The sequence below is a fragment of the Ideonella sp. FW305-24 genome (assembly GCF_058788035.1).
On sequence record NZ_JBYTAI010000008.1, the window covers coordinates 57,672 to 166,680 of the forward strand.

Here is a 109,009-nt window from a genome sequence, read left to right on the forward strand (position 1 = left end):
GGCCGCTCAGGCAATCGTATCGACCACCCCACCTTCCACGCGCAACGCCGCGCCGGTGGTTGCCGAAGCCTGCGGCGAGCACACATACACCACCATGTTCGCCACTTCCTCCGGCGTGGCCACGCGCTGCAGGATGGACGAGCTGCGGTGGGCTTTGACGTGCGGGCTCGTGGTCAGGTCTTGACGCTCGCAGCTTTCCGCTGGAAACGGGTGCATATTGGGTGTGAGAATTCGCCCCGTTTCGCGTCGTATCCTGTGTCATCCAACCTGGAGATCCCGCCCGTGAAGATCATGTTCTCTGCTCTGTCCCTGGCCTGCGCCGGCCTTCTGGTGTCCGCCGCCGCCCACGCTGCTGACGCCGCGCCATCGGCCGCCGACGTGGCTGCGGCCTGCAAGGCCGACGTCGACAAGTACTGCCCCGGCATCAAGCCGGGCGACGGCACGCTCAAGGCGTGCATGAAGGAGCACCGCAAGGAGCTCTCGCCCGATTGCAAGAAGGAGCTCATGGAAGCCCGCAAGGCCAAGCAGGGCTGACAGGGTTCAGGTCCAGTCAGGCTGGGCGCAGCGGCCCGGAAGGGGCGCTGCGCCTGCCGAAGGCCGCGCGGAGATCGCCTTAGAAGGCGGCGTTCGGTGAGGCCCGCCAAGGCCGCTCAAGCAATCGTATCCACCACCCCACCATCCACCCGCAAAGCCGCACCCGTGGTCGCCGAAGCCTGCGGCGAGCAGACGTAGACCACCATGTTCGCCACTTCCTCGGGCGTGGCAACACGCTGCAGGATGGACGAGCCGCGGTGCGCCTTGACGAACTCGTTGGCGATGCGCTCGGCGGTGGCCAGGTCGCCGCCCGGTGCCACCAGTTGCTGCACACCTTCGGAGAGCGTGGGGCCTGGGAGCACTGCGTTCACCGTGATGCCGGTGCCGGCCAGGCTCTTGGCCAGGCCGCGCGAGACGGCGAGGTTGCCGGTCTTGCTGAAGCCGTAATGGATCATGTCCGCCGGGATGTTCAGGCCCGATTCGGACGAGATGAAGACGATGCGGCCCCAGTTGTTCTGCTGCATGCCGGGCAGGTAGATGCGGCTGGCGCGCACGCCGGACATCACGTTGACCTCGAACATGCGCGTCCACTCTTCGTCGGGGATTTCCGCGAAGGGCTGCAGGTTGAACACGCCCACGTTGTTGACCAGGATGTCCGCATGCGGCTCGGCAGCCTTCAGCACCTCGAAGCCCGCGGCGCCGCCCAGGTCGGCCGCCACGCCGCGCACCTGGGCGCCCGGCACCGCAGCGCGCAGCTTGGCCAGGGCCTGGTCCACGTCCACCTGCTTGCGGCCGGTGACCACGACGCTGGCGCCGGCACGTGCCAGGCCGAGCGCGATGGCATAGCCAATGCCGCGGGTGGAGCCGGTGACGATGGCGGTCTTGCCGTTCAGGACGATGTTCATGGCGAATCAATTCCTTGGAGGAGGAGTGTGGTGGGCCGCTTGCCTGCTTGCTGGTTTGCTGGCTTGCGCGGCATCTGGTGGAGCGATTGAAGCACCGGCGGCCCGGGCGCAGGGCGCCCGGCGCGATCAACCCTTGAAGGTCTGAGCCTTTGGCGCCGCCAGCGCTTCTCCCACCGCCAGCACCTGCTCGCGGAACCAGCGCTGGCTGGCCAGCGCGTCGCTGCGGCGGTGCCACTGCAGCACGAAAGGCACTGCGTCCACGGCCAGTGGCGGCGGCAGCTGCACCAGCTGCTCGCCCAGGCCTGAGGCCTGCACGGCGCCCACCATCAGCGTGGCCATCAGGTCGCTGCGGGTGATGACGGCCGCTGCGGCAAAAAGCTGGGGCAGCCGCAGGGCCACGCGGCGCTGCAGGCCCTGCTCGGCCAGTTTCAGGTCCACCAGGCCCACGCCGTCGCCCTCGGGCGAGACCAGCAGGTGATCCATGGCCAGGAAGCGTTCCAGCGTGAGCCGGCGTTTGGCCTGCGCATGGCCGCGGCGCAGCACGCAGACAAATGGCTCGCTGAACATCGGCGCGGTGAGGATGCGCGGTGTGGCCGAGCCGGGCACGCCCACCGCGGCGTCGGCCTCGCCAGCGTCCAGCATGGCCACCGCGTCTTCCCGCGCGGTGAAGGCCTTCACGCGCAGTGTCACACCGGGGGCGGCCTTGGCCAGCGGCGGCACGAGGCGCGGCAGTACCACCAGGGCAGGGTGGTCCGACACCGCCAGCGTGAAGGTGGCGGTGCTGCTGGCGGGCTCGAAGGGCTGCGTGAAGGCCAGCGTCTGCTGCAGCTGCGCGAGGGCCGCTGTGATGGGCTCGGCCAGCTCGGTGGCGCGGGGCGTGGGCCGCAGGCCGGCGGCGCTGCGCACGAAGAGTTCGTCCTTCAGCAGGTGGCGCAGCCGGGCCAGCGCGGCGCTCATCGCCGGCTGGGTGCGGCCGATGCGCAGGCCGGCGCGCGTCACGCTGCGCTCGCGCATCAGCGCGTCGAAGGCCACCAGCAGGTTCAGGTCCACCGCATGAAGATCCATGCCGTGGATTTTGCTGCATACCGTTATTCGATTGGACGTCGGTGGTCTCGATTTCTACAGTGGCGCCATGCCTTCCGACATCCCCCTTTCCCCCGCCGCCGCAGTGCAGCCCAACGGCCTCAGTGCCGCCGAGCAGCGCGCCGTCGAAACCCTTTACCGCGCCTTCAACGAGCAGGACCCGGCGCTGGTCCATGAGGCCACCACGCCTGACTGGCAGGACATCCCGCTGGGCCCGGGCCAGGCGCCAGGCCCGGCCGGGCTGGGCCCTGTCATCGCCATGTTCGCCCAGGCCTTCCCGGACGTGCGCATCACGGTGCAGGAGATGTTCGGCCACCAGGGCCGCGCCGCGGTGCGCGCCCGCATCACCGGCACCCACCGCGGCGCGTTCTTCGGCATCGCGCCTACCGGCAAGCCCATCGACGTGGTGATGCACGAGGTGCACCACCTGCGAGATGGCCGGATCTCGCACACCTGGCACCTCGAAGACTGGTTCGGCATGCTGGGCCAGCTGAGTGCCTGGCCGCCCCAAGCCTGAAACCCCCGTTCCTTTCCAACGAGCAACCCCATGCCCACCATCGCACTCGTCTACTTCTCCCAAGGCGGCAGCACCCACCTGCTGGCCGAGCAGATCGCCGCTGGCGCGCGCCAGTCCGGCCAGGCCGAGCTGCGGCTGATCCGCCTGCACGGCCATCAGGTCCACGAAGGCCGCTGGCAGGACGACACCGTGCTGGCCAGGCTGAGCGAAGCCGACCTGATCGTCTTCGGCGTGCCCACCTTCATGGGCGGTCCGGCCGCCCAGTTCAAGGCCTTTGCAGACGCCACCGCCGGCCTGTGGTTCGCCCGCGCCTGGACCGGCAAGCTCGCGGCCGGCTTCACCACCAGCGGCAGCCCCAGCGGCGACAAGCTGGCCACATTGAGCTACCTCTCGGTGCTGGCCGCGCAGCACGGCATGCACTGGCTGAGCTGGGACGCACTGCCGTACCAACCCGACGGCACCAACCATCTCGGCAGCTTCCTCGGGCTGATGGGCCACAACCTGGCCAACCCCGGCGAGGCGCCAATGCTCAGCGAGGCGGATGCGCGCTCTGCCCAGCGCTTCGGTGAGCACCTGGCGCGCACGGCGCAGCGCCTGTCGCCTCAGCCGGCCGCCTTGCCCGCCTGAGCCTTCGCAATCCGTCCCAGCCGCTTCACCATCGGCCCCATCTGCTCCGCCGAGGTGTTGCCGTAGCCGATCACCAAGCCGTTGTCCTCGGGCCGCGGCTGCATTGCATAGCTGGACAGCGCACCCACGCCCAGGCCCTGGCGGCGAGCTTCGTCGACGATGGCCTGGTCGCGCAAGGCCGCAGCCAAGCGCACCGTGAGGTGCAGCCCGCCCTGGCCGCCGAGCACTTCGTGGGCCACGCCGAGCTGCATGGCCAGCGCTTCGCGCAGCGCCTGCTGGCGCTCGCGGTAGAGGCGGCGCATGCGGCCGAGGTGGCGGGCGAACTGGCCGGTTTCGATGAAGCGGGCCATGGCCAGTTGCTCCAGCCGGTGGCCGCCGCGCAGCAACTCGGCCATGGGGCCGGCGGCCGCGTCCTGCAGCGCTGCCGGCAGCACCAGGAAGCCCAGGCGCAGCGCGGGGAACATGGTCTTGCTGAAGGTGCCGATGTAGAGCACTGGCGCGTCGGGCCGCAGGCCCTGCATCGCGGCAATCGGCTCGCCCTGGTGGCGGAACTCGCTGTCGTAGTCGTCCTCGACGATCCAGGCGCCGGCCTCGGCTGCGCGCTGCAGCAGGTCCAGCCGGCGCGCGACCGAGAGCACGGCGCCGGTGGGGTACTGGTGGGCCGGCGTGGCCTGGATCAGGCGCGGTGGCGTTTCGCGCCAGGCTTGCGGCGGCACCTGCAGCCCTTGCGCGTCCACCCGCATCGGCACCAGCTTCAGGTCGCCGGCATTGAACGCGGCCCGCGCGCCGCGGTAGCCAGGGTCTTCCAGCCACGCGGTGTCGCCAGGGTTGGTGAGCAGGCGCACGCACAGCGCGAGCGCTTCCTGCGCGCCTTCGGTGACGATGACCTGCGCCGGCTCGCAGCGCACGCCGCGCGAGGCGCGCAGGTGCTGGGCCAGTGCCTCGCGCAGCGCGGGCTCGCCGAGAGGGTCGCCATAGGCGAGTGTGTTGGGCAGCGCTGCCTTCAGCACCTGCTCGTGGGCGCGCCGCCAGGCTGCGAGCGGGAACTGGGCCAGCGCCGGAATGCCGGGCGCCAGCGGCAGCGGGCCAGGCGCCGCACCGCGCGTGGGCTGCAGCCTGGACAGGCGCTGCGCCGTTTGCGTGGCCGCCAGCGCGGCGGGCGCGTGCTTCGCCTTGGCCGCCGGGCGGCCTTGCAGCGCCGCCACCCGCGTGCCTTGCGTGTCGGCCACCACAAAGCCTTCGGCCGCCAGTTGCTCATAGGCGATCAACACCGTGTTGCGCGCCACGCCCAGCGATTCGCTCAGCGCGCGAGAGGACGGCAGCTTGCCGCCGGCCGGCAACTCACCGGCCAGGATGGCCTGCTTCAGGCGCTGGGTCAGCTGGGTCTGGCGCGGTGCTGCGCCTGGGCCTTTTGCCAATGGGCCGGCGAGCAGTGGAGCGTCCAGGGTCATCGGAATCATGGGAAGTCGTGGTTCCATCAGAAGCTGACGGCGTGGTACTTTTCATGATGCCACGATGCGCCTATCGTCCAGGCTTCCACCGACTGCATTCGCAGACCCGCATGACTGCCACCACCCTGCAGGTCCGGCCGCTGGCCGAGACCGATTTCGATGCCTGGCTGCCGCTGTGGCGCGGCTACCAGGCCTTCTACAAGACCGACATCCCGCTGGCGACCACGCAGACCACCTTCGCCCGTTTCCTGCACCCGGCCGAGCCGATGTTTGCGGGCCTGGCCGAGCTGCACGGCCGGGTCGTCGGCCTGGTCCACTGCATCCGCCACCGCAGCTGCTGGACGGTTGGCGACTACTGCTACCTGCAGGATCTGTTCGTCGACCCGGAAGTGCGCGGCGCCGGCGTGGGCCGCGCGCTGATCGAGTGGGCTTATGCCCAGGCCGCGGCCGCAGGCTGCTCGCGCGTGCATTGGCTCACGCACGAGACCAACAGCGAAGCGATGAAGCTTTACGACCGCATCGCCAGCAAGCCTGGCTTCGTGCAATACCGCCACCTGCTCTGACCCACCGAGACGACCATGACCCAGGACCTGCACTTCAACGAACACGGCCAACCGGTCGGCGCCAAGCTCGAAGGCTGGCAGCCGCGCGCGCTGCCACCGCGCACGCCGCTGGCGGGCCACTGGTGCCGCCTGGAGCCGCTCAGCGTGGCCAGGCATGCCGAGGCGCTTTACGCCGCCTACAGCGTGCAGGCAGACGGTCGCGACTGGACCTACATGCCGGCTGGCCCGTTCCCTTCGATGGCTGCGCTCACCGAGTACCTCACCAAGGCCGAAGCCTCGGCCGACCCGTTGCATCACACCATCATCGACAACGCCACCGGCCAGGCCGTCGGCACGCTGGCGCTGATGCGCATCGACCCGGCCAATGGCGTGATCGAGGTCGGCGCCGTGGCCTATTCGCGGCTGGTGCAGCGCACGCCCATGGGCACCGAAGCCCAGTTCCTGCTGATGCAGCGTGTCTTCGACGAACTCGGCTACCGTCGCTACGAGTGGAAATGCAACGCGCTGAACGCGCCTTCGCGCCGTGCGGCAGAACGCTACGGCTTCCAGTTCGAAGGCATCTTCCGCCAGGCTGCCGTCATGAAGGGACGCAGCCGCGACACCGCCTGGTTCGCCATGCTGGACCACGAGTGGCCAGCGATCCGCCTAGCGTTCCAGCAATGGCTGTCCCCGGAGAACTTCGACGCGAAGGGGCAGCAACGCAGCCAGCTGGGTGAACTGGTGAGGGTCGCGTTGGGCCGCTGACACGGCGCATGCTTGGGTAGCAGTGCAACTGCCGGCCGCGTCGCCGAGAATCGGCGGCATGTTTGGTCTGCCCACCACCGCCACTGCGCCGTTTTGTCCGTCCGAGGTTCGCGGCTCGGTGGATGTTTCCTCCTCGCAGCCGCTGTGGAAGCGGCTGGCGAAGGTGGCGGGGCCGGGGTTGCTGGTGTCGGTCGGCTACATGGACCCGGGCAACTGGGCGACCGACATCGAGGCGGGCTCGCGCTTCGGGCCGGCGCTGCTGTGGGTGGTCGTGCTGTCCAGCGTGGCGGCGATGCTGCTGCAGACGCTCGCGCTGCGCCTCGGGCTGGTCACCGGGCTGGACCTGGCGCAGGCCTGCCGGGCGCGCTACCGGCCGGCGGTGAACCGGGCGCTGTGGGTCATGGCCGAGCTGGCCATCGTCGCGTGTGACGTGGCGGAGGTGCTGGGCACGGCGCTGGCACTGCACCTGCTGTTCGGCATGTCCTTGCTGGCCGGCATTGCCGTCACGGCGCTGGACACGCTGTTCGTGCTGGGCCTGAAGGGCCGCGGCTTCCGGCAGGTCGAGGCCATCGTGCTGGGGCTGGTGATGACCATCGGCGTGTGCTTCCTGGTGCAGATCGTCCTGGTCCGCCCGGACTGGCATGCCGTGGCGCAAGGCCTGGTCCCGACCAACCTGGTGCTGCACGACCCGCGGGCGCTGATGCTGGCAGTCGGCATCCTCGGCGCCACGGTGATGCCGCACAACCTCTACCTGCATTCGTCCATCGTGCAGACGCGCCACTTCGCGCCCGACGACAAGGCCAAGCGCGAGGCGATCCGGCTGTCCACCTGGGACACGGTGATCTCGCTGACGCTTGCGCTGCTGGTCAACGGCGCCATCCTGACGCTGGCCGCGTCGGCCTTCCATGCCAAGGGCCAGACCGAGGTCACCGAGATCCAGCAGGCCTATCACCTGCTGGATCCGCTGGTGGGTGCGTCCATTGCCTCGGTACTGTTCGGCGTGGCGCTGCTGGCCGCGGGCCAGAGCTCCACCTTCACTGGCACCATCGCCGGCCAGGTCATCATGGAAGGTTTCCTGCGGCTGAAGATTCCGTGCTGGCAGCGACGCCTGGCCACGCGCATGCTCGCGCTGGTGCCGGCGTTTTTCGGGGTGCTGTGGCTGGGCGAGGCGGGTGTGGGGACCATGCTGGTCGGCAGCCAGGTGGTGCTGAGCCTGCAGCTGCCGTTTGCCATCTGGCCGCTGCTGCGCCTGAATGGGGACGCGAAATTGATGGGCCGCTTCCAGCTGCGCGGGCCGATGAAGGCCGCGGCCTGGGCGCTGCTCGCGCTGATCTGCGTGGCCAATGTGGCGCTGCTGCGCGAACTGGTCGGCTGAAGAGGTGCCTTAGTTCGCTGCGAGCGGAATCGCGTAGTGCATGGTCGATGCGTGCGAGTCGGCCGCATAGTCGGCGCCATAGAACTCCAGGTCGCAGCCGCCGGCGTGCCGCTCGCCGGACCGCAGCAGCCAGCTCGAATAGATGTAGTTGACCGTCTGGTCCAGCCCTGCGGGCAGGCCGCGGTGCGTGAAGCGCGCGTAGCGGGCCGCGGGAATGCGCAGGCTGGCCAGCCCCTTGCCCAGCGGCCCGACGTGTGTGACCGGCGCCGCGGCCCAGTACACCAGCTCGTCGGACTGGGCCGAGGTCTGCTGGACTACGCCGTGGCAGCTGCCGACGATGCGGTTCGGCACGTCGGCCAGCAGTGGCAGGAACGCAGCCCACAAGGCAGGCAGCTTGCTGGCCACGTTGTTCTTCTCGGAGTCCATGCCATGAAACTTCGTGTTCAGGCCGACCAGTTGCATCTCGCCGTGTTCGATGAACTCGGGTTCCAGCGACACATTGGCATGGATGTGCCGCAGGTAGTCCTCGTCGAACCGGACCTTGCGCAGGAAGGCCAGCGCGCCGGCATGCCGGCGGTAGTGCGCTGGCGTGACGCTGAACGCCTTCTTGAACGCCCGCGTGAAGCTCTCCTGCGATTCGAAGCCCGATGCCAGCGCAATGTCCAGCACCCGTTCCTGCGTGTTGGCCAGTGCTTCCAGGGCCTGCGAGAAGCGGCGCGAGCGGATGTAGGTCTTCAGGGTCTCGCTGGTCAGTGCCTTGAAGATGCGCTGGTAATGCCACTGGCTGAGGCCGGCGTGGCGCGCCACATCGGCCGGGTCCACGTCCCCGTCCAGATGGGCTTCGATGTAGTCGATGCCGCGCTGCACCTGAGCGAGGTAGTTCATCGCCGGCCTCTTCGTGTGTCGCTCATTGGGTGGGCACTTCGAAGAACCCGGTCATCGCTACCAGCGCACCCTGGCCGTCGTATTGGCCAAAGCTCACGCCGTCGCCCAGCACCTTGCCATCGCCATCGACCATGTGCCATTTGGCAACGCTGGCATCGTGGTGCGCCAGGAAGCTGGTGGTGACGAAATGGCCACCGGGAACTTGCTTGTGGAAGTCCAGCATGTAGTCGATCAGTTCGCGGTGACCGCGGGCCGTGACCAGTGGGTCCTGGTAGACGCAGGCTGGCGCAACGCTTTGCGCCAGCGCTGCGGCCTTGGCATCGGCCGAGGCTTCGCGCCAGGCATTGGTGTAGGTTTCCCAGGTGGTCTGTCTGGCGTCGCGCATGTCGTTTCCTCGGGTGGGTTGCAGAAGGCCGCAAGCCTACCGAGCGGGTGCGAAACGCTTTTGATATTTTGTGCGAACCCTTTCAAGGGCGATGGCAGCGGGCTACACCCTGCGGTGCTTCGCCAGCTTCTGCAGCAGCTCCAGCAGCATCACCCGCTCACCGGCGCTGAGGTGGCGCAGCAGGTCCTGCTCCATCGTCAAGGACACTTCGTGTGCCTTCGCTGCCAGCACTTCGCCGGCAGCCGTCAGGTGCACGTTCTGCGCGCGCCGGTCGGTCTCGCTGCGCACCCGCGCCAGCAGGCCTTTTTCGCTGAGCTTGTCCAACATCAAGGTGATGTTGGCGGCGGTGACGGCCAGCGTCTGCGCGAGCTGCTTGCCGTTGATGCCCGGATTGAATTTCACCAGCACCAGGGTCGTGAACTCCACCGGCCGCAGGCCGAACGGTTCTGCAATGCGCTTGAAGAAGATCTTCTTCAGCGGAATGTCCGCCTGGGCCAGCTGATAGCCCAGCAGGTGGGCGAGGCAGGTTTGGTCGACGCCGGGGGCGTGTGGTTCGGGGGCGGAGGACATCCGGGCAGTGTAGTGAGCGCCGTGGTCAGTGCGAGAGCGAATAGGCCACCACGTAGTCGCCCCGTTCCGGTGACTGGCGTGCGCCGCCGGCCGAGATCAGCACGTATTGCCTGCCTGTCTTCGGCGAGCGGTAGGTGATGGGCGTGCCCTGGCTGCCGACCGGCAAGCGGGCCTTCCAGAGCTCCTGGCCGTTGCCGCTGTCGAAGGCGCGCAGGTAGAAGTCCTGCGTGGCGGCGAAGAAGACCAGGCCGCCCTGGGTTGTCAGCGAGCCGCCGATGGTCGGCATGCCCACCGGCATCGGCAGGCCCAGCCGCACGCCGTGCAGCACCGAGTCGCGCACGGTGCCCAGCGGCACTTCCCAGGCCACCTGGCGGGTGTCCAGGTTGACGGCGGTCAGCGAGCCGAAAGGCGGCTTCTGGCACGGGATGCCGATGGGCGAGAAGAAGCGGTCCTTGACCACCGAATACGGCGTGCCCTTGAGCGGCACCGCGCCCATGCCGGCGTTCACCGCTTCGGCCCCTGCAGGCGCCGAAGCGCCGCCGCTGGCCGGCTGCTGCGGCACCATGCGCACCCACAGGCCCAGGCGCATGTCGTTGGCGTAGATGGTGTTGGTCGTCGGGTCGATCGACAGGCCGCCCCAGTTCATGCCGCCCAGCGAGCCGGGGAAGCTGAGCGAGGTGTCGGTGTCGGGCGCGGTGTAGAGGCCTTCGTAGCGCATGCCGCGGAAGGCAATGCGGCACATCAGCTGGTCGAACGGCGTGGCGCCCCACATGTCGGCTTCGGTCAGCGTCTGCGCGCCGATCTGCGGCATGCCGACCGACACCGGCTGCGTCAGTGCATAGGGCTCGCCGGGAATGCCGGCCGGCTTCACGGGGGTCTCGATGACATTGGTCAGCGGCTTGCCGGTGGCGCGTTCCAGCACGTAGAGCTGGCCGGCCTTGGTGCCGAAGACCAGTGCCGGCACGGTGCCGCCTTCGGTCTTCTTGAAGTCGAAGAAGGTGGGCTGCATCGGTACGTCGAAATCCCAGAGGTCGTTGTGCACCGTCTGGAACAGCCAGCGCTGCTGGCCGGTGGTCGCGTCCACCGCCAGCATGGAGGCGCCGAATTGATGGTCGCGCTCGGTGCGCTTGGGGCCCCAGAGGTCGATGGCGGCGCTGCCGGTGGGCATGAACACGGTGTTCAGCGCCGGGTCGTAGGACATGGGCGCCCAGACGTTGGGTGTCGAGCGGGTGTAGGTCTTGCCGGGTGCGGGCGCCTGCTTGTCGTCCGGGTTGCCGGGGTCGAAGGCCCAGCGCAGCGCACCGGTGATGACGTCGTAGCCACGCGCCACGCCGCCGGGCATGTCCAGCGCCACGTTGTCCGCCACCCGCCCGCCGACGACCACGGTGGTGCCCGCCATCGTCGGCGCCGAGGTCAGCGCGTACAGCGGGTCCGGCGCGTCGCCCATGCCTTCGCGCAGGTCCACGCGGCCGTTGCGGCCGAAGTCCGGGCAGAAGTTGCCGGTGTCGGCGTCCAGCGCAATCAGCTCGTCGGTGATGGTGTTCATCAGGATGCGCCGCTGGCACGGCGCGCCCTCCGCCACCAGGGCCGGCGGCACCGGGCTGGCGCTGGGGTCGGCCGGCTGCAGCAGCGGCTGGTTGGCGTCGAAATACGCAAGCCCGCGGCAGCGCATCCAGACCTTGGCATGGGCGTCGATCACGCGCTTCCACTTCTCCGCGCCGGTGTCGCCGTCCAGTGCGATCACGTTGTTGTGCGGCGTGCAGAGGTAGACGGTGTTGCCGATCTGCAGCGGCGTGAGCTGGTCCTCCGCGCCATTGCCGTCCGACTGCGGCACGTCGCCGGTGCGGTAGGTCCAGGCCACGGTGAGATCGCCCACGTTCTGGCGGTTGATCTGGTCCAGCGCACCAAAGCGGTCCCCACCCGGGCCGTTGCCGTAGTGCGACCAGTTGGCGACCGCGCTTTCGGCGGGGGCCGGCACCTGGCCGGAGGCAATGGTGGTGTGGTGGATGCCATGCGGCTGGAACATGCCCCAGACCGTACCCAACAGGCCGGCCAGCAGCAGTGCCGACAGGCCCAGGAACATGCCGGTGCGCGGCGCAAGCGCCGCGCGGCGCCGCAGCGCCGGCTGCACCAGCAGCATGAGCAGCAGCAGGCCGGCGAAGGTGAAGAGGCGCGCATGCAGGGCCCAGAAGTCCAGCCCGGCTTCCCACAACGCCCAGCCCACGGTGGCGGCAAATGCCAGCCCGTAGACCACCAGCGCCGAGCGCTTGCCGCGCGTCAGCAGCGCGCCCGAAACCACCAGTGCCAGCCCCATGGCCAGGTAGTAGGCGCTGCCCGCCCTGGCGATCAGCATGGCGCCGCCAGCGGCCAGCGCGAGGCCGATCAGGACCAGCAGCCCGCCCAGTGCGGCCGCCGGCCAGGGTGTGGTGCTTGGCGTGGGGGTGAAGGTTCCGGAGTGGCGCATGGGCTTCCCTGTGAGCAGAAGAGGTGCCGGCATGCGCAAGGGCCACTGCCGCCTGGCAGCAACTGCGCAGCAGGGCCAGTGTAGAAGCGCGGGGAATTCGCCTCGGGCCAAGGGGCTTGGCAGTGCCGTGCCGCGGTGTATCGTGCGCGGCATCGCCAAAATCAGGGTGGCATTCGTGAGCATCTCCCCGTCAAGCACGCCGTATCCCATCGGCACGCCAGGCACCCCCTGGGCTGCCGCTGAAAGAGCCGCCTGGCTCGCCCGCCAGCCGCTGCAGCGGGTCTATGCCGAAGAGGTCGTGGCGCCCCTCAAGGCCCTCGCCGCTGGCCTGCCGGCACAGGCCGAGCTGTTCCAGTACGGCACGCTGGACTACACGCGCCTGGGCCTGGCCAGCTACCCGCTGTGGGCGGTGCGAAGCCGTGCATGGCGCGCCGATCATCCGGTCGTGCTGGTCACCGGGGGCGTGCACGGCTACGAGACCAGCGGTGTGCAGGGCGCGCTGCTGTGGCTGGAACACGAGTTCGGCCGTCATGCCCAAGGCCTGAACCTGCTGGTGCTGCCGTGCATCAGCCCCTGGGGCTACGAGACCATCAACCGCTGGAATCCCGATGCCTTGGACCCGAACCGGCAGTTCAAGCCGGCCAGCCCGGCGGCAGAGTCGGCGCTGGCCATGGCCTGCGTGGCTGCCAACTGCACCCGCGTCGACCTGCACGTGGATCTGCATGAAACCACCGACACCGACAACAGCGAGTTCGGGCCCGCCAAGGCCGCGCGCGACGGCGTCGCGTTCGACTGGCACGCCATCCCCGACGGCTTCTACCTGGTGGGCGACACTGAGCGCCCAGCGCCCGAGTTCCAGCGTGCGCTGATCGAGGCCGTCCGCCCTGTGACCCACATCGCCGAGGCCGACGAACACGGCTGCATCATCGGCGAGCCGCTGCAGCAGGCCGGCGTCATCAACTACCCCAAGCGCGCGCTCGGCCTGTGCGGCGGCATGACCGCTGCCCGCCTGGTCACCACCACCGAGGTCTACCCCGACAGCCCCACGGCCAGCCCCGCCCAGTGCAACCAGGCGCAGGCCGCGACGGTCACTGCGGCGATTGCGTATTTGCAGCGGGTTTGAGGGCGTCTCGGGCGGCTGTCGTGCGCTTCGGCGTTGGTGCCCTCAGTTCGCCCCGGCCATGCGCTCGGCCAGCCAGTCCACGAACACCCGCACGCGGGACGACAGCTGGCGCGCATGCGGGTACAGCACCGAGACCGGCATGGGCGCAGGCCGCAGCTCGGGGAAGACCTCCACCAGTTCGCCGCTGAGCAGTTGGGCCTCGACGTGATAGCGCGGCACCTGGACAAACCCCAGGCCGGCGAGGCAGCAGGCTGAATAGGCGTAGGCGCTGCTGACGGTGACCGGGCCGCGCAGCATCAGGCTGCGCTTCTCGCCGTCCACCAGGAAGTCGAAGGGCAGCACGCGGCCGCTGCTGCCGGCGTAGTTCACCGCATCGTGCTTGCGGAACTCGTCCAGCGTCTGCGGCGTGCCGCGCCGCGCGAGGTAGCTGCTGCTGGCGCAGGTGACCAGGCCGAGCAGCGCAACCCGCCGGCCCACCATGGAAGAGTCCTTGGGTTCGCCGGAGCGCAGCACGCAGTCGATGCCTTCGCGCACCAGGTCCACCATCCGGTCGCCCAGGCCGATCTCCAGCTCGATGTCCGGGTAGCGCGCGTGGAACTCGCCCAGGTGCGGCAGCACGAAATGCAGCGCCTGCGTGCCCTGCAGGTCCACGCGCAGCTTGCCCTTGGGCCGCAGCTGGGCGCTGCGGAACAGGTCCTCGCTGTCTCCCACGTCCTGCAGGATCTGCTGGCAGCGCAGGTAGTAGGCCTCGCCGTCCAGCGTGGCGCTGACGTGCCGGGTGGTGCGGTTCAGCAGGCGCACGCCCAGCCGCAGCTCCAGCTGCTGCAGCGCCAGGCTGACCGAGGCACGCGGCAATTGCAGTTCATCCGCCGCCTTGGTGAAGCTGCCCAGGTCGACGATGCGCACGAACAGGTGCATCGCATCCAGCCGGTCCATGCGAGCGCTCCATTTGTTTAGCTGTACTGGATTGTGAAGGATGGAATGGCTAATTTATCCGAACCGAATCGAACAATACATTGGCGGTACGGGATCAGACCACGGTCCTGCCCAGCCAACCGACCACCAACGGAGTCCACCATGAACACCCCAGCTGCAGCTTCCACCATGCCCCGCGTTGCCATCGTCACCGGCGCCTCGCGCGGCATCGGCGCCGCCATCGCGCAGCGCCTGGCGGCCGACGGCCACGCCGTCATCGTCAACTACGCCGGCCGTGCCGACGAGGCCGCCCGCGTCGTCGAAGCCATCCAGGCCAGCGGCGGCCAGGCGCTGGCGGTGCAGGCCGACGTCGCCGACCCTTCGGCCGTGCGCGCGCTGTTCGACGCTGCGGCGCAAGCCTTCGGTCGCATCGACGTGCTGGTCAACAACGCCGGCGTGATGCCGCCGCAGATGCCAATGCTGGTCGACACCGAAGACGCCGAGTTCGACAAGCTGTTTGCGATCAATGTGAAGGGCAGCTTCAACGCGATGCGCGAAGCCGCCAAGCGCCTCGCGCCGGGCGGCCGCATCGTCAACTTCTCCAGCAGCCTGGTCGGCACCGCGCTGCCCGGCTACTCGGTCTATGCCGCGACCAAGGCCGCCATTGAGACGATGACCTTGGTGCTGGCCCGCGAGTTGCGCGGCAAGCAGATCACCGTCAACGCCGTAGCCCCCGGCCCGACCGCCACCGCGCTGTTCCTGGACGGCAAGTCGCCCGAGCTGATCGAGCGCCTGGCCAAGGTGCCGCCGCTGGAGCGCCTGGGCGAGCCGGTGGACATCGCCAACACCGTGGCCTTCCTGGTCGGCCCCGATGGCGGCTGGATCAATGGTCAGACGCTGCGCGCCAACGGCGGCATGGTCTGAGGCCGGAAATTCGAAATTGAGGAACCTCATCATGAAAACAACCATCCTCGTCACCGGCGCATCCAGCGGCATCGGCCGCCTCAGCGCCCAATCGCTGGCCGCGGCCGGCCACACTGTCTACGCCAGCATGCGCGGCGTCACCACCAAGAACGCGTCACGTACCCGCGAGATGCGCGACTGGAGCTTCGCCCGTGGGCTGGACCTGCGCATCGTCGAGCTGGACGTGCTGTCGCAGGACAGCGCGGACGCCGCCGTCGCCACCATCGTGCGCGAGCAGGGCCGGCTCGACGTGGTGCTGCACAACGCCGGCCACCTGGTCGTCGGTCCGACCGAGGCCTTTTCGCCTCAGGAAATGATGGCCGCCTACGACACCAACGTGCTCGGCGCCCAGCGCGTGAACCGCGCGGCCTTGCCCCAGCTGCGCGCACAGCAGCGCGGCCTTCTGCTGTGGGTCAGCAGCACGACCACGCGCGGCGGCTTCCCGCCCTTCCTCGGCCCCTATGCCGCGGCCAAGGCGGCAATGGACTCGATCGCCGTCACCATGGCCGCAGAACTCGCGCGCTTCGGCATCGAGACCAGCATCGTGGTGCCCGGCGCCTTCACCAGCGGCACCGAGCATTTCCCCAACGCCGGCAAGCCGGCCGACAGTGCAACCGCCGATGCCTACGCACGCTATGCCGGCCTGATGGACCAGGTCGGCGCCCGGCTCGCCGCGCTGATGCCGCCCGAGGCCGACCCGCAGGCGGTGGCCGACGAGATCGTGCGCATCGTCGGCCTGCCCCACGGCCAGCGCCCGTTCCGCTCGCTGGTGGACTTCCTGGACGACGGCGCGGCGGCGGTCACCGAGGTGGCTGAACGCGTGCGGGAGCACTTCGCCGAGCGCATTGGCATTGCGGACTTGCTCAAGCCAAGCGTCGTGGCCGACTGAGGCAATCGCGCCGGCTTGCGCCGGGTCGTGCTCAAGGGCTTTCGATGCGACTCAGGTTGTCCTCCGAGTTGCGGTCGATGCGCTTGTTGTACGGGTCCACGCCCACCCAGGCCGGCGCCTGGTCCACCACTACCGTCACCGTCTGGCTGCCGGTGTGGATGGCCTGCTGCGCGAAGGACAGCACCGATTTGGCGGTGTAGCCCGGCCGCCCCGGCTCGGCGCTGAAGACGCCGATGTCGAAGGGCTCGGCCAGCGGCGCTTCGGTTTCCTTGCCCTTGCCGTCGGCGTAGAACTTCTTCGCTTCGACGACGAAGCTCACGTCGTACTTGCCGTCGGCACGCCGGACGGCCTTGGCCTGGGAGGCCTTCACGTCCAGCAGCGTGATCTTCTCGAACAGGTCGGTGATCAGCTGCTGGTGTTGCGGGCCCGCTTCGGCCCGCAGGATGCGCAGGAAGTCGAGCGAGTTGGCATACGGCGCGGGCTTGAAGGCGTATTGCTGCAGCAGCGTGGCCATGGCGCGGTTGACCACGTCCTCGCCCACCACCTCCTTCAGCCAGTACATGGCCAGCGAGCCCTTCTGGTAGTGGATGTAGGGCTGGTTCTCGACGCGGTTCAGCGGCAGTTCCTCGACCACCTCGCCACCGCGCGAGCGCAGGTAGCGGTCCAGCTCGTACTTCAGGAAGCGGCGCATCTGCTCCTTGCCGTACAGCCGCTCCATGACCAGCAAGGCAGAGTACTGCGCGAAGCTTTCGACCAGCATCGTGCCGCCCTGCTGGCTGCTGGGCACGAGCTGGTGGCCCCACCACTGGTGGGCGATCTCGTGCGCGGTGACGTAGGTGACCACGTCGATCTTGTCTTCGTCGCCCAGCTTGGTGAGGAAGCCCAGGTTTTCGGAGTACGGGATGGTGTTGGCAAAGCTCTGCGCGAAGTCGGCGTAGCTCGGGAATTCGAGAATGCGCGCCTGGCGGAACTGGTAGGGCGAGAACTTTTCGCTGAACAGCGTCAGCGAACCCTTCATGGCCGCCAGCATGCGCGGCACGTTGTAGGCGTGTTCGGGCTGGTGGTAGACGGCCAGGGCGATCTTCTTGCCTGCCACGGTGAGCGCGTCGGTCGTGACGGCGTAGCGGCCGGACTGGATCGAGAAGAAGTGGTTGATGGGCGCATCGGGTTTGAAGTGCGCGCTGCGGCGGCCGTTGGCGATCGTGTCGCTGAGCGTGTAGCCGGGGGCGATGGGCACCTGGTCGGCGTCGGTGGTGACAGTGATGTCGGCGTCGACCCAGTCACTGTCGGCGCGCAGCAGCGAGTGCGCGCGGCCGGCTTCGTCCTCCAGCGTGGGCGGACGCAGGTCGGCGGGCAGCCCGTGCTTGCGGCGCTTGGCGCGGTCCTTCAGGAAGTCGTCGCGGTTGATGCCGATGCTCGGCGAGATGGCGCTGTTCTCGATGAAGCTGCCGTTGTCGACCAGCCGCGTCAGTGGCGCGCCATTGGAAAAGCCCCGCTGCTGCAGCGTGGTCTTGAAGGCCAGAGTCCGCACCTCGCCGGGCTGCATGGCAGGTTGCAGCCGGTAGATGCGGTAGGACCACTGCGCGTATTCCTTCTGCAGGCTGGCGCCTGGCAGCGTCACTTCATCCAGCTGCATGGGCTTGGCCCAGCTCAGGTGCAGCTCGGAGATCGGCTGGCCGTTGCGGTTCTCGATGCGGTAGCTGCCGCTGGTCACCGCCTTGGCTTCCTTGGGGTAGAGCTGCACATCGAGCGCGACGGCCGTGATGCGCGGCATGGGCAGCTTCTCGAAAGGCAGCAGCTGGCGCTCGGCTTCGGCCAGCGATGCCTCGCGCTCCGGCGCGGGCAGGTACTCGTTCAGGATGTTGGTGTTCCAGAAGATGAACGCGCCACTTGCCACGAAGGTGGCCAGCGCCGCGCCGCCAATGGCCAGCGCGCCACCGCGCAGCCTCCGTCGTGCGCCAGGCAGGCGCAGCCGCAGCGGCGACACCACGCCACGGCGCCAGAAGGCAAAGGCACAGACCGCCAGCAGTGTGGCGAAGGCGCTCCAGTAGAGGTGGAACCAGCTCTGGCCGATCCAGAAGCGCGCCATGCCGTTCATGTCCGACAACGGCACCGGCGGCGTGCTGCCATAGTTGTAGAGGTTGTGCTCGAAGCCGGCCGAAGCCAGCGCGACGCTGGCCACCAGGTACAGCAGCATCAGCCCCCAGCCCATGAACTTCTGCGGCACCAGCACCTGGACGAAGACCGACAGCACTGCCAGCTGCAAGGCCCCCACGACGGTGGGCCACACGAACCACAGCAGGTAGGCGCCGAGCTGGAAGTGCGTGTAGCCCTTGAGCACCTGCACCAGCATGCCGGTGAGCACGGCCACCAGCGAAGACGCCACGAGCACCAGCGCGATGGCTGCGATCTTGGGCACCAGGTGGGCCCAGTCGGGCGCGGCGGTGGCGTCCACGATCTCATGCATGCGGCGTTCGCGGTCGCGCCAGACCAGCTCGCCGCCGTAGTAGATGGCGATGATGACCGGCATCAGCGCGAACGCGCCCTGCAAGGCCTGCACCATCAGCCGCGTGACAGGGATGTTGCTGGCGCCGTACCACTCGCCCGTGTACCAGGCCGTGCCGCCGGCGTTGATCACGCCGATGAACAGCAGCACGAAGAAGGTGGGGCTGCGGAACACGAAGGCCATGTCGAAGCGCGCCAGCGCTGCGAACTGCGCGCGGCGGGTTGCCGCGTCGCTGCGTGGCATTGGGAGCGGGCCACTGCGCGCCACCGGGGAAGACTGTGTCTTGCCGGGTTTGGCCGCCACCTTGCTGCCCCGCGCCTCGAAGCGGAAGCGCCACCAGGCGCCCGCGAAGAGCGCCAGGGCAATGCCGGTCCACAGCACGCGGTTGGCCAGCAGCAGGCCGGTGATCTCGGGCAGGCGGGTGTTGCGGTCGGCGGCGGTCCAGTACTTGGTGACGATGCGCAGCGCCGTCAGGCCGAAGGGGTCGCTCAAGGCCGACAGCGTGTCGTGATGCACGTCGCGCAGCAGGCCGCGGGTGACAAAGAACAGCACCAGCAGCGCCACGGCGCCCACGTAGGTCCACATCATCGAGCGCGTGGCCATCAGCCAGCGCGAAGAAGGCGGCGCCGGTGATGAGCAGCGTGGGCAGGCCGAACACGAACAACGCGTACAGGTAGTCGCCCGGCACGAAGGGGCCGATCTTCTCGGCGTCCAGCCAGGGCATGGCCGAGCCCACGGCGATGGCCAGTGGCACCGAGGCCAGGACCAGCAGCGCCGCCGCGACAGCGCCTGTGAAGCGCCCGGTGAGGTAAGCGCCTTTGCCCACGCGCGTGCTGCGCAGGATGGGCGCGAAGCCGGTCTCGTCGTCGCGCAGCACCGTGCCGGCCACCATCGCCACCACGATGAACACCGCGAAGATGTTCATGATGCTGAGCGTCTGCAGGATGGCGTAGGGCGAGTTGATGTTGACGTTGCCACGGCTGCCGATCTGGATCTGGTCCACCGTGGTGGCGCCGAAGGTCAGCAGGAAGAAGATCACGCAGCCGACCCAGAACACCGGGCTCCTGAGCTGGTAGCGCCATTCGAAGGCGGCCACGGGGGCGAACATTCGGGCGGACATCTCAGGCCGCCTTCATGTCGACAGCGGCCGGCTGGGCGGCACGGTGCAGGTAAAGGGTCGAGAAGTACACGTCCTCCAGGCCCGGCTCGGCGGGCGCGAAGCCGATACCGGGTGACGCATCCGCCAGCACCCGGATCACGGTGCGGCCCCCTCGCAGGCGGGTGGCGATCACCGCGTGGCGGGCCTTGGCGGCGTCCAGCTCGTGCTTGTCGATGCTGGCCTGCCAGATGTGGCCCTGCAGCGCGGCAATCAGCGCCGTGGGCGTGCCCGCCTGCACGATGCGCCCGCCGACCAGGATGGCGGTGCGCGGGCAGAGGTCGGTCACGTCATCGACGATGTGGGTGGACAGGATGACCACCACGTTTTCGCCGATCTCGGCCAGCAGGTTGTTGAAGCGGTTGCGCTCCTCCGGATCCAGGCCCGCCGTGGGCTCGTCCACGATGATCAGCCGCGGGTTGCCGATCAGCGCCTGCGCGATGCCGAAGCGCTGGCGCATGCCGCCCGAGAAACCCGCGATGGCCGACTTGCGCACCTCCCACAGGTTGACCTGGCGCAGCAGCGCCTCGACCGTGTCGCGGCGCTCACCTCGGCTGGCAATGCCCTTGAGCACCGCCAGGTGGTCCAGCATGTCGGCGGCGGAGACGCGCGGGTAGACGCCGAAGTCCTGCGGCAGGTAGCCCAGCGTGGCGCGCAGCGCCTCGGGCTGGGCAATCACGTCGATGTCGCCGAAGCGGATCTGCCCGGCGCTGGGCACCTGCAGCGTGGCCAGGCAGCGCATCAGGCTGCTCTTGCCGGCGCCGTTCGGACCCAGCAGGCCGAACATGCCGGCGGGGATCTCCAGCGAAACCTCGTCCAGGGCGCGCACGCCATTGGGGTAGGTGTGGGTGAGTTGCTTGATCGCGAGCATGTGGGCACCGTGCGGGGCGGCCGACGGGCCGCGCATGGCGGTGCACTTTAGAGAGCAGGCGAGCGCACAGCGTCAGGGCTGCGACGAATGGCAGGTGGCGCGGTTCAGGCTGCGTGCAGGCGGGATCGGCGGCATGCCGGGCACCCTGTCCCGCATCAGGCGCGTCCCCTTCAGTCCGGGAAACGCTCCACATGCGTTTCCCCTCTTCGGCCAAAGTAGGTGACGTGGCGCCCCGCGATCCAGACGGTGTAGCCGGTACAGCCCGCGCGCTGCGAAAGCAACTTGAACTCGGGGTACATCACCCGGCCCTGCTGCGCACCCAGGATGGCCGCGCGCACCGCATCGCCATCGAAGGTGTCGGCAATTGCCTCCTGCGGCCGCTCGAAGCCGAGGTCCAGGGAGGCACCGTCGTGCAGGTGGTAGGTGCTGCGGCCCGCGCGGTAGTCGACATGGTAGGACTCGACCTGGACGCTCGAGAGTCGCGCGATCACTTCGCCGAAGTGGATGCGGCCCTGGTTCGATGCCTCGAACGTGGCCTGTATGGCAGCTTGGGTGTGTTCGTTCACGGCGGGTTCCTTCCTTGGCTGGAGTGCCTGATCCGTCAGGCGACAGGGATGTCCTTGAGCTGGTGCTGCTGCACCAGGGCTTGCATGGCCGCCATCAAGTCCAGGCGATCCTTTGGGCTGAGGTGGCCAAAGAAGTGTTCGTCATTGGCGTCGGCCAGCGCGGCCAGCTGGGGCACCAGTGCTTTGCCCGCGCGCGTCAGCACCAGCGATTGCTCCCGAGCGCTTCCGCCGACCAACTGCCGTTCCGCCAGGCCTTTCTCCTCAAGCCGCGAGACCACCTTGGACGCAGCGCCCTTGGTCATGCCCAGGGACCGAATCAGTTCGGCATGGCGGGTCTCGCTGCGCGACCACAGGGTGCGCAGCGCCACCCATTCGGTGACGCTGACGCCCTTTGCTTCCAGCAACTGCTGGAAGCGCGTGGACACGTGGTTGGACACGAAACGCAGCCAGAAACCCAGATGGGCTGCAAGCGGTGATGGCGAGGCTGCGGGTGTGCTGGTTCTGGGCTTCATTTGGTTTCCATGGAAACTTCAGCGCAATATAGTTTCCTTGGAAACACATGTCAACCAATTGGAATGCCTGGCCTTTGCGCCGTTACAGCCCCTTCGGGACCAATTCCGCCAGCGCCTCACGCATCCACTTCACGATCTGCTGCTGCCTGTCTTTCTGCATGCGTGCCACCGTGCTGGCCACGCTGATGCCCGCCAATGGCGCGCCGCGCGTGTCGCGCACCGCCATGCCCACGGCCAGGATGTTGCGCGCGGCGTGGTTGCCGATCAGCGACCAGCCGCGTTCGCGGGTGGCGCGCACCAGCAGTTGCATGCGCTCGGGCGTCATGCCGCCGTAGGTGGGCAGCTGCGGCGCGTTGGCGGCGAGGATGGGGGCCACGTCCGCGTCCGGCAGCGCAGCCAGCAAGGCCAGGCCGGCGGCGCCCACGCCCAGCGGCTGGCGCGAGCCGACCTCGATCACCAGGATCTGCACCGGGTGCGTGCCGACCTGGCGGGCAATGCAGTGCGAGGTCGGGCCTTCGCGCACGATGGCAAACGCCGCGTCGCCGCTCGCAGCGCTGATCTTCGCCAGCACCGGCTGCAGCCTGGCGGCAATGCCGGACGGGCCGGGCGGCTGGCGCTGCACGCCCGCAAGCCGCGGCCCCGCGACCAGGCGGAAGCGGCCCTGGCGGGCCAGGTGGCCGCTGTCCAGCAAGGTGCCCAGCAGCCGGTGAACCGTGGCACGCTCCAGGCCGGCGGCGCGGCAGAGGTCCACCACGCGCAGCCCCTCGGGCGGCGCTTCCAGCACCAGGTCCATCAGCTGCAGGCCGCGGCGCAGCGTGCGCACGCCGCTGTCCTCGGGCGGCACGGCCGGCGATGGGCCGGGCGCCGGGCGGGTGTTGGAAGAAACGTCCGCAGAGTGGACGTTTGAATTCGCAGCGCGGGCAGGCATGTCGAAGAATTGGCGTGTTGGAGCTTGAGCGGTGCAGTGTGCCGCGGCGCCGGCAAGGTGGCACGCCGGGCAGGCAGGCCGCCTCCAAGAACAGGAGACAAGCCATGACTTCCGTGATCTTCAAGCCGCGCCGCCGCTGCTTGTTCGCCGCCGCCGCGCTGGTGTTGGGCGGGCTCGCCGCACCGGCAGCGCAAGCCCAGGCCGCCGCGTGGCCGACCAAGCCGATCCGCCTGGTCGTCGGCTACGCCGCCGGTGGCGCCACCGACGTGGTGGCGCGCCTGGTGGCCGGCAAGCTGGGCGAGCGCCTGGGCCAGTCGGTGATGGTGGACAACCGCACCGGCGCGAACAGCAACATCGGCGCCGAAGCCGTGGCCCACGCGCCGGCCGACGGCTACACGCTCTACGTCTACACCGTGGCCAACACGGTCAACGCATCGCTGTACGAGAAGCTGGGCTACGACCCGCTGAAGGACTTCGAGCCCATCGGCCTGATCGCCCGCGTGCCCAACGTGCTGGTGGTCAACCCGGCGCTGCCGGCGAAGAACGTGGCCGAGTTCGTGAAGCTGGCGCAGGCGCCCGCAGGCCTGAGCTTCGCATCGTCCGGCAGCGGCTCCACCATCCACCTCTCGGGCGAGCTGTTCAAGGTGGTTGCCAAGGCCAACCTGCTGCACGTGCCTTACCGCGGCAGCGCGCCGGCGCTGACCGACCTGATGGGCGGCCAGGTGCAGGCCATGTTCGACAACACGCCCTCGGTGCTGCCGCATGTGAAGGCCGGCAAGCTGCGCGCGCTGGCCATCACCAGCGCCCAGCGCTCGCCGCTGCTGCCGGACGTGCCCACGCTGGCCGAGTCCGGCTTCCCCGGCTTCGACGTGCAGTCCTGGTTCAGCCTGGCCGCCCCCGCTGGCACGCCGCGCGCCGTCATCACCCGGCTCAACAGCGAGCTGAACAAAGTGCTGGCCGAGCCGGACATTGCCCAACGCCTGCGCGACATGGCCGCCACGCCCGAGCCCGGCACGCCCGCGCAGTTGCAGCAGTTGATCACCTCCGAAGCCAAGCGCTGGCGCGAGGTCATCAAGCAGGCCGGCATCAAACCAGACTGAGCAGGACAAGCCCTTCATGCACCCGATCGACTTCTTCTGGCGCGCCGCCGACCGCTGGCCCGAGCGCATTGCCATCGACGCGCCCGAGGGCCTGCTGCGCTACGACACGCTGGCCGCGCACGTCAGCGCCCTGGCGGCCGCCTTCATCGCGCAGGACCCGACGCCGCAGAGCCGCGTGGGCATCTGCGCGGCCAACAGCACGGCCCACCTGGTTGCGCTGCTGGCGGTGCTGGCCAGCGGCAAGGTCTGGGTGCCGCTGAACGTGAAGAGCACCGCGCCCGAGATCCGCCGGCTGGTGGACGCCACCGAACCCACGCTGCTGGTGGCCGACGCCGATGGCATGGCGCTGCTGGGCGACGCGCCCGGCAAGCGTATTCACTGTGAAGCCCGCGAGGGAGAGACCGACATCGCTTCGCTGGCCGCACAGCACGCCGGCGCCCCGCGACCCGTGATCGACCTGCCGCTGGACGCCACGCAAGCCATCAAGTTCACTGGCGGCACCACCGGCGCGCCCAAGGGCGTGATGCAACCCTACCGCGCCTGGCTGGCCAACATTGCCAACCAGGTCCAGGCCTGGGGCTTCGATGAACACGAGCGCTACGTGCTGGCCGCGCCCATCACGCACGGCACCTCCACCTACCTGCTGCCCATCCTGGCGCAGGGCGGCTGCCATGTGGTGCTGGCCGGTGGCGGCGCCGAGGCCGTGCGCCAGGCCTTCAGGACCCGCGGCGGCACCGCCTGCTTCATGCCGCCCACCTTGATCTACATGCTGATGGCGCTGCCCGGCGCCTCGCGGGCCGACTTCCCACGCTTGCGTCGCCTGATCTACGGCGGCGCGGCGATGCCTCCGGAGAAGATCCGCGCGGTGCGTGCCTTCTTCGGCCCGGTGCTGGGCACCACCTACGGCCAGACCGAGGCGCCGCAAATCCTCACCGTCATGCGGCCCGAGGACTTCGAGGAAGAGGCCAACTGGGCCTCGGTCGGCCGCACCACCTGGTTCAGCGATGTGGCCATCATGGCGCCGACCGGCGAGCTGTTGCCGCGCGGCGAGGTCGGCGAAGTCGTGGCCCGCGGTGACCTGCTGATGAGCGGCTACTGGCGCCTGCCCGAGAAGACTGCTGAAACCCTGGTCGACGGCTGGCTGCACACCGGCGACCGCGGCCTGATCGACGCCCGTGGATTCCTGTACCTCAAGGACAGGCTGAAGGACCTGGTCATCACCGGCGGCTTCAACGTCTACCCGGTGGACGTGGAAAACGCGCTGGGCCAGCACCCGGCGGTGCACGAATGCGCGGTGTTCGGCGTGCCGGACGACAAGTGGGGCGAAGCCGTGCAGGCGGCGGTGCAACTGCGGCCTGGTCAGCACGCGACCGAGGCCGAACTGATCGCCTTCGTGCGCGAGCGCCTGGGGCCGGTGCACACGCCCAAGCGCATCCACTTCCACGCCAGCCTGCCGCGCTCTCCCGTTGGCAAGGTGCTGAAGGCAGCCGTGCGAGAACTCGCGCTGGCACCCTCGAACTGAAAGTCCGCCATGACCGCTTCTTCAAAGACCCGGGCCGCGCCCACCACAAGCCTGTGCCGCCACACACTGACCAGTCTGCACTACGGCGGCGCCAACCTGGTCGACGACCTGATGGGCCAGAAGACCTTCACCGAGGTGCTGCTGATGCAGATCCTCGGCCGCACACCGCGCCCGGTCGACATGCGCATTGCAGACGTGGTGCTCATCGTGCTGATGGAACACGGCCTCACGCCAAGCGCCATTGCCACTCGCCTGGTCTACATGAGCGCGCCCGAGAACCTGCAGGGCGCGGTCGCCGCCGGCCTGATGGCCGTGGGCAGCAGCTTTGTCGGCACGATGGAAAACTGCTCGCGCCTGCTGGACCGCCTGCAGGCCGCGGCTGACCCGCAAGGCGAAGCCCTGGCCATCGCCCGCGAACACCAGGCCCGCAAGCAGCCCGTGCCCGGCTTCGGCCACCACCTGCACAAGCCGGTGGACCCGCGCGCCTACAAGCTGCTGGACCTGGCCCGTGCCGAACCCGACCTGCCCGGCACCCACCTGCGCGCCCTCGAAACCCTGTCCCGCGCTGTCGACACGGTGGCCGGCAAATCCATCACCCTCAACGCCACCGGCGCCGTCGCCGCCCTGCTCGGCGAGATCGGCGTGCCCACCGACGTCATGCGCGGTTTCGCCGTCATCTCCCGCGCCGCCGGCCTGGTGGCCCACGTCGTCGAAGAACAGCAAAGCCCCTCTGGGCGCTTCATCTGGGAGACGGTGGAGGAGGCGATTCCGTTTGTGGGGCCGCTTGCGGATTGAGGTGAAAACCGATGCCAGGCCTTGCCTGGCTGGAGCGTCGTCGGCCTAGACCCGCTGTTCTGGAAACTGCGTCAGGCACTGCCTGGCAACCGCTGCGGCGTTTGACATGCTTTCCGCTGTGGCGGAAAAACGGAGCGTCACGCCTTCCATGCTCGCGCCCGGCTTTGTCAGCCATGGTGGCGCGCATTCGTGGCTCAGGCTGACTTCGAGCCAGGGGGCGGGCCCCGCTTCCCCTCGGAACGTCAAGCACGGCTCGGTGAAGTACAGGATTGGAGGTGACGCGTGCCCCTTGGCCAAGCCGTCGAGCCACCCGGCAAGCCAGGCCAGCTCAACCGTGGTCAGGCAGGGGTCCAGGAATTCCCAGCTGCCCTTGGGATGTTCCACGCGACCGGAGACCATGAGCCAGTTGTCGTCCCATCGCTGGCGCCGTGCATTCGGAAACTGGTAGCCCTGGATTGCCAATGACAGCGTCAACCCGTGGTCGTCGGTGAAATGCATGGCGAATGAGCGGCAAGACGGTTGGAAGATGGCAGCATGCCAGGATATGACGCAGCATCCTTCTTCCGAATCCCGCGATCTCCTGACGTGCGGCGGCGTGCCGTACCGACAGGGTTTCATCGAGGTTAGACAAGGCATCCACGCTGACCATGTCAACCTTGAGGTGTGGAATGTGCATCCTGGCACACCTGTCAGCGACAAGCTGTTGAGCGATCTGTCGGACGAGGCCATTGTCGGGAACACAGAGATTGAACTCAGCGTCTCGCAGGCACGAGCGTTGGTCGAGCGCCTGCGAGTGGCCCTGGCATGCCTGGAGCGCGCCAACGGGGACGCGGAGATGCCTTGATCGCTGAAGCTCAGCGATTCAACGTGCGGCTGTAGACGCCCAGCCGCGCATGCGCCGCTGCCAGCAAGGGCGTGGCGACGCCCTTGGCCCGCGCGCGCCGCAGCAGGTCGCCGAGGATGGCTTCGGACTCCACCGCGTGGCCCTTCTGGTAGTCGCGGTACATGCTGGAGACCAGCGGTGAGCCTGGGGTGGTGACAAAGGCTTCGGTGTCGGCGATGTAGTCGGCGCTGGGCGGGTGGCCGCAGGCGCTGGCAGTGGCCACGCATTCGTGCAGGAGCTGGCGGGCGAGGGCGGCACCGCCGGGGGTGGCTTCGATCTCGCCGATGGTGCCGCCCAGCAGGCAGGTGATGCCACCCAGCGTGGCCAGGCGGATCCATTTGTCCCAGAGGTCTTGCTCGATGTGCGAAGACAGCACGGCGTCGAAGCCGGCGCCGCGCATCTGCGCGTGCAGGTCCTGCAGGGACGCCGCGCCGGGCAGGCTGGGCACGAGGGCGCCGTAGGTCAGGCGCTGCGGGCCTTGGAACTGGACGATGCCGCCTTGGTCGTCCAGCGTGGTGGCCACGTGGCCACGCCGCCCAGCACGGCGGCGGCGCCAAAGCGCTCGGTCAACAGGGGCATGTGCTGCAGGCCGTTGAGCACCGGCATGACCAGGGTGTTGGGTCCGACGGCGGGTGCCATGTCCGCCACGGCCTGTTCAATCGCGTAGCTCTTGACGCAGAGCAGCACCATGTCGAAAGGCTGCGCGAGCGTGGCCGCGGTCAGCAGCGGTGGGTGCAGCGTAGCGTCGCCATAGGGGCTGGCGATGCGCAGGCCACGCGCTTGCAACTGGCCGGCGCGGGCCGGGCGGACGAGGAAGCTGACATCGCGACCGGCCTGGAACAGGCGGCCGCCGTAAAAGCCGCCGGTGGCACCGGCGCCCACAACCAGGATGCGCATGAAGGGTTCTGAACGAGAGGGTTGGCAGCGGACGAACGGGTCGACTCGGCATTCGCCGAGGCTGACCACCGCGTAGCGTGCCCTGCAGATTGCGAGCGTGCCGAGCGCCTTGTTTCGGTCTGGCTGCCCTGTTCCCAGGGGGTCAACGCTCTGCAGATATCGATTGGACAAATGCTTCTGAAGCAGTGCTGCGACCCCGGACTTGCGCGGGCGACATTACGTCCCAAGGCGGCGCCCGGCAGTGTGCCGGCGCGATGTGGCGGCAGGCAGGAGGAGGCGCGATGCGCGGAGCGGAACTTGTGGTGCAGGCGCTGGCGCGCCAGGGTGTGAGCACGATCTTCAGCCTCTCTGGCAACCAGATCATGCCGATCTACGATGCCTGCATCGACGCGAAGATCCGCATCGTGCACGTTCGCCACGAAGCCGCCGCGGTGTTCATGGCCGACGCGTGGTCACAAGTCACCGGCGAGATCGGCGTGGCGCTGCTGACGGCCGGGCCTGGCATTGCGAACGGCGTTGCGCCGCTCTTCTCGGCACGCCATGCGGAAAGCCCGGTTTTGCTGCTGCTGTCCGGCGATTCGCCACTGGCCGAAGATGGCACTGGCGCGTTCCAGGAACTCGACCAGACGGCCATGACGCGGCCGCTGACCAAGCTTTCGGCGCGTGTGGGCGCCATCGATGCGCTGGTGCCGGCGGTGGACCACGCCATTGCGTTGGCGTTGGCGCCGCGCCAGGGACCGGTGCACCTCGCGTTGCCGTTCGACTTGTTGACCGCTTCAGCAGCGACCGCGGCATTGCCACCGCTGCCTGCGTCGACAAACCCGCGTGCAGTCGACCCGGCGGTGCGGGCCGCCATCGCGAGCTTGCTCGCAGCCGCGCGGCGGCCCTTGATCCTCTGCGGGCCCGCCGCGTGTCGACATCACCGACTGGCAGGTTTTCGCCAAGCTGCGCACGCGCTGCAGGTGCCACTGGTCGCGATGGAAAGCCCGCGCGGCCTGCGCGATCCTTCGCTCGGGGCCATCGCAGCCAGCATGGCCGAGGCCGACCTGGTCGTGCTCGCGGGCAAGCCACTTGATTTCACGCTGGGATTTGGCCGCAGCGCGTTTGCGGCCGATGCGGCGTTTGTGGTGATCGATCCAGACCCCGAGGTGCTGGACCGCGCCGAGCGCCTGCTCGGCCCACGCCTGCGCGTGCGATGCCAGGCCGACGCGCTGCAGGCCCTCGGCGCGTTGGCCGTTGCGCCGGCATCACCCAGGGCGGACTGGCGAGCCCGCGTCCAGCGCGACCTGGCCGACCGCAGCTTGCCTGCCGCCACCGCCAGCGGCGCCATCGCGTCCCCGGCACTTTGCCAGGCCGTGCAACGGCAGCTCGACATCCGCGAGGTCCAGCGTGAAGTGATCCTGGTGTGCGACGGCGGCGAGTTTGGCCAGTGGGCGCAGGCCTTCTGCAGCGCGCCCATCCGCATCGTCAACGGCACGGCGGGCGCCATCGGAGGCGGCACCTGCTACGCGATCGCGGCCAAGATCGCTCGGCCCGAGGCCCACGTCGTGCTGCTGATGGGCGATGGCACTGCCGGCTTCCACTTCACCGAGTTCGACACCGCCGTGCGCGAGGGCGCGGCCTTCACCGCGGTGATCGGCAACGACCTGCGCTGGAACGCCGAGCATGTCATCCAGCTGCGCAGCTACGGCGAGGCGCGGCTGATCGGCTGCGGCCTCAGCGCATCGGCGCGTTACCACCTGGCCGCCGAAGCCTTCGGTGGCTTCGGCGTGGCGGTCGACCGCATGGAAGACCTCGACGCGGCGCTGCACGCCGCCTTCGACAGCGGCCTGCCGGCCTGCGTGAATGTCCAGATCGACGGCCAGCCCGCGCCGACGTTTTCCGGGCCCGCTGCCGCGGCCTCGCACTGAAGCCGCACCAGGCCCGGACCCATGGCCAAAGGCCATGGGCCATGGCGAGGTGGCTTACCGCAGCCGCGCCTTCAGTTCCTCGCTCGCCTGGTGCAGCGCGGCGCGGGTCGCCGGCACGTCGGCCAGCACGTTCAGCAGGCCGAAGTCGTGGATCATGCCGTTGTAGCGGGTGACGACGGTGGGCACGCCCGCGGCGTCGAGCTTGCGGCCGTAGGCTTCGCCTTCGTCGCGCAGCACGTCCTTCTCGGCCGTGATGACCAGCGCCGGCGGCAGGCCCTTCAGCTGCTCGGCCGTGGCCAGCAGCGGTGAGGTGTGGATCTCCTGGCGCTGCTTGGCGTCGGTGGTGTAGGCGTCCCAGAACCACTTCATCATCGGCCGCGTCAGGAAGTGGCCGGCCTCGAATTCGTTGTAGGAGGCGTTCTCGAAGCTGGCGTTGGTCACCGGCCAGAACAGTACCTGCGCGCGCAGGGCAGGGCCATGCTGTTCCTTGGCCATCAGCGCGGTGACGGCCGCCATGTTGCCGCCCACGCTGTTGCCGGCGATGGCCAGGCGCTGGCCGTCCACACCGATCTCGGCACCGTGTTCGGCGACCCACTTCGTTGCACCATATATCTGCTGGATGGCCACGGGGTAACGGGCTTCAGGCGAAGGCGCGTAGTTGACGAACACCGCGACCGCGCCGGAGTCGGCCACCAGGTCGCGCACGAAGCGCTCATGCGTGGGGAAGTCGCCCAGGATCCAGCCGCCGCCGTGCACGAAGATGAAGGCTGGCAGCACGCCCTTGGCGCCCGCGGGCCGCACGATGTGCAGCTTCAGCGGCTGGCCGTTCACCTGGATGGTCTTCTCGCTCACGTCGGCCGGTGGCAGCTTGGCGCCGGCTTGCGCACCGACCAGCACCTGGCGCGCATCGGCCGGACTGAGCGTTTCCAGCGGCTGGCCGCCGCCCTTGGCCAAGGCCTCCAGGAAGGCCTGGGTCTGGTGCTCCACGCCGGGGCTGCCGGCGGCAGTGGCGGAGCCGACCGTGGTGCCGAGTGCGAGGGCGGCGGCGGCAGAAGCGATCAGGGTGCGAACGGAGGTCATGGCAGTTCCTATGGGCTGACGGTTGAGGCTCGGCGCCGCGCTGTGGTCCAGAGAGGGCTTCAGCGCGGCGTTCGATGACTGAACTTTGCCTGCCGGGTCTGTATGTTTGGTATCTTTGCGTTCTTGAAAAATATCAATTAGTACCGTGAGCCTCACGCCTGACCTCAACGAAGCTGGCTGCACGGCCACACCCATGGACCGGCTCGCCGCGCTGTTCGAGCGCTTTTCAGTCTCGGCGCGCACCTTCCAGAGCGGGGCCTTGTGCGGCATCAACGCCATTGGCGAAGATGAGACGCGCGGGCAATTGCACGTCGTCCGCGCCGGCCGGTTGGCGGTGGACCACTTCGGCGCGGCGCCGCCGCTGGAGGTGAGCGAGCCCAGCCTGCTGCTCTACCCGCGGCCGCTGCCACGCCGCTTCATCACCGATGCCCGGCGCGGGGCCGACATGGTCTGCGCCCACATCGAGTTCACCGGCAGCGTGGCCAACCCGGTGGCCGCGGCGTTGCCAGACGTGGTGCAGCTGCCGCTGGCCCAGGTGCCGGAGATGGATTTCCTTTTAAGGCACCTGTTTTCTGAGGCCGACGCGCGCAACTGCGGCCGCCAGGCCATGCTGGACCGGCTGTTCGAGGCACTCCTGATCCAGCTGCTGCGGGTGGTGATGGACCAGGGCCATGTGCGCTCGGGCATGCTGGCCGGCTTGGCCGACCCGAGGCTGCGCAACATGCTGGTCTCGCTGCACGAGCGCCCGCAGCAGCCCTGGTCACTCGAAAGCCTGGCCGAACTGGCCGGCATGAGCCGCACCGCTTTCGCCAACACCTTCCGCGACGTGGTGGGCGTCACGCCGGGTGCCTATCTGCAGGCCTGGCGCATTGGCCTGGCCCAGCAGCACCTGGCTGCCGGCATGCCATTGAAGCTGGTGGCCCAGGAGGTGGGCTACAGCAACGAGGCCGCGCTGTCCCGCGCCTTCCAGGCGCAGACGGGGCAGCGGCCGGGAGAGTGGCGGCGCGGGGCGTCTGCCGCTGGGGTTGGCTAGGCTCCCGGATCACCGGCGCGAGTTGGCCAAAATTCGCATTGAATTGGTGGGTTCACGGCTGCTCGCCTTCGGGGTCGCAGCGCAGCGCCGCGCTGCGCTGTGCGACCAGCTCAATTGTTGTGACAGCGTCACGACAATGGCTTCGCTGGGAAATGCCTCGGCAAACTGGATCATGCGGGCCAGCTCGGCGTAGCTGAACCCTCGGCCATGGTCGGCCGTCAATTCTCGTGACACCGTCACGAGAATCTGCTTGCCATACGCCGCCCTGCCGCCTTGAAGATGCTCTCTCGCAAGGCGCTTGCCTATGTGCCAGCACAGCAAGGTCTAAGTGGCGTACGCAGCCGCTGCAATTCGCTCGCGGGCCGACCTGACAAGCGCGCGCAGATCGCCCATCAGGGCGGCTTCGTCGATGCCCTCGGGCACCAAGGCTGCGGGTGACGGCGCTGCGGCTTTCGGCTTCATGGCCGGGATTGTCCAGCACCTAGGGGCATTTGCCCCGCCAGCCGCTGAGCTCCGGCCATGGCCAAGTGCAGTGGCGGGCGCGACAGAAGAAGCGCCGGGCTGCCTGAATCTCTTCGGCGCCGACGGGGGCCCAAGTCGGCCCCGTCGCAGGCGCTCAAGCCTCCGGCGTGAATCCTACGCGCTTGACCACCGGGCCCCAGGCGGCGGATTCGGCCTTGATGGCCTTGGCCATGTCGGCGGGCGTGTTGGCCGAGGCTTCGAAGCCGAGCTGGGTGAAGCCTTCGATCACGTCGGGCAGGGCGACTGCGGCGCGCACCGCGGTGGCTGCCTGGTTGACGACTTCCGGCGAGGCCTTGGCGGGCAGGAAGAAGCCATACCACTCCTGGATCTGCAGCGCGGGGAAGCCTTGTTCGGCGTAGGTGGGCACGTCGGGCGTGAAGCGTGAGCGCTTGGGGCCGGAGGTGGCCAGCACACGCAGCTTGCCGCTGGCGAGGTGGGGCAGGTAGTCGCCGATGGGGGAGCTCATCGCCGGGACCTGGCCGCCCATCAGGTCCTGGATGCCGGGCGCCGAGCCGCGATAGGGCACGTGGTTCAGCTCCACGCCGCTTTCCTTGGCCAGCAGCATGCCAAGGAAATGGTTGGGTGAGCCTGCGCCGGGGGTGGCGTAGCTGTTTTGAGCCGGGTTGGCCTTGACCCAGGCCAGGTAATCCTTCAGGTTCTTCACCGCGGCCGGCACTGCGGGGCCGACGCTGAAAGCGAAGCTGATCACGCAGGCGGTGCAGACCGGGCTCACGTCGTCTGCCGTGTAGGGCAGCTTGGTGAAGATGTGGGGATAGAGCGTGATCATCGAGGCTGGCGTGAGCAGCAGCGAGCTGCCGTCCGGCGAACTGCGGCGCAGTTCTTCCACGCCAAGCCGGCCGCCTGCGCCGGGTTTGTTGTCAACCAGCACGACCTTGGCATAGCTGCCGCGCAGCTTGTCGGCGATGCGGCGCGAGACGGCGTCGGTCGTGCCGCCGGGCGGAAAACCGACGATCACTCTGGCGGTCTCCAGGTTTTGCGACCAGGCCAGGCCGGGCAGCGTGCCGGCGGCCAGCGCGCTGCCGGTCGCCACCAAAAACTGTCTGCGATCGAGGTCCATCGGTTTGTCTCCGTTGTGGGTTGGCCGTCAGCGCGGCCTTTGGGGGAACAGCTTCTCAGCGGGGCGCCATGCGCAAGGCGCCATCCAGCCGGATCACCTCGCCATTGAGGTGCCCGTTTCGGACGATGTGCAGCGCCAGTTCGGCAAACTCTTCCGGCTGGCCCAGGCGTTTGGGGAACGGGATGGACGCGGCCAGCGACTGCTGCACCTCGGCAGGCAGTTCGTGCAGCAGCGGCGTGAGGAACAGGCCCGGCGCGATGGTGGCCACGCGCACGCCGAACTGCGCCAGGTCGCGCGCCAGCGGCAGCGTCAGCGAGACCAGGCCGCCCTTGGACGCGGCGTAAGCCTCCTGGCCGATCTGGCCGTCGTAGGCCGCCACCGAGGCGGTGTTGACGATGACGCCACGCGCGCCGTCCTGCAATGGTTCCAGCTTGACCATCGCCGCGGTGGCCAGGCGGATCATGTTGAAGGTGCCGACCAGGTTGACGTTGATGATGCGCTGGAAGTCCTCGATCGGCATCGGCGTGCCGTCCTTGGCGATCAGCCGCTTGGCGCCGCCGATGCCGGCCACGTTCATCAGCACACGCGCCGGGCCGTGGGCTTCTGCCGCGGCGGCCAGCGCGGCCAGCACGCTGGCGGTGTCGGTGATGTCGCAGCGCAAACCCAGGCCGCCAATCTCGGCGGCGACACTGGCTGCGCCGGCCTCGTTGATGTCCAGCACCGCGACCCTGGCGCCTTTCTGCGCCAGCGCACGCGCGGTCGCCGCGCCCAGGCCGGAGCCGCCACCGGTGACCAGTGCGGCCACGCCTTGCAGGTTCATCATCGTCATGCTGTCTTCGGCCGAATCACATCGAGGCCGTCCGTGATTGAATGGAGAGCGTCGGCCGGCAGGCCGTCGTACAAGGCATCGACCAATGCCGCGCGATGGGTCAGCACCGCGCGTTGATTGAGGGAACCCTTGTCGGTCGCCTCGCCCAGGTCCAGCCGCGGCGGCGTGGCCATCACCAGCGCGCGCGCCACGCGGGTCGCGCCGCCGGTGCCGGCCGCCCATTGGCGATTCACCAGCTTCTGGAAGAAATCGCGCACCTTGGCATCGCTGAGCACCTGCGCGGCCGGTGTGTCGGCCGGCAGGCCGGCCAGGCGGCGGCATTCGTCCACGCGGGGGAAGATCAGGAGGCCGATGTCGTCGCGGTTCAGCCCGGCCACCACCACGTCCTGCACACAGGGCGAGCCGTCCAGCTGCACGCGGGCGCGCAGCGGGCCCACGCTGACGAAGGTGCCGCTGGAGAGCTTGAAGTCTTCGGCGATGCGGCCGTCGAAGCGCAGGCCGCGCTGGGGCTGTTCGGGGTCGATGAAGGCGACCGCGTCGCCGGTGCGGTAGAAGCCTTCCTCGTCGAAGGCCTCGGCGGTCTGCTGCGGCTCGCGCCAGTAGCCGGGCATGACGTTCGGGCCGCGGAAGCGGATCTCGGTCTTGCCGTCGGTGGGCACCAGCTTCAGCTCCACGCCGGGGTTGGGCAGGCCGATGTGGCCGGAGCGCACGTCTTCGCCGAGCGCGAAGGTGCAGGACGGCGCGGTCTCGGTCATGCCCAGGCCGGTGAGCATGCGCACGCGGTGGCCGATGGTGCGCTCGGCATGCGCATCCAGCCGGTCCCACACGGCCTGCGAGAGGCCGGCGCCCGAGTACATGAAGGCCTTCACGCGGCGGAACAGCGATTCTCGCAGCGCGTCGTCCTCGTCCATCGCCGAGACGATTTCCTCGAAGCCCTTGGGCACGTTGAAGTAGATGGTCGGCGAGATCTCGCGCAGGTTGCGCAGCGTCTGGCCAATGCCGCTGGCGGTGGGCTTGCCTTCGTCGATGTACAGCGTGCCGCCGTTGTACAGCGCAATGCCCACGTTGTGGTTGCCGCCGAAGGTGTGGTTCCACGGCAGCCAGTCCACCAGCACCGGCGGCTCGTCGCCCAGGAAGGCAAAGGACTGGCGGATCATCTGCAGGTTGGCGCACAGCATGCGGTGCGTGTTCATCACGCCCTTGGGGTGCTTGGTGGAGCCGGAGGTGAACAGCACCTTGACCAGCGTGTCCGGCCCAACGGCGGCATGCGCGGCCATGCCTTCCGGGCCGGGCTTGGCGGCCAGCAGCTCGGCAAAGGGCGTGGTGCTGCGGCCAGCCAGCGCACCGTCGGTCAGCACGACTTCCACGCCTTCGGGCACCGCCGCAGCAATCGCCTTTGCATAGGCCGGGCCGGACGCGAACACCAGCCCCGGCGTCAGCGTGCCCAGGATGTGGCGCAGCTTCGCGTGGTCCTGCGACAGCAGCGAATACGCGGCCGAGACCGGTGTGTACGGCACGCCTGCCCACATCGCGCCCAGGGACAGGGTGAGGTGCTCCAGGTCGTTGTCGGACAAGATGGCCACCGGGCGGTCGTGCGACAGCCCGCGCTGCGCCAGCGCCTGGCCCACGGCCTGCGCGCGCGCCAGCATCTGCGCATAGCTGATGCGCTGCCATTCACCGTCCGCACCACGGCGGGCGATGAACGTTCGCTCCGGCGCTTCGCGCGCCCAGTACTCCAGCCGGTCGCTCAGGCGGGCAGGGAAGGGCGACAGTGGTTCGGTGGAGCGCAGGACCACGGTGCCATCGTTGCGGTACTCGACAGCCGCCTCCAGGCAACCGCCAACCCGCAATGCACGATAGGCAGGCGCACTCATGCGGCGCTCACCTTGCCTGCCCGGCCTTCGAGGAAGGCGCGCATGCGTTGCTTGGCGGCGTCGTCGCCCTGGGCGATGGCGGCCATCAGCGACTCGACGAACAGCCCGTCGGACTGCGACAGGCCGGCGATGCGCGGCAGCGCCTGCATCACCGCGAAGTTGGACAGCGGTGCGTTGACGGCGATCTTCCTGGCCAGCGCCAGGCCCTGCGCCAGGCCTTCGCCGGGCTCGGTGAGGTAGGTGGACAGGCCGGCCTGCAGGCCTTCGTCGGCGCTCAGCACGCGGCCGGTCAGCATCATGTCCGTCATGCGCGCGGCGCCGATCAGGCGCGGAATGCGCGCCGCACCGCCGCCGCCGACAAACAGCCCGCGCTGGCCCTCGGGCAGCGCGTAGAAGGTGCTGCGCTCGGCCACGCGCACATGCGCGCTGCTGGCCAGCTCCAGCCCGCCGCCCACCACCGCGCCGTGCAGCACCGCCACGACCGGCACCCGGCCGAACTGCACCTGCTCGAACGCCGCATGCCAGCCGCGCGAGTGCGCAATGCCTTCGGCCACGCTGCGCTCGCTCAGCTCGGACAGGTCCAGCCCGGCGCAGAAGTGTTCGCCTTCGCCGCTCAGCAGCACCGCGCCCACGTCTTCCGGCAGGTTCAGCAGCGCGGTGTGCAGCTGGGCGATCAGCGGGTCGTTCAGCGCATTGCGCTTGGCCGGGCGGTTCAGCCGCAGGTGGGCCACGGCGCCTTGCTGGCTGATCTGCAGCAACGGCAGCCCGGCCAGCAGGCCGGTGGCGGGGGTGAAATCCGGGAGGGTCATGGGCAGGTGCCGGTGGAGGCAGAAAAATGATTCAGCAACTTAATCATTATTTGCGCTGGCGCGCCCGCAGATCAATCGAATATTTGTCCGTGAAAACCCCGATGACGCACCCGTCAATTGATTGTTTTACTTAAACAAATTTGGAGCTTTCTCGATGAACCTGGACGAGCTGATCGCGATCGACACGCACACCCACCTGGAGGTGTCCTGCCGCAACCCCTTCGACAACTACGGCGAGGAGTTCGACCGCGCGGCCGACAAGTACTTCCGCTCCTCCCGCCGGCCGACGATGGACGAGACGATTGCCTACTACCGCGAGAAGAAGATCGGCTTCGTGAACTTCACGGTGGACGCCGAGACGCAGATGGGCCGGCGGCGCATTCCGAACGAGGAGATCGCCGAGGCCGCGCTGGCCAACCCGGACATCATGATTGCCTTCGGCAGCATCGACCCGCACAAGGGCAAGATGGGCGCCCGCGAGGCGCGCAAGCTGATCGAGGAATACGGCGTCAAGGGCTTCAAGTTCCACCCCACGGTGCAGGGCTTCGAGCCGGCCGACCGCATGGCATGGCCGCTCTATGAAGTGATTGCCGAGTACCGGCTGCCGGCCATCTTCCACAGCGGCCATTCGGGCATTGGCAGCGGCATGCGCTGCGGGGGCGGCCTGCGCTTGCAGAACTCCAACCCGATGATGGTCGAGGACGTGGCGATTGCCTTCCCCGACATGCAGATCGTGCTCGCCCACCCGTCCTGGCCGTGGCAGGACGAGGCGATCTCGCTGGCCATGCACAAGCCCAACGTGTGGATCGACCTGTCAGGCTGGAGCCCGAAGTACTTCCCGGCGCAGCTGGTCCAGTACGCCAACACGCTGCTGAAAGACCGCATCCTGTTCGGCAGCGACTTCCCGCTGATCACGCCCGAACGCTGGATGAGCGACTTCGAGGAAGCCGGCTTCAAGGACCAGGTCAAGCCGCTGATCCTGAAGCAGAACGCCGCCCGGCTGCTGAAGCTGGGGCCGTTCGCCAACCCTGAGCCTCAGGGCAACGCCACTTGCAGTTGAGCCACCAGGGTGCGAAGACGGGTGTCAATGCGCCCGGCCAGCACCGGCAGTTCGGCTTCGCGCGCCGTGCTGTGCAGCGCATTCTCGAACTCGGTCAGGTCTGCGCAGAGCTCGGTGGCGCCAATGGCTGCGCAGGCGCCGCGCAATGAGTGGCTCGCGGCCAGCCAGCGGGGCATCCGGCCGCTGGCGTCCATGTTCAAGAGTTCGGCCGCGCCATCGGCGTAGGTGTCCACGAAGCTGGACAGGACCCGCGCCAGGCTGCTCATCTGGCCGCCGATGTTGTGCAACGCGAGCGCAAGGTCCATGCCGTGAACACCGGCCAGGCGCTGCGTCGTCAGCATGTCCGGCGACGCCCCTGCGCCGATGGGGCCCGGCGCGGCTTGGGCCGCTGCCGGGGTTCGGGCGGGCAGCGGCAGCCAGCGCAGCAATGCTGCGTAGAGCAGCGGCGGCTCGACAGGTTTGCTGATGTGATCGTTCATGCCTGCAGCCAGACAGGCGGCACGGTCCTCGCCAAAGGCATTCGCCGTCATCGCCACGATGGGCAGGCCCTGGCCCAGCCTGGCCCGGATGACCCGCGTCGCCTCCAGGCCGTCCATCTCCGGCATCTGCATGTCCATCAGGATCAGGTCGTAGTTGCGCGACAGCGCCATCCGGACCGCCTGTGCGCCATCGGCTGCCACCTCCACCCTGAGCTCGAGTGCAGCCATCAGCTCCACCGCGACCTCCTGGTTGATCGGGTTGTCTTCGGCCAGCAGCACCCTTTGCCCGCCGTGCAGGCGCCGCAGTTCGAGCTCCTGTGCGCCCGGTGCCGTGGCCTCGGGGCGGGCTTCGGTGCTTGCTGTGCGTGTCACGCGGGCCAGCGTGTCATGCAGCGCCGAAGGCGTGATCGGCTTGACCAGCACCGCATCGAAGCGGGCGCTGCGTGCGGCCTGCCACATGGCGGTCTGGCTGTGCGCCGTCACCAGGATGCACGGCGGCAGGCCCTCGCCGAGTACCTTTCGCAGCGCTTCCAGCGTGGCCATGCCATTCATGTCGTCCATCTGCCAGTCGAGCAGGATCACATCGAAGCTCTTGCCCATCCTGGCTTCGCGCGCGACCTGCTCGACGGCAGCCCGTCCGCTCTGGTACGCCTCGACCTGCAGGCCCAGCGAGCCCAGGCTTTCGGAGATGGCCTCCAGCGCCTCGGGCAGGTCGTCCACCAGCAGCGCGCGCAGCCCGGCCACGGGCACCTGCGCCGTCATGGGCCTGGCCTGCGCGCCGCGCCGGACCCGGCTGGTGAACCAGAAGCTGCTGCCCGAGCCGGGCACGCTGTGCATGCCCACATCGCCGCCCATCAGCTGGGCCAGGTGGCGCGTCAAGGCCAGTCCGAGGCCGGTCCCGCCATGGCGCCGGCTGGTGGAGGCATCGGCCTGCTCAAAGGCATTGAAGAGCCTGCCCTGGCGCTCGGCCGGAATCCCGATGCCGGAGTCGGACACCTCGAAGCGCAACTGCAGGCGTTCACCGTCCTCGGCGAGCAGCTCGGCCCGCAGCCGCACCCAGCCCTGATCGGTGAACTTCACGGCATTGGCCAGCAGGTTGATCAGCGCCTGCGCGAGGTGCTTGGGGTCGCCAAGCAGGCGCTCGGGCATGTGGTCGGTGTCGAGCACGAGTTCCAGTCCCTTGGCACTGGCCGCCCCGCCCACGATGTCGAAGACGCCGGTCAGCAACTCGTCGCGGGAGAACTCGATGTCCTCCAGCTCCAGCTTGCCGGCCTCGATCTTCGACAGGTCCAGGATGTCGTTGATGATGTGCAGCAGGTGCTGTGCAGAGCCGTCGATCTTGCCGAGCCGCTCGCGTTGTCGCACGTCCTGGGTATCGCGCAACATCAGGTGTGTCAGGCCGATGATGGCGCTCATCGGCGTTCGGATCTCGTGGCTCATGTTCGCCAGGAACGAGCCCTTGGCCTGGTTCGCCGCCTCGGCGAATGCCTTGGCCGCCCCCAGTTCCCGGGTCCGCACGGCGACCAGGTCCTCCAGGTGCAGGCGATGGCGCTCCAGCTCCGCCGAGGTGCGCCTGCGCTCGGTGATGTCCTGCACGGTGCCGCGCAGGCCGATGATCTCGCCGCTGCCCGAGCGTGCGGCCTCTGCGCGTGCGTTGACCCAGATCGGCGTGCCGTCGGCATGCAGCGCCGGCAACTCAAGGTCGTACCCCACACCGGTCTGCGCGGCAGCCTGGATGCCCGCTTCCAGCCGTTGCCAAGACGCAAGCGGATAGAGCGTGTCGGCTTGTGCCTTCAGCGGCGGGATGACGGCCCTGCCGAAGATCCTGCACATCTGGTCGCTGCAGACGGTTTCGTCCGTCGCCGCGTTCCAGTACCAGCTCCCGATGTGGGTCAGGCGCTGGGCCTCTGCCAGGGTCGTCTCCCGCTCCTGCAGCGCCGCATAGGCTGCCGTCAGGGCCTGGGTTCGCTGGCGCAGCAGGTCCGAGGTGTGGACCATGGCCCTGCCTGCCTCGTCTGCCTCGCGAAAGCTCGCGCCGCAAGCTTGCACCTGCTCGCCACGCGCCAACACGCTGGCCGAATCGGTGAGTGTTTGAACCGACCTGCCGATGGCGCTGCCCAGCCGCCGGGCGAACCAGGCACTGGCTGCGAACACCAGCAGGCCGCCCAGGCTCACGTAGCGGAGATTGCGCTTGAGGTCCGCCTGCAGGATGGACAAGGGGATTGCAATCGCAACGGCCCAGCGCGACACCGGCGAGCGGCTGACCACGATCAGGGCCGGCACTCCTTCCTTGGTCACCGACTCGAACGCCGCCTCGGAGGTGCTGAGCAGGCGCCTGGAGATCTCGGGATTCACCCGGCTGCCGACGAACTTCTCGGACAGGTGGGACCGCGCCGCGACGCTGCCGGTGCTGTCGGAAATGCTGCTGACCCAATCGGCAGGCAACTGTTGCTGGCGCAGGATGCCGCCCAGCTGGTCCGCGCCGATGCTGACCCCCAACGCATACCGCACCTGGTCGCCTGCGAACACGGGCACCACCACCGAGGCCCTGAGGGTACCGGCTGCGGCACCGACATAGAGGTCGGTCACCAGTGGCTTGCCTGTCAGGAAGATGCTGCGCAGTTGGGCTGCGTCGGCATGCCGGGGCAACGCGCCGCCGTAGGGCACCAGGGTGTTCACCAACTGCTGGCCGCTGGCGTCGCTGACGACCACGTTGAGGCCGATGCCTTCGCTTTGGATCAGCTCGGAGGCGCGCCGATGGAAGCCGGCCCAATCGGACACGGCAACGAAACTGGAGGTGGAAAGCGCGACCGCCACGACCCTGGCCGCGTCCAGCTGCCCGTCCACGGCCTGCACCATGGCCCTGACCGTCTGCACGGTGTTTTTCTCGATCTGCTGCCGCCCGTCCTCGTACATGCGGTAGATCAGCAGGCCCACCCCGCACAGGCCCGGCAACAGGCATGCGAGCACCAGCCAGAGCAGCAGGGCCCGCACGGACCAGAGCGGGGGCGAGCACACAGACGAAGGCGGGTCTGTCTGCGAACCGGTCCGGTCGGACGGTCGCGTCACGGGCAAGGGCGACGTGCGCGGTCGCGCGGCCAAACGGCCTGCCGGAGCGGAGGTCTGTCCCAGGGCATCGCCACACAAACCTCGCAATCGAAACCGCTACCGGATGTCCGGGTGGGCGCGCATGCAGTGAGCCTGCCGCGCGCTGGCGGATCTTACTCGCCGCCTGCCGGCAGGGACATCATCAGGCGGGATGGCGGCGGACGCAAAGCGGAGGCGCTGATGCGAAGGTGGCGCTGCCCGGCCATTGATGATGTTTGATAGTTGCCCTTGTCCCGCGGCGCGGCGGCGCGTTCAATGGGGTCATCGCAGCCCCCACGGACCACGCCATGCCCACCACCACTGCCCGCTCTGTCCTGTTCCAGCTCGCCTGCATGGCAGCCTGTGCCTTCGGTCCGGCGCTGTCTGCACAGGCGGCCACCAAGACCGAGGACTTCAACGCCGCGTTCCCTGCCTGGGAGTCGGGCTGGTTCGGCAAGCACTCGAACGCCAGCAACCACTGCGCCGCCAACTACTGCCTGGTGGATGACGACTGGGCGGACCCGAGCAACACCGTGCGCGGCATGGCTGGCAGCGGCCTGGTGCTGAGCAGCGACGGCGGCTGGTCTTCGTCCCCCATCACCATCAACTTCGACCCGGCCTTCGGTGCCACCCTCAAGGCCATGCAGATCGACGTGGCGGTGTACGTGGAGTCGACCTTCTCCGCCTGGGACAGCAATGGCAATCCGGTCTATTCCAAGGTGCTGCGGGTCGACAGCTACAAGGACGTGCCGACCAGCCGCTACCAGACGCTGCACTTCAAGTCGGCCACCGGCATCGCAGGCTTCTCGTTCAGCGGCCCCGCCGACGGCAACACGGTGATCGACAACATCACCGTCAAGACGACCAGGCAGTAGTCGCCAACGGCGGCCGACCCCGTCCCTCTATTTCGCCATTCAAAGGCTCACGATGCATTCGTCTTCCCTTTCCTGTGCCGCGCTTCTTGCGGCGCTGTCGCTCGTCGCACCGGCCTGCCTGGCCGCGCCGGCCTACCAACTTGTGGACCTGGGCCCCAACACCAGCGCGACCAGCCTGAATGCCAATGCCAACGTGCTCGGTGAGCGCAACGGCAAGGTGGCGCGCTACTTCGGTGGCCAATGGCATTCGGTGCCTTCGGTGATCGCCGGGGCTGCGCTGAACGATGCCGGCCAGGTCGCGGGCACCTTGATGGACAAGCAAAGCTCGCTGGCAACGTCGGCCTGGTGGAGCAAGGCGGCTGGCGCCGTCGAGATCGCTCCCCTTGGCACCGGCGAGAGCCATGCCCATGCGATCTCCGGCAACGGCACGGTCGTGGGCACCGGCATCCTGGATCCGGTGTGGGGCTCGATCTACGCCTTCAAGTACCAGGACGGCAAGCTCACCCGCTTGAGCTGCCTGGTGCCGACCTCCGGCTGCGATGCCCGCGGCGTCAATGACGCGGGCCAGATCACAGGCGCCACGCAGGTGCCGTATTCCGGCTCGCATGCCTTCCTCTACGACCCCACGGTCGGCTTCTGGCGCGAGCTTGGCACGCTGGGTGGCCGGTCCTCCATCGGCATGGCCATCAATGCCGCTGGCCACGTGGTGGGCAACGCCGATGTCGCAGACGGTGTGAACCACCACGCCTTCTTCTTCGACGGCACGACGATGATCGACCTGGGCGCGCCCGATGGCGGCAGCAGCTTCGCCACCGCGCTCAACGACCATGACGCGGTGGTCGGCGGCATGGTGGACGCGGCAGGCACCCCCTCGGCCTTCTTCTACAAGGGCGGCAAGATGCACGACCTCGCCAGCCTGGTCGACAACGCCGCCGGCTGGACCTTCGTGCAGGCCACGGCCATCAATGCCAAGGGCCAGATCGCCGGCAATGGCCTGCTGAACGGCGTGCCTCACGCCTTCCTGCTCGACAAGCGCAACTGATCTCGACCGCATAATCGCTTGGGCCGCTTGGGTCATTTGCACGCGGCAATTGCAGAAGGGAATGAATGCGCAGCTTTCTGCTGGAAGACGATCCCGAGCACGCAGCGCACTTCATGGCGAGCCTGGCGGCCACGGAATTCCAGGTCCGCCATTTCTGGACCGCGGGCAGCTTCTTCGAGGCGCTGGCCGAGTCCACGCCGCAGCTCATCGTGCTCGACTGGATGCTGCCGGACCTCAGCGGCTACCAGGTGCTGCGCCGGGTGCGCGAGCGCTTTGGCCTGGCGGTGCCCATCGTCATGCTGACCTCCGTCGACAACGAGGAGCGGGTGGTCGCGGCCTTCGAGGCCGGTGCGGACGACTTCCTGACCAAGCCGGTCGCCAGGCCGGTGCTGCGCGCCAGGTTGCAGGCCTTGGCGCGCCGGGTCAACCAGGCGCCGGCCGCGTTCAGCGGCAGCGTCAGCTTCGGCCCCTACCGGCTCGACTATGCGCGCCAGAGCGTGCGCGACGTCGACGAGCCCGACGCACGTTTCGCGCTGACGCCGCGCGAGTTCGACCTGATCTGGCTGCTGATGAACAACCCGGACCGCTTCATCCCGCGGGCTGAACTGATTGCCGGCGTCTGGGGCAAGAGCAGCGAAGTGGCGCCCCACACGCTGGCGCAGAACGTGCACGCGCTGCGCAAGAAGCTGGGGCTGGCGCGGCGGGACATCCGGCTCGCGGCGGTCTACGGCTCGGGCTACCGCCTGGAATCGCCGGGGTCCTCACGGTGAACCCGCAGCCCGGCGCGGATCTCATGGAAGCGCTGGAGCCGGTTGCCACCGAAGAATTCGTCGCGGCCTGGCAGCACCGTTTGCCGGCGCTTTTCGGCGAAGCCCGCGCGCTGCAGCTGGTGACGCTTGCCTGGCACCTGAGGCAGCGCGACCCGGCGCTCGCCGCGGTCCTGGCCGATGAAGCGCAACCTTTGCTGGCCACCAGCGCGCCGACGGTTGCCGGCACGGCCCTTGCGCGCCTGTCACTCGTGCGCGCCGAGGCCTGCCTGTTGCGCGCCGACTTCGACGCAGCGGGCGCTCAGGCGCAGGCAGCGCTGGCGGCGTTCATGGGCCGGGGTGAGCACGCGGGCTGCTGCGACGCGCTGATGCTGGCCGCGAACATCGCCAGCGACCTGGGCCAGTACCGGGAGCGTGACGCAGCACTGGCGCGCGCACGCGACTGCGCCATTGCGGGGGGCGACGGCTTGCGCGTTGCGCTGGTCCATGCGGCCCTGGCCTACAACGCGGCGGCTGCCAACGACCCGAACGCCGAGACCTGCTGGGCGGCGGCCATGAACGATCTGGTCGCCACTGGCATTCCGGTCCTGACGGTGGTGGCCAACGACTTCCGGGTGGCCATGGCCTTCAAGCGCGGGGATCACGGCCCCGCGATTGCCTGGCTGCGCGACCAGATGGCGGCCGCCGGGCGTTGCGGCATGGTCAGGAAGCAGATCTCGACCGCCGCCAACCTGGGCCTGGCCTTCTCCATGCTCAACGACCACGGCGCTGCCCTCGACTGGGCCCAGCAGTCGCTGGACATGGCGCGCCGCACCGGCTGGCCGGTGGCCATCGGTGCCGGCTTGGTGCAGATGGCACCGGTCCTGGCCAAGCTGGACCAGCCCGAAGCCGCGCAGGCCATGCTGGACGAATCCATCGGCGTGCTGGCGCCGCTGACGGGTTGCTTTTTCTACCTGCCGGCACTGAGCTTCAGCGGCCTGTTTGCCCTCCAGCGAGGGGACGCGCAAGCCGCGCTGATCGCCTATGCGGAACTCGAACGAAAGTCGCACGGCCACTACCGCGAGCAGTTCCTATTCTCGGTTCACATCGGCCGCGCCCGTGCCCTGTCCCTGCTGGGGCGTGGTCCGGAAGCCGAGCAGGACGCCCTTCAAGCGCTCGCCACCGCCGTGGCCAATGGCGAGCTGACCGCCCAGATCGAGGTGCTGCAGTTTCTGGCCCAACTGCACGACCGCTTCGAGCTCGCGCCGCCGACCATGGCCGCGGCCACCAGTGCGCCGCTGCACTACCTGGGGCTGGCGCTCGATGTCGCGGCCGAGATTCCAGGGTTCACGGTGCCCGACCACTTGCTGACCCTCGTCGCCGAGCAGCATGCCAAGGTCGGCGACCACGCCCGCGCCTATGCCTGCGCGCGCGCTGCGGCGGCCGCCCGCGAGGCCACGCATGGGCGCGAGGTGCGCGACCGGGCCATGGCCACGCAGCTGCGGCATGAGGCCGAGCGGGCGCGCGCCGAAAGCGAACACCTGCGCCGCCTCGCCGACGTCGAAGCCAAGCGTGCCCAGGCGCTGGGGTCTGCGCTGTCGGATCTGCGTGCGGCCCAGACCGAGCTGCTGCGGCGCAACGAGCTGCAGGCGCGCATGAGCGCCGAGCGCGAGGAAACGCTGGCCTTCCTGGCGCATGACCTGCGCGCGCCGCTGACGGCCATTGCCGCCGCGCTGTCCGACACGCCGCGCGAAGACACGCTGCTGCGGACCGGCCGCCTGGCGCAGCGCGCGCTGACCATGACCGATCGCTTCCTGGACATTGCCCGCCTCAGCCAGCTGCCGCCGAGCGGCCGTGTCTCGCTGGACCTGGCCTCGCTGATCGACGAGGCCTGCGAGACCTTCGAGCGCCGCGCCGTCCAGGAAGGCCGCACGCTGGAGCAGGCGCTGGTCTTCGGCGTCGCCGTGCTCGGCCACCGCGAGGCCTTGACCCGGGCCTTCTGCAACCTCGTCGACAACGCCCTCAAGTTCTCGCGCCCCGGCGGCCGGGTCGACGTGCTGATGGCCGTCACCGAACAGGAAGCCGCCTTGATCGTCACCGACGATGGCGCCGGCATGCCCGACGCGGCGCAGCAACTGCTGCTGCGCACCGGCAGCGACCGCACCCCCGCCGCCAGCGGCCGCCTGGGCCTGGCCATCGTTGCCGAGGTGGCCAAGGTGCACGAGGCGCGGGTTGTGGTCGAGGTGTCGGCGAGTGGTACCCGCATCGAGATGTGGCTGCCGCGAGCCGGCGTGAATACGCCGTAAGCCAGCAATGCCCCCCGTTTCCCCGGACAGGCATTTGCATGTCACTCAGGTCGTTGGCTGGCGGGCAACTTCAAGCCTCGCATGCGCATGTCTTCGGCAACGGCATCTGCCTCTGGCAAACCCAGGCGTGACAACTCCATCCACGCCTTCTCAAGCAACTGCCTGGCTTCATCCGCCGTTGCCCCTTCTCCATCCAGCAACTGCAACCCGATCTTTGCGCTGGTGATCGCGTTTCCGCGCACGTCGCCCAGCCGCTCGTAGACCGGCAGTTGTTCCTCCCTGCGGATGCGCAGGGCCTCATCGGGCTGGCCGCGGGTTTGCAGGATGTCGGCAATCTTGCCCATGGTCACGGCCTTCTCGCGCACGTCGCCCAGCCGCTCGAAGACCGGCAGTTGTTCTTCCCTGCGGATGCGCAAGGCCTCGTCAAGTTGACCGCGGGCTCGCAGGATGTCGGCAATCTTGCCCATGATCATGGCTTTCGCGCGCACGTCGCCCAGGTGCTCGAAGACCGGCAGTTGTTCTTCCCGGCGGATGCGCAGGGCCTCGTCGAGCTGGCCGCGGGCTTGCAGGATGTCAGCGATCTGACCCATGGTGACGGCCTTGGAGCGCACGTCGCCCAGGTGCTCGAAGACCGGTAGTTGTTCCTCCTTGCGGATGCGCAGGGCCTCGTCGAGCTGGCCACGGGACTGCAGGATGTCGGCGATCTTGCCCATGGTGACGGCCTTGGAGCGCACGTCGCCCAGGCGCTCATAGACGGGCAGTTGTTCTTCGGTGCGGATGCGCAGGGCCTCGTCGAGCTGGCCGCGGGCTCGCAGGATGTCGGCGATCTGGCCCTTGGTCAGGGCTTCGGCTCGTTCGTCACCCAGTCGCCGATGCAAAGGGAGTTCGACCTCGCGCCAGTGTTGCAGCGCGGCGTCGTAGTCGCCCAGGTCATGCAGCAACCGGCCAAGTTCATCGACAGGCGCCGCCAGCAATTCGTCCGGCGGGGCCGGCTCGGTCGCCAGCCAGGTACGAATCTCGGCCACACGGCGGCTGCGTTCCGCCATCGAACGGTTGTCCCTGCCGGCTGGCCTGGGCGGGATCAGCGGGACATGCCCACCTGTGAGTCCAATCTCTGGGCTGGAACCGATGGCGGTTGCAGATGCCGCAGGCGCTGCGGCGGGCAGGAAGGCATAGACGCCGCCTCGCCAGGCCCACAAGTCAGGCGCCTTGCTTGAGGCGAGTGCAATCGCATCGGCATCGAGCCAGAACACCAGGCGGGCGCGGGCTTGCGAGGCAAGGCGTTCGCGGCGTGCGTTGAAAGCGTCCCACCGCGCCGAATCGAACCATCCCGGCCGGCCGGCCGACGACGTGGACCACCGCGCCTGCGCGGGCGTTCTTGATGAGGCGATCTTCCAGCATGGCCGCGTCGGCAATCCTGTCGCTCAGCGGCAGGCGGCTGGTGCTCAGGCCTGCCATGCGCAAGACCTCGTCGAGCGCCGTCATCACCTGTTTGCGCAGGTTTTCGTCGGGCGCATCGACCAGCAACCATTGGAAGGCCGGGCCGTGCACCAGCGTGCGCGAAAGGCGCAGGAAATCGTCGTGGCAAGACGCTGGGAGACCACGTGCCGCCGCCAACCGCAGTTGTTCAACATCGAAGGCGGAGCCGGCCATTTCGCAGACTGCCGCTTGGGTCAGGCTGGGGGAGCTGCGGCTGGCGCGGTTGCAGGCTCGGCAGCCGGCACCACGGCCAGTCGGTAGCCCTCCAGCGTGCGCACCACCGGGTGGCTGCGGCGCCAGGCGCCATCGTTGTACTGCAGCGGCGCCAGCCGGTGCAGCAGTTCCTGCGCCTGTTCGTCGTTGCCGCCGTGGGCCGGATTGGCGTCAATGGCCTTCAGCAGCAGGTAGTCGGCGGGTTTCAGAAAGTAGCGGTAGTCGGATGCGAGTTGTTCAATGGCGCGTTGCACCACTGCCGCGTCGATCAAGCTGTCTGCCACTTCGCAACACAGCTTCAACAGGCGTAGCAGCTCGCGCGGATGACCGCCGCTGTATTCCACCAGGCGCTTTGCTTCAGTGTCGCTGGAGAAAAGGCTGCTGTCAGCGCGCCGCAGCAGCAGTTCGTGCATGGCCGTCAGACCGGGCTCGAAGGGGCTGCTGTCGCGCTCTTGCAGCTTGATCATCGGCAGCACCATGTCAGCATCGAGCTTGCCGCCCAGCCGACCGTCGTACTTGAGGTGGAGTGGGGCGGTGTAGATGGCGAGGGTCTGGATTGCCAGGAGTTGCTCGGCATCCTGTACGAAGAACTGCTGGGTGTCTTCACCGCGCATCTTGTCGGTGCCGTCGATCAGGAAGAGCACTCTTTCGGCGCGCCCTGCACGCGTCAACTCGGCTTCTGCTGTGCGAATGAGGTTACTGAACGCGATCGCCAGGGTCGTGAAGCCGTTGCGAATCTCCTGCCGCCACTCGCTCTTCTGGCTCGACCCGGTCTTGAACGCAGTGGTAAAGCCTGCGAACAGTTTGACGATTCCCGGGATACCGCCGCCAGCCTCGATGCCGGTCTTGAGTTCCGCGCTCAGTTCCCGGTTCGTGCTGCGCGTCTGGATGGCACTGGCGAACCAGTCGCGCACGGGCTTGAGCGAGTCTTCGCCGAGCGAGAATCCATCGGCATTGAGACGCTCCAGCAGCGTTTCAGCCATCGCCATCAGCGCTTCCGTGTACTGCAGGTTGTTGCGGTCCAGCTTGGCGAGAACGTCGACTTCAACGACATAGAAGCGCTTCGACTCGTTCAGCCTGCCCGCGTATCGGCGCAGCTCGGTGGTCTTGCCGCTGCCGATGTGGCCGAAGAACAGCACATGCTTGTCGTTGGGGGCAAAGAAGGCATTCGTCGCCGTATCCCAGCCGAACTTGCGTGCCAGCCGTGCAAAGGTCTTCTCGCTGCCACGTGCCGTCTGCGTGTCTACATAACGCGGATCTCCGTCGGGCAGCGCTTCTTCGTACTCGATCTTCTGCAGGACTTCAAGAATGTGAGTCGGAGGTTTGTATGCCATGGCGAGGTGAATTTTAGGGCGAGGACCATTGGCACAACGAGTCGAATGTGTGGGCGTTTGCAAAGTGACCCGGAAAACTGGGCCGTCCGCCGGGCGATCATGCGCGATGGCAAGTGCGACTGCCATGCCGCAAGGGATCGTCTTGCAGGCCCCTGCACTTCAGGTCCAACGGCTGAAGCACCGGAGCACCGGAAGTTGCCGCAGGTTCAGCCCGGCTTGCCGTCCAGCCGGGCCCCGCCAGGTCCAGGTCTAGGCCTTCTTCGCGTAGGCGCTGCACCAGCCCTTGGCCGCGACGTTCTTGCCGGCGAACAGCGGGCAGGCACCGCTCGCGTCGCCCGCCTTGCCTTGGTAGAACTGGCAATTCGCGCAGGTCTGTCCAGCGGCGTACTTCGGGAACTTGGCCTTGTCGGCCTTGGTGGCGTCCACCACATAACCCAGCGCCGTGGCCTGGGCATCCTTGGGGTCGACGTCTGCGGCGCGCGCCTGCTGTGCGGCCAACAGCGCGAGGCTGGTGACCGGAATGATCTGGATGAAGGTGCGACGCGTGGTCATGCTGGCGAGTCCTCAGGGTTGGCTGGCAAGAGATTCATTGTGCGACCCGGCTGGCCGTGCGTCGCGCCTTGTCTGCCGCCAGCTTGCGCTGCGTCATGGCCCTGAGGCCATCCTCACCTGATCTTGATCACCACCTTGCCTTTCGCACGGCCGGCCTCGACGTAGGCCATGGCTTCGTTGGTGGATGCGAACGGGAAGACCTTGTCGATCACAGGATGGATGGCGCCGGCCTCGATGAGCCTGGTGATCTCGCGCAGCTGGCTGCCGTTCGCCTTCATGAACAGGAATGAATAGTCGACGCCCAGCTTCCTGGCTCTGCGCCTGACGCCTGCGCTCAGCAGCCGCATGACCAGCCTCACGAAGCCTGGCGAGCCAATGGCCTGGCCGAAGGCCGGGTCCGGCGGGCCGGAGATGGAGATGAGCTTGCCGCCGGGCTTGAGCACGCCGAGCGATTTGGCGAGGGTCTTGCCGTCCTGGCTGTTCAGCACCAGGTCGCAGTCGCGCAGCACCTGCGCGAAATCCTGCGTCTTGTAGTTGACGACCACGTCCGCGCCTAGGCGCTTCACCAGCTCGGTGTTGCTGCTGGTGGTCGCCACAGTGGCGCCCAGGTGCTTGGCCAACTGGATGGCGAAGGTGCCGACGCCGCCGGAACCCGCCTGGATGAAGACCTTCTCTCCCTGCTTCAGCCTGGCCGTCTCGACCAGCGCCTGCCAGGCCGTCAGGCCCACCAGCGGGATGGATGCGGCTTCTTCCATCGAGAGGTTCCTGGGCTTGGGCGCCAGCGAGCTTTCCTTGACCGGGACAAGCTCGGCGAAGGTGCCGATCCGGAAGTCATCCACCCGCGCGTAGACCTCGTCGCCGGGCTTGAACTGCCGCACCCGCGGGCCGACCTTGCGCACCACGCCGGCCACGTCGTGGCCCAGCACCAGCGGCAGCCGGTAGGGCAGGATGAGCTTGAACTCGCCGTCCCGGATCTTGACGTCCAGCAGGTTGACGCCGGCGGCGTGCACCTCGACCAGGACCTCGTCGTCGCGCAAATCAGGGTCTGGCAGCTCGGCTGGCCGCAGAAGGCCTTTCTTGGCGTAGCGGTCGAGAACAAATGCCTTCATGGTGTTTCCTTGGTCGAACTGGTGGCCCGTCGCGGGGCAATGTGGTGGATCAACGAGCGGCTCAGGCTTCGAGGCGCAGGTCCTTGCGGACGCCCGCGTCCAGCACGCTCGCAGGCGCGAAGCGGCGCAGCATGCGCATGCGGCTGGCCAGGCCGGGTGTGTAGTGGAGTTTGGGGTGCTCCGCGGTGGCCGCCCGCAGCACCACTTCGGCGACGACCTCCGGGCCGTCGGCACCAACGAGCACTTCCTTGACCCGCTTCTCGACCCCGGCGCGCACCATGCCGTATACGTCCAGCACCGCATCGGGCTGCATCAGGTTGGCATCGAACGGCGTGTTGATGTAGGCAGGTTCTACCACCGAGACGCGAATGCCCTGCGTGCGCAGCTCATGGTCGAGCGCTTCGGAATAGCCGGCCACCGCATGCTTGGTGGCGGAGTACAGCGCCATGTAGGGCATGGGCAGGAAGCCCAGCACCGAGCCGATGTTGACGATGCGGCCGCCGCCCTGGCGGCGCATGTGCGGCAGCACCGCGCGTGTCATGCGCACCAGGCCGAAGAAGTTGGTGTCGAAAATGGCCTGGGCTTGCTCGATTGAGCTTTCCTCGGCTCCGGCGGGCGCCACGCCAAACCCGGCGTTGTTGACCAGCAGATCGAGGCGGCCTTCGCGCTGCATCAGCTGCTGGACGGCGGCTTCGACCGACGCATCGCGGGTCACGTCCAGGGCCAGCATCTCGAAAGCATGTTGGCCGGGCTGGGCGCTGCGGCGGCTGGTGCCGTAGACCTTGTAGCCCCCCGCCTGGGCGAGCTGCGTGGCGGTGGCCTGGCCGATGCCCGACGAGGCGCCGGTCACAAGGGCAATCCTGCTGTGTTTTGTCATGGTGTGGGTCTGTCCGAGGCTTGGGTGGGGAGGGGTTGTGATATCGGGATGATGATCATCATGTGAGAAGGCGAGCGAAGCGCCGGCGCTCCATGTGGCCGTTTCAATCGTGGGTGGCGGTCAGGTGCTTCAGCGCGGCGCTTCGCAGGCCATCGGCCAGCGCGGGGTCATCGACCGCGCGGGACAGCAGCAGCGCGCCCACCATCGTGGAGATCGCGACCAGCGCCTGCGCGTGGGCCTGGGGCTGCCCCCAGTCCGGCGACTGGCGGGCCAGCAGGTCGACCATTTCCTTGACGTAGCGCGTCGTGACCTGGCGCACCTCCGGCGCCTGCCGCGCGGTCTCGGAGCCCAGCGCGGCCAGCGGGCAGCCGGTTTCTGCGTGGTCGGCATGCGTCTTCGAGAGGTAGGCGTCCAGCATGGCGGCGACCACCTGCCCGGGTGGCACGCCGGCCGCCACGCCTGTTGCCGCCGAGGCCGACTCGGCGCAGGCCTGGCGCGCGGCCTCCACCAGCATGGCCTCGCGCGAAGCGAAGTGCGCGTAGAACGCGCCGTGCGTCAGCCCGGCCTCTTTCATGATGTCGGCCACGCCGACCCCGTCGTAGCCGCTGCGACGGATCGCGCGCGCCGCCACGGCGACGATGCGCGCGTGTGTTGCCTCTTTTGCCGCCGCTCGCTGGCTTGCTTTTGAAATTCGCATGATGACAATCATACATAAATTTGCGGCTTCGTGCTGGTGGGGGGTGGTGGGGGCCTGGATGCGGGCTGCAGCAGTGCGCTGTCCGTTCCGGCGGCCTCGTGGGGCTGTCTTCGGCAGGCCCTGGCACTTGAGGTCCAATCGCTCGATGTCATCTGCTCTTCCCATGTCCGCGCCCCGGCTCGGGGGCTGGCGCCTTGCCGGCCTGGTGTTTGTGTTCCTGTGGTTCTTCATTGGCGGCATTGCGCACTTCGCCGCGCTCGAAACCGAGATGCGCATCGTGCCGCCGTACATCCCGTGGCCGATGGCCGCGGTGCTGGTCAGCGGGGTGTTCGAGCTGCTGGGCGCTGCCGGCCTGCTGTGGCGGCGCACCCGCCGGGCGGCGGGCATCGGCCTGTTCCTGCTGACGCTGGCGGTCACGCCGGTGCACTTCTACATGTTGCAGGTGCCCGAGCAGTTCGACGTGCCCTATGCCTTGCTGGCGGCCCGGCTGCCGCTGCAGGTGGCGCTGCTGGCCCTGATTGCCTGGAGCACGGCGACGCCGCGCCGCCGCCGCGGGCTGTTTCGCTGAAGTCCAGCGGGCGGGTTCAGGACTGCCCGACCCGTTGTTGCAGCCGCGCGTATTCGGCGCTGCTGAGCACCTGGCGCTGCGCCAGTGGCGTGCCGCTGTGCACGTCGAAGAAGGGCGTGTGCAGGTAGCTGCCGCCAATGCGCGCGCCGGCCACCATGCGAGCGATGCGCAGCATGGCCCAGGTGGTGGACAGGGCGCTTGCGCTCGGCACAGGGCCTTGCGTCTGCCTGGCGCTCTGCCGGTTGAGCTGCATGCGCAGCGGGCCGAAGGACGCCGCCAGCGTGTGCGTCGGATCGCTCTGCAGGCAGCTGTGCAGCAGGCCGATGTACGAGAACTTGTGGCTGCGCGGCGTGTTGCCGATGGCGGTGCGGCAGCAGCGGGTGTACCAGCGCAGCATGCCGCCTTCGGTGAGCGACATGCAGGCCAGCGTTTCGCGGCCCTGGGTGAACCGCAGCCAGGCGGGCGAGGTGGCGATCACCTCGCTGCCGTCCAGCGGGTCCAGCACGCGCTGCGGCTCGCCGAGGAAGTGGGCGAAGGCCTGGCAGTCCTTGCAGTAGCAGACGCAGCGGCTGGCCCGCTCGCCGTGGCTGAGCAGGCCGGAGACGGTGCCGCAGCGGCAGCGCAGCAGATGGGGCGGGTTCATTCGGCGGCGGGAGGTGTCTTCTTGTCATCAGCCGCCTGCTGCAGGGCGCTCAGCAAGGTGTCGATCGCATACGGCTTGCGCAGCAGCTGGGCATGGGTGTCGGGCGCCTGGGCCGAGTAGCCGGTGGCGACCACGGTGGGCAGCGCAGGCAGGTGTTCGCGGCACCAGGCCACCAGGTCCAGCCCGCTCATGCGGCCGGGCATCACCACGTCGGTGAACAGCACGTCGAAGGGTTGGCCCTGCAACAGGCGTTGCAAGGCTTCGTCGGCGCTGTTGCACAGCGTCACCTTGTGGCCCTCGCCCTGCAGGGCCGGCAGCACCACCGAGGCCACCAGCGGGTCGTCTTCCACCATCAGCAGCCGCAGCTGGCGGCTGGGCTGGGGCGCACCGGCACTGGCGGCCGGTGCCTCTGCCCGCTGCTCGCTGGCCGGCAGGTAGAGGCTGACGCGGGTGCCTTCGCCGGGCTTGCTCTGCAACCGCGCGTCGCCACCGGACTGGCGCGCCAGGGCCAGCACCTGCGGCAGGCCCAGGCCACTGCCTGTGCCGACCGGCTTGGTCGTGAAATACGGCTCGAAGGCCTTGGCCTGGGTTTCGGCGTCCATGCCGGGGCCGTCGTCGGCCACCTCGATGCAGAGGTAGCGCCGGCCGGTCTGCAGGCCGGCGGTTTCGGCTGGCTCGGCCAGGCGGCCGGTGAGGGTGATGTGGCCGCCGTCCGGCATTGCGTCGCGGGCATTGAAGACCAGGTTCAACAGCGCCAGTTCGAGCTGCGTGGGGTCGACGAACAGTGCCGGCAGGCGTGGCTCGATGTGGGCCGACAGCTGCACCCGTGCGCCGACGGCCTTGCTGGTCAGCTCCTGGGTCTTCAGCACGAAGTCGCCCAGGTCCACCGACTGCGGCTGCAGCGCCTGGCGGCGGCCGAAGGTGAGCATCTGCCGGACCAGGGCGGCCGCCTTCGCGGTAGCCCGCAGCGCGCTTTGCAGCACCCGGCGCTGCGACCCTTCGCCGACCTGGCGATCCATGACCTGCAAGGCCATCTGGATGGTCTGCAGCAGGTTGTTGAAGTCATGTGCCAGTCCGCCGGTGAGACGGCCGATGGCCTCGTGCTTCTGGCCGTCCAGCAGCCGGGCCTGGGCCTCGCCGGCCTGCTGCACGGCCTCGGCCACGCGCTGCTCCAGCGTGCGCGTGGCCTCGTGCGAGCGCAGGCCGGCTTCGTGCAGCGCGGCGCTGACCTGGTCGGCCTCGCTGACGCCGGTGCTCAGGCGCGGCGGCACCGCGTCTTCGCCCAGCTGCGAGGCGGCTTCGCGCAGGGCCAGCACCGGCGCGCTGATGCGGCGCGCGCCATACATCGCCATGCCCAGACCGATCAGCAGCAACAGCCCGGAGGCCGCCATGGCCTGCAGCGTGACTCGCTGTGCCGCCCGGGTCAGCGCGGTGCGCGGCAGCGCAATGATCACCGCCCAGCGGTAGCGGCTGGGCTTGCTGAGGTAGCTCAGCGATGGCACGCCGTCCAGCGTGGTCGATTCGGCAAAGCCGTCTTCGCCGGCCTGGGCACGGCGCTGGATGTCGCCGGTGGCCTGCCGGCCCAGCCACTTTTCCGGATCGCGGCTGCGGGCGATCACGTGCTGGTCCTGGTCGATGATGGAGGCGACGCTGCCTTCGGGGTACCGGTGCTCGTCGAGGATGGCCTGCATCACGCTCGGCTCGAAGGACACGCCGACGTTGTACTGCGGCGGCTGCACGCCGCGCTGCGCCGCGAACACGCCCAGCACCGGCTTCTTCAGCAATGGCGCCTGCTGGGCGAAGAATACTTCCGGCTCGCCGGTGACGAAGTGCGCGCCCGGTGGCCGCGGGCGCGGCGTCAGGTCCAGCTCGGGCAGCAAGGTGTTCAGCAGCACGCGCTCGCGGTCGACCAGGAAGGCCCAGTTGCCGCTGCCCTCGACGGCCACCGCGGCTTCTTCGCGGAAGCGGCGCAGGTCACCGTCGTGCAGCGCGCTGGAGCCCGCCAGCGTGCGGGCCATGACCGCGCGCTTGTCCAGCTCCCGCTCGGCAACGAAGTTCAGGCTTTGCCCGATGTTCTGCACGTTCATGCGCGCGCTGTCTTCCTCGCGCTGGTAGGTGGTGCGCGCCAGCAGGCCAAAGCCGATGACGGCCGGCAGCCAGACGGCGAAGACCAGCAACAGGAGACGGGTGCGGATGCTCATGTCAGCGTGGTGGGGCTTCGGGAGAGGGCTTCAGAACGGTCAGCAAGCCAGGAAGTTAACAGCACTTGCTGACTTCGGTTGGCACGGCGCTTGTCGGCCTGCGCCTACAGCGCCATGCGGCGTTCACTCACGGGCTGTTTGCGGGCCCGACGGTCTACTGCACGGCAATCCAAGAACGCACTTTCCGACGCTGTCATCCCATGTCCAATCTCCTCGCCGAACGCCCCGTCACCCGTGCTGCCGTGCCCGATGCCATGCAGGGCCGGACGCTGAAGCTGCGCTGGCTCGAAGGCCCGATCCGGGGCGAGTCCCAGGAAATTCGTTTCCACGAGGACGGCACCTTCGGCCTGTCGGGCCACCCGGCCTCCCTGCGCATGCCCTACAGCTGCTTCGAGCTGGCCGAAGAAGTCCAGCTGGTTTCGCTGCCTTCGCCCGCCGGCTACACGCTGACGATGGCGCTGAATTTCAACGACCGGTCGACCATGGGCGTGGCCACGCGCGCAGACGGCTGGGAGCCGGTGCGAGGGCACATCGAACTGCTGAACTGACGCCTGTCTCAGCGCTGCCAGGCCCGGTCGCGTGCGCTGCGCTCCTGCGTGGCGTCCAGCGCATTGCCGGCGATGTACCGGTCCACCGCTGCCAGCACCGCAGGCGGCAGCGTTGAAGCCGCTTGGCGCAGGCCAGCGGCTTGGCTGGCGTCCACCTGCTCCGCGGCCTGCACTTGCCAGCCTGCGGGCGAGCGGCAGGCCAGGCCTGCAGTGGCTCCGGCCACGAAGGTGCGGCAGTAGCCGCCGGCCTGCGCCACGAAGCTGAGCTGCAGCGCCACGCGCGCACCGGCCGGCGTGTCGCTTGCGAGTTGCGTGTCCAGCGCCTGCGCCAGCGCGCCGCGGGCCAGCAGCCGGCCGCCTTGCTCGGCCATCAGCGGCACATCGCCACCCCGGTGTGCCCACAAGGCGCCTGACACCAGGCCAATCGCCAGGCTGGCCGCCATGCCGCCCCAGGCCGCCCAGCCCAGCCCCCCGCGGCGCTGGCGAATGGCATCCAGTGCGACGACTGCTGCAAGCCGCGGCGCGGCGGCCGGCGGCGGTGCCAGCAAGGCGCTGAGGCGGTCCGGCACCGGTTCGTCCAGCACCGCCGCAAAGGCCTTGGCCACGCGCTGGCGCTGGGCCTGGAAGGTTTCCACGCGGGCCCGCAGCGCGGCGTCGCCGGCCATTGCCTCGGCCAGCGCCTGGCGGCGCCGGGCGGAGAGTTCGCCGTCGGCAAACGCCATCAGTTCGTCGTCCTGCCAGTCGTTCATGTCATCTCTTTCGGCAGCTCGCCCAGCCAGGCCTGCAGCGCTTCGCGGGCCCGGGCCAGCCGGCTGGTCAGCGTGCCAATGGGAATGCCCAGCAGCTCGGCCGCCTCCTGGTACGAAAAGCCTTCGACCAGCACCATGCCAACGGCGGCGCGCTGCTCGTCGCCCAGCTGCGCCACTGCCCTGCGCACCGCCAGCGCGTCCAGCTGCGAGTCCTGCACGCCCACCTCGGCGCCGGCTTCTTCCGGCAGGAAGGTCTGGTCGCGGCGCTCGCGGGCCCGCACTTCGTCGATCCACGCGTTCTGCATGATCCTGAACATCCAGCTGTCCAGCCGCGTGCCGGGCGCCCACTGGTCGATCCGGTTCAAGGCCTTCTCGATGGCGATCTGCACCAGGTCGTCCGCATCTGCCGGGTGCCGCGCCAGCGTGCGGCCAAAGCGCCGCAGGCGCGGCAGCAGGGCTGCGATCTGGTGTCGCACATCGGTGGAGGCTTGGCTCATCTGCTGGGGACAACGGGTGTCGCAGGGATTTTCTTCCATGCCTGGCTCGTTATGCTGCCAACGACCATGAAAGCTGTGCCCTCGCTTCTCCTCTTGTGCGGCGCGCTGGCGCTGGCCATGCCGGCCAGCGCCCAGCTGCGCCTGCCTTCGCTGCCTTCGCTGCCGCGCGAGCTGCCCCGCCTGCCCACGGTCTCGCCGGAGCTGCTGCCGCAGACGCTGGCCGCGCTGCAGGACCGCCGGCTGGCGACAGTGCGCGAGCTGCTGCGCCGGCATGCGGACCAGGTCGAGGCCGATCCTGCGGGCCAGCCGGTGCGCCGCCAGGAACTGCTGCTGGTGTCGCCCCCGGCCGCGCTGCTGGCCGCGGCGCTGGCGGAAGGCTTTGTGCTGCTGCGCGAGGAAACGCTGGCCGAGCTGGAGATTCGCCAGCTGGTGCTGCGGCCGCCGCCGGGGCTGGGCACGGCGCAGGCCGTGGCGCGGCTGCGTGCCATGGATGCATCGGCCACGGTCGACTTCAATCACCTCTACATGCCGGGCGGCGAAGTGGTGCCTGCCGAGCCGGCAGCAACAGCTTCGGCACCGCCGCGCCTGGCGCCGCGCCGCGTCGGCCTGGTGGATGGCGGCGTGGACAGCGGCCATGCCGCGCTGGCCGGGCTGGCGCTGCAGCGCTGGGGCTGCGGCGGCGCCGAGCGGCCCAGCGCGCATGGCACCGCGGTGGCTTCGCTGCTGGTCGGGCGGGACGCGGTTTTCGCCGGGGTGCTGCCCGGCGCCACGCTGCTGGCGGCCGATGTCTATTGCGAACAGCCGGCAGGCGGCAGCGCCGAAGAGGTGGCTCGGGCGCTCGCCTGGCTGGCCGGCGAGCGGGTGGCGGTGATCAACGTCAGCCTGGTCGGCCCGGCCAACCTGCTGCTGGCGCAGGCGGTGGCGGCGCTGGTGCGCAAGGGCCACCTGGTAGTAGCCGCAGTGGGCAACGACGGGCCGGCCGCGCCGCCGCTGTACCCGGCCGCGTATCCCGGCGTGGTCGGCGTGACCGGCATCGGTGCCGCGCGCCGGGTGCTGCCCGAGGCCGCGCAAGGCCCGCAGGTGCTGTTCGCCGCACCCGGCAGCGAGATGGCCGTGGCCCGGCCGGGCGGCGGCTATGGGGTGGCACGTGGCACCTCGTTCGCAGCGCCTGTCGTGGCCGGCCTGCTGGCCGAGACCCTGGCGCAGCCCGGCCCGCAGGAGGCTGCGGCGGCGCTGCAGCAACTGGCCCGCCAGGCAGTGGACCTCGGCGCACCGGGCCGCGACCCGGTCTACGGCTTCGGCCTGGTGGGCGAAGCCCTGCGCGTGGCGCCGGAAAGCGTGCACGCTCGGTCGCGCTGACAAAGCGTTACCACCACCTGCGGAAGAAGCCCGGCGCGGTGCTCGTTGTGCTCGGTGAAAGGGTTGGAAACCGCCGGCCCTTCACAGTGTCAAGGAGTGCAGATCATGTTCAAGCCACGTCAATTCAAGTTTGCTTCCCGCGTCTCGATCGCGCTGCTGTCGGCTTGCTGCCTGGCACCGGCGGCGCATGCCGGCTTGCTCGGCGGCGGCGGTGGTGGCAGCGGTGGTGGTCTGGGCGGTGTGGGCGGTGGCCTGGGAGGGGGCTTCCATGGCGGCTTTGCGCCGCGCAGCCTCGACCTGGCCGGGCAGGCGAACGCTCAGGCCAGCCGCAACGGCGCGCCGCTGCCCGCTGCCAGCCGCGCACGCGACGCCGTGAGTTCGGCCACCGATGCCGCTGGCACTGCGAAACCAGCCACCGCGGACGGCACTGCCAGCCCTGCGCCCAAGGGCCAGGCTGCGGCTCCGCAGAGCGCGCCAGCGCCGGCCACTGCCGCGGCCAACGGCAGCGCCACCGGCACCAGCCGCGCGCTGGCCGGCAATGCCAACGCCAGCGGCAGCATCCGCCAGGCCAATGCCTCGGCCAACGCTGCCGCGCAGGCCTCGCGCGACACGCATTCGATCAGCGTGGACGGAGGCGCCCAGGCCGAAGTGCAGCGCTAAGGGCTGGCCGGCGCTGAGTGGCCTGATAAGTTGTCTGACAACCTGGGCTGTCTTGCGTCTACGTGAGATCGCGTATGACGCGCTGGCAGCCCCGGGTCTAGAGTGCGATCCGTTCGCCAACCCCTGGGAAATCCCTTGGTTTCCAGGGGTTTCCCTTTGCCGACTCGTCGGCAGGGCGGCCCAGGTCCGCTTGGCTTGGGCGGCGAATAAGTCATACGATGTCATATAACTTGCGACCTCGCCCTGGACCTTGTCGCCCCTGGCCCGCGCCGCGCCTGCCCTTCAGCTTCAGGTTTTCATGAGCACACACAGCATATTTGCCGCGCCCCCTGCGGCCGGCGCAGCTTCGGCCGCCGCGCGTCCCACCCGGGTCCGTTACCTGATCCTGGCGATGCTGTTCATCGTCACCACGGTGAACTACGCCGACCGGGCCACGCTGTCCATCACCGGCCCGGCGATGAAGGCCGAGTTCGGCTTCGATTCGGTGCAGCTGGGTTTCATCTTCTCGGCCTTCAGCTGGGCCTACGTGGCCGCGCAGCTGCCCGGCGGCTGGCTGCTGGACCGCTACGGTGCGCGCAAGATCTACGCAGCCAGCATCGTGCTGTGGTCGCTGTTCACACTGCTGCAGGCCTTCACCGGCGCCGTGGCCGGCGTGTTCGGCGCGGTGACGCTGCTGTTCGCGTTGCGCTTCCTGGTCGGCCTGGCCGAGTCACCGGCCTTCCCGGCGAATGCCAAGCTGAGTGCCAGCTGGTTCCCCACGGCAGAGCGCGGCACCGCCTCGGCCATCTTCAACTCGGCGCAGTATTTCGCCGCGGTGGTCTTCACGCCGCTGATGGCCGGCCTGACCCAGTGGATGGGCTGGCACCACGTCTACCTGTGGATGGGCGTGATCGGCTTCGTGCTGGCCGGTGTGTGGCTCAAGGTGGTGCACAACCCCGCCGACCACCCACGCGCCAACAAGGCCGAGCGCGAATACATCGCCAAGGGCGGTGGCTTGCTGAACCTGGGCCCGCAGGCCATGCCCTCGGGCATCGTGCGCGACGGCCGCACCTGGGCCAACCTGGGCCAGCTGATGCGCAGCCGCATGATGCTGGGCATCTACCTGGGCCAGTTCTCGATCAACGTGCTGACCTACTTCTTCCTGACCTGGTTCCCGGTCTACCTGGTGCAGCAGCGCCACATGTCCATCCTGAAGGCCGGCTTCATGGCCTCGCTGCCGGCGCTGTGCGGCTTCCTCGGCGGTGTGCTCGGAGGCGTGATCTCGGACGGACTGATCAAGCGCGGCGCCAGCCTCACCGTGGCCCGCAAGACGCCCATCGTGCTGGGCATGCTGCTGTCGGTCACGATGATCTTCTGCAACTACGTGGACAACGAGTGGCTGGTCGTCGGCCTGATGGCACTGGCCTTCTTCGGCAAGGGCATCGGCGCGCTGGGCTGGGCGGTCGTTTCCGACACCGCACCGAAGGAAATCATCGGCCTGGCCGGCAGCGTGTTCAACATGTTCGGCAATGCCGCGGGCATCGTCACGCCCATCGTCATCGGCTACATCCTGGCCCACACCGGTTCGTTCAACGGCGCGCTGGTCTTCGTCGGCTTGAACGCCCTGGTCACCGTCGTCGCCTACCTGGTCATCGTGCCGGAGATCAAGCGGCTGGAGTTGAAGCCGCGGTGAGCTTGGCGCTCCATGGTTTAGCGATTAAACAAGCAAGCCATTGATTCGATTGAACTTTTCATCTTGTTGACCTCGGGCAAGGTGCCGGCCTTTAAAGCAGAAAGCCGCGCTTTGTTCAGGCTGCAGCCAAGTTCAACGGTTTTGCGTTCAAGGAGGCAAGCGCTTGATTTGGAGACGATTTCGTCCGATCGTCAGGCGTGCTTGTGGGTTGCCTTGAAACTGACGCAAGGCGACAGGTCATTTTCAGGCCCAGTACGGCAAGTAGCGGGCGTAGCGGGTTGACGTGGTCTCGACGTCATCCGCCTTGATCAGCCCGGCGTCCCGTGTGGCGGCGATCACCTGCGAAACCGTGGCCACCTTGTTCTCACCCAGCCGAAAGCGCTCACGCAGCGACTGGTTGGACATTCGCTGATTGCTCACGTGCATCAGGCAGCAGTGCTGGTAGCAAGCGCGCACGCGATCGGCCTTGCTCATCGTGGCGAACTCCAGGTGCGCAAACAGCACTGCGGTGGTTCGCAGTTCGCCCACCCGAAAGTCGGGTGCTGGCAACTGGAATACCTCCGCCGCGCTCACGACCTTGTCCACGCCGCTGCCCTTTTCTTCACACACGCCCAGTCTTCGCATCAAGTCCGCCAGTTGGCCGTTGCGTGACCTGTACTCGTCGATGAAACGTTTCACATCGATGGGCGGCAGGCCGGGGTTCGTGATCTCCACCCGGTCGGCGTACATCTCCACCATCACCGAGGCGCCACTGACCTCGAAATCCTGATGCACCAGCGCATTGGCGACCAGTTCGCGCAACGCCTGCTTGGGAAACATCTTGAATTCTTCGCGCCGCACTTGCTCGATGAAATGGTTCTGCGGTGCCGAGGCATGGACAAAGTCCACCAGCCCGTCAAAACCCACTGCATATCCCTTCTGGTCCTGGATGTCTTCACGTGTGCGCAGCTTGTTGGCGCCTTCGTAGATCACGAACCGCATCGCCTTGCGTGCCACTTCCAGCGGGAAGGCGTCCAGCCGTTTGGCCAGCAGCAAGGCCGCCAATCGGGTGATGGTCCAGCCCTCCCGTGGTGACGGCTCGATGAGTCCCTCACCACTCAGTTTTTCCAACACGCCATCGCGGGTCGTGGGATACGGTTGCTTGAGCAAGTCGAAGTAGCCCTGTGTGTCCAGCAAGGCCACCACGGTGTCGGCACTGGCGGCTTCGAGCGCGGGCTGTTGCAGCCAGGTTCTCTGCCCTTCGGAAAAAATGCGGCGCAACTGATCTGGGGTCATTGGCACCAGATCCTCTCCGGCGCGCATCAGGTACGCGCCTTCAAAATCCAGCGGTTGGCCTTGTGACCGCGCGGGCACCTCGAACACCAAGACCCGGCCATTGGGATGGTGCAATTCTGTCGCCTCCAGGCGCAGTCGCAGTTTCTCCACCACCCGGGCCTTGAACTGGTTCAGAGCCGCTGCATCGGCGAAGGCCTGTGAGCCTACCACCCGGCGCGGAGGGCGATCACTGACACCCAGCACCACATGGCCGCCACCTTCGTTGGCCAGCGCCACCACGTAGCGCATCAGCTTGCCCGTGTCGTACTGCTGCTTGGCTTCCTTGAATTCCAGCCGCTCGGTTTCGGTCGGGCTGGCCAGCCAGCGGGTCAGGGTGTCGAGGGTGATGAGCATGGCACAGTGCGAGCGGAATTGGCTGAAGACTGTACCCAAGCTGCGCCGCTTGCAATCGGCCTCGCGCTTGACCGTCATCGCCCATACTTCCGGCATGATCAGGAGAACAAGACGATGAAGATCGCCGTGATGGGCGCGGGCGCCGTGGGGTGCTACTACGGCGGCATGCTGGCGCGGGCCGGGCACGAGGTGGTGCTGATCGCGCGGCCTGTGCATGTGGCGGCCATTGAGCGGGGCGGCTTGAGGCTGGAGGCGCAGGGCTTCGACGAGCACGTTCGCCTGGCTGCCAGCAGCGACCCTGCGGCGGTGGCCGGGGCCGAGCTGGTGCTGTTCTGCGTCAAGTCGCCGGACACCGAAAGCGCAGGCGACCTGCTGCGGCCGCACCTGGCGCCTGGCGCCTTGCTGCTCACGCTGCAGAACGGCGTGGACAACGCGGAACGGCTGCGCACGCGCTTGCCGCAGGCGGTGGCCGCGGCGGTGGTCTACGTGGCCACCGAGATGGCCGGGCCCGGGCATGTGAAGCATCACGGCCGCGGCGAGCTGGTGATCGAACCGTCGAACGCTGCGGCCGTCTCCAGCGATGAGGTGGCGCAGATGCTGATCGCCGCGGGTGTGCCGACGGAGGTCTCGCCCGATGTGGTGGGCGCGCTGTGGGCCAAGCTGATCCTGAACTGCGCCTACAACGCGCTCTCGGCCATCAGCCGCCAGCCCTATGGCGTGCTGGTGCAGGCCGCGGGTGTTGCCGACGTGATGGGCGACGTGGTGGCCGAGTGCCTGGCGGTGGCCGAGGCTGAAGGCGTGCGCGTGCCGGGCGATGTGCCGGCCGCCGTGCGCCGCATTGCCGAGACCATGCCCAGGCAGTTCTCTTCCACCGCGCAGGACCTGATGCGCGGCAAGCCCAGCGAGATCGACCACCTCAACGGCCTGGTGGTGCGCCGCGGCGCTGAGCGAGGCGTGCCCACGCCGGTGAACCGGGTGCTGCACACCTTGGTCAAGCTGCTCGAAGCCAAGTCCGCCTAGGTTTTGCGCGTGGCGGCAATGCTGGCCGCCAGGAAGTCCTGGCCCGCGGCCGGCAGCGTGCGGCCGCGGCGCTTGATCAGGCTGACGGTGCGCACAAAGGCCGCATCGGCGATCGGCCGCGCTACCAACCCCGGCTCGGCACGCAGTTCGCGCGCGGCGCCTGGCAGGATGGTCAGCCCCAGGCCGGCGCGCACCATGGCCACGGCCGTCATCATGTAGGTGGTCTCGCAGGCGACGATGGCCTGCCGGCCGAGCTGGCGGAAGGCTGCGTCCACCAATGCGCGCACGCTGGTCGACGGGTCCGTCAACACCAGCGGTTGATCGGCGAAATGCGCCAGTCGCAGTTGGCGCCGGGCGGCCAATGGATGGTCCGCCGGGCAGACCAGGCACAGCCGGTCGGCCCACTGGTGCAGCGTGTCGAACTCGGCGGCGTCCACCGCGCCACCGGTCAGGCCGAGGTCGACCTGTTCGTCGCGCACCAGCTGCATCACCTGGCTGGCCACGGCGTCCCGCACCACAAACGCAATGCCGGGCTGCGCTGCGCGGCAGGCCAGGATCACGTCCGGTAGCAGGCTGGCGGCAAACGAGGGCAGCGCGGCGATTCGCACCGTGCCGCGCCGGCCGGCGCTGGCTTCACGGGTGTCGGCCACCACCGCGTCCATGTCCTGCAGCATGCGCTGCAGCAGCGGCAGCAGTTCGCGGCCGGTGCGGGTCAGGGCGACCGAGCGGCTGTTGCGGTCCAGCAGCCGGCTGTGCAGCGCCTCTTCGAGCTTGCGGATCTGCACCGTCAGCGCGGGCTGCGACAAATGCAGCGCGGTGGCGGCGCGGGTGAAGCTGCCGAGCTGGGCCACGCTGACAAAGGCGCGGATCTGGCGGAAATTCAGGTCCATGTCGATAGCTTATGGCTGCGATCCAATCATTTCAATTGTTGGATCGCTACCGCGGGCCTACGCTTCGCCTCCATGACTGCCACCCCCGCATCGCCTCGGCCCCGCATCGTTCGCCTGGGCGTGGGCGCCGGTTACTCGGGCGACCGCATCGAGCCGGCGGTCGAGCTGGCGCAGCATGGCGAGATCGACTACCTGGTCTTCGAATGCCTGGCCGAGCGCACCATCGCGCTGGCCCAGCAGGCCAGGCTATGCGACCCGGAGGCCGGTTTCGACCCGCTGCTGGCGGCGCGGCTGCGGGCCGTGCTGCCGCACTGCGCGGCGCGCGGCATCCGCATCCTGACCAACATGGGCGCGGCCAACCCGCTGGGCGCTGCGCGTTGCGCGATGGCGATTGCCGCCGAGCTGGGCTTGCAGGGCTTCAAGATTGCCGCGGTCACGGGCGACGACGTGCTGGCTGCCGTGCAGGCCGGCGAGCACCGCCTGCTGGAGACCGGCGACACCGTGGCTTCGCTGGGTGACCGCGTGCTCTCGGCCAACGCCTACCTGGGCGCCGCGCCCATGGTGCAGGCGCTGGCGCAGGGCGCGCAGCTGGTCATCACCGGCCGCGCGGCGGACCCGGCGCTGTTCCTCGCGCCGCTGGTGCACGCATTCGGCTGGGCCTGGGACGACTGGCAGCGCCTGGGCCAGGGCACGGTGGTGGGCCACCTGCTGGAATGCGCCGGCCAGGTGACCGGCGGCTACTTTGCCGACCCTGGCTTCAAGGACGTGCCGGACCTGGTGCGCCTGGGCTTCCCGATGGGCGAAGTCAGCGAAGACGGCGGCCTGGTCGTCACCAAGCTGGCCGCGGCCGGCGGCTGCGTGACCGAGGCCACCTGCAAGGAACAGTTGCTTTACGAGATCCACGACCCGCAGCGCTACCTGCAGCCGGACGTGGTGGCGGACTTCTCCGAGGTGACGGTGCAGCAGCTCGGCCCGGACCGGGTGCAGGTGAGCGGTGGCCGTGGCGCACCGCGCAGCGGGCTGCTGAAGGTTTCGGTCGGCTACCGCGACGGCTTTGTCGGCGAGGGCCAGATCGCCTACGCTGGCCCTGGCGCCTTGGCGCGAGCGCAGTTGGCGCAGGCCATCGTCGAAGAACGGCTGGCGCTGACCGGCGTGGCGGTGCGCGAGCTGCGCTGCGAGCTGATCGGCGTGAACGCCTTGCATGGCGCCGCCACGCCCTCGTCCGCCACCGAGCCTTACGAAGTGCGGCTGCGCGTGGCCGCGCGCACTGCCACACTGGCCGAAGCCGTGCGCGTGGGTAACGAGGTCGAGACGCTGTACACCAACGGCCCGGCCGGCGGCGGCGGGGCCAGCAAGTCGGCCCGCGAGATCGTTGCGGTGCAGTCGGTGCTGCTGCCCGAGTCCGCGGTCTCGCCGAAAGTCCACCTGATGGAGGCCTGATGCCGAATCCCACGATTGCGCTGCGCACGCTGGCCCACTCGCGCACCGGAGACAAGGGCGACACGTCCAACATCTCGCTGATCGCCTACGATCCAGCCCACTTCGCGCACCTGTGCCAGCACGTCAGCGCCGATGCCGTGAAGGCGCACTTCGCCGGCCTGGTGCGCGGCGAGGTGCGGCGTTACGAGCTGCCGCAACTGGGCGCGCTGAACTTCGTGCTCGAAGGCGCGCTGGGCGGCGGCGTGACGCGTTCGCTGGCGCTGGACGCGCACGGCAAGTCGCTCAGCTCGGCCCTGCTGGCGCTGGAGATTCCGGCGCCCTGATCCACCGATTGCCCGATCCGTTTGCATTTTTCCAAGACCAACAGGAGACACCCCATGGCTTCGTTTTCCCAGCCGACCCGGCTGCGCCGCCAACTGCTCGCCGCTCTGCTGACCGCCGCGCTGCCGCTGGTGAGCGCGGCCCAGTCCGGCTTCCCCGAGCGGCCCATCACCTTTGTCGTGCCCTTTGCCGCCGGCAGCGCCACCGACCAGCTGGCCCGCGCGCTGGGCAGCGCCGTGAGCGAGCAGACCAAGCAGCCCGTGGTGGTGGACAACAAGGCCGGTGCCAGCGGCATGCTGGCCGCGCAAAGCGTGGCCCGCGCACAGCCGGACGGCTACACCGTGCTGATTGCGACCAACACCACGCAGGCCGCCAACGAGCACCTGTTCAAGAAGCTGCCCTACGACCCGGTGAAGGACTTCGCGCCCGTCACCGGCCTGGCCAAGGGCGGGCAGGTGCTGGTGGTGCGCAGCGATTCGCCGTACAAGACCGCCGCAGAGCTGGTGGCCGCCGCGCGCAAGCAGCCCGGCAAGCTGAGCTTTGCCAGCGGCAGCGCGTCCAGCCGCGTGGCCGGCGAGATGTTCAGGCAGCTCACCGGCACCGACATCCTGCACGTGCCCTACAAGAGCAACCCGAATGCGCTGACCGACCTGATCGGCGGCCAGGTCGACTTCATGATCCCCGACACGGCCACCGGCGTGCCGCAGATCAAGGGCGGCAAGCTGCGTGCGCTGGGCGTGTCCACCACCCAGCGCATCGCGTTGCTGGCGGACGTGCCCACGCTGGACGAAGCGGGCGTGAAGGGCTACGACATGAGCTACTGGTTCGCCGCCTACCTGCCGGCGCATACCCCGCCGGCCATCGTCGCGCGGGTGCACGAGCTGTTGCTCAACGCCACGCGCAGCGCAGGCGTGAAGAACTTCAACGACAGCACCGGCACAACGGCCTGGACCTCCACGCCCGAAGAGCTTGGCCGCTTCCAGGCCGGCGAATCGCTGAAGTGGGGCAGGGTGATCAAGGCCGCGGGCATCGAGCCGGAGTGACGCTGCTTTGATCAGCCATGCCGGCGGCTCGGGAACCGCGGCTTGCCGAGCAGGCGCGGCGCCATCTGCAGACAATCGTTCGCAAGGCGCCTGCCTGTCCCGGCGCCACTCGGCTTGACGACGACGCATGGCCCCGACGACCGCCTCTCCACCTGACACCTTTTCCCTGCGCGGCATCGCCGTCTCGGCCTTCGGTCCCTCGTTGCTCTTCGGCATTGGCGAAGGTGCCATTCTCCCGGTCATCCCGCTGACTGCCCGAGACCTGGGTGCCTCGGTCGCGCAGGCCGCGTTGATGGTCACGCTGATCGGCATCGGCTCGATGGTCAGCAACATCCCGGCCTCGCTGATCACGCTGCACCGCGGTGAGCGCTGGGCCATCGTCGCCGCGGCCGTGTGGTGCGCGCTGGCGATGGCGCTGTCCGCCTGGACCGATCACCTCGGCCTGTTTGCGCTGGGCTGCTTCATGATCGGCATGTCGCAGGCCGTCTTCAGCCTGGCGCGGCAGAGCTACCTGACCGAGGCGGTGCCGCCCGCGTTCAGGGCACGCGCCATGTCCACGCTGGGCGGCGCGATGCGCGTGGGCCTGTTCATCGGCCCGTTCATCGCGGCCTTGGTCATCCATCACTTCGGGCTGACGGGGGCTTACGGCGTGGGCATCGGCGCATTGATCGTGGCCGCGGGCGTCGCCGCGCGCATCCCGGACCTGGTGCCGGCTGCCGATGAAACGCAGCCTCACGCTGTTGCGGCGTCTATCACCGCCAAGCCCTCGTTCCGGTCCATCCTGCGGGACCACCATCGCCTGTTCGTGACCCTGGGCATCGGCGTGCTGCTGGTCAGCGCGGTGCGGGCCACGCGGCAGGCGGTGATTCCGTTGTGGGCCGATCACATCGGCCTCACGCCTTCGGTCGCTGCGCTGATCTACGGCGTGGCCGGCGGCGTCGAGATGCTGGTGTTCTACCCTGCCGGCAAGGTGATGGACCAGAAGGGCCGGCGCTGGGTGGCCGTGCCTTCGATGATCATCATGGGCATCCCGTTGCTGCTGATGCCCTTCACCCAAGGTGCTGCCACGCTGCTGCTCGCGGCCTCGCTGATCGGCTTTGGCAACGGCATCGGCTCCGGCATGGTCATGACGCTGGGCGCCGACCATTCGCCCCGCACTGGCCGCGCCCACTTCCTCGGCGTCTGGCGCCTGATGTCCGACATCGGCTCGTCCTGCGGGCCGACGCTGCTGTCCTTCCTGGCAGCGACGTTGTCGCTCGGCGCAGGCATTGCCGCGACCGGGCTCATCGCGTTTGCCGCGGCGGCGCAGCTGGCGTACTGGATCCCGCGGGCGCACGCGGCGCGGCAGGCGAGGCAGCGGGTGCGCTGACGCCGCCGTTTTCCCTTGACCCGAAACCAGGAGCTTGCCGTGCCGTACCTGCAACTGGACGTCAACGACCACTATCCGACCGCCGTCAAGCAACGGCTTGCCGAAAGCATGTGCCGCACCTACGCCGAGATGATGTCGGTGGACATCCGGCGCATCAGCGTCGCGGTGCGCGAACTCGGCGAGGGTGGGCTGTGGCGCATGCCCGACCCGGACGCGCCACCCGTGCCGGTCTCGCTGATGATGCTGGACATCCGCCAGGGACGATCACCCGAGTTGCGGATGGCACTTGCCAAGGCGCTGTGTGCCCACTGCATCGAACAGCTCGGCCTGCGCGAGGACCGGCTCAACGTCGAATTCACGCAGCACACTGGCGACGAGATGTACCACCCGACGCTGGGCGGCTACAGCCCGGACTGGACGCCCGACGAGGCTTGAGCGCGCCGTACCGCCATTGTTCATCCATCCTCCGTCCATCCCGAGGGCATCGACATGAGACCCGTCTGTTCCCACACCGCCGGCATCCTGCGGGTGGTTCCCAGCGCGCTGGGCTGCGAAGACTGCCTGAAGACGGGCAGCGAATGGGTGCATCTGCGCCTGTGCCGACATTGCGGCCACGTTGGCTGTTGCGACGATTCGCCGCATCGTCACGCGACTGCCCACTTCCATGCCACGGGTCACCCGATCATCGAGGGCTATGACCCGCCAGAAGGTTGGGGCTGGTGCTATGTGGACCGGCTGGTACTCGATCTCGGCGAAAACACGACGCCACAGAACGGGCCGATTCCGCGCTACGTCTGACCCGCGCGGGTCGGGCAGTGCGGCAGCCGCAGGCGCTGCCGGTCCCTCGAACGGTCGCCGAGGTTCACTCGCCCCGCTGAGCCGCCATCGCCTTGCCCACCTCGTTCATGCCCTGAGCCGCGCCGCTGCCCGGCACCTGTTCGCCGTCCCGCTCGCTGACCTCTGCCCAGGCGGCGGCCAGTTGCTCCGGCACGTCGTCGCCGATGCCCAGGTGCAGGCCTTGGGTGAGGGTGATGTGGGCGGCTTCGAAGGTGCCGGCGCCGGCGCAGGCGATGGCGCGGTTGGGGGCGTCCTGGCTGATCAGCCAGAGCAGCGCGGGGGTCACGGCCTCGGGTTTGAGCGCTTCCAGCACCGCGGCCGGCATCAGGCCTTCGGTCATGCGGGTGGCAGCGGTGGGGGCCAGGCAGTTGACGCGGATGTCGAACTTCGCACCTTCCAGCGACAGGGTCTGCATCAGCCCCACCAGCGCCATCTTGGCGGCGCCGTAGTTGCTCTGGCCGAAGTTGCCGTAGAGACCGCTGGACGAAGTGGTCAGCGCGATGCGGCCGTATTGCTGGGCCTGCATCAGCGGCCACACCGCCTTGCAGCAATGCACAGCGCCCATCAGGTGCACGTCCAGTACCAGGCGGAAGTCTTCCAGCGTCATCTTGGCGAAGCTCTTGTCGCGCAGGATGCCGGCGTTGTTGACCAGGATGTCGACGCGGCCCCAGGTCTGCTGCGCTTCGTCCACCATGGCCTGCACGGCGGCCATGTCGGTGACCGAAGCCGAGTTGGCAATGGCCTGGCCACCCGCCGCAATGATCTCGTCGACCACCGGCTGCGCGTTGCCCAAATCGTTGACAACCACCTTGGCGCCGCGCGCGGCCAGGGCCAGCGCATGGCAGCGGCCCAGGCCGCCACCGGCGCCGGTGACGATGGCGACGCGGTCGTTGAATGTGAGGCTCATGACTGCCCCTCGTCCAACGAATACGTCGGCCGATCCCCCGAGGGGATGCGGGCCGGCTTGGGAGCGGCCCGGCGCTCGGCCCGCGTGACATGGCCAGGGTGTCTCATGCATGTTCCTTCTGGACTGCCGCGGCGCCAAGCGGCCGCGCACGCACTTTACCGGCCCGCCGCACCCGCCGACTCAGCCCGCCTCGCCGAAGGTCTCGGTGTCCACCTCCGCCTGCGAGCCGGCGTTGTAGCGCCCGCCCTGCACGCTGGCCACGTTGACGATCTCGTCCAGGCGTGCCATCTGCTGTTCGCTGAGCTGCACGCCGGTGGCGCCCAGGTCCTCGTCCAGGTGGGCGATCTGCGTGGTGCCGGGGATGGGTATCACATGTTCGCCGCGCTGCAGTAGCCAGGCCAGTGAGAGCTGGGCCAGCGAGCAGTCGGCTTCGTCCGCAATCGCCTGCAGCGCGGGCAGCAGCGTCAGGTTGGCCGCATAGGCCTCGGGCGCGAAGCGCGGCATGCTGCGGCGCAGGTCTGTGGGGACCAAAGCACTCACGTCCTTCAAGGTGCCCGGCAGGAACCCGCGCGCCAGCGGGCTGAAGGCGACGAAGGCCGTGCCCAGCTCGCGGCAAGCGTCCAGCACGGCGATCTCGGGGTCGCGGGTCCACAGCGAATACTCGGTCTGCACCGCGGTGATGGGGTGCACCGCATGCGCGCGCCGCAGCGTGCCGGCCGAGACTTCGCTCAAGCCCAGGCAACGCACCTTGCCCTCTTTCACCAGCTCGGCCATCGCGCCAACCGAGTCCTCGATCGGCACCTTCTTGTCCCAGCGGTGCAGGTAGAACAGGTCGATCACGTCGGTGCGCAGGCGGCGCAGGCTGGCCTCGCAGCTGGCCTTGATCGTGGCCGGGCGGCCGTCCAGCACGCGCTTGAGCTTGCCGTCTTCACCGGGCACGCCATGCAGCCCGCACTTGCTGGCCAGCGTGAAGCGGCTGCGGTGCGGGCTCAGTACCTTGCCCACCAGTTCCTCGTTGGCGCCGAAGCCGTAGAGTGCGGCAGTGTCGAACAGCGTCACGCCGCGGTCCAGCGCATGCAGCAGCAACTGCTCGGCCTGCGCCAAGGCGGGCGGCTGGCCGTAGGCATGGCTGAGGTTCATGCAGCCCAGGCCGATGGCGCTGACTTGGAATGGGCCGAGGGAGCGGGTGGGAAGCATGGTGACGGTCCTTGGCGAGATGGCTCAGCAGCGAGTCTAGCCACCCCGCGCGCATGGCGGAGCGCTGTAGAGTGAAGCCCCTGAAGGAGCGACACCATGAGCGACTGGAACCCCGCGCTTTACACGCGCTTTGAAGAAGAGCGCACCCGGCCCGCGGCCGAACTGCTGGCCCGCGTGGCACTGGCTTCGGCCGGCAGCGTGGTCGACCTGGGCTGCGGCCCGGGCAACTCCACTGAGCTGCTGGTTCGGCGTTTTGCCGGTGCGAAAGTCATCGGCATGGACAGTTCACCCGCCATGCTGGCCAGTGGCCGAGAACGCTTGCCCGGCGTGCTGTTCGAGCAGGGCGACATCGCCACCTGGTCGCCCCCCGCGCCGGTGGACTTGCTCTACGCCAACGCTTCGCTGCAATGGCTGCCCGGCCACGAGCAACTGGTGCCGCGCCTGCTGTCGCTGCTGGCACCTGGTGGCGCGCTGGCGATTCAGATGCCGGACAACCTGGACCAGCCCAGCCACGTCTCGATGCGCGAGACCGCCGCCGAGCCGCGCTTTGCTGCAAGCATAGGCGACGCCGGCCAGGTGCGGGCCCGCATCCTGCCCGCCGAGCAATACCACGACCTGCTGTCCCGCGAAGCCGAGGTCGACGTCTGGCGCACCACCTACTACCACCCGATGGCCGACGCCGCCGCCATCGTGCAATGGCTGCGCGCGACCGGCCTGAAACCTTTTCTCGAACCGCTGAGCCCGGCGCTGCAGGCCGAGTTCCTGGCTGCCTACCAGGCCCGCATCGAGGCAGCCTACCCGCAGCGCGCCGACGGCCAGCGCCTGCTGGCCTTCCCGCGGCTGTTCATCGTGGCACGCAAGAAGGCCTGAGCTTGGACACGTCGCCTTGTGCCAGCGTGATGTTCATGGCGCCATCAGCGCGCGCATCACGTGCTGGTGATGGGCCAGGAAGTCGCGGGTGATCTTGAAGTGTTCGGTGTCTTCGTAGGCGACCTGCGAGATGCCTTTGTCCGAGCAAAGGAAGATGTTGGCGTCGGGGTAGGCCATCAGCATCGGCGAGTGCGTGGCGATGATGAACTGCGAGTCGGCCAGCACCAGCTCGTGGATGCGCGAGAGGGCGGCGAGCTGGCGGGTGGGGGACAGCGCGGCTTCCGGCTCGTCGAGGATGTACAGGCCCTGGCCGCCGAAGCGATTCTTGAGTAGCGCCATGAAGGATTCACCGTGCGACTGTTCGTGCAACGAGCGCCCGCCGTAGGACGGCGTCACGCCAAGGTCTTCGATCTGGGTCGCCACGTTGAAGAAACTCTCCGCACGCAGGAAGAAGCCGTCTCGATGGCGCTTGTAGCCTTTGGCAATGCGAAGGCATTCATGCAGTTCCGAGTGCGAACTGTGGGTGCCGAAGTTGAAGTTCTTGCTGCCACCCTCGGCGTTGAAGCCCATCGCCACCGCAATCGCCTCCAGCAATGTGGACTTGCCCGAGCCGTTTTCACCGACGAAAAACGTGACCTTGGGGTGCAGGTCCAGGCTGTCAAAGGAGCGGATGGCCGGCAGCGAAAACGGGTAGCGAGCGAAGGACTCGACCTTGTCGCGAAGCAAGGTGATGCGCTGGATGTACTGGCTGGAAATCACGGACATGGCGGTTTCCGGGTTCGGGTGAATCCATTCTGACGGATGCACCCGATGGAAGCTTTCCATCGGTCCCGGCTGCAGTTCACGCGGCCGAACCCGTCATTCGTCGCAGCGCGCTGGCAGCCATGGGTGGCGTTTCCTAAAGTACATCCATCGACAACGGATTTGCACCGCTTCAGGAGCCCACCATGACCGCCACTTTCAACACCGCTCGCGCTGTCTCTGCCACGACCCAGTCGGGCGTTGAGCGGGTGGGTTTTGCGGGGCTGGCGCTGGTGATGACGTTCAGCGTGCTGGCGGCCCTGTCGCAGATCGCGGATCGCCAGGTTGATGGCGTCACGCTGGCCAATGCCGCGCGCTTCGATGCGCCGGCGCAAGTCGTGGTGATCGTCGGCAAGCGGGTCACCGCGAACGTCTGACACGGCGAGCGCGTCGCCCGATGGGCGGGCCGCTGGACAGCGGCCATGCGCGAGAAGCGCTGGCGGCCCAGGTCTTCAAAGGCCGGCCAGCCGCCTCAGGCGGACAACCGGTCTTGGCACCGGTTGTCCTGTGCCCTCAGGACTTCACAGCCACTTCGGCCGGGGCATCACCCGCAGGCAGGATCGCACCAGCGGTGGCCAGCGGTGCCGGCTGTGCCACGACAGTGGCCTTCTTCACAGCCAGCTTCTTCGGCAGCTTCGGGCCTGGCACTGGCACCACTGTTTCCACCGCAGGGGCGGCTGCGGCCGCTTCCGGCTTGGCTGGCTTCTTCGGTGCCTTCGCAGGCTTGGCTGCCTTGGCCGACGCCGCTTCGCTGAGCTTGGCGGGTGCGCTGGCTGCGACCACGGGCGCTGGCGCCGAGGCCAACAGCTTCTTTTCAAGCGCCTTGATCTTGCGCTGCGCCGAAGCAAGCTCCTTGCGGGTCTCTTCGTGCGCGGCCGTGGCGGCGGTCAACGCGGCGGCTTGATCGGTGGCGGCCTGCTTGCCGTCGGCCTTCAGCGACTTCAGGCTGGCCTTGAGCTTGGCCAGTGCTGCAAGCGCCGTCGCCGGCAATTCCACGCGCCAACCGTCTTCCGCTTCCGAGATCGAGGTGTAGTCCACCTTGGCTTCCACCAGGAAAGCCAGTTTCTTCGGCAATTCGAAGCGTCCTGCTTCGATGCGGCTGCGGTCGATCTTCTTGGCCATGCGTTCAATCCTTGAAAGAGGTAAGGGCCCAATCGTAACTTGCGCACATTCGCGGGTGTGGCCGCCGTCCGGCACGGTGTGCGAATCTGCCGCTTGCAATGGTGCCGGGCCGCATTCCTCAGGCAGCCGTGAAGTTGCCGTGGAAGCCATACGGCAACCCGTACGGCAGGGTCGCCTGCGCGACGGGTCCGTCCGCGAGGTGGCGCGCGTCCAGCAGGTTGACGCGTGTCACGCCATTGGCCGTGTCGAAGCTCGTGCCCAGCAGCCAGGCGTCGAGTTCGCCCTGCTTGCCAGGCTTGGGCACGACGATGTGCTCTTCGACCACCGTGCCCGGGCCGTAGTCATGGCGCTGCGTGCGGCCGGTCTGGAGGTCGCGCAGCTGCAGGCCGTGGAACCACTGCGGCCGGCCTGCGCCGCGGTCCCAGCTGGCGACGGTCAGCAGGTGGCGGGTGGCCTGGCCGTTGCGCAGCGGATGCACGCGTGGGAACTCGACGGTGTCCTGCATGCCTTCGACGCGGACCTTTCCGGTCCGCATGTCCAGCACCGCGAGTTGCGTGCTGGACCCGCCGAAGCTGGCCGGGTGGCCGGCCACCAGAGACGACGCCCCGTGCATCAGGAACTCGGGCGTGGGTGAGCTGACGAAGCTCAGCACGATGCTGCCGTCGGCGCGCTCATGGGCGTTGCCCACGTGGAAGACCATTTGCGACGGCAGCTCGAACACGCGCCGCTGGGCGATGTCGTCCTTCTTCATCACCAGGATGCGCAGCGGCTCCTTGGGTTCATGGGTGAAGGCCTTGCCGCCTGTCACGTCTTCGCCGAAGTTGAGCTTCACCGGCGGCAGCGGCAGCACGATGTGGCGCTCGGTGATCGCCGCATCGTGTGCCATGCCGCCGGGGTAGGGCGACTCGCCGATCTGCGCCTTGACCAGCTGGCCCATCGGGTCGACATGCCAGACCACCAGGTTCGCGCCGACGCTGCCGAAGTTCCACAGGTTGCCCTTGGCGTCCAGCTTCGGATGGGCCGAGAACGGCATCTGCGCCAGGCCTTGCTGCCAGGTCACCGGGCCCAGCGTGGCGAGGTCGTCGGGGCTGAGCGCAAACGCCGAGCCGCCTTCCCACATCGCCAGCACCCTGCCGGCGTGCTCCATCGCGTTGGTGTTGGCAACGTTGAAGCTGTCCGGGCCTTGCGCGGGTTCGCCGCCCTCGATGCGCGTGCCGTAGGCATTGAAGAGGAACTTGCCGGCCTTCTGCTCGGCGACCAGCTTGGGCGTGCGCACCAGGCGGCCGAGGTGGCGCACCGCGGGCTTGGCACCGCCGCTGAAGCTGAACTGCTGCACCATGCCGTCGCCCGCGAACCAGTGGTGGTAGCGCTGGCCGTCGCGCTCGTTCAGTGCCGGGCCGTTGCGGTAGAAGCGTCCACGGAATTCGGCGGGCCACTTGCCCGACAGGCTCAGCGCATCGCAGCGCAGGTCCTGATCGGTCACGCCCTTGAATGGCTTCAGCCAGGGTTGGCCGGCCACCGCATCGTCAAAGACCTGGCCCTCGGGCGAGCGCGCAAAGGCTGGCCAGCGGGTCGCGGCAGTCGCAGCGGCAAAGGCACGGAGGAAGGCGCGGCGTTGCAGGGTGGTGCGCATGGGGTGCTCCGCTTGGCCCGTCGACTACTTGGAGAGCTTGACGACGAGGGTCTCGGTGCCCAGCGGCACCTGTGCCGAGTCCCAGCTCGGTCCCATCATTGCGACCTTGCCCGAGGCGCCCCAGGGCTCGGTCGGCATGCCAAACGGGTTGGCGTCCATCTTGCCGTTGGCGTTCAGGTCTTGATAGGCCGTCAGCGCGACAGTGTCGCCGGTCAGGCCGCAGACCTGGATCGCCATCGTCTCGCCAGTCACCGCCAGTTGCAGCTGGCTTGCCGCGGTCTTGCGGAAGCTGGCAACGTCCGTGTAGGCCGCAACCATCAACGGCCCCTGGCCGGTGCGCAGGTTCTGCACCTCGACCTTGGCGCAGCCGCCCGGCGCTTCGGCGTGCGCCAGCGTGGCGAAGAAAGCCAGTGCGAGGCCGGCGGCGGCGGCGGTGAACAATGCTTTCATGAGGACTCCCGTGGTTGGCGAATGAGCGGACTCTAGGAGTGCTCGCCCTGCCTCGCACCGCGGATGCGACGGAACGGCGCCAGGCGGCGCGAGATGTCGGGCGGCGGCGCGAATTGCAGCCGGCGGCCGGCGCACCCGGCAGACTCGCGCTTCAGACGGTCCGGGTCTGACGACGGAAAAGCGGCGAAGCACCGCTGGCCGCCTCGATCTCCTGCGCACAGTGCAGCAGCGGCTCGCTGAGCTGGTCCATGCGGTATTCGGTCAGCCGCACCAGCGGGCCGGCAATGGTCACCACGCCAATGGTCTCGCCACCGCGCGCGCGCACCGGTGCGGCCATGGCCGACATCGACGGCGCGAAGACTTCGGTGATGCTGCTGAAGCCGCGCTTTCGGGCGCTGCGCACGAAGCCCATCAAGGCTTTCGCGGTGGTCGGTGCGCGTGGCCCGAAGTCCGCGGGCTTGCCGAAACCCTGCCGCGCCACCAACGCAAGCCCGTCCTCGTCGCTCAGCGTGGAGAGCCAGGCGTGGCCGGCGGCACTGCAGGACAGGCGGACCGACGAGCCCATGTCCGGGTCATAGCGCAGGCCGCGCCGCGCGCCCTGAGCCTTGGCGACGAAGGTCAGGTCCTCCCCGTCGACCACGGCCAGTCGCACCAGCTCGCCGCTGGCTTCGGCCAGCCGGTCGAGCGAAGACTGGGCCACATCCACCACGCCGGTGGCGCTCAGGTAGCCCAGCCCCAACGACACCAGCTTGATCGTCAGCACGTACTCGCCTTGTTCGCGCAGCTGCCGCACATACCCGCAGCGGCCCAGCTCGGTGAGCAGGCGGTGCGTGGCGCTGAGCGGCAGGCCCAGCGACGTGGCAATGGCCGAGATGGCCAGCCCGTCCGGCTGGCTGGACAGCAGTTCGAGGATCTTCAGGCTGCGTTCGAGGGGACCGCTCATGGCGTCACTGTAGCGCCGCGGCCATCGCCGATCCGGTGCGCGTATTCCATGATGGAAAGTCTTTCCACATTTGCCGAAGATGCCGCCCATCTGCTGTACTTCGCCTGGGACGCCCATGACTCTCGACCGCTGTTGTTCCCGCCGTCTGCTGCCGCGCTGGTTCGGCCTTGCAAGCCTGCTGTGTGCAGTGCTGTCTGCCGCCAACGCCCAGGACATCCAGGAGCGCACCATCCGCTTCGGGCACCTGAACAATGCCGACCACCCCGTGAGCTTTGGCGTGAAGCGCTTTGGTGAGCTGGTGGCGGCCAAGAGCGGCGGCAAGCTGAAGGTGCTGGAGTTCCCGGCCTCCACGCTGGGCAACGAGATGCAGCAGCAGTCGGCGCTGCAGGGCGGCATCCAGGAAATGTCGGCACCGGCCACCACCTCGCTGGCCGGCATCGTGCGCGAGTTCGGCCTGCTGGACTTTCCGTTTGCGGTGGCGGACTACGCGCAGGCCGATGCCCTGCTGGACGGCCCGCTGGGCCAGGCGCTGATCGCCAGGCTGCCGGAGAAGGGCTTGATCGCGCTGGGCTACTGGGACCTGGGTTTTCGCAACGTGACCAACAGCAAGCGGCCCATCACCAAGGCCGAGGACCTGGACGGCCTGAAGCTGCGTGTGATTCCCAACCCGGTCTTCCTCGACACCTTCAAGGCCTTCAAGGCCAACCCGGTGCCGATGCCGTTTGCCGAGCTGTACGGCGCACTGGAAGCCCGCGCGGTAGACGGCCAGGAGAACCCGTTTGCGGTCATCCTGTCGAACAAGTTCTTCGAGGTGCAGAAGTACGTCAGCGCCACGCGCCATGTGTATGCGGCCAACATCGTGCTGGTCAGCAAGAAGTTCTGGGACAAGCTCTCGCTGACCGAGCAGAAGATCATGAACGACGCGGCCAACGAGGCCCGTGGCTACCAGCGCCAGGTGAGCCGCGCCGCGGCCCAGCGTTCGGTGGGCGAACTGCAGGCCAAGGGCATGCAGTACAACGAGGTCTCGGCGGCGGAGCAGGCCCGCATGCGGCAGATTGCCAAGCCGGTGACCGAGAAATTCATGGCCAGCTACGACCCGGCCATCACCAGGCTCTACGTTTCAGAGCTTGCGCGCCTGCACCATTGAAGTACCCTTTGATCTCCCGTTCACCATGAAGATCCTCGTCCTCCACGGCCCCAACCTGAACCTGTTCGGCCGCCGCGAGCCGCACATCTACGGCACCACCACGCTGGCCCAGATCAACGGCCACCTGGAATCGCTCGCCAGCGAACTGGCCGTCGAGCTGACCATCTTCCAGTCCAACCACGAAGGCGCGCTGATCGACCAGCTGCATGCCCACATCGACACCGCGCAGGGCGCGCTGCTGAACCCGGCCGGCCTGACGCAGCACGGCGTGCCGCTGCACGACGCGATCAAGGCCATGCCGTTTCCCATCCTCGAAATCCACATGAGCAACATTGCCGCGCGCGAAGCGTGGCGTGCGCATTCCATCATTTCGCCAGCCGTGAAGGCGACGATCCAGGGCCTGGGCTGGCGCTCGTACACAGCAGGGCTGCGCGTGCTGGTCGAGACCCTGCGGGACGCGCTGCCGGTGGCCTGAATCCCCCGGTGCTGCGGGGCAAACAGGTTTCCGATAACCCCTAAAAGAGGGGTGGCGAAGGCGCGTGGCCTGTCGTTAGCATGCGGCCCATGAGCCCGTCGATGATGTCCGCCTCCCCCGCCTTGCCTGGCAGCCAGCAGTCTGCCAATGATGCGCAGGCCGCCGACGCTGGCCCCGATGCCGGCAACAACCAGCGCCTGCGCGACCTGGTCGATGCGCTGGGTGTGAGCCCTGCTGTGGCGCTCACGCTGTTCAACCGCGGCCTGGGCACCAGCGCGCATTCGGACAGCGAATGGAAGGCCTTGATGGCTTCCCCCTCAACGCCCCGTTTCCGCCCGCTGGACAGCCGCCTGCTGGCCCACGCCGAACAGGCCTTCGCCCGGGCGGCCCGTCCGCCGCGCCGCGGCATCCAGGGCTGATCAGCCGACGCTGCAGATCGGCGCGCTGCCGCGTTTGATGCGCGCTTGATGAGCGGCTGGAGGAGCGCGGCGACCGCGCGGCGCTTGTGGTGGCGCGGTTGATGGATGTCAAGGTGCGAGCCAGGCACCGGCCTAGAGTGACTGATGTCACAAAAGTCCGGGATCAAGGCCATGAATTCGCACCCTCCTCTCCGCAGTTCGCGGCCGTTGCCGCGCCTTGCAGAAGTGCCACGCGCATCACCCGTCATGGCAGTCGGGGGCCGGGGCGCGTTGGGGCTGGGCGCGCTCAGCAGCCTGGTCGTCGGCTCGATGATTGGCTCGGGCGTGTTCTCGCTGCCGCAGAACATGGCAGCGGGTGCCGGTGCCGGTGCCATCCTGCTGGGCTGGGCGGTGACGGCGGTGGGCATGCTGTCGCTGGCGCTGATGTTCGTGCAGCTGTCACGACAGGCGCCCGATGCGATTGGCGGCGTCTACGGTTATGCCCGTGCCGGCTTTGGCGACTTTGTCGGCTTCAACTCGGCCTGGGGTTACTGGCTCTCGGCGGTGATCGGCAATGCCGGCTACCTCATCATCATCTTCTCGTCGCTGGCCTACTTCCTGCCGAACCTGGGCTTTGGCGATGGCAACACCGCGGCCGGCATTGCCGGCGCGTCGGTGCTGTTGTGGCTTTATCACGCGCTGGTGCTGCGCGGCGTGAAGTCGGCCGCGGCGGTGAACACCGTCGTCACGCTGGCCAAGCTGGTGCCGCTGGCGCTGTTCGGCGTGCTGGTGGCGCTGGCCTTCCAGGCCCGCAGCTTCTCGCTGGACTTCTGGGGCAGCGAAGCCCTTGGCCCTGTGTTCGGCCAGGTCAAGTCGACCATGCTGGTCACCGTCTGGGCCTTCATCGGCATCGAAGGGGCGGCGGTCTTCTCGGGCCGGGCGCGTGAGCCTGGCGACGTGGGCCGTGCCACCGTCATCGGCTTCCTGCTGACGATCGTGCTCTACATGGCCATCACGCTGCTCTCGCTCGGCGTGGTGCCGCAGGCCGAACTGGCCGCGATGAAGAACCCGTCAACCGCTGCGGTGCTGGAGCGGGCGGTGGGTTCCTGGGGTGCCGTGCTGATGCTGGGCGGCGTGCTGCTCTCGGTGGGTGGCGCGATGCTGTCCTGGACCATGCTGGCCGCCGAGGTGCCGTTTTCTGCCGGCAAGGAGCGGGTCTTCCCCACGGCCTTCGCGCGCGAGAACGCGCAGGGCGCGCCGACGACCGCGCTGTGGTGGAGCAATGGCGTGGTGCAGTTGATGCTGCTGCTGTCCTTCTTCGCCGGGGATGCCTACCTGGCGCTGATCAAGCTGGCCACCTCGACCATCCTGGTGCCCTACCTCTTGTGCGCACTGTTCGCACTCAAGCTTTCGCTGCGCAAGGGCGGCGCAGCGCTCGGCCTGACCGGTGGCGTGGCCACGGTCTACAGCCTTTGGCTGCTGTACGCGGCCGGCCCGATCTACCTGCTGCTCACGGCGCTGATCTACGCGCCTGGCCTGGCGGTGCATGCCTGGTCCCAGCGGGCCCAGGGTCGCAGCGTGCTGCGCGGGGCCGAATGGGCGCTGGCCGCGGTGCTGGTGGCGGCAGCGGCGGCGACGCTGGCCATGCTGGCCAATGGCTCGCTGGACCTGGCCAAGATCTGAAGGACGCATGATGCAACAAGGTGTTTTTTCCGAAGTCGGCCGCCTGCGCAGCGTGCTGGTCTGCCGCCCCGGCCTGGCCCATCGCCGCCTGACCCCGGCCAACTGCCACGAGCTGCTGTTCGATGACGTGCTGTGGGTGGAGCGCGCGCAGCGCGATTTTGCGCAATTCGTTCACGAGATGCGCAGCCGCGACATCGAGGTGCTGGAGCTGCACGAGCTGCTGGCCCAGACCCTGGCGCTGCCAGAGGCCAAGCGCTGGCTGCTGGAACGCAAGATCGCGCCGGACACCGTTGGCCCCGGCATGCTCGAAGAGCTGCGCGCCGCGCTGGCCGAGCTGCCACCGGCCCGGCTTGCCGAACTGCTGATTGGCGGCATGACCAAGGCCGACCTGCCTTTCCAGCCGCGCGGTCTGCTGGGCGCCTACCTTGCGCTCGAAGACTTCGTGCTGCCGCCCCTGCCCAACACCTTGTTCACCCGCGACACCACCTGCTGGGTGGGTCATGGCGTGAGCCTGAACCCGCTGTATTGGCCGGCTCGCCGTGGCGAGACGCTGCTGACGGCCGCCATCTACCGCTTCCACCCGCGCTTCGAGAACGCGGGTTTCAAGACCTGGTTCGGCGATCCGACGCAGGATCATGGCCTGGCCACGCTGGAAGGCGGCGATGTGATGATGCTGGGCGAAGGCGTGGTGCTGGTGGGCATGGGCGAGCGCAGCAGCCCGCAGGCGGTGATGCAGTTCGCGCAGTCCCTGATGCAGGGCGGCGCGGCCCGCGCCGTGATCGCGGCCCAGCTGCCTCGCTCGCGCGCCGCGATGCACCTGGACACGGTGTTCACCCAGTGCGCACCTGACGTCTTCACCTACTTCCCCGAGGTGGTCAGCCAGATCGTCTGCCACGAACTTCGGCCGTCCGAGCACGGAGCCGGCCTGCAACTGCGCTCGCACGGCGACACGCCGCTGCTGCAGGTGCTGGCCGAGGTCATGGAGCTGCCGGCCTTCCAGGCCATTGCCACCGGCGGCGACCACTTCGAGGCCGAGCGCGAACAGTGGGACGACGGCAACAACGTGCTGGCGCTCTCGCCCGGCGTGGTCGTCGGCTATGACCGCAACACCACCACCAACCGCCGCCTGCGCGCGGCCGGCATCGAGGTGGTGGAGATCCCTGGCGGCGAGCTGGGCCGCGGCCGCGGCGGCGCGCACTGCATGAGCTGCCCGATTCAACGCGACCCCGTCGCCTACCGCTGAACCCGAGGTTCCTGATGAGCTACAACCTGCACAACCGAAGCCTGCTCTCGCTCGACGAGTTGAGCGCACGCGACCTCGACTACCTCTTGGGCATGGCCCACGAGCTCAAGCGCGCCAAGGCCGCCGGCACCGAGCAGCCGCAGCTGCGGGGCAAGAACATCGCGCTGCTGTTCGAGAAGGCGTCCACCCGCACGCGCTGCGCCTTCGAGGTGGCGGCCTTCGACCAGGGCGCCAACGTCTCCTTCATCGGCCCCGGGGATTCGCAGCTGGGCGAGAAGGAAAGCGTGAAGGACACGGCGCGCGTGCTGGGCCGGCTGTACGACGCGATCGAGTACCGCGGCTTCGCGCAGGCCATCGTCAAGGAACTGGCCGAGTACGCCGGCGTGCCGGTCTACAACGGCCTGACCAACGAGTTCCATCCCACGCAGATCCTGGCGGACTTCATGACCATGCAGGAGCATTGCAGCCGCCCGCTGTCGGAGATGCGCCTGGCCTACCTGGGCGATGCCCGCTACAACATGGGCGACACCTTGCTGCAGGGCGCGGCGCTGATGGGCATGGACCTGCGCATCGGCGCGCCACCGGCGCTTTGGCCCTCGCATGCGCTGATCCAGTCGGCCCAGAACAAGGCGCGCGACACTGGTGCGCGGCTGAACTTCTGCGAATCGGCCATCGAGGCGGTGCGCGGTGCGGATTTTGTCTACACCGACGTGTGGGTCTCGATGGGCGAGCCCGATGCCGTGTGGGACGAACGCATCGCGTTGTTGCGCCCGTACCAGGTCAATGCCGCGCTGATGAAGGCCACGGGGAACCCTGCGGTCAAGTTCATGCATTGCCTGCCGGCCCTGCACGACCGCAGCACCCGCAAGGGCGGCGAGATCTGCCGCAAGCACGACATGGACGGCCTGGAGGTCACCGACGAGGTCTTCGAGTCGCCGGCCTCCGTGGTGTGGGACCAGGCCGAGAACCGCCTGCACACCATCAAGGCGCTGCTGGTCGCCACACTGGCCTGAGATGCGCATCGTCGCAGCCTTGGGCGGCAATGCCCTGATCCGCCGCGGCCAGCCGCTCAGCGTGCAGACGCAGCGCGACAACCTGGTCGCTGCAGCCCAGGCGCTGGCGCCGCTGGCGCGCACGCATGAACTGCTGATCACGCACGGCAACGGCCCGCAGGTCGGCCTGCTGGCGCTGCAGGCCGCCGCCTACGCCGGTCAGTCCGGTGGCGAAGCCACGCCACTGGATGTGCTGGGCGCAGAGAGCGAAGGCATGGTGGGCTACCTGATCGAGCAGGCGCTGGCCAACCTGTTGCCAGAGCGCCGCTTTGCGACCTTGCTCACGCAGATCGAGGTCGACTCAGCCGATCCGGCGTTCGCCCATCCGAGCAAGCCGATTGGCCCGCTCTACAGCGAGGCCGAGCTGGCTGCCCTGGTGCGGCCGGCCCACTGGCAGTTCGGACGCGATGGCGAGCGCTGGCGCCGCCTGGTGGCGTCACCGCGGCCGCTGCAGGTGCTGGAGCTGCCCGTGATCCGCCTGCTGCTGGAACAGGGCGTGAGCGTGATCTGCGGCGGCGGGGGTGGCATTCCGGTGCTGCGCCGCGACGGGGTCGTGCACGGCGTCGAAGCCGTGATCGACAAGGACCACGCCAGCGGCCTGCTGGCCCGCCAGCTGGGTGCCGACCTGCTGCTGCTGCTCACTGACGTGCCCGGCGTGGCGCCGGACTTCCGCGCGGCCGAGCCGCAATGGCTGCACCGCACCACGCCTGCTGCGCTGCGCGAGCTGGCCCTGCCGGCGGGCTCGATGGGCCCCAAGGTCCAGGCTTGCATCGAGTTTGTCGAGGCCGGCGGCCCGCGCGCCGCCATCGGGCGGCTGGAAGATGCAACAGCGCTGGTCAGCGGCAGCGCCGGCACCCAGCTGAGCAAGCTCAGGCCCGCGCCTCGCTGACGCGCTGCAAAGGAGAAAAGCCCGCGACCATCGCTGGTGGCGGGCTGACTCTTCCGGACACCGCATTGGTGATGCGGGACGGTCTTCGGCGCTGGGTCACGGGTTCCCGCTGTTCCACCCAATCGTGTGGTCGGTTCTGCGCGTCAATGAATCAATTATCGGCAGCGCCTCGGTGAGCATTAGCCGGAGAAGCACCGGGTTCATGGGCTTGTATTGCAGCCTCGGCGGCCCCTTTAGCCTTTCAACTGCAACTCCAGTTCATGCAGCACCTTGTAGCAAGGCAGCACCTGGGCCACGCTGCTGTTGGGCTCGCGGCCTTCGCGGATGGCGGTGAAGAAGTCGCGGTCCTGGAGTTCGATGCCGTTCATCGAGACGTCCACCTTTGACACGTCGATCTTTTCTTCCTTGCCGTTGAAGAGGTCGTCGTAGCGGGCGATGTACGTGCCGCTGTCGCCGATGTAGCGGAAGAAGGTGCCGAGCGGGCCATCGTTGTTGAATGAGAGGCTCAGCGTGCAGATGGCGCCGTTGGCAGCCTTGAGCTGGATGCTCATGTCCATCGCGATGCCCAAGGTCGGGTGGATGGGGCCCTGCACGGCGTTGGCCTTCACGATGGGGCTGCCGGCCTGGTAGGCGAAGAGGTCCACGGTGTGCGCGGCGTGGTGCCACAGCAGGTGGTCGGTCCAGCTGCGGGCCTGGCCCAGCGCGTTCATGTTGGTGCGGCGGAAGAAGTAGGTCTGCACATCCATTTGCTGGATGTTGAATTCGCCGGCCTTGATCTTCTTGTGCACCCACTGGTGGCTGGGGTTGAAGCGGCGGGTGTGGCCGCACATCGCGACCTTGCCGGTCTCTTGCTGGACGCGCAGCACTTCTTCGCCGTCGGCCAACAGGTCGCACAGCGGAATCTCGACCTGCACATGCTTGCCGGCCTTCATGCAGGCGATGGCCTGTGCGGCGTGCATCTGCGTGGGGGTGCAGAGGATGACGGCGTCGACCTCGGGCAGGGCCAGGCTGTCGGCCAGCTCGGTGCTGACGTGGCCGATGCCGTACCTGGCGGCCACTTCGCGGGTCTTCTCCAGCTCGCGGCTGACGAGGGAGACGACCTCGACGCCGGGAATGTTCTGGATGCCGTCCAGGTGCTTGATGCCGAAGGCGCCGGCGCCCGCGAGGGCGACCTTGAGGGTCTGCTTGTCGCTCATGTGAGGGTCCTCAGGAGTTTTCAAGGATGACGTGGCCGACGGCGGTGTTCGACGCGGGCACGTGATAGAAGCGGTGCTTGAGCTTGGGCGCGGGGCCGCCGTTGACATCGGCCATCGCGCCACGGGCGATCAGCCACATCACCAGCTCGATGCCTTCCGATCCGGCTTCGCGCACGTAGTCGATGTGCGGCGTGGCGGCCGCGGCGGCGGGGTCGGCGATCAGCTTGTCCAGCCAGGCGTTGTCCCACTCGCGGTTGATCAGGCCGGCACGTGCGCCCTGCAGCTGGTGGCTCATGCCGCCGGTGCCCCAGATCTGCACCTTCAGCGGCTGGTCGTAGCTTTCGATGGCCTTGCGGATCGCCTTGCCCAGGTTGAAGCAGCGCTGGCCGGAGGGCACCGGGTACTGCACGACATTCACCGCAAACGGGATGACGGAGCAGGGCCAATGGAAGTCGCTTTGCGGCGGCTGGCCGCACATCAGGCTCAGCGGCACGGTCAGGCCGTGGTCCACGTCCATCTTGTTGACGATGGTGAGGTCGAAGTCGTCCTGGATCACGCTTTGCGCGATGTGCGCGGCCAGTTCCGGGTGGCCTTGCACGACGGGCACCGGGCGCGGGCCCCAGCCCTCGTCGGCCGGCTTGAACTCTGCGGCGCAGCCGATCGCGAAGGTCGGGATCATTTCCAGGCTGAAGGCCGTGGCGTGGTCGTTGTAGACCAGGAAGATCACGTCGGGCTTCTCGTCCTTCAGCCATTGCTTGCTGAAGTCGTAGCCCTTGAACAGCGGCTGCCAGTACGGGTCCTGAGTCTTGCCCAGGTCCAGCGCGGCGCCAATGGCGGGCACGTGCGAGGTGAAGACGGAGGCGGTGATGCGGGCCATGGTCAGGCGCCTTTCTGCGTGTGGGCCCGGCCTTGCGGCTGGTGCTGCGGCTGGGCGTCACCGTCTTCGCCGAGGTGGCGGTTGCCTTCGGCCGAGCGGCCACCGGCCAGCATCATCGCGGCGTATTCGTCCTGCGTCATGCCGGTCATGGTCGCGGCCATGTACTGGAAGCTCTTGCCGTCGGTGGCGCCGATCTTGGCCAGGAAGTAGATGTTGCCGCCTGCCGCGATGCAGCGGTTCAGGTCACGGGTCAGCACGCCTTGTTTCTGCTCTTCGGTCATCGCCCACTGGTCCAGGTACGCGCGCTCGTCGGCCTTGAAGGCGGCGCGGTTCTCCGCCTTCATCAGCGACATGCAGAACTGGTTCAGCCAGTAGCCCTTGCGGGACTGCTCGGCGTCGAAGATGGTCGTGCCTGGCACGTCCAGGTAGGGCTTGTCGAGGGCCATCAATTGCCTTTAATCAGTTGGTGACAGAGCTACTCGCTGTGCTCGGGCGGTCTGTCACGCAAGTTCATTGGAGGGCCAGTACAGGCGCATGGGGTTGTCGACCAGCAGCTTCTGCTGCAGTTCGGCGGTCGTCGCGATCTGCGGAATGAAGTCCACCAGCAGGCCATCGTCGGGCATGTGGTCCTTCAGGTTCGGGTGCGGCCAGTCGGTGCCCCACAGCACGCGGTCGGGGAATTCCTCGATCACACGGCGCGCAAACGGCACCACGTCCTGATACGCGTGTTGTTCGCCATTCAACGCCTTTGGGCCGGTGACGCTCAGGCGTTCGGGGCAGCTGACCTTGCTCCACACGTTGGCGTGTTCGCGCATGAACTTCAGGAACAGCTCGAACTCGGGGCCATCCACCGGCTTGCTCACGTCCGGTCGGCCCATGTGGTCGACGACGACCGTGGTTGGCAGTGTGGTGAAGAAGTCCCACAGCTCGGGCAGGTCCACCGCCTCGAAGTAGATGACCACGTGCCAGCCCAGCTTGGCGATGCGGCCGGCAATCTCCATCAGCTCGTCCTTGGGGGTGAAGTCCACCAGGCGCTTGACGAAGTTGAAGCGCACGCCGCGCACGCCAGCGTCGTGCAACTGCTGCAGCTCGGCATCGCTGATGCTGCGCTTGACGGTGGCGATGCCGCGTGCCTTGTCGCCCGCGGCGAGGCAGGCGTCCACCATCGCGCAGTTGTCCGCGCCGTGGCAGGTGGCCTGCACGATCACGTTGCGCGCGAAGCCCAGGTGGTCGCGTAGCGCAAACAGCTGCTGCTTGCTGGCGTCGCAAGGCGTGTACTTGCGCTCTGGTGCAAAGGGAAACTGGGCCCCGGGGCCGAACACATGACAGTGGGCGTCCACGCTGCCGGGCGGCAGCTGGAACTTCGGTTTGCTGGGGTCGGCGTACCAGTCCAGCCAGCCGGGGGTCTTTTGAAATTGCATGGCTCGGGTTGCTCCGTCAATCCAGTGAAACTTTGGCGCGCTTGATGACGTCGGCCCACTTGGTGGACTCGCTCGCGATGAAGGCCTGGAACTGCTCGCGCGTGACCGGGAAGGTCTCGTAGCCGAAGGTGGCATAGCGCTCCTTGATGTCCGGCTCTGCCAATGCGGTGGTGATGTCGGCCTGGATCTTGTCGGCCACGGCCTTGGGCAGGCCAGGCGGCGCTGCAATGGTGGTCCAGCCGGTCACCTCGTAGCTGGCGGGACCGCCGGATTCGGCCACCGTGGGCACATCGGGGAAGGCGGCCAGCCGCCTGGGTGAAGTCACCGCGATGAAGCGCACCTTGCCGCTGCGTTGCATGGGCCCGGCCGAGGCCATGGTGCCCAGCGCCCAGTCCAGCTCGCCGGTGGCCACAGCGGTGTAGAGCATGGAGACTTCCTTGTAGATCACGTGCTGCATCTGCGTACCGGTCATGGACTCCAGCAGCGCCGCGCCCAGGTGCGCCGGGTTGCCCACGGACCAGGAGCCGTAGTTGAGCTTGCCCGGGCGGACCTTGGCGTCGGCCACGATGTCGCCTACCGTCTTGTATTTGCTGCCCGTGGGGACCACGACGAAGAAGGGCGCGATGAACAAAGGCTTGATTGGCTCGAAGTCCTTCACCGGGTCATAGGGCAGCTTCTTGAACAGCGAGGGGTAGGCGACCAGGTGCACGTTGTCGAGCTGGATCAGGTCGGTGCCGTCGGTCGCGCCGCGCTTGAAGGCGTCGATGGCGATGAAGCCATTGCCGCCCGGCTTGTTCTCGACGATGACCGGCTTGCCCCACTTGCGCTGCAGCTTCTCGGCCAGCACGCGCAGGACCGCTTCAGGGCCGGCACCCGCCGGGAAGGGCGTGATGATGCGCACCGGCTTGGTCGGCCACTCGTCCGCCGCCTGCGCGCCGCCGATCAGCGTGAGGGCGGCCAGCGCGGCGGCGGCCAGGGACTTCAGGACGCTCATGGTTTGTCTCCGTGTGTTTTGAATTGAACGTGGGCAGGGAAGGAACTCAATCGATGTAGCGCAGCCCGGCTTTCTCCAGCGGCTCGCGCATCTTGTACATGTCCAGGCCCAGCACGCCGCTGGCCAGCCTGGCGCGCTTCTCGCCCTCGAAGCTCTCGCGCTTGGCAGCAGCCTCGGCCACTTGGGCGGCCCGCGCGGCCGGCACGCAGACGATGCCGTCGTCGTCCGCGACGATCGCGTCGCCCGGCGTGACCCACATGCCGGCGCAGACCACCGGGATGTTGACCGAGCCCAGCGTGGCCTTGATCGTGCCCTTGGACGAGATGGCCTTGCTCCAGACCGGAAAGCCCATTTCCTTCAGCGTCTTGACATCGCGCACGCCCGCATCGATCACCAGCGCGCGCGCGCCGCGGGCCATGAAGCTGGTCGCCAGCAGGTCGCCGAAGTAGCCGTCGGTGCAATCGGCCGTGACGGCGGCGACGACGATGTCGCCCGGCTGGATCTGCTCCGCCGCCACATGCATCATCCAGTTGTCGCCAGGCTGCAGCAGCACGGTGACCGCCGTGCCGCTGACCTGCGTGCCGACCTGGATCGGCCGCATGTAGGGTTTGAGCAGGCCCACGCGGCCCATGGCTTCGTGCACCGTGGCCGAGCCGAGCGCGGCCATTCGGTCGGTGGCCGCGCGGTCGGCGCGGGTGATGTTGCGGTAGACAACGCCGAGTTCGTACATGTCACAGCCCCTTGTTCTTCAGTGCGGTGTCCAGCCGTGAAAAGACACGGCGCGCATTGCCTTCGTAGACCTGGTAACGCTCCTCGTCGCTCAGGTTGGCAGTGGCCGCCACGTAGCGCTTGGTGTCGTCGTAGTAGTGGCCGGTTTCGGGGTCGATGCCGCGCACCGCGCCGATCATCTCGCTGGCGAACAGGATGTTCTTGACCGGGATCACCTTGGTCAGCAGGTCGATGCCGGGCTGGTGGTAGACACAGGTGTCGAAGAAGATGTTGTTCAGCAGGTGCTCGCTCAGCAGCGGCTTCTTCAGCTCCTGCGCCAGCCCGCGGAAGCGGCCCCAGTGGTAGGGCACTGCGCCGCCGCCGTGCGGAATGAGGAACTTCAATGTCGGGAAGTCCTTGAACAGGTCGGACGTGAGGCACTGCATGAAGGCCGTCGTGTCTGCGTTCAGGTAGTGCGAACCGGTGGTGTGGAAACACGCGTTGCAGCTGGTGCTCACATGGATCATCGCCGGGATGTCGTACTCGACCATCTTCTCGTAGATGGGGTACCAGCTCCTGTCGCTCAGCGGCGGGCTGTTCCAGTGGCCGCCGGACGGATCCGGGTTCAGGTTGATGCCGACGTTGCCGAACTGCTCTACGCACTTCACCAGCTCCGGAATGCAGGTCGCCGGGTCCACGCCGGGCGACTGCGGCAGCATCGCGGCCGGGATGAAATGGTCCGGGAACAGCTGGCTCACGCGGTAGCAGAGCTCGTTGCAGATCGCGGCCCAGGTCGAGGACGTGTTGAAGTCGCCGATGTGGTGGGCCATGAAGCTGGCGCGCGGGCTGAAGATGGTCAGGTCCGAGCCGCGCTGCTTCATCAGCTTGAGCTGGTTGCTCTCGATGGACTCGCGGATCTCGTCGTCGCTGATCTTCAGGCTGCTGGCGCTGGGCGCCTTGGACGGGTCTTTCAGGCCGGCGATCTGCAGGTCGCGCCAGGCGCCAAGCGCGGCCGGCGCGGTGGTGTAGTGGCCGTGAACGTCGATGATCATGGAGGTGTCCTCGCAAGGGAAATCAATGGGCGGCAACGGCAGCGCCTGTGCGGCGGCCGGGCGTGTCTTGGGCCACCAGGAAGGAGCCGGCAATGCCGCCAAAGCGGCCGATGCCCAGCATCCAGGCCACGCCGGTGGCGCGCGCGTTGGTGGGGTAGAAACCGGCGGCGAGCGCAGGCAGCGAGGACTGCGCGGTGTTCATCAGCGTGCCGCCGATGAAGACCACCGCCATCAGCGTGGCGACCTCACCGGCCGCATGGCCGATGGCCCAGATCGCCACGGCGGTCAGCGCAAAGCCGATGGCGATCACGCGGTTGGCGTTGAAGCGGTCCATCAGCCAGCCGAAGAAGATCGCGCCCACGCCGCCCAGCGGGAACAGCGCCGAGATCAGCGCCGGTGCCAATTGCGGCTTGCTCAGGCACCACTCCTTCAGCAGCGAAGGGGCGATGTAGCCGATGGCCGCGGTGTCGAAACCATCCAGCAGCACGATGAAAAAGCACAGGCCGAAGATCACCCACTGGAACGGGGAGAACGGGTGCTCGTTGATCAATGTCTGGACATCGATGCGGCGAGGGGCGGCGGGGGTCATGCGGGCAGGTCTCCTGTGCGGAGACGACAGCCATCCGCCGCCGCATTGTTCTGCTGCTGCCCCAGCGGTTCCAGACCCGGGCACCGATAGCAGCTATCTCGGTTTGAGATATGGTGCGGGTTATCCCGCAGGCCTCACAGCGCTTGCGGCACGACGGCGGTGACCTCGATCTCCACCTTGGCGCGGGCCTCCATCAGCCCACGCACCTCCACCGCGCTCATCGCGATCTCGTAGTGCGCGCCCATCACTTCGCGGTAGGCGGCGCCGATCTCGCGGTTGCGGGCCAGGTAGTCGGCGCGGTCGACCAGGTACCAGGTCATGCGCACGATGTGCTGCGGCCCGGCGCCGGCTTCGTCCAGCACCGCACGCACGTTGCGCAGCGCCTGCCGCACCTGGTCGACCAGGTCGTCGCTCTCGAAGGCCTGCGCGGCGTTCCAGCCGATCATGCCGGCGACAAACACCTGGCGGCCCTGGGCAGCGACGCCGTTGGCATAGCCACGCGGGCGTGGCCAGTCGGCGGGTTGGAGCGTGGTTTTCATGGGCAGTCCTGGGGCTTGAGGCGGAAGCGCTGCAGCTTGCCGGTGGCGGTGCGTGGCAGCTCGCTGCGGAACTCGACCGCGCGCGGGTACTTGTAGGGTGCGACGCTGGCTTTGACGAAATCCTGCAGCGCACGCACGGTGGTGTCGTTGGCTTCGTGGCCGGCGCGCAGCACGACGTAGGCCTTGACGATCTCGCCGCGCTCCTCGTCCGGCACGCCGATCACCGCGCACTCGGCCACTGCCGGATGTTCCAGCAGCACGCCTTCGACCTCGGGGGCCGCGATGTTGTAGCCGGCCGAGATGATCATGTCGTCGGTGCGGGCCTGGTAGCGGAAGTAGCCGTCCTCGTCCTGCAGGTAGGCGTCGCCGGTCAGGTTCCAGCCGTGTTGCACGTAGCTGGCCTGGCGTTCGTCGTCCAGGTAGCGGCAGCCGGTGGGGCCGCGCACCGCGAGCCTGCCCACCTGGCCGCGCGGCGCCTCCTGGCCAAGTTCGTCCAGCACGCAGGCAACGTAGCCCGGCACGGCAGTGCCGGTTGCGCCGCCGCGGGCGTGTTCCTCGTCGGCCGAGATGAAGATGTGCAGCATCTCGGTGGAGCCGATGCCGTCGATGATCGCGATGCCGGTGGCGTCCTGCCACAGCTTGCGCGTGGCCGCGGGCAGTGCTTCGCCCGCGGCCACGCACTTGCGCAGCGGGCCGCCCTGCATTGCCGAGAGCCGTCGCTCGCCCGCTTGTGCGGCAATCGCGCGGTAGGTTGTCGGCGCCGTGAACAGCACGCTGGCGCGGTGCTCGGTGATGGCGTCCAGCAGCGCGGGCGGCGTCGGTTTTTCGAGCAGCACGGTGCTGGCCCCCACCGAAAGCGGGAACAGCAGCAGCCCGCCCAGGCCGAAGGTGAAGCCCAGCGGCGGGCTGCCGATGAAGGTGTCCGAGGCGTCCGCGCGCAGCACGTGTTGCGGCCAGCAGGCGCAGATGGCCATCACGTCCTGGTGGAAGTGCATGGTCGCCTTGGGCACGCCGGTCGTGCCGGAAGTGAAGGCCAGCAAACAGGTGTCGTCCGCCGCGGTGTCCACGGCCGCGAAGGGTTTGCCGAGGTGGCGGGCCATCGCGGCTTCCAGGCCGTCGGGCAAAGCGTCGTTGAAGAGTCGAAGCTGCGACAGAGTCGGACAGTCCGGCCGCGCCAGCTGCAGCTCCTCGGCCAGCGCCAGGTCGCACAGCGCATGCGTGGCCTGTGCCTTCGCGACGACCTGCTTCAGCTCCTTGGCCCGCAGCAGCGGCATGGTCGCCACCGCGATCGCGCCGGTCTTCATCACGCCGAACCAGCAGGCCGCGAGCATGGGGTTGTTCGGCGCACGCAGCAGCACGCGCTGGCCGGGTACCACGCCCATGTCTTCGACCAGCACGTGCGCAATCGCGTCGGCCCGTGCCTGCAGCTCGGCGTAAGTCCAGCGCAGGCCGGGCGCGAGGATGCAAGGCCGCTCGCCCCAGCCGCGCGCGATGGCGCCGTCCAGCAGCTCGGCCGCGCAATTGAGCTGCGGCGGGAACTGCAGCTCGGGCAGATCGAACAGATACTCGGGCTGCAGCTCGCGCGGCGGCAGGCGGTCGCGCGCAAAGCTGTCGACGTGGGCGGATCGGCCGTGGGTCATGGTGCGTTCCTCGTGAGAACTACTTCAACAGCTCTCTGGCGATGATGAGCTGCTGCACTTCGCTGGCGCCTTCGTAGATGCGCAGCGCGCGGATGTCGCGGTACAGGCGCTCGACGACCGCGCCCGAGCGCACGCCCGCGCCGCCCCAGAGTTGCACCGCGGCGTCGATCACGCGCTGCGCGTTTTCGGTCGAGGCGAGCTTGGCCATCGCGGCTTCGCGGGTGACGGTGTGGCCCTGGTCGCGGCGCCATGCGGCGCGGTAGGTCAGCAGCGCGGCCGAGTCCACGGCCAGTGCCATGTCGGCCAGCTTGGCCTGCGTGAGTTGCAGGTCCGCCAGGCGCTGGCCGAACATCTGGCGCGAGACCGCGCGGTCCAGCCCTTCGGCCAGCGCGCGCCGCGCAAAGCCCAGCGCTGCGGCGGCGACCGAGGTGCGGAACACATCCAGCGTGCGCATCGCCAGCTTGAAGCCGGCGCCGGCCTCGCCTTCGGCCAGGCAGTTGGCGGCCGGCACGCGGCATTCGCGGAAGGTGAGACGGGCGAGCGGGTGCGGCGCCATCACGTCGATGCGCTCGGCGATCTCGAAGCCCGGCGTGTCCGCGTCCACCACAAATGCGGCAATGCTGCCGGTGCCGCGCGCCTCGGGCGTGGCGCCCGGCGCGACCTGGCGGGCGAAGACGACGTAGAAGTCCGCGATGCCGCCGTTGGAAATCCAGGTCTTTTCGCCGTTGAGCACCCAGGCATCGCCGTCGCGCTGCGCGGTGGTGGCCATCGCGGCCACGTCCGAACCGGCCTCGGGTTCGGACAGCGCAAAGGCCGCGATGGCCTCGCCGCGCGCCACGCACGGCAGGTAGCGTGCCTTCAGCGCGGGCGAGCCGGCGAGCGAGATCGCGCCGCTGCCCAGGCCCTGCATCGCAAACGCGAAGTCGGCCAGGCCGTCGTGCGCGCCCAGCGTCTCGCGCAGCAGGCACAGCGTGCGCGTGTCCAGCGTGTTCGACTCGCCGCCGTGTTGGCGCCCGGCCACCGCATGGCGCAGCCAGCCGGCTTCGCCCAGCGCGCGCACCCAGTCGCGGCAGTGCGCGTCCAGCTCGGCCTGCGTGGCATGGGGTGAGAGGTGGTCCGGCAGCTTGGCTTCCGTCAACCAATTCGAAAGCCGCGCATGCAGCTCGCGGTGGCGGGGTTCGAAGAAGGGCCACGCCAAAGCTTCAGCGACAGCGTCGACCATGTCAGCGCCCTTCGAAGACAGGCTTCGCTTTGGCGGCAAACGCGCGGTAGGCATGGCCGAAGTCCTCGGTCAGCATGCACAGCGCCTGCGCCTGGGCTTCCGCGTCGATGGCCGAATCGATGTCCATGCTCCACTCGTGGTGCAGCATGGACTTGGTCAGCGAATGCGCAAAGGCCGGGCCGTCGGCCAGCGACTGCGCGAAGGCGGTGGCTTCGTCCAGCAGCGCCTCGGGTTCGACCAGCCGGTTGAAGAAGCCCCAGCGCTCTGCCTCTTCGCCGCCCAGCGAGCGGCCCGAGTAGATCCACTCTGCCGCGCGGCCCTGGCCGACGATGCGCGGCAGCATCGCGCAGGCGCCCATGTCGCAGCCGGCCAGGCCCACGCGGGCGAACAGGAAGGCGGTCTTCGAGCGCGCGGTGCCGTAGCGCAGATCGCTGGCCATCGCCAGGATGGCGCCAGCGCCGGCGCACACGCCGTCCACCGCGGCCACGATGGGTTGCGGGCAGTGGCGCATCGCCTTGACCAAGTCACCTGTCATGCGCGTGAACATCAGCAGTTCGGGCGCGGGCAGGTCGATCAGCGGACCGATGATCTCGTGCACGTCGCCACCGGAGCAGAAGTTCCCGCCTTCGCCCGCGAGCACGATGGCGCGCACGTCGTGCGCAAAGCGCAGCTGCTCGAACAGGTCGCGCAGCTCGGCATAGCTCTCGAAGCTCAGCGGGTTCTTGCGCTCGGGCCGCGAGAGCGTGATGTGCGCGACACGGTCGCGGCACTCCCAGCGGAAGTGCTTGGCGGCGAAGTCCGCCAGCGGGCGGCGGTTGCCGGCGGCCAGCGCGGGGGCCAGTGTCTTGGTCATCGTGTTCAAGCCTTGTCGTTGAGGCGGCGCGTGAGGCCCAGGCGCAAGTGGCCGAGCAGCGTGTGCAGCTGCCGGCTTTCGTCGGCGCTCAGGTCGGCCAGCAGTTCCACGACCCAGCGCTCATGCTCGGCCGCGATCTTCTCGAAGGCGCGCCGCCCGCGCGTGGTCAGCGCAATGCGGATCGAGCGGCGGTCGTCAGGATCGATGTTGCGTGTGACGTGACCGCCTTTCTCGAGCTCGTCGGTCAGGCTGGTCACGTTGCCGCCGGTCACCATCAGGTAGCGCGAAAGCTGGCTCATGCGCAGGCCTTCGGGCTGCTCGGCGTGGAAGCGGTGCAGCTGCGCCAGGTAGTCGAAGCGCGGCAGCGTCATGTCGAAGTGCGTGCGCAGCCGGCGGCGAATTTCCGTCTCGATCTGCGTGGTGCAGGCCAGCAGCCGCAGCCAGGTGCGCACCGCCGCGTGGTCGCCTGCGCCGGCACGGCCTTCGTGGCCAATCGCGTCGTCGCCGATCAGCTCGTCCAGGCTGTCCGTGCTGCGCGGGTCTCTTGGTGTTTCGTTTTTCATGGCTTCACATCACCTCGCCGCCGCTGACCGAAATGGATTGCCCGGTGATCGCTGAGGGCGCCTGGCGGCACAGCCAGCGCACGACCTCGGCCACCTCGTCGGGCCGGACCAGGCGCTGCATCGGGTTGGCCTGCGTGAAGCTCTGCAGGGCTTCGGCTTCGCTCTTGCCCTTCTTGTCCATGATCTGTGCCATGCCGCCGCGCACGATGTCGGTGTCGGTGTAGCCCGGGCACACGGCATTGACGGCGATGCCGGCTGGCGCCAGCTCCAGCGCCAGCGAACGCGTGAAGCCGACGACGCCGTGCTTGGCCGCTGCATAGGCGGCGGTGAAGGCATAGCCCTTTTGCGCTGCGGTGCTGGCAATGTTGACGATGCGGCCTTGCGTCTCGCGCAGGTCGGCGATGGCAGCCTGGCAGCAGAGGAAAACGCCGGTGAGGTTGACGTCCAGCATGCGCTCCCAGCTGGCGAGCGCAAAGCGCTGCGTGGGCCCCGTCTCGACCACACCGGCGTTGTTCACCAGCGCGTGCAACGGGCCTTGCGCGGCGCGCGAGTCGGCGAAGGCGCGGGAGATGCTGTCGGCACTCGCCACGTCCATCTGCACGACGGCGTGTCCATCACCGGGAAGCGTGGAACGTGTGGATTCAAGTGCCTCAATGGATCTTCCGGCCAGCGTCACGCGCCAGCCGTCCGCGGCCAGTGCATGTGCAATGGCCGCGCCAATGCCGCGGTTCGCACCGGTCACCAGCACATGCGGCGCGTTCATTGGCTGCCGCCTTGCTGCAGCGCCTTCTCGCGCTGAAAGATCGCTTCCAGTTGCGGCTTGCCGGAGCGGTACGGCGCTGGCCACTGGATGGCCGTGTAACCGATGCGAGCGGCTTCGGTCAGCGTCCAGGCCGGGTTCGCGAGGTGCGGGCGGGCGACCGCGCAGAGGTCCGCACGGCCGGCAGCGATGATCGCGTTGACATGGTCCGCCTCGCTGATCGCCCCCACCGCGATGGTGGCAATGCCGGCTTCGTTGCGGATGCGGTCCGAGAACGGGGTCTGCCACATGCGGCCGTAGGTCGGCCGTTCGGCCTTGCTGACCTGGCCGGAAGAGCAGGCTATCAGGTCCGCGCCGGCCGACTTGAAGGCGCGGGCGATCTCCACCGCGTCGGCCGGCGTGATGCCACCTTCCACCCAGTCGTGCGCTGAGATGCGCACCGACATCGGCAGCTGCTGCGGCCAGGCTTCACGTACCGCAGCGAAGACTTGCAGCGGATAGCGCAATCGGTTCTCCAGCGTGCCGCCGTATTCGTCTTCGCGCTGGTTGGTGAGCGGCGACAGGAAGGACGACAGCAAGTAGCCGTGCGCGCAGTGCAGCTCCAGCCAGTCGAAGCCGGCCTCGGCGGCGCGGCGCGCGGCGGCGGCGAAATCATTGCGCACCTGGTCCATGTCGCTGCGCTTCATCTGGCGCGACCAGTCGCTGACGCCCGGCAGGTACTGCTGCGGCGAGGCGGAGATCAGCGGCCAGCCGCCGGAGGTCAAAGGCTGGTCAATGCCTTCCCAGCCCAGGTTGGTCGCGCCCTTGGCGCCGGCGTGGCCCAGCTGCATGCCGATCTTCGCGTCGCTCTGGTCGTGCACCCAGTCGACGATGCGGGCCCAGGCGTCGCGCTGCGTGTCGGTCCACAGGCCGGGGCAGCCGCGCGTGATGCGCGCATCCGGGCTGGTGCAGGTCATCTCGGCCATCACCAGCGCCGCGCCGCCCATCGCGCGCGCGCCCAGGTGCACCAGGTGGTAGTCACCCACGGTGCCGTCCACGGCCGAGTACTGCGCCATTGGCGAGACGATGACGCGGTTCTTCAGCGTGACCGAGCGCACCGTGAATGGCGTGAACATCGGCGGGGTGGCTGCCTTTTTGGCAAACCATTGCTCGTAGCCACCCAGCCAGCCCGCATCCCGCAGCCGCAGGTTCTCGTGGCTGATGCGCTGGCTGCGCGTGAGCAGCGAATACATGAACTGCTCGGGCTCGAGCTGGTCGCAGTAGCGCCGGCCGCAGACCTCGAACCATTCCATCGCGTTCCACGCGGCGTTCTGCAGCCGCAGCACTTCGACTGCACGGATCTGCTGGTAGCGGTCCAACAGCGCGGGCAGGTCGGCACGCGTGACAGCGCCATCCGCCTCGGCTTTCAGCTTGAACTGGTTCGCCAGTTCGATCGCGTCTTCCAGCGCCAGCTTGGTGCCCGAGCCGATTGCGAAATGCGCGGTGTGCACAGCGTCGCCCATCAGCACCACCGGTTGGCGGCCGTTGTCCAGCCACCATTGTTCGCAGCGGATGCGCTGGAAGTTCAGCCAGGCCGAGCCGCGCAGGTGGCGGGCGTTGCTCATCAGTTTGGCGCCGGCCAGGTGACGCGCGAAGACCTGTTCGCAGAAGGCGACCGAACCGTCCACGTCCAGTCGGTCCAGCCCGTGGGCGCGCCAGGTTTCCTCTGTGCATTCGACGATGAAGGTCGAGGTCTCCTCGTCGAACTTGTAGACGTGGGCCTGGAACCAGCCGTGCTCGGTCTTCTCGAACACGAAGGTGAAGGCGTCGTAACGCTTCCTGGTGCCCAGCCAGATGAAGCGGTTGGGCCGCGTGACGATGTCGGGCTTGAAGGTTTCGGCGTACTTTGTGCGGACGGCGGAGTTGATGCCGTCGCTGGCGATGACCAGGTCCGCATCGGCGAACTCCTCGTCCGAGCGCACCTCGTGGTCGAACACCAGCTGCACACCCAAGGCCTCGCAGCGCGCCTGCAGGATGTTCAGCAGCCGCTTGCGGCCGATGCCCACGAAGCCGTGGCCACCCGAGCGCAGGCTGCGGCCCTTGAACTCCAACACGATGTCGTCCCAGTGCGAGAACGAGGCTTCGATGGCGCCGGCGGTTTCGGCGTCCCAGCGGCGCAGGTTTTGCATCGTCGCGTCCGAGAACACCACGCCCCAGCCGAAGGTGTCGTACGGGTGGTTGCGCTCGACCACGGTGATCTCGCGGCTGGCGTCCAGCTTCTTCATGATGAGCGCGAAGGCAAGACCTGCAGGCCCGCCGCCGATGCAAACAATGCGCATGCCGTCCTCTTGGGTTCAGCGTCGCCCCTCGTTGTTTGAGGAGTGAATAGTTCAAATATAAACTAATCGCGACGGTGGCGGCAAGCCGTGGTCCGGCCGGCCCGGTGCCGTCATGCGCTGTGCCTTGCCTGGCGGCCCGCGGTCAGCCAGGCTGGACAGGGAGCTGGCACGCGAGTTCGAAGTGCGCGTTCCCGTGGGCAAACGGTCGGCCGATCCAGGCCTCGAACGCAGGCTGATGGTCCGGGACATGGCCGCTTCGCGGCAGCCAGGTCTTGTACAGCCAGTCGAAAGCGCGGGCCTCGAGTGCCATGTCGCCGTGCAAGACGAGTTCGGCCACGCGCATTGGCGAGAACTCGAAGCGGCCGATCTCACCGGCAGGCTGGAACTCGTCGACCACGAGCGCAACGTCGTAACGGCATTTTGCGAGCTCGACGATCTCGGGCTCATCCCACATGTAGCCCAGCCACTGGCCGTCCGCCAAACCCCGGGGGATTGACCAGGCGAGCAGCCGCTCGCAAGCGGCCTGCACGGCGCCCTCGCGGTAGGGGTTGTGCACACGGATGTAGGCGACCGTGCGTGCGGGCAGCTCACGAAGCGCGACTTCGAAGCCGTCCGGGTTCTGGCCCGCCGGCAGGGCCGTGAGGAGCGGCGATCCGGCCTGGGTGGTCAAGATGCGCTCGAAAGCGTCCCGCCTGGTGCTCCGGAAGGCTTCGAGGTCGAACAGGCTGGGCGCCACGCCGTGGTGCTGCCTGAAGCTGCGGGAAAAGTCGGAGGACGAGGAAAAGCCGCAGTCCAGGGCCACGTCGGTCAGCGAACGCCCGGGTGCGTGGGACATCAGGTACAGCGCCCGTTCCAGCCGCTGCCGCTTGACGAACTGCTGCAGCGTCTCCCCCAGCAAGGCCTTGAAAATTCGGTGGAAGTGGAAGGGGGAGAATCCGGCCGCCGCGGACACCTCTTCCAGCCGCAAGGGCCGGGCAAGGTTGCGCACGATGTGGTCGACTGCACGGTTGACCCGTTCGGCGTAGTCCACGGAGGCGAGGCCCCTGGCTTCTCGGTCGGTTCGCAAGATTTGGCAAGCGGCTGCTGCGGTTCTCGGGCATGGTAGCGCCCAGCCGGATCCGGTCCGCGCCTTACCGGCAGCCGCAGATCCCGGGCACATTCACACATCGGAGGTTCACATGAAGCGAGTCACTGGCATTGGCGGCATCTTCTTGAAGGCAAAGGATGCCCCTGCGCTGCGGGCCTGGTACCAGCGCCACCTTGGCATCGATGTCCAGCCCTGGGGCGGGGCGGCCTTCACCTGGACCGACTCGGATGGCAAGCCCGCGGGCGGCACGACGGTCTGGTCCATCGGTCCACAGGACAGCGATCAGTTCGCGCCCAGCAAGGCCGCGTTCATGGTCAATTACCGGGTGGAAGACCTGCATGCCCTGGTTGCGACGCTCAAGGCGGAAGGCTGCGACGTGCTCGACAAGATCGATGACTCCGAGTACGGCAAGTTCGGCTGGGTCATCGATCCCGAGGGCAACAAGGTGGAGCTGTGGCAACCACCGGCCGGTCAATGAGGCCTGCCGGCGCGACACGGTCCGCCATGCAAGGCGAGCCGCGTCGGCGTCTTTCAGTCCCGGCGTTCTTCCCCGGGTGTCGCCAGGTCCGGCGCGCTGCCGCCTTCCGCTGAGGGCGGCTTCCGGTCCTACCGCGATTGGAGGCGCCTCAGCGCGAGCTCGAGTTGATCCGACGAGACCGGCTTGCGCAACAGCGTGGCACCGTAGCCAATGGCTTCCCGAATCACTTCGGCGTCCGCGTGGCCGCTGACAAACATGATGGGGAGCTCGGGCTTGGCCTGGCGTGCCACCCTGGCCATGGCGGCGCCGTCTGAACCCGGCATCGCGTAGTCGACGAGCAGCAGCTCGACCTGGTGGGCGTCCAGGAGCTGAAGCCCTTGCTCTGCATTCTCGGCCTGGTGAACGCCAAGTCCCAGATCGGTGAGCATGGCGGCGATGCTGCGCCTGACCTCCTCCTCGTCATCGACCAACAGCACCGACCATGGCGCGAGGGCCACCGGGCCACTGGCCGGGGCGTCTTGAGACGCTACGGAGTTTTCACCGAGCGCCCGTTTCAGGTAGACCTTGATCGTTGTCCCGGTCACGCCATCGCTGTCGATGACAACGGTGCCGCCCGCCCGGGTTGCCAAGCCGTAAACCTGGCTCAAGCCCAGCCCGCTGCCTTTCCCGACTGCCTTGGTCGTGAAAAACGGATCGAAGGCCTTGGCCATCACTTCGGGCGGCATGCCGGTGCCGGTGTCGGTCGCGCTGATCTCCACATACTCGCCCGGTGCAAGGTCCCTGGGCAAGGATGCCGGCTCGCGGCTGGCGAGGGTGAACCGCCCACCGTCAGGCATCGCATCCTTGGCGTTCACTGCCAGGTTGAGCAGCGCCATTTCGAGCTGTGTTGCATCGGCGTGCACCCACACGTCTTCCGCAGCAAGCTGCAACTCGACACTTGCCCCCAGGGTGGTCTTGAGCAGGTCGGCCATGCCGTCCACCAGCGCGCCCAGCCCAACCGGTCGAATGACCAGCTCCTGCTTGCGGGAGAACGCCAGCAGCTGGGCTGTCAGGCGGGCGCCGCGACTGGCTGCCTCGGTGCCTCTTTTGGCGAAGTCTCTGACCTGCGCCGGATTCTCCGCGCGGCGCCGGATCATCTCCAGGTTGGCGCTGACGACCTGCAGCAGGTTGTTGAAGTCGTGCGCGATGGCACCTGTCAGCTGTCCGATCGCCTCCAGTTTCCTGGCCTGGTAAAGCGCTGCTTCGCTTTCCGCGAGTCTTCGCTGGTGCTCGATGCGCTCGGTCACATCGTAGGCAAACTGGTAGGCGCCGATGAGACGTCCGTCGCTGTCATACAGCGGCTGGAAGCGCATCTCGAAGGACCGCTGCTCCGAGGGCGACGGCCCGAACGACCGCACCTCCAGGAACTCCTGGCCCGCCAGGGCCCGGGTCCAGCCCGGCTCGATCTCCTTGAGCACCTCGATGTGCTCATGAAGCAGGTACTGCAGCTGATCGCCCACGCGAGGCCTGATGCCGAAGGCCCATTCGAATCCCGCCGCACTCGCACGGTTGATCGCCAGCCAGCGGTAGTTCAGGTCCATGACCTGGATCAGTGCGTCCGTGCCTTCGACGATGTCGGCCAGCAGCTTTCGCTCGGCGAGGTAGTCCGACAGCTTGCGTTCAAGGGTCTCGTTCAGGTGTCGCAACAGCGCTTCGTTGCGCTTGCGAGCGGTGACATCGATGGCCGTGCCGATCACGCGTGTGCAATGGCCCTGCGAATCGAAGATGCCCCGGCCGCAGGCGGCCACCCAGCGAACCAGCCCGTCCTCTTTGCCAATGGTTCTGAACTCGACGTCGTACAAAGCCCGCTCCAACGGGCTTTGCGCGCGCTGGTAGGCCGCAATGGTCGCGTCCCGGTCTTCGGGGTGGATCCCGTCGTAATAGTCTGCGATCGTGACGGGCATCTGTTCGCGGACCCCAAACATCTTCTTGACCCGTGGCGCCCAGTACAGCGTGTTGGCCAGGTTGTCGACATCCCACAGCCCGACCTCGCCTGCGTCGGTGGCCAACTGCAATTGTTCGATCTTGACAGCCAGTTCCTGTTGCGCCTGCCATTGCGCCGTCACGTCGATGCCAACCACGAAGATCCCGTCCACTTCGCCGCGATTGTCGAAGGTGGGCTGAAAGACGAAGTCGACAATGCGCTCGTCGGGCGGGACATCTGTTGCAGGCTGGCTGCGGAACTTGGCGTAGGCCGCGATGTAGGGCTCGCCAGTGGCGAAGACCTGGTCCAGCAGGTCGACGTAGCCCTGATCCACCGCTTCCGGGATTGCCTGGCTAAAGGGCAAGCCCATCACGTCGCGCCGCCCGATCAGCCGCTCGTAGGCTGGATTCACCAGCTCAAACCGGTGATCCTTGCCGCTCAGCATGGCCATGAAGTTGGGCGCTTGCTCGAACAGGCTGGCCAGCCTGGCATGGTTCAACTTCGCCTGCCGCTCGGCCATGACCTGCCGGGTGGTTTCGGTCACCAGCACCAGCACGCCGCCGACTCCGTTGGCGGCTGATTCGTCGTCGATGGGGCCGAAGGAATAGGTCCAATAGACGTCGTCCAGGCAACCGTGGCGAATGATCGGCACCAGTTGATTCTGATGCCAGGTGGCGCCGCCACCTGCGAGCACCTGCAGGATCTGAGGGCCGATCAAGTGCCAGATCTCGGCCCAGGCCCTGCGGCCTGGGATGCCCAGGATGGCGGGATGCTTTTCCGGCCCGAGCGACTCGCGGTAAGCGTCGTTGTAGAGGCCGGTGTGTTCGGCGCCCCAGAAAATGTAGACGGGGTGCCGTGTGGTCAACAGCATGCGGACCATGGTGCGCAGGCCTGCGCTCCAGGTCGCTGGTGGCCCCAACGGCGTCGAAGCCCAGTCGAACGCGCGAATGCGCGCGGCCATCTCGCCGTCACCAGCGAGAAAGCGCATCGGATCTTTTCGCTCTTCGGCTGGATGGTTCAAGGTGTGGCGGCAAAGGCCCACCGAGTGTAGGGGGCAAACCTGGCCTTCCGTTGCGGAAGATCAAGCCGGCATGCGGCGATGGCCAGTCCGGGCGGCCATTTTTGCCCAGGCCGCCCGGGCAGTGGGCTCTCTCGCTCCATTGGAACTCGAAGAGCGCGTGGCCTACACGATGGGTGCGTTCATTCCCACGTTCATCGTGGCCTTTTGCGAGTCACATGCGGGAAGGGCGCCTTTCTCGCTGGACGCCCGGGATTGAAAGTGCAACTGGATCCGCCATGACGAACCGTTTTGATGTGCTCGACGCCATCGAGCAAGGCATTCTCGCGGTGGAGGCTCACATCCTTCGGCTGGAAGATGCCAAGGCGGCCAATGGGGGGCTGGATCCGCTGAGCATGCACAAGCTGCTTGATTTGCGGGAGTCTCTGCAAATCTTCCAGGCCAGACGGCTGCAGCTGTTGGAAGCCGCGCAACGTGAACATGCCAAATAGAAAACAGCCGCGCCCCTCCCGGGACGCGGCCTGGTGATCTCGGTGCAGCGCCGAGGCTGCGCCTGCTCAGGCCAGTGCGGCGTGGGCGCCGGGCGCCAGCGTGAAGACGTTGACCACGTCGACCAGCTTGCCGGCCTGCTGCTTCAGGCTTTCGGACGCGGCGGCGCTCTGCTCGACCAGCGCGGCGTTCTGCTGCGTGACCTGGTCCAGCTGGACCACCGCCTGGCTGACCTGGCCGATGCCCGTGGTCTGCTCCTGCGTGGCGCTGCTGATGTCGCCGATCAGGTCGGTGACGCGCTGCACCTGGTCGACGATGTCGCTCATCGTCGTGCCGGCGGTGCTGACCAGGGTGGCGCCGTTTTCGACGTTCTCGACGCTGGCGCCGATCAGGGTCTTGATCTCGCGTGCAGCCTGGGCCGAGCGCTGGGCCAGCGCCCGCACCTCGCTGGCCACGACCGCGAAGCCGCGACCCTGCTCGCCGGCCCGGGCCGCCTCGACCGCGGCATTCAGCGCCAGGATGTTGGTCTGGAAGGCGATGCCGTCGATGGTGCCGATGATGTCGGCGATCTTCTGCGAGCTGGCCTTGATGGCATCCATGGTCGTGACGACCTGGGCCACCACGTCGCCCCCCTTGGCGGCCGCGGCGCTGGCCGAGCAGGCCATCTGCGCGGCGCTGCGTGCGGTGTCGGCGTTGTTCTTCACGGTGGCCGTCAGCTGCTCCATCGAGGAGGCCGTCTGCTGCAGGCTGGAGGCCTGCTGCTCCGTGCGCTGGCTGAGGTCGGCATTGCCGGCCGCAATTTCAAGCGACGCCGTCTGCATGGTTTCTGCCGCAAACCGCACTTGCAGCATCGTGCGGCCCAGGTCGGTGTTGACCGTCTGCAGCGCCTTCAGCAGGCGGCCGACTTCATCGTCCGACTGCACGCTGATGACGCGCGACAGGTCGCCGCCCGCCACCGCCTGCGCCACGTCCACCGCGATGTTCAGCGGCCGGGTGATGCTGCGCTGGATCTGCCAGGCAATCAGCACGCCCAGCACCAGTGCGGTGATCGACAGGCCGATGATCAGCATCACCGCGCGCTGGTAGGCCTTGTCGGCCTGCTCGTTGCGCACCCGCGAAGCTTCCTGCACGGCTTCCACCACCTGGTCCAGCGCAGCCACGTGGGCCAGCTGGGCCGGGCGGACTTCTTCGCGCACGGTCTCGGCAGCGCCAGGCATGTCGTCGGCCATGGATTTGTCGATGGCTTTTTCCATCGGCGCCTTGGTCGCCTGCAGGGCGGTTGCGGCCTTGTCGAAGGCGGCCTTGGTCGCGGGTTCGGTCAGCATCGCGCCCAGGGTCTGGGCGGTGTGCTCGTACTCGGTGCGGGACTTCTTCATCAGGTCGAATTCCTTCTTCTTGAAGGCCACGTCGTCCTGCATCACCACGTCTCGCAGCGCGATCGCCTGGTAGCGGGCCAGGTCGCGCAGGTTGCTGGCCAGGCGCTCGGGCGCCTCGCCGGTCACTGCTGCCAGGTCGGCCTTGATGGCCGACAGCCGGCTCAGCGAAATCGCGCTGATCACCGTCATCAGTGCCAGCACCGCGGCAAAGCCGAGCGCCAGCCTGGCGCCAACTTTCAAATTCTTGAACATGCGTTCCTCCAATGCGGCCCGGTGTCCGGGCACGCACGGTTGATTCCTGCGAAATTACTTGGCGGTCACACCGGCCTGCAACACGCCAATCGCCTTGCCGCCATCCATCACCGGTGCGGCAACGTGCACGCTGGGGATCTGGGTGGAGGTGTCGGGCTTGATCTCATTGGCGGACCAGACCTGGCCCTTGATCGGGTTGGCAAACACCGGTCGGCTGGCGTTGTTGTAGATCAGCGGTCGGATGCTGGCGCCGATCAGGTTGCCCTTCTGGTCGCGCAGCACCAGCTTGTTGACCGTGTCGTCCTCGGTTTCCCACTTGGCGATCTGCACGCTGACCTTGCTGGCCAGCATGCTCTTGACCGCCGGGTCGGCGTCCGTCAGGTCAACCCACTTGCCGTTGGTCATGCCGCCGCCGTCATGGCCATTGGCCTCGCGCACGGCGGCCACCACGGTGGGATTGGCGGCCAGTTCGGCCAGCCGCTTCTTGGCCTTCTCGACCTTGGCCTGCACCTCGGCGGGCAGCTCGTTGCCGAAAGCCGGCAGCGCGCTGGCCAAAGTGAGGCTGGAGATTGCCACGAGCGTGGCAAGGCATTGCTTGCGGTTCATCCTGATTTCCTCTGTCGGAGCATTTGGTGAGGGGGGTGGATCCGGCGCGGCCGACGGCCTTGTCACCGGAATCCACGCGGCTCTCGCATGTATCGGCATGTTGGGCTTTTTCATTGAGGGGCCAAAGCTGGAACAAAGCCGCAAATCCGGCGCAGATCTGTGCTGCCTTGTTCAGCGCTCCCTCAGGTGCCGGGGCTGCGAAACGGCGGGCGGGCGCGGCGGGTGTGTCCCGGCAGACAGGGGCGGCGGCCACGTGCTACAACCGTTGACCCTGAAGCGCCCCCCGGACCTGCCGGGTCCGCGGTGGAAAATGGAAAACGTGGAAAACGTGGAAGACGCGGAAGACGCGCGAGCCAGCCGCCCCCCATGCCCGTGCTGATCAAGGCAGACCCGCCGCCGCGCGCCGAGCGTGGGCGCATGCGCTGGACCTGGCTGGTGCTGGGCGCCAGCGGGCTGCTGATCGCTTCGGCCTGGGCGCTGGGTGGGCTGGCGATCTGGCGGGCGCACGAGGACGCGCTGGCCGACTGGCAGCGTTCGCTGTCCGCGCTGTGCCGGTTGACCAGCCAGCATGCCGACCAGACGATTGCCGCGGCCGACGCGGTGCTGCAGCGGGTGGTCGAAGAAGCCGAGCGGGCCCAGCCGGCCGACGAAGCGGCGCTGCGCCGGCTGATGGGCACGCCCGAGGCCTTTGCCAAGCTGCGCCAGCTCCAGGCCGACCTGCCGCAGGTCGACGTCATCAGCGTCGCGCTGGCCGGCGGCGAGCTGATCAATTTCTCGCGCAGCTTCCCGCCGCCCCAGATCCAGCTCGGCGACCGCGACTACTTCGCGGCCCACGTGGCCGACCCCAGGCTCAAGCTCTACCTGTCGGTGCCGGTGCAGAACCGCGGCAACGGCAGCTGGACCTTCTACATCGCGCGCAAGGTGGCCAATCCGCAAGGCCGCATGATCGGCCTGGCGCTGGTGGGCATCGAGAGCGACTATTTCGGCGAGTTCTACCGCTCCATCAACCTGGGCCAGCGTGAGCCCACGTTGACGCTGCTGCGCCCCGACGGCAGGGTGCTGGCCCGCTATCCGACCAGCGACGCGCTGATGGGCCAATCGGTGCCCGGCGTGGCCCAGCGCCTGGCCGCCATGCCGAATGCCGGCGGCAGCACCGTCACCGAGGTGCTGCGTGGCCCGCGGCCCAGCAACCCCAGCGACACCCGGCTGCGCATCGTCAGCGCGACCATGTCGCCGGCCTACCCGCTGCTGGTCACGATCACCGGCTCCGAGACCCTGGTGCTGGCACGCTGGCAAGAAAGCGCCAGCTGGATCGGCGCCTTCATGCTCGCGGCCACCGCGGCGCTGCTCGCGCTGAGCGCGGCGGTGCACCGTCTGCTGACGCGCCAGGCCCTGGCGCTGGGCCAGCTGATGGTCACCCAGCGCGAGGCCAACGAAGCGCGCAACGCGGCGGACGACGCGAACCGTGCCAAGTCGGCCTTCCTGGCCAGCATGAGCCACGAGATTCGCACACCGCTCAACGGCGTGCTGGGCATGGCCGACCTGCTGCTGCACACCGAGCTCACGCCGCGCCAGCGCGAGATGGCCCAGGCCGCCTATGGCTCGGGCGAGCTGCTGCTGAAGCTGGTCAACGACGTGCTGGACATCTCCAAGATCGAGGCCGGCGCGGTTGAGCTCGAAGAGATTGCGATGGACCTGCGGGGGCTGATCAACGAGACGTTGCAGGTGTTTGGCGTGCAGGCCCGGCGCAAGGGCATCGAGCTGTCCGGCGAGCTGTCGCCAGACTTGCCGGCTGCCGTGCTGGGCGACCCGGTGCGGCTGCAGCAAGTCTTGTCCAACCTGCTCAGCAACGCGCTGAAGTTCACCGAAGCCGGCCAGGTGCGGCTGGCGGTACGGCCGCTGCCAGGCGAGCAGCCCGGCAGGATCCTGCTGCAGTTCCGCGTGCAGGACAGCGGCATTGGCATCGACCCCTCGGCGCTGCCGCGGCTGTTCC

The 109,009-nt window shown here is 68.2% G+C and carries 107 protein-coding genes and 2 pseudogenes (1 of these 109 running past the window's edge); 45 read left to right on the forward strand and 64 right to left on the reverse strand.

Annotation, left to right across the window (positions count from 1 at the left end; translation table 11 throughout):
- Nucleotides 1–6: 6 nt before the first annotated feature.
- Nucleotides 7–159: pseudogene (locus AC3WR5_RS20985) on the reverse strand (SDR family oxidoreductase); the annotation flags it as partial.
- 123 nt (nt 160–282) lie between these two features.
- Here AC3WR5_RS20985 and AC3WR5_RS20990 point away from each other — a divergent pair.
- A complete protein-coding gene (locus tag AC3WR5_RS20990) occupies nt 283–534 on the forward strand; it encodes a hypothetical protein (protein WP_492486874.1) in 252 nt (83 codons plus the stop codon).
- Nucleotides 535–650: 116 nt separating this feature from the next.
- Here the strand turns inward: AC3WR5_RS20990 and AC3WR5_RS20995 are convergent, their stop codons facing one another.
- Nucleotides 651–1,439, reverse strand: coding sequence for an SDR family NAD(P)-dependent oxidoreductase (locus AC3WR5_RS20995; RefSeq protein ID WP_492486875.1), 789 nt, complete (start codon nt 1,437–1,439; stop codon nt 651–653).
- A gap of 126 nt (nt 1,440–1,565) precedes the next feature.
- Nucleotides 1,566–2,504, reverse strand: a complete 939-nt coding sequence (locus tag AC3WR5_RS21000) for a LysR family transcriptional regulator (protein WP_492486876.1) — start codon at nt 2,502–2,504, stop codon at nt 1,566–1,568.
- Nucleotides 2,505–2,571: 67 nt separating this feature from the next.
- Here AC3WR5_RS21000 and AC3WR5_RS21005 point away from each other — a divergent pair, with 67 nt between their 5' ends.
- Nucleotides 2,572–3,039 (forward strand): ester cyclase, encoded by a 468-nt coding sequence (locus AC3WR5_RS21005; RefSeq protein WP_492486878.1) that lies wholly within the window; start codon nt 2,572–2,574, stop codon nt 3,037–3,039.
- Between the two features lie 30 nt (nt 3,040–3,069).
- A complete protein-coding gene (locus tag AC3WR5_RS21010) occupies nt 3,070–3,666 on the forward strand; it encodes a flavodoxin family protein (RefSeq protein ID WP_492486879.1) in 597 nt (198 codons plus the stop codon).
- On the opposite strand, the gene pdxR is transcribed toward AC3WR5_RS21010, so the two are convergent.
- A complete protein-coding gene (gene pdxR / locus AC3WR5_RS21015) occupies nt 3,642–5,117 on the reverse strand; it encodes a MocR-like pyridoxine biosynthesis transcription factor PdxR (protein WP_492487203.1) in 1,476 nt (491 codons plus the stop codon). The two genes, AC3WR5_RS21010 and pdxR, sit on opposite strands and share 25 nt — an antisense overlap.
- A 110-nt stretch (nt 5,118–5,227) precedes the next feature.
- On the opposite strand from pdxR, the gene AC3WR5_RS21020 reads away from it, so the two are divergent.
- The 3 genes from AC3WR5_RS21020 to AC3WR5_RS21030 are packed head-to-tail and all read left to right on the forward strand — an operon-like array spanning nt 5,228 to nt 7,799.
- Entirely contained in the window at nt 5,228–5,680 is a 453-nt protein-coding gene (locus AC3WR5_RS21020) for a GNAT family N-acetyltransferase (protein ID WP_492486881.1), read from the forward strand.
- Nucleotides 5,681–5,695: 15 nt separating this feature from the next.
- A complete protein-coding gene (locus AC3WR5_RS21025) occupies nt 5,696–6,424 on the forward strand; it encodes a GNAT family N-acetyltransferase (RefSeq protein WP_492486882.1) in 729 nt (242 codons plus the stop codon).
- A gap of 58 nt (nt 6,425–6,482) precedes the next feature.
- Nucleotides 6,483–7,799, forward strand: a complete 1,317-nt coding sequence (locus tag AC3WR5_RS21030) for an Nramp family divalent metal transporter (RefSeq protein WP_492486884.1) — start codon at nt 6,483–6,485, stop codon at nt 7,797–7,799.
- A 9-nt stretch (nt 7,800–7,808) separates the two neighbouring features.
- On the opposite strand, the gene AC3WR5_RS21035 is transcribed toward AC3WR5_RS21030, so the two are convergent.
- The 4 genes from AC3WR5_RS21035 to AC3WR5_RS21050 form a co-directional block, all read right to left on the reverse strand.
- Nucleotides 7,809–8,684, reverse strand: a complete 876-nt coding sequence (locus AC3WR5_RS21035; protein ID WP_492486886.1) for a helix-turn-helix domain-containing protein — start codon at nt 8,682–8,684, stop codon at nt 7,809–7,811.
- 22 nt (nt 8,685–8,706) lie between these two features.
- Nucleotides 8,707–9,069: a nuclear transport factor 2 family protein gene (locus tag AC3WR5_RS21040; RefSeq protein ID WP_492486888.1), complete on the reverse strand. Its 363-nt coding sequence runs from the start codon at nt 9,067–9,069 to the stop codon at nt 8,707–8,709.
- Nucleotides 9,070–9,171: 102 nt separating this feature from the next.
- Nucleotides 9,172–9,639: a MarR family winged helix-turn-helix transcriptional regulator gene (locus AC3WR5_RS21045; RefSeq protein WP_141287270.1), complete on the reverse strand. Its 468-nt coding sequence runs from the start codon at nt 9,637–9,639 to the stop codon at nt 9,172–9,174.
- Between the two features lie 25 nt (nt 9,640–9,664).
- A complete protein-coding gene (locus AC3WR5_RS21050; protein ID WP_492486890.1) occupies nt 9,665–12,103 on the reverse strand; it encodes a membrane-bound PQQ-dependent dehydrogenase, glucose/quinate/shikimate family in 2,439 nt (812 codons plus the stop codon).
- 175 nt (nt 12,104–12,278) lie between these two features.
- On the opposite strand from AC3WR5_RS21050, the gene AC3WR5_RS21055 reads away from it, so the two are divergent.
- On the forward strand, nt 12,279–13,226 hold the full coding sequence (locus AC3WR5_RS21055; protein WP_492486892.1) for a M14 family metallopeptidase: 948 nt from the start codon (nt 12,279–12,281) through the stop codon (nt 13,224–13,226).
- Nucleotides 13,227–13,268: 42 nt separating this feature from the next.
- Here AC3WR5_RS21055 and AC3WR5_RS21060 read toward each other — a convergent pair whose 3' ends face one another.
- Nucleotides 13,269–14,162 (reverse strand): LysR family transcriptional regulator, encoded by an 894-nt coding sequence (locus tag AC3WR5_RS21060; RefSeq protein WP_492486894.1) that lies wholly within the window; start codon nt 14,160–14,162, stop codon nt 13,269–13,271.
- Nucleotides 14,163–14,303: 141 nt separating this feature from the next.
- On the opposite strand from AC3WR5_RS21060, the gene AC3WR5_RS21065 reads away from it, so the two are divergent.
- Nucleotides 14,304–15,065 (forward strand): SDR family oxidoreductase, encoded by a 762-nt coding sequence (locus AC3WR5_RS21065; protein WP_492486896.1) that lies wholly within the window; start codon nt 14,304–14,306, stop codon nt 15,063–15,065.
- Nucleotides 15,066–15,096: 31 nt separating this feature from the next.
- Complete coding sequence (locus tag AC3WR5_RS21070; protein ID WP_492486897.1) at nt 15,097–15,993, forward strand: SDR family oxidoreductase; 897 nt, start codon at nt 15,097–15,099, stop codon at nt 15,991–15,993.
- A 31-nt stretch (nt 15,994–16,024) separates the two neighbouring features.
- Here the strand turns inward: AC3WR5_RS21070 and AC3WR5_RS21075 are convergent, their stop codons facing one another.
- The gene (locus AC3WR5_RS21075; protein ID WP_492486899.1) at nt 16,025–19,102 is read right to left on the reverse strand and encodes an ABC transporter permease/M1 family aminopeptidase; all 3,078 of its coding nucleotides are present in this window, start codon (nt 19,100–19,102) and stop codon (nt 16,025–16,027) included.
- 215 nt (nt 19,103–19,317) lie between these two features.
- Here AC3WR5_RS21075 and AC3WR5_RS21080 point away from each other — a divergent pair, with 215 nt between their 5' ends.
- Nucleotides 19,318–19,452: a hypothetical protein gene (locus AC3WR5_RS21080; RefSeq protein WP_492486901.1), complete on the forward strand. Its 135-nt coding sequence runs from the start codon at nt 19,318–19,320 to the stop codon at nt 19,450–19,452.
- Between the two features lie 168 nt (nt 19,453–19,620).
- Here the strand turns inward: AC3WR5_RS21080 and AC3WR5_RS21085 are convergent, their stop codons facing one another.
- From AC3WR5_RS21085 to AC3WR5_RS21100, 4 genes are all read right to left on the reverse strand, one after another.
- Nucleotides 19,621–20,526, reverse strand: coding sequence for an ABC transporter ATP-binding protein (locus AC3WR5_RS21085; protein ID WP_141287998.1), 906 nt, complete (start codon nt 20,524–20,526; stop codon nt 19,621–19,623).
- Nucleotides 20,527–20,696: 170 nt separating this feature from the next.
- Nucleotides 20,697–21,092: a DUF1398 domain-containing protein gene (locus AC3WR5_RS21090; protein WP_141287994.1), complete on the reverse strand. Its 396-nt coding sequence runs from the start codon at nt 21,090–21,092 to the stop codon at nt 20,697–20,699.
- Between the two features lie 35 nt (nt 21,093–21,127).
- Nucleotides 21,128–21,604, reverse strand: coding sequence for a MarR family winged helix-turn-helix transcriptional regulator (locus AC3WR5_RS21095; RefSeq protein WP_141287993.1), 477 nt, complete (start codon nt 21,602–21,604; stop codon nt 21,128–21,130).
- An 82-nt stretch (nt 21,605–21,686) separates the two neighbouring features.
- Complete coding sequence (locus AC3WR5_RS21100) at nt 21,687–22,532, reverse strand: IclR family transcriptional regulator (RefSeq protein WP_231011640.1); 846 nt, start codon at nt 22,530–22,532, stop codon at nt 21,687–21,689.
- Nucleotides 22,533–22,636: 104 nt separating this feature from the next.
- Here AC3WR5_RS21100 and AC3WR5_RS21105 point away from each other — a divergent pair, with 104 nt between their 5' ends.
- From AC3WR5_RS21105 to AC3WR5_RS21115, 3 genes are read left to right on the forward strand one after another with little or no spacing between them, the layout of a single operon-like run.
- Nucleotides 22,637–23,632 carry a tripartite tricarboxylate transporter substrate binding protein gene (locus AC3WR5_RS21105; RefSeq protein WP_492486903.1) on the forward strand — a complete coding sequence of 332 codons (996 nt, stop codon included), beginning with the start codon at nt 22,637–22,639 and terminating at the stop codon, nt 23,630–23,632.
- A 16-nt stretch (nt 23,633–23,648) separates the two neighbouring features.
- The gene (locus tag AC3WR5_RS21110) at nt 23,649–25,154 is read left to right on the forward strand and encodes a class I adenylate-forming enzyme family protein (RefSeq protein WP_492486904.1); all 1,506 of its coding nucleotides are present in this window, start codon (nt 23,649–23,651) and stop codon (nt 25,152–25,154) included.
- A gap of 9 nt (nt 25,155–25,163) precedes the next feature.
- Nucleotides 25,164–25,949, forward strand: coding sequence for a citryl-CoA lyase (locus tag AC3WR5_RS21115; RefSeq protein WP_492486906.1), 786 nt, complete (start codon nt 25,164–25,166; stop codon nt 25,947–25,949).
- 45 nt (nt 25,950–25,994) lie between these two features.
- On the opposite strand, the gene AC3WR5_RS21120 is transcribed toward AC3WR5_RS21115, so the two are convergent.
- Nucleotides 25,995–26,447 carry a WapI family immunity protein gene (locus tag AC3WR5_RS21120; protein ID WP_492486908.1) on the reverse strand — a complete coding sequence of 151 codons (453 nt, stop codon included), beginning with the start codon at nt 26,445–26,447 and terminating at the stop codon, nt 25,995–25,997.
- Between the two features lie 46 nt (nt 26,448–26,493).
- On the opposite strand from AC3WR5_RS21120, the gene AC3WR5_RS21125 reads away from it, so the two are divergent.
- A complete protein-coding gene (locus AC3WR5_RS21125; protein WP_492486910.1) occupies nt 26,494–26,793 on the forward strand; it encodes a hypothetical protein in 300 nt (99 codons plus the stop codon).
- 10 nt (nt 26,794–26,803) lie between these two features.
- On the opposite strand, the gene AC3WR5_RS21130 is transcribed toward AC3WR5_RS21125, so the two are convergent.
- Both AC3WR5_RS21130 and AC3WR5_RS21135 read right to left on the reverse strand, forming a co-directional pair.
- Complete coding sequence (locus tag AC3WR5_RS21130; protein WP_492486912.1) at nt 26,804–27,355, reverse strand: ketopantoate reductase C-terminal domain-containing protein; 552 nt, start codon at nt 27,353–27,355, stop codon at nt 26,804–26,806.
- Entirely contained in the window at nt 27,295–27,729 is a 435-nt protein-coding gene (locus AC3WR5_RS21135) for a 2-dehydropantoate 2-reductase N-terminal domain-containing protein (protein WP_492486914.1), read from the reverse strand. The genes AC3WR5_RS21130 and AC3WR5_RS21135 overlap by 61 nt, the downstream gene beginning before the upstream one ends.
- Before the next feature lie 281 nt (nt 27,730–28,010).
- Between AC3WR5_RS21135 and AC3WR5_RS21140 the strand changes: the two genes are divergently transcribed.
- Nucleotides 28,011–29,639, forward strand: a complete 1,629-nt coding sequence (locus tag AC3WR5_RS21140) for a thiamine pyrophosphate-binding protein (RefSeq protein WP_492486916.1) — start codon at nt 28,011–28,013, stop codon at nt 29,637–29,639.
- Between the two features lie 54 nt (nt 29,640–29,693).
- Here the strand turns inward: AC3WR5_RS21140 and AC3WR5_RS21145 are convergent, their stop codons facing one another.
- The gene (locus AC3WR5_RS21145) at nt 29,694–30,719 is read right to left on the reverse strand and encodes an alpha/beta hydrolase (protein WP_492486918.1); all 1,026 of its coding nucleotides are present in this window, start codon (nt 30,717–30,719) and stop codon (nt 29,694–29,696) included.
- 145 nt (nt 30,720–30,864) lie between these two features.
- Here AC3WR5_RS21145 and AC3WR5_RS21150 point away from each other — a divergent pair, with 145 nt between their 5' ends.
- Complete coding sequence (locus AC3WR5_RS21150; protein ID WP_492486920.1) at nt 30,865–31,752, forward strand: AraC family transcriptional regulator; 888 nt, start codon at nt 30,865–30,867, stop codon at nt 31,750–31,752.
- 9 nt (nt 31,753–31,761) lie between these two features.
- Here AC3WR5_RS21150 and AC3WR5_RS21155 read toward each other — a convergent pair whose 3' ends face one another.
- The 6 genes from AC3WR5_RS21155 to AC3WR5_RS21180 all read right to left on the reverse strand — a co-directional run bounded on the left by AC3WR5_RS21155 (nt 31,762) and on the right by AC3WR5_RS21180 (nt 36,864).
- The gene (locus AC3WR5_RS21155; protein WP_492486922.1) at nt 31,762–32,073 is read right to left on the reverse strand and encodes a DUF1016 N-terminal domain-containing protein; all 312 of its coding nucleotides are present in this window, start codon (nt 32,071–32,073) and stop codon (nt 31,762–31,764) included.
- A 3-nt stretch (nt 32,074–32,076) separates the two neighbouring features.
- Nucleotides 32,077–32,214, reverse strand: coding sequence for a hypothetical protein (locus AC3WR5_RS21160; protein WP_492486924.1), 138 nt, complete (start codon nt 32,212–32,214; stop codon nt 32,077–32,079).
- Between the two features lie 154 nt (nt 32,215–32,368).
- Entirely contained in the window at nt 32,369–33,352 is a 984-nt protein-coding gene (locus tag AC3WR5_RS21165) for a Bug family tripartite tricarboxylate transporter substrate binding protein (RefSeq protein WP_492486926.1), read from the reverse strand.
- A gap of 55 nt (nt 33,353–33,407) precedes the next feature.
- A complete protein-coding gene (locus AC3WR5_RS21170; RefSeq protein ID WP_492487205.1) occupies nt 33,408–34,172 on the reverse strand; it encodes an SDR family NAD(P)-dependent oxidoreductase in 765 nt (254 codons plus the stop codon).
- A 5-nt stretch (nt 34,173–34,177) separates the two neighbouring features.
- Complete coding sequence (locus AC3WR5_RS21175) at nt 34,178–36,055, reverse strand: feruloyl-CoA synthase (RefSeq protein ID WP_492486927.1); 1,878 nt, start codon at nt 36,053–36,055, stop codon at nt 34,178–34,180.
- Nucleotides 36,052–36,864, reverse strand: a complete 813-nt coding sequence (locus tag AC3WR5_RS21180) for a crotonase/enoyl-CoA hydratase family protein (RefSeq protein WP_492486929.1) — start codon at nt 36,862–36,864, stop codon at nt 36,052–36,054. The genes AC3WR5_RS21175 and AC3WR5_RS21180 overlap by 4 nt, the downstream gene beginning before the upstream one ends.
- A gap of 154 nt (nt 36,865–37,018) precedes the next feature.
- On the opposite strand from AC3WR5_RS21180, the gene AC3WR5_RS21185 reads away from it, so the two are divergent.
- On the forward strand, nt 37,019–37,924 hold the full coding sequence (locus AC3WR5_RS21185; protein ID WP_492486931.1) for an amidohydrolase family protein: 906 nt from the start codon (nt 37,019–37,021) through the stop codon (nt 37,922–37,924).
- Here the strand turns inward: AC3WR5_RS21185 and AC3WR5_RS21190 are convergent.
- Nucleotides 37,900–41,397, reverse strand: coding sequence for a response regulator (locus AC3WR5_RS21190; RefSeq protein WP_492486932.1), 3,498 nt, complete (start codon nt 41,395–41,397; stop codon nt 37,900–37,902). The two genes, AC3WR5_RS21185 and AC3WR5_RS21190, sit on opposite strands and share 25 nt — an antisense overlap.
- Before the next feature lie 401 nt (nt 41,398–41,798).
- On the opposite strand from AC3WR5_RS21190, the gene AC3WR5_RS21195 reads away from it, so the two are divergent.
- From AC3WR5_RS21195 to AC3WR5_RS21210, 4 genes are all read left to right on the forward strand, one after another.
- Nucleotides 41,799–42,365 (forward strand): hypothetical protein, encoded by a 567-nt coding sequence (locus tag AC3WR5_RS21195; protein ID WP_492486934.1) that lies wholly within the window; start codon nt 41,799–41,801, stop codon nt 42,363–42,365.
- 52 nt (nt 42,366–42,417) lie between these two features.
- Nucleotides 42,418–43,407 (forward strand): hypothetical protein, encoded by a 990-nt coding sequence (locus tag AC3WR5_RS21200; protein WP_492486935.1) that lies wholly within the window; start codon nt 42,418–42,420, stop codon nt 43,405–43,407.
- Nucleotides 43,408–43,472: 65 nt separating this feature from the next.
- On the forward strand, nt 43,473–44,177 hold the full coding sequence (locus AC3WR5_RS21205) for a response regulator transcription factor (protein ID WP_492486936.1): 705 nt from the start codon (nt 43,473–43,475) through the stop codon (nt 44,175–44,177).
- Nucleotides 44,174–46,459, forward strand: a complete 2,286-nt coding sequence (locus AC3WR5_RS21210; RefSeq protein WP_492486938.1) for a sensor histidine kinase — start codon at nt 44,174–44,176, stop codon at nt 46,457–46,459. The genes AC3WR5_RS21205 and AC3WR5_RS21210 overlap by 4 nt, the downstream gene beginning before the upstream one ends.
- A 41-nt stretch (nt 46,460–46,500) precedes the next feature.
- Here the strand turns inward: AC3WR5_RS21210 and AC3WR5_RS21215 are convergent, their stop codons facing one another.
- The 7 genes from AC3WR5_RS21215 to AC3WR5_RS21245 all read right to left on the reverse strand — a co-directional run bounded on the left by AC3WR5_RS21215 (nt 46,501) and on the right by AC3WR5_RS21245 (nt 52,732).
- Nucleotides 46,501–47,505, reverse strand: coding sequence for a tetratricopeptide repeat protein (locus AC3WR5_RS21215; RefSeq protein WP_492486940.1), 1,005 nt, complete (start codon nt 47,503–47,505; stop codon nt 46,501–46,503).
- 154 nt (nt 47,506–47,659) lie between these two features.
- Nucleotides 47,660–48,112 (reverse strand): hypothetical protein, encoded by a 453-nt coding sequence (locus AC3WR5_RS21220; protein WP_492486941.1) that lies wholly within the window; start codon nt 48,110–48,112, stop codon nt 47,660–47,662.
- Between the two features lie 20 nt (nt 48,113–48,132).
- Nucleotides 48,133–49,485 carry an ATP-binding protein gene (locus tag AC3WR5_RS21225; RefSeq protein WP_492486943.1) on the reverse strand — a complete coding sequence of 451 codons (1,353 nt, stop codon included), beginning with the start codon at nt 49,483–49,485 and terminating at the stop codon, nt 48,133–48,135.
- Nucleotides 49,486–49,734: 249 nt separating this feature from the next.
- Entirely contained in the window at nt 49,735–50,037 is a 303-nt protein-coding gene (locus AC3WR5_RS21230) for a high-potential iron-sulfur protein (RefSeq protein ID WP_141288780.1), read from the reverse strand.
- A gap of 113 nt (nt 50,038–50,150) precedes the next feature.
- Nucleotides 50,151–51,146, reverse strand: a complete 996-nt coding sequence (locus AC3WR5_RS21235; RefSeq protein ID WP_492486945.1) for an NADP-dependent oxidoreductase — start codon at nt 51,144–51,146, stop codon at nt 50,151–50,153.
- A gap of 61 nt (nt 51,147–51,207) precedes the next feature.
- A complete protein-coding gene (locus AC3WR5_RS21240) occupies nt 51,208–52,023 on the reverse strand; it encodes an oxidoreductase (RefSeq protein ID WP_492486947.1) in 816 nt (271 codons plus the stop codon).
- 103 nt (nt 52,024–52,126) lie between these two features.
- Entirely contained in the window at nt 52,127–52,732 is a 606-nt protein-coding gene (locus tag AC3WR5_RS21245) for a TetR/AcrR family transcriptional regulator (RefSeq protein ID WP_492486948.1), read from the reverse strand.
- A 151-nt stretch (nt 52,733–52,883) separates the two neighbouring features.
- Here AC3WR5_RS21245 and AC3WR5_RS21250 point away from each other — a divergent pair, with 151 nt between their 5' ends.
- Nucleotides 52,884–53,288 carry a DoxX family protein gene (locus tag AC3WR5_RS21250; RefSeq protein ID WP_141291028.1) on the forward strand — a complete coding sequence of 135 codons (405 nt, stop codon included), beginning with the start codon at nt 52,884–52,886 and terminating at the stop codon, nt 53,286–53,288.
- Nucleotides 53,289–53,304: 16 nt separating this feature from the next.
- Here AC3WR5_RS21250 and AC3WR5_RS21255 read toward each other — a convergent pair whose 3' ends face one another.
- Together AC3WR5_RS21255 and AC3WR5_RS21260 are read right to left on the reverse strand one after the other, a co-directional pair.
- Nucleotides 53,305–53,931 (reverse strand): DUF6151 family protein, encoded by a 627-nt coding sequence (locus AC3WR5_RS21255; RefSeq protein ID WP_492486950.1) that lies wholly within the window; start codon nt 53,929–53,931, stop codon nt 53,305–53,307.
- A complete protein-coding gene (locus tag AC3WR5_RS21260; protein WP_492486952.1) occupies nt 53,928–56,132 on the reverse strand; it encodes an ATP-binding protein in 2,205 nt (734 codons plus the stop codon). Before AC3WR5_RS21260 ends, AC3WR5_RS21255 begins: the two co-directional genes overlap by 4 nt.
- A gap of 200 nt (nt 56,133–56,332) precedes the next feature.
- Here AC3WR5_RS21260 and AC3WR5_RS21265 point away from each other — a divergent pair, with 200 nt between their 5' ends.
- Nucleotides 56,333–56,680 (forward strand): hypothetical protein, encoded by a 348-nt coding sequence (locus AC3WR5_RS21265; protein WP_141291884.1) that lies wholly within the window; start codon nt 56,333–56,335, stop codon nt 56,678–56,680.
- An 8-nt stretch (nt 56,681–56,688) separates the two neighbouring features.
- Here AC3WR5_RS21265 and AC3WR5_RS21270 read toward each other — a convergent pair whose 3' ends face one another.
- Entirely contained in the window at nt 56,689–57,429 is a 741-nt protein-coding gene (locus AC3WR5_RS21270) for an anti-sigma factor family protein (protein WP_492486954.1), read from the reverse strand.
- Nucleotides 57,426–57,926 (reverse strand): sigma-70 family RNA polymerase sigma factor, encoded by a 501-nt coding sequence (locus AC3WR5_RS21275; RefSeq protein ID WP_492486956.1) that lies wholly within the window; start codon nt 57,924–57,926, stop codon nt 57,426–57,428. The genes AC3WR5_RS21270 and AC3WR5_RS21275 overlap by 4 nt, the downstream gene beginning before the upstream one ends.
- Before the next feature lie 66 nt (nt 57,927–57,992).
- Here AC3WR5_RS21275 and AC3WR5_RS21280 point away from each other — a divergent pair, with 66 nt between their 5' ends.
- From AC3WR5_RS21280 to AC3WR5_RS21290, 3 genes are all read left to right on the forward strand, one after another.
- A complete protein-coding gene (locus AC3WR5_RS21280; protein WP_492486957.1) occupies nt 57,993–59,285 on the forward strand; it encodes a S8 family serine peptidase in 1,293 nt (430 codons plus the stop codon).
- Between the two features lie 105 nt (nt 59,286–59,390).
- Nucleotides 59,391–59,945, forward strand: coding sequence for a hypothetical protein (locus AC3WR5_RS21285; protein ID WP_492486958.1), 555 nt, complete (start codon nt 59,391–59,393; stop codon nt 59,943–59,945).
- Nucleotides 59,946–60,243: 298 nt separating this feature from the next.
- The gene (locus AC3WR5_RS21290; RefSeq protein ID WP_492486959.1) at nt 60,244–61,617 is read left to right on the forward strand and encodes an MFS transporter; all 1,374 of its coding nucleotides are present in this window, start codon (nt 60,244–60,246) and stop codon (nt 61,615–61,617) included.
- A 243-nt stretch (nt 61,618–61,860) separates the two neighbouring features.
- Here AC3WR5_RS21290 and AC3WR5_RS21295 read toward each other — a convergent pair whose 3' ends face one another.
- Nucleotides 61,861–63,363, reverse strand: a complete 1,503-nt coding sequence (locus AC3WR5_RS21295) for an ATP-binding protein (protein ID WP_492486961.1) — start codon at nt 63,361–63,363, stop codon at nt 61,861–61,863.
- Nucleotides 63,364–63,399: 36 nt separating this feature from the next.
- On the opposite strand from AC3WR5_RS21295, the gene AC3WR5_RS21300 reads away from it, so the two are divergent.
- Nucleotides 63,400–64,305 (forward strand): ketopantoate reductase family protein, encoded by a 906-nt coding sequence (locus AC3WR5_RS21300; RefSeq protein ID WP_492486963.1) that lies wholly within the window; start codon nt 63,400–63,402, stop codon nt 64,303–64,305.
- Here the strand turns inward: AC3WR5_RS21300 and AC3WR5_RS21305 are convergent.
- Nucleotides 64,302–65,195: a LysR family transcriptional regulator gene (locus AC3WR5_RS21305; RefSeq protein WP_492486965.1), complete on the reverse strand. Its 894-nt coding sequence runs from the start codon at nt 65,193–65,195 to the stop codon at nt 64,302–64,304. The genes AC3WR5_RS21300 and AC3WR5_RS21305 overlap by 4 nt on opposite strands.
- A gap of 72 nt (nt 65,196–65,267) precedes the next feature.
- Here AC3WR5_RS21305 and AC3WR5_RS21310 point away from each other — a divergent pair, with 72 nt between their 5' ends.
- The 6 genes from AC3WR5_RS21310 (at nt 65,268) to AC3WR5_RS21335 (ending at nt 70,166) form a co-directional block, all read left to right on the forward strand.
- Complete coding sequence (locus AC3WR5_RS21310; RefSeq protein ID WP_492486967.1) at nt 65,268–66,635, forward strand: acyclic terpene utilization AtuA family protein; 1,368 nt, start codon at nt 65,268–65,270, stop codon at nt 66,633–66,635.
- A 14-nt stretch (nt 66,636–66,649) separates the two neighbouring features.
- On the forward strand, nt 66,650–66,958 hold the full coding sequence (locus tag AC3WR5_RS21315) for an AtuA-related protein (protein ID WP_492487207.1): 309 nt from the start codon (nt 66,650–66,652) through the stop codon (nt 66,956–66,958).
- A gap of 54 nt (nt 66,959–67,012) precedes the next feature.
- Nucleotides 67,013–67,999: a Bug family tripartite tricarboxylate transporter substrate binding protein gene (locus tag AC3WR5_RS21320; RefSeq protein ID WP_492486969.1), complete on the forward strand. Its 987-nt coding sequence runs from the start codon at nt 67,013–67,015 to the stop codon at nt 67,997–67,999.
- 127 nt (nt 68,000–68,126) lie between these two features.
- Nucleotides 68,127–69,368 (forward strand): MFS transporter, encoded by a 1,242-nt coding sequence (locus AC3WR5_RS21325; RefSeq protein WP_492486971.1) that lies wholly within the window; start codon nt 68,127–68,129, stop codon nt 69,366–69,368.
- Nucleotides 69,369–69,407: 39 nt separating this feature from the next.
- Complete coding sequence (locus AC3WR5_RS21330; RefSeq protein WP_325654347.1) at nt 69,408–69,803, forward strand: tautomerase; 396 nt, start codon at nt 69,408–69,410, stop codon at nt 69,801–69,803.
- A 54-nt stretch (nt 69,804–69,857) separates the two neighbouring features.
- Nucleotides 69,858–70,166 carry a UBP-type zinc finger domain-containing protein gene (locus AC3WR5_RS21335; protein WP_141286022.1) on the forward strand — a complete coding sequence of 103 codons (309 nt, stop codon included), beginning with the start codon at nt 69,858–69,860 and terminating at the stop codon, nt 70,164–70,166.
- Nucleotides 70,167–70,230: 64 nt separating this feature from the next.
- Here the strand turns inward: AC3WR5_RS21335 and AC3WR5_RS21340 are convergent, their stop codons facing one another.
- The gene (locus AC3WR5_RS21340) at nt 70,231–71,112 is read right to left on the reverse strand and encodes an SDR family NAD(P)-dependent oxidoreductase (RefSeq protein WP_492486973.1); all 882 of its coding nucleotides are present in this window, start codon (nt 71,110–71,112) and stop codon (nt 70,231–70,233) included.
- A gap of 180 nt (nt 71,113–71,292) precedes the next feature.
- Complete coding sequence (locus AC3WR5_RS21345; protein WP_492486975.1) at nt 71,293–72,309, reverse strand: aldo/keto reductase; 1,017 nt, start codon at nt 72,307–72,309, stop codon at nt 71,293–71,295.
- A 96-nt stretch (nt 72,310–72,405) separates the two neighbouring features.
- Here AC3WR5_RS21345 and tam point away from each other — a divergent pair, with 96 nt between their 5' ends.
- On the forward strand, nt 72,406–73,179 hold the full coding sequence (gene tam / locus AC3WR5_RS21350; RefSeq protein WP_492486977.1) for a trans-aconitate 2-methyltransferase: 774 nt from the start codon (nt 72,406–72,408) through the stop codon (nt 73,177–73,179).
- Between the two features lie 33 nt (nt 73,180–73,212).
- Here tam and AC3WR5_RS21355 read toward each other — a convergent pair whose 3' ends face one another.
- Nucleotides 73,213–73,938, reverse strand: a complete 726-nt coding sequence (locus AC3WR5_RS21355; protein ID WP_492487208.1) for an AAA family ATPase — start codon at nt 73,936–73,938, stop codon at nt 73,213–73,215.
- 188 nt (nt 73,939–74,126) lie between these two features.
- Between AC3WR5_RS21355 and AC3WR5_RS21360 the strand changes: the two genes are divergently transcribed.
- Nucleotides 74,127–74,357: a hypothetical protein gene (locus AC3WR5_RS21360; RefSeq protein ID WP_141286012.1), complete on the forward strand. Its 231-nt coding sequence runs from the start codon at nt 74,127–74,129 to the stop codon at nt 74,355–74,357.
- Nucleotides 74,358–74,493: 136 nt separating this feature from the next.
- On the opposite strand, the gene AC3WR5_RS21365 is transcribed toward AC3WR5_RS21360, so the two are convergent.
- From AC3WR5_RS21365 to AC3WR5_RS21380, 4 genes are all read right to left on the reverse strand, one after another.
- Complete coding sequence (locus AC3WR5_RS21365) at nt 74,494–75,102, reverse strand: hypothetical protein (protein WP_141286010.1); 609 nt, start codon at nt 75,100–75,102, stop codon at nt 74,494–74,496.
- Nucleotides 75,103–75,220: 118 nt separating this feature from the next.
- Complete coding sequence (locus AC3WR5_RS21370; protein WP_492486979.1) at nt 75,221–76,735, reverse strand: carotenoid oxygenase family protein; 1,515 nt, start codon at nt 76,733–76,735, stop codon at nt 75,221–75,223.
- A 24-nt stretch (nt 76,736–76,759) separates the two neighbouring features.
- Nucleotides 76,760–77,185 (reverse strand): DUF2141 domain-containing protein, encoded by a 426-nt coding sequence (locus tag AC3WR5_RS21375; RefSeq protein ID WP_141286007.1) that lies wholly within the window; start codon nt 77,183–77,185, stop codon nt 76,760–76,762.
- Between the two features lie 151 nt (nt 77,186–77,336).
- Nucleotides 77,337–78,128 (reverse strand): IclR family transcriptional regulator, encoded by a 792-nt coding sequence (locus AC3WR5_RS21380; RefSeq protein ID WP_492486980.1) that lies wholly within the window; start codon nt 78,126–78,128, stop codon nt 77,337–77,339.
- Nucleotides 78,129–78,243: 115 nt separating this feature from the next.
- Between AC3WR5_RS21380 and AC3WR5_RS21385 the strand changes: the two genes are divergently transcribed.
- The 7 genes from AC3WR5_RS21385 to AC3WR5_RS21415 all read left to right on the forward strand — a co-directional run bounded on the left by AC3WR5_RS21385 (nt 78,244) and on the right by AC3WR5_RS21415 (nt 85,015).
- Nucleotides 78,244–79,275: a TRAP transporter substrate-binding protein gene (locus tag AC3WR5_RS21385; RefSeq protein WP_492486981.1), complete on the forward strand. Its 1,032-nt coding sequence runs from the start codon at nt 78,244–78,246 to the stop codon at nt 79,273–79,275.
- A gap of 25 nt (nt 79,276–79,300) precedes the next feature.
- Nucleotides 79,301–79,750 carry a type II 3-dehydroquinate dehydratase gene (locus tag AC3WR5_RS21390; RefSeq protein WP_492486983.1) on the forward strand — a complete coding sequence of 150 codons (450 nt, stop codon included), beginning with the start codon at nt 79,301–79,303 and terminating at the stop codon, nt 79,748–79,750.
- 101 nt (nt 79,751–79,851) lie between these two features.
- Nucleotides 79,852–80,169 (forward strand): hypothetical protein, encoded by a 318-nt coding sequence (locus tag AC3WR5_RS21395; RefSeq protein WP_141286005.1) that lies wholly within the window; start codon nt 79,852–79,854, stop codon nt 80,167–80,169.
- Nucleotides 80,170–80,415: 246 nt separating this feature from the next.
- Complete coding sequence (locus tag AC3WR5_RS21400; RefSeq protein WP_492486985.1) at nt 80,416–81,831, forward strand: basic amino acid/polyamine antiporter; 1,416 nt, start codon at nt 80,416–80,418, stop codon at nt 81,829–81,831.
- A gap of 10 nt (nt 81,832–81,841) precedes the next feature.
- Nucleotides 81,842–83,074, forward strand: coding sequence for an arginine deiminase (arcA, locus tag AC3WR5_RS21405; protein WP_492486987.1), 1,233 nt, complete (start codon nt 81,842–81,844; stop codon nt 83,072–83,074).
- Between the two features lie 14 nt (nt 83,075–83,088).
- Nucleotides 83,089–84,087, forward strand: coding sequence for an ornithine carbamoyltransferase (gene argF, locus AC3WR5_RS21410; RefSeq protein ID WP_141285999.1), 999 nt, complete (start codon nt 83,089–83,091; stop codon nt 84,085–84,087).
- A gap of 1 nt (nt 84,088) precedes the next feature.
- On the forward strand, nt 84,089–85,015 hold the full coding sequence (locus AC3WR5_RS21415) for a carbamate kinase (RefSeq protein ID WP_492486989.1): 927 nt from the start codon (nt 84,089–84,091) through the stop codon (nt 85,013–85,015).
- A 233-nt stretch (nt 85,016–85,248) separates the two neighbouring features.
- Here AC3WR5_RS21415 and AC3WR5_RS21420 read toward each other — a convergent pair whose 3' ends face one another.
- The 16 genes and pseudogenes from AC3WR5_RS21420 to AC3WR5_RS21495 all read right to left on the reverse strand — a co-directional run bounded on the left by AC3WR5_RS21420 (nt 85,249) and on the right by AC3WR5_RS21495 (nt 100,777).
- Nucleotides 85,249–86,211 (reverse strand): Gfo/Idh/MocA family oxidoreductase, encoded by a 963-nt coding sequence (locus AC3WR5_RS21420; protein WP_492486991.1) that lies wholly within the window; start codon nt 86,209–86,211, stop codon nt 85,249–85,251.
- A 10-nt stretch (nt 86,212–86,221) separates the two neighbouring features.
- Nucleotides 86,222–87,088 (reverse strand): class III extradiol dioxygenase subunit beta, encoded by an 867-nt coding sequence (locus AC3WR5_RS21425; RefSeq protein WP_141287923.1) that lies wholly within the window; start codon nt 87,086–87,088, stop codon nt 86,222–86,224.
- A gap of 2 nt (nt 87,089–87,090) precedes the next feature.
- Complete coding sequence (gene ligA, locus AC3WR5_RS21430) at nt 87,091–87,534, reverse strand: protocatechuate 4,5-dioxygenase subunit alpha (RefSeq protein ID WP_492486994.1); 444 nt, start codon at nt 87,532–87,534, stop codon at nt 87,091–87,093.
- 54 nt (nt 87,535–87,588) lie between these two features.
- Nucleotides 87,589–88,509, reverse strand: coding sequence for an amidohydrolase family protein (locus AC3WR5_RS21435; RefSeq protein ID WP_492486996.1), 921 nt, complete (start codon nt 88,507–88,509; stop codon nt 87,589–87,591).
- Nucleotides 88,510–88,525: 16 nt separating this feature from the next.
- Nucleotides 88,526–89,503: a Bug family tripartite tricarboxylate transporter substrate binding protein gene (locus tag AC3WR5_RS21440; RefSeq protein WP_492486998.1), complete on the reverse strand. Its 978-nt coding sequence runs from the start codon at nt 89,501–89,503 to the stop codon at nt 88,526–88,528.
- 46 nt (nt 89,504–89,549) lie between these two features.
- Nucleotides 89,550–90,233 (reverse strand): 4-carboxy-4-hydroxy-2-oxoadipate aldolase/oxaloacetate decarboxylase, encoded by a 684-nt coding sequence (gene ligK / locus AC3WR5_RS21445; protein ID WP_492486999.1) that lies wholly within the window; start codon nt 90,231–90,233, stop codon nt 89,550–89,552.
- Between the two features lies 1 nt (nt 90,234).
- On the reverse strand, nt 90,235–91,263 hold the full coding sequence (locus AC3WR5_RS21450; protein WP_492487001.1) for an amidohydrolase family protein: 1,029 nt from the start codon (nt 91,261–91,263) through the stop codon (nt 90,235–90,237).
- Between the two features lie 61 nt (nt 91,264–91,324).
- Nucleotides 91,325–91,777, reverse strand: a pseudogene (locus AC3WR5_RS21455) (MFS transporter); the annotation flags it as partial.
- A gap of 209 nt (nt 91,778–91,986) precedes the next feature.
- Complete coding sequence (locus AC3WR5_RS21460) at nt 91,987–92,391, reverse strand: RidA family protein (protein WP_141287930.1); 405 nt, start codon at nt 92,389–92,391, stop codon at nt 91,987–91,989.
- The gene (locus AC3WR5_RS21465; protein ID WP_492487003.1) at nt 92,388–94,031 is read right to left on the reverse strand and encodes an AMP-binding protein; all 1,644 of its coding nucleotides are present in this window, start codon (nt 94,029–94,031) and stop codon (nt 92,388–92,390) included. The genes AC3WR5_RS21460 and AC3WR5_RS21465 overlap by 4 nt, the downstream gene beginning before the upstream one ends.
- A gap of 19 nt (nt 94,032–94,050) precedes the next feature.
- The gene (locus AC3WR5_RS21470) at nt 94,051–95,253 is read right to left on the reverse strand and encodes an acyl-CoA dehydrogenase family protein (RefSeq protein WP_492487004.1); all 1,203 of its coding nucleotides are present in this window, start codon (nt 95,251–95,253) and stop codon (nt 94,051–94,053) included.
- Nucleotide 95,254: 1 nt separating this feature from the next.
- Nucleotides 95,255–96,106, reverse strand: a complete 852-nt coding sequence (locus tag AC3WR5_RS21475; protein WP_492487006.1) for an enoyl-CoA hydratase family protein — start codon at nt 96,104–96,106, stop codon at nt 95,255–95,257.
- Between the two features lie 5 nt (nt 96,107–96,111).
- Complete coding sequence (locus tag AC3WR5_RS21480; protein ID WP_141287050.1) at nt 96,112–96,669, reverse strand: MarR family winged helix-turn-helix transcriptional regulator; 558 nt, start codon at nt 96,667–96,669, stop codon at nt 96,112–96,114.
- A gap of 4 nt (nt 96,670–96,673) precedes the next feature.
- A complete protein-coding gene (locus AC3WR5_RS21485) occupies nt 96,674–97,432 on the reverse strand; it encodes an SDR family NAD(P)-dependent oxidoreductase (protein WP_492487008.1) in 759 nt (252 codons plus the stop codon).
- The gene (locus tag AC3WR5_RS21490) at nt 97,429–99,747 is read right to left on the reverse strand and encodes a bifunctional salicylyl-CoA 5-hydroxylase/oxidoreductase (RefSeq protein WP_492487010.1); all 2,319 of its coding nucleotides are present in this window, start codon (nt 99,745–99,747) and stop codon (nt 97,429–97,431) included. The genes AC3WR5_RS21485 and AC3WR5_RS21490 overlap by 4 nt, the downstream gene beginning before the upstream one ends.
- A 142-nt stretch (nt 99,748–99,889) precedes the next feature.
- Nucleotides 99,890–100,777 (reverse strand): AraC family transcriptional regulator, encoded by an 888-nt coding sequence (locus AC3WR5_RS21495; RefSeq protein WP_492487012.1) that lies wholly within the window; start codon nt 100,775–100,777, stop codon nt 99,890–99,892.
- A gap of 148 nt (nt 100,778–100,925) precedes the next feature.
- Between AC3WR5_RS21495 and AC3WR5_RS21500 the strand changes: the two genes are divergently transcribed.
- Nucleotides 100,926–101,312 carry a VOC family protein gene (locus AC3WR5_RS21500; RefSeq protein ID WP_141287042.1) on the forward strand — a complete coding sequence of 129 codons (387 nt, stop codon included), beginning with the start codon at nt 100,926–100,928 and terminating at the stop codon, nt 101,310–101,312.
- A gap of 128 nt (nt 101,313–101,440) precedes the next feature.
- Here AC3WR5_RS21500 and AC3WR5_RS21505 read toward each other — a convergent pair whose 3' ends face one another.
- A complete protein-coding gene (locus tag AC3WR5_RS21505) occupies nt 101,441–104,296 on the reverse strand; it encodes a PAS domain-containing protein (protein WP_492487014.1) in 2,856 nt (951 codons plus the stop codon).
- A gap of 275 nt (nt 104,297–104,571) precedes the next feature.
- Between AC3WR5_RS21505 and AC3WR5_RS21510 the strand changes: the two genes are divergently transcribed.
- Nucleotides 104,572–104,784, forward strand: coding sequence for a hypothetical protein (locus AC3WR5_RS21510; protein ID WP_141287038.1), 213 nt, complete (start codon nt 104,572–104,574; stop codon nt 104,782–104,784).
- Between the two features lie 66 nt (nt 104,785–104,850).
- Here AC3WR5_RS21510 and AC3WR5_RS21515 read toward each other — a convergent pair whose 3' ends face one another.
- Together AC3WR5_RS21515 and AC3WR5_RS21520 are read right to left on the reverse strand one after the other, a co-directional pair.
- Nucleotides 104,851–106,410, reverse strand: a complete 1,560-nt coding sequence (locus tag AC3WR5_RS21515) for a methyl-accepting chemotaxis protein (RefSeq protein WP_492487016.1) — start codon at nt 106,408–106,410, stop codon at nt 104,851–104,853.
- Nucleotides 106,411–106,464: 54 nt separating this feature from the next.
- Nucleotides 106,465–107,016 carry a hypothetical protein gene (locus AC3WR5_RS21520; RefSeq protein WP_141287035.1) on the reverse strand — a complete coding sequence of 184 codons (552 nt, stop codon included), beginning with the start codon at nt 107,014–107,016 and terminating at the stop codon, nt 106,465–106,467.
- Nucleotides 107,017–107,382: 366 nt separating this feature from the next.
- Here AC3WR5_RS21520 and AC3WR5_RS21525 point away from each other — a divergent pair, with 366 nt between their 5' ends.
- Nucleotides 107,383–109,009, forward strand: partial view of a hybrid sensor histidine kinase/response regulator gene (locus tag AC3WR5_RS21525; RefSeq protein WP_492487018.1) — the 5' portion only. The gene runs 608 nt beyond the window's last position; only the first 1,627 of its 2,235 coding nucleotides appear in the window; the start codon lies at nt 107,383–107,385; its stop codon lies off the right edge, out of view.

What these genes read in the sequence shown, in the direction of transcription:
- AC3WR5_RS21335 (WP_141286022.1), top strand. Translation starts at nt 69,858, where the DNA reads ATGAGACCCGTCTGTTCCCACACCGCCGGCATCCTGCGGGTGGTTCCC.
- AC3WR5_RS21030 (WP_492486884.1), top strand. Translation starts at nt 6,483, where the DNA reads ATGTTTGGTCTGCCCACCACCGCCACTGCGCCGTTTTGTCCGTCCGAG.
- AC3WR5_RS21240 (WP_492486947.1), bottom strand. Translation starts at nt 52,023, where the DNA reads ATGACAAAACACAGCAGGATTGCCCTTGTGACCGGCGCCTCGTCGGGC.
- AC3WR5_RS21020 (WP_492486881.1), top strand. Translation starts at nt 5,228, where the DNA reads ATGACTGCCACCACCCTGCAGGTCCGGCCGCTGGCCGAGACCGATTTC.
- AC3WR5_RS21165 (WP_492486926.1), bottom strand. Translation starts at nt 33,352, where the DNA reads ATGGACCTCGATCGCAGACAGTTTTTGGTGGCGACCGGCAGCGCGCTG.
- AC3WR5_RS21475 (WP_492487006.1), bottom strand. Translation starts at nt 96,106, where the DNA reads ATGACCAAGACACTGGCCCCCGCGCTGGCCGCCGGCAACCGCCGCCCG.
- AC3WR5_RS21385 (WP_492486981.1), top strand. Translation starts at nt 78,244, where the DNA reads ATGACTCTCGACCGCTGTTGTTCCCGCCGTCTGCTGCCGCGCTGGTTC.
- AC3WR5_RS21490 (WP_492487010.1), bottom strand. Translation starts at nt 99,747, where the DNA reads ATGCGCATTGTTTGCATCGGCGGCGGGCCTGCAGGTCTTGCCTTCGCG.
- AC3WR5_RS21025 (WP_492486882.1), top strand. Translation starts at nt 5,696, where the DNA reads ATGACCCAGGACCTGCACTTCAACGAACACGGCCAACCGGTCGGCGCC.
- AC3WR5_RS21310 (WP_492486967.1), top strand. Translation starts at nt 65,268, where the DNA reads ATGACTGCCACCCCCGCATCGCCTCGGCCCCGCATCGTTCGCCTGGGC.
- AC3WR5_RS21095 (WP_141287993.1), bottom strand. Translation starts at nt 21,604, where the DNA reads ATGAAGCCCAGAACCAGCACACCCGCAGCCTCGCCATCACCGCTTGCA.
- ligA (WP_492486994.1), bottom strand. Translation starts at nt 87,534, where the DNA reads ATGGCCCTCGACAAGCCCTACCTGGACGTGCCAGGCACGACCATCTTC.
- AC3WR5_RS21465 (WP_492487003.1), bottom strand. Translation starts at nt 94,031, where the DNA reads ATGACCCACGGCCGATCCGCCCACGTCGACAGCTTTGCGCGCGACCGC.
- argF (WP_141285999.1), top strand. Translation starts at nt 83,089, where the DNA reads ATGAGCTACAACCTGCACAACCGAAGCCTGCTCTCGCTCGACGAGTTG.
- AC3WR5_RS21215 (WP_492486940.1), bottom strand. Translation starts at nt 47,505, where the DNA reads ATGGCGGAACGCAGCCGCCGTGTGGCCGAGATTCGTACCTGGCTGGCG.
- AC3WR5_RS21415 (WP_492486989.1), top strand. Translation starts at nt 84,089, where the DNA reads ATGCGCATCGTCGCAGCCTTGGGCGGCAATGCCCTGATCCGCCGCGGC.
- AC3WR5_RS21185 (WP_492486931.1), top strand. Translation starts at nt 37,019, where the DNA reads ATGAACCTGGACGAGCTGATCGCGATCGACACGCACACCCACCTGGAG.
- AC3WR5_RS21340 (WP_492486973.1), bottom strand. Translation starts at nt 71,112, where the DNA reads ATGAGCCTCACATTCAACGACCGCGTCGCCATCGTCACCGGCGCCGGT.
- AC3WR5_RS21160 (WP_492486924.1), bottom strand. Translation starts at nt 32,214, where the DNA reads ATGAAGCCGAAAGCCGCAGCGCCGTCACCCGCAGCCTTGGTGCCCGAG.
- AC3WR5_RS21435 (WP_492486996.1), bottom strand. Translation starts at nt 88,509, where the DNA reads ATGCAATTTCAAAAGACCCCCGGCTGGCTGGACTGGTACGCCGACCCC.
- AC3WR5_RS21440 (WP_492486998.1), bottom strand. Translation starts at nt 89,503, where the DNA reads ATGAGCGTCCTGAAGTCCCTGGCCGCCGCCGCGCTGGCCGCCCTCACG.
- AC3WR5_RS21260 (WP_492486952.1), bottom strand. Translation starts at nt 56,132, where the DNA reads ATGAGCATCCGCACCCGTCTCCTGTTGCTGGTCTTCGCCGTCTGGCTG.
- AC3WR5_RS21040 (WP_492486888.1), bottom strand. Translation starts at nt 9,069, where the DNA reads ATGCGCGACGCCAGACAGACCACCTGGGAAACCTACACCAATGCCTGG.
- AC3WR5_RS21395 (WP_141286005.1), top strand. Translation starts at nt 79,852, where the DNA reads ATGATGTCCGCCTCCCCCGCCTTGCCTGGCAGCCAGCAGTCTGCCAAT.
- AC3WR5_RS20995 (WP_492486875.1), bottom strand. Translation starts at nt 1,439, where the DNA reads ATGAACATCGTCCTGAACGGCAAGACCGCCATCGTCACCGGCTCCACC.
- AC3WR5_RS21170 (WP_492487205.1), bottom strand. Translation starts at nt 34,172, where the DNA reads ATGAACCTGCAAGGCGTGGCCGCACTGGTCACCGGTGGCGGCTCCGGC.
- AC3WR5_RS21400 (WP_492486985.1), top strand. Translation starts at nt 80,416, where the DNA reads ATGGCAGTCGGGGGCCGGGGCGCGTTGGGGCTGGGCGCGCTCAGCAGC.
- AC3WR5_RS21345 (WP_492486975.1), bottom strand. Translation starts at nt 72,309, where the DNA reads ATGCTTCCCACCCGCTCCCTCGGCCCATTCCAAGTCAGCGCCATCGGC.
- AC3WR5_RS21050 (WP_492486890.1), bottom strand. Translation starts at nt 12,103, where the DNA reads ATGCGCCACTCCGGAACCTTCACCCCCACGCCAAGCACCACACCCTGG.
- AC3WR5_RS21360 (WP_141286012.1), top strand. Translation starts at nt 74,127, where the DNA reads ATGACCGCCACTTTCAACACCGCTCGCGCTGTCTCTGCCACGACCCAG.
- AC3WR5_RS21200 (WP_492486935.1), top strand. Translation starts at nt 42,418, where the DNA reads ATGCATTCGTCTTCCCTTTCCTGTGCCGCGCTTCTTGCGGCGCTGTCG.
- AC3WR5_RS21365 (WP_141286010.1), bottom strand. Translation starts at nt 75,102, where the DNA reads ATGGCCAAGAAGATCGACCGCAGCCGCATCGAAGCAGGACGCTTCGAA.
- AC3WR5_RS21245 (WP_492486948.1), bottom strand. Translation starts at nt 52,732, where the DNA reads ATGATTGTCATCATGCGAATTTCAAAAGCAAGCCAGCGAGCGGCGGCA.
- AC3WR5_RS21325 (WP_492486971.1), top strand. Translation starts at nt 68,127, where the DNA reads ATGGCCCCGACGACCGCCTCTCCACCTGACACCTTTTCCCTGCGCGGC.
- AC3WR5_RS21500 (WP_141287042.1), top strand. Translation starts at nt 100,926, where the DNA reads ATGAAGCGAGTCACTGGCATTGGCGGCATCTTCTTGAAGGCAAAGGAT.
- AC3WR5_RS21320 (WP_492486969.1), top strand. Translation starts at nt 67,013, where the DNA reads ATGGCTTCGTTTTCCCAGCCGACCCGGCTGCGCCGCCAACTGCTCGCC.
- ligK (WP_492486999.1), bottom strand. Translation starts at nt 90,233, where the DNA reads ATGTACGAACTCGGCGTTGTCTACCGCAACATCACCCGCGCCGACCGC.
- AC3WR5_RS21005 (WP_492486878.1), top strand. Translation starts at nt 2,572, where the DNA reads ATGCCTTCCGACATCCCCCTTTCCCCCGCCGCCGCAGTGCAGCCCAAC.
- AC3WR5_RS21290 (WP_492486959.1), top strand. Translation starts at nt 60,244, where the DNA reads ATGAGCACACACAGCATATTTGCCGCGCCCCCTGCGGCCGGCGCAGCT.
- AC3WR5_RS21000 (WP_492486876.1), bottom strand. Translation starts at nt 2,504, where the DNA reads ATGGATCTTCATGCGGTGGACCTGAACCTGCTGGTGGCCTTCGACGCG.
- AC3WR5_RS21060 (WP_492486894.1), bottom strand. Translation starts at nt 14,162, where the DNA reads ATGGACCGGCTGGATGCGATGCACCTGTTCGTGCGCATCGTCGACCTG.
- AC3WR5_RS21140 (WP_492486916.1), top strand. Translation starts at nt 28,011, where the DNA reads ATGCGCGGAGCGGAACTTGTGGTGCAGGCGCTGGCGCGCCAGGGTGTG.
- AC3WR5_RS21515 (WP_492487016.1), bottom strand. Translation starts at nt 106,410, where the DNA reads ATGTTCAAGAATTTGAAAGTTGGCGCCAGGCTGGCGCTCGGCTTTGCC.
- AC3WR5_RS21135 (WP_492486914.1), bottom strand. Translation starts at nt 27,729, where the DNA reads ATGCGCATCCTGGTTGTGGGCGCCGGTGCCACCGGCGGCTTTTACGGC.
- AC3WR5_RS21275 (WP_492486956.1), bottom strand. Translation starts at nt 57,926, where the DNA reads ATGAGCCAAGCCTCCACCGATGTGCGACACCAGATCGCAGCCCTGCTG.
- AC3WR5_RS21510 (WP_141287038.1), top strand. Translation starts at nt 104,572, where the DNA reads ATGACGAACCGTTTTGATGTGCTCGACGCCATCGAGCAAGGCATTCTC.
- AC3WR5_RS21230 (WP_141288780.1), bottom strand. Translation starts at nt 50,037, where the DNA reads ATGACCACGCGTCGCACCTTCATCCAGATCATTCCGGTCACCAGCCTC.
- AC3WR5_RS21175 (WP_492486927.1), bottom strand. Translation starts at nt 36,055, where the DNA reads ATGAGTGCGCCTGCCTATCGTGCATTGCGGGTTGGCGGTTGCCTGGAG.
- AC3WR5_RS21180 (WP_492486929.1), bottom strand. Translation starts at nt 36,864, where the DNA reads ATGACCCTCCCGGATTTCACCCCCGCCACCGGCCTGCTGGCCGGGCTG.
- AC3WR5_RS21120 (WP_492486908.1), bottom strand. Translation starts at nt 26,447, where the DNA reads ATGCATTTCACCGACGACCACGGGTTGACGCTGTCATTGGCAATCCAG.
- AC3WR5_RS21105 (WP_492486903.1), top strand. Translation starts at nt 22,637, where the DNA reads ATGACTTCCGTGATCTTCAAGCCGCGCCGCCGCTGCTTGTTCGCCGCC.
- tam (WP_492486977.1), top strand. Translation starts at nt 72,406, where the DNA reads ATGAGCGACTGGAACCCCGCGCTTTACACGCGCTTTGAAGAAGAGCGC.
- AC3WR5_RS21110 (WP_492486904.1), top strand. Translation starts at nt 23,649, where the DNA reads ATGCACCCGATCGACTTCTTCTGGCGCGCCGCCGACCGCTGGCCCGAG.
- AC3WR5_RS21470 (WP_492487004.1), bottom strand. Translation starts at nt 95,253, where the DNA reads ATGGTCGACGCTGTCGCTGAAGCTTTGGCGTGGCCCTTCTTCGAACCC.
- AC3WR5_RS21480 (WP_141287050.1), bottom strand. Translation starts at nt 96,669, where the DNA reads ATGAAAAACGAAACACCAAGAGACCCGCGCAGCACGGACAGCCTGGAC.
- AC3WR5_RS21010 (WP_492486879.1), top strand. Translation starts at nt 3,070, where the DNA reads ATGCCCACCATCGCACTCGTCTACTTCTCCCAAGGCGGCAGCACCCAC.
- AC3WR5_RS21460 (WP_141287930.1), bottom strand. Translation starts at nt 92,391, where the DNA reads ATGAAAACCACGCTCCAACCCGCCGACTGGCCACGCCCGCGTGGCTAT.
- AC3WR5_RS21270 (WP_492486954.1), bottom strand. Translation starts at nt 57,429, where the DNA reads ATGAACGACTGGCAGGACGACGAACTGATGGCGTTTGCCGACGGCGAA.
- AC3WR5_RS21045 (WP_141287270.1), bottom strand. Translation starts at nt 9,639, where the DNA reads ATGTCCTCCGCCCCCGAACCACACGCCCCCGGCGTCGACCAAACCTGC.
- pdxR (WP_492487203.1), bottom strand. Translation starts at nt 5,117, where the DNA reads ATGACCCTGGACGCTCCACTGCTCGCCGGCCCATTGGCAAAAGGCCCA.
- AC3WR5_RS21295 (WP_492486961.1), bottom strand. Translation starts at nt 63,363, where the DNA reads ATGACGGTCAAGCGCGAGGCCGATTGCAAGCGGCGCAGCTTGGGTACA.
- AC3WR5_RS21255 (WP_492486950.1), bottom strand. Translation starts at nt 53,931, where the DNA reads ATGAACCCGCCCCATCTGCTGCGCTGCCGCTGCGGCACCGTCTCCGGC.
- AC3WR5_RS21085 (WP_141287998.1), bottom strand. Translation starts at nt 20,526, where the DNA reads ATGCTCGCGATCAAGCAACTCACCCACACCTACCCCAATGGCGTGCGC.
- AC3WR5_RS21035 (WP_492486886.1), bottom strand. Translation starts at nt 8,684, where the DNA reads ATGAACTACCTCGCTCAGGTGCAGCGCGGCATCGACTACATCGAAGCC.
- AC3WR5_RS21195 (WP_492486934.1), top strand. Translation starts at nt 41,799, where the DNA reads ATGCCCACCACCACTGCCCGCTCTGTCCTGTTCCAGCTCGCCTGCATG.
- AC3WR5_RS21375 (WP_141286007.1), bottom strand. Translation starts at nt 77,185, where the DNA reads ATGAAAGCATTGTTCACCGCCGCCGCCGCCGGCCTCGCACTGGCTTTC.
- AC3WR5_RS21250 (WP_141291028.1), top strand. Translation starts at nt 52,884, where the DNA reads ATGTCCGCGCCCCGGCTCGGGGGCTGGCGCCTTGCCGGCCTGGTGTTT.
- AC3WR5_RS21485 (WP_492487008.1), bottom strand. Translation starts at nt 97,432, where the DNA reads ATGAACGCGCCGCATGTGCTGGTGACCGGTGCGAACCGCGGCATTGGC.
- AC3WR5_RS21070 (WP_492486897.1), top strand. Translation starts at nt 15,097, where the DNA reads ATGAAAACAACCATCCTCGTCACCGGCGCATCCAGCGGCATCGGCCGC.
- AC3WR5_RS21305 (WP_492486965.1), bottom strand. Translation starts at nt 65,195, where the DNA reads ATGGACCTGAATTTCCGCCAGATCCGCGCCTTTGTCAGCGTGGCCCAG.
- AC3WR5_RS21100 (WP_231011640.1), bottom strand. Translation starts at nt 22,532, where the DNA reads ATGCCTGCCCGCGCTGCGAATTCAAACGTCCACTCTGCGGACGTTTCT.
- AC3WR5_RS21285 (WP_492486958.1), top strand. Translation starts at nt 59,391, where the DNA reads ATGTTCAAGCCACGTCAATTCAAGTTTGCTTCCCGCGTCTCGATCGCG.
- AC3WR5_RS21225 (WP_492486943.1), bottom strand. Translation starts at nt 49,485, where the DNA reads ATGGCATACAAACCTCCGACTCACATTCTTGAAGTCCTGCAGAAGATC.
- AC3WR5_RS21420 (WP_492486991.1), bottom strand. Translation starts at nt 86,211, where the DNA reads ATGAGCGACAAGCAGACCCTCAAGGTCGCCCTCGCGGGCGCCGGCGCC.
- AC3WR5_RS21380 (WP_492486980.1), bottom strand. Translation starts at nt 78,128, where the DNA reads ATGAGCGGTCCCCTCGAACGCAGCCTGAAGATCCTCGAACTGCTGTCC.
- AC3WR5_RS21450 (WP_492487001.1), bottom strand. Translation starts at nt 91,263, where the DNA reads ATGATCATCGACGTTCACGGCCACTACACCACCGCGCCGGCCGCGCTT.
- AC3WR5_RS21300 (WP_492486963.1), top strand. Translation starts at nt 63,400, where the DNA reads ATGAAGATCGCCGTGATGGGCGCGGGCGCCGTGGGGTGCTACTACGGC.
- arcA (WP_492486987.1), top strand. Translation starts at nt 81,842, where the DNA reads ATGCAACAAGGTGTTTTTTCCGAAGTCGGCCGCCTGCGCAGCGTGCTG.
- AC3WR5_RS21145 (WP_492486918.1), bottom strand. Translation starts at nt 30,719, where the DNA reads ATGACCTCCGTTCGCACCCTGATCGCTTCTGCCGCCGCCGCCCTCGCA.
- AC3WR5_RS21205 (WP_492486936.1), top strand. Translation starts at nt 43,473, where the DNA reads ATGCGCAGCTTTCTGCTGGAAGACGATCCCGAGCACGCAGCGCACTTC.
- AC3WR5_RS21265 (WP_141291884.1), top strand. Translation starts at nt 56,333, where the DNA reads ATGTCCAATCTCCTCGCCGAACGCCCCGTCACCCGTGCTGCCGTGCCC.
- AC3WR5_RS21115 (WP_492486906.1), top strand. Translation starts at nt 25,164, where the DNA reads ATGACCGCTTCTTCAAAGACCCGGGCCGCGCCCACCACAAGCCTGTGC.
- AC3WR5_RS21280 (WP_492486957.1), top strand. Translation starts at nt 57,993, where the DNA reads ATGAAAGCTGTGCCCTCGCTTCTCCTCTTGTGCGGCGCGCTGGCGCTG.
- AC3WR5_RS21220 (WP_492486941.1), bottom strand. Translation starts at nt 48,112, where the DNA reads ATGGCCGGCTCCGCCTTCGATGTTGAACAACTGCGGTTGGCGGCGGCA.
- AC3WR5_RS21125 (WP_492486910.1), top strand. Translation starts at nt 26,494, where the DNA reads ATGACGCAGCATCCTTCTTCCGAATCCCGCGATCTCCTGACGTGCGGC.
- AC3WR5_RS21390 (WP_492486983.1), top strand. Translation starts at nt 79,301, where the DNA reads ATGAAGATCCTCGTCCTCCACGGCCCCAACCTGAACCTGTTCGGCCGC.
- AC3WR5_RS21075 (WP_492486899.1), bottom strand. Translation starts at nt 19,102, where the DNA reads ATGGCCACGCGCTCGATGATGTGGACCTACGTGGGCGCCGTGGCGCTG.
- AC3WR5_RS21235 (WP_492486945.1), bottom strand. Translation starts at nt 51,146, where the DNA reads ATGAAGGCATTTGTTCTCGACCGCTACGCCAAGAAAGGCCTTCTGCGG.
- AC3WR5_RS21520 (WP_141287035.1), bottom strand. Translation starts at nt 107,016, where the DNA reads ATGAACCGCAAGCAATGCCTTGCCACGCTCGTGGCAATCTCCAGCCTC.
- AC3WR5_RS21425 (WP_141287923.1), bottom strand. Translation starts at nt 87,088, where the DNA reads ATGGCCCGCATCACCGCCTCCGTCTTCACCTCGCACGTGCCCGCCATT.
- AC3WR5_RS21370 (WP_492486979.1), bottom strand. Translation starts at nt 76,735, where the DNA reads ATGCGCACCACCCTGCAACGCCGCGCCTTCCTCCGTGCCTTTGCCGCT.
- AC3WR5_RS21065 (WP_492486896.1), top strand. Translation starts at nt 14,304, where the DNA reads ATGAACACCCCAGCTGCAGCTTCCACCATGCCCCGCGTTGCCATCGTC.